General features: G+C 62.4%; 88 protein-coding genes and 1 pseudogene. 61 read left to right on the top strand and 28 right to left on the bottom strand.

Annotated elements, in window-relative coordinates; genetic code table 11:
• The first annotated feature begins 6 nt into the window (after nt 1–6).
• The 6 genes from AC1DPF_RS11240 to rlxS all read left to right on the top strand — a co-directional run bounded on the left by AC1DPF_RS11240 (nt 7) and on the right by rlxS (nt 5806).
• Nucleotides 7–1038 carry an IS110 family RNA-guided transposase gene (locus AC1DPF_RS11240; protein WP_477961333.1) on the top strand — a complete coding sequence of 344 codons (1032 nt, stop codon included), beginning with the start codon at nt 7–9 and terminating at the stop codon, nt 1036–1038.
• 533 nt (nt 1039–1571) lie between these two features.
• Complete coding sequence (locus AC1DPF_RS11245; protein WP_477961335.1) at nt 1572–1805, top strand: helix-turn-helix domain-containing protein; 234 nt, start codon at nt 1572–1574, stop codon at nt 1803–1805.
• Nucleotides 1798–2382 (top strand): S26 family signal peptidase, encoded by a 585-nt coding sequence (locus tag AC1DPF_RS11250; RefSeq protein WP_477961337.1) that lies wholly within the window; start codon nt 1798–1800, stop codon nt 2380–2382. Before AC1DPF_RS11245 ends, AC1DPF_RS11250 begins: the two co-directional genes overlap by 8 nt.
• On the top strand, nt 2370–2978 hold the full coding sequence (locus AC1DPF_RS11255) for a lytic transglycosylase domain-containing protein (RefSeq protein ID WP_477961339.1): 609 nt from the start codon (nt 2370–2372) through the stop codon (nt 2976–2978). Before AC1DPF_RS11250 ends, AC1DPF_RS11255 begins: the two co-directional genes overlap by 13 nt.
• Before the next feature lie 212 nt (nt 2979–3190).
• Nucleotides 3191–3553 carry a hypothetical protein gene (locus AC1DPF_RS11260; protein ID WP_477961341.1) on the top strand — a complete coding sequence of 121 codons (363 nt, stop codon included), beginning with the start codon at nt 3191–3193 and terminating at the stop codon, nt 3551–3553.
• 276 nt (nt 3554–3829) lie between these two features.
• Nucleotides 3830–5806 carry a relaxase/mobilization nuclease RlxS gene (rlxS, locus tag AC1DPF_RS11265; protein ID WP_477961343.1) on the top strand — a complete coding sequence of 659 codons (1977 nt, stop codon included), beginning with the start codon at nt 3830–3832 and terminating at the stop codon, nt 5804–5806.
• A gap of 3 nt (nt 5807–5809) precedes the next feature.
• Here the strand turns inward: rlxS and AC1DPF_RS11270 are convergent, their stop codons facing one another.
• Nucleotides 5810–6289 carry a very short patch repair endonuclease gene (locus AC1DPF_RS11270; protein WP_477961345.1) on the bottom strand — a complete coding sequence of 160 codons (480 nt, stop codon included), beginning with the start codon at nt 6287–6289 and terminating at the stop codon, nt 5810–5812.
• A gap of 79 nt (nt 6290–6368) precedes the next feature.
• Here AC1DPF_RS11270 and AC1DPF_RS11275 point away from each other — a divergent pair, with 79 nt between their 5' ends.
• From AC1DPF_RS11275 to AC1DPF_RS11415, 29 genes are all read left to right on the top strand, one after another.
• Nucleotides 6369–7979, top strand: coding sequence for a DNA cytosine methyltransferase (locus tag AC1DPF_RS11275; RefSeq protein WP_477961347.1), 1611 nt, complete (start codon nt 6369–6371; stop codon nt 7977–7979).
• Nucleotides 7969–9477, top strand: a complete 1509-nt coding sequence (locus AC1DPF_RS11280; RefSeq protein WP_477961349.1) for an ATP-binding protein — start codon at nt 7969–7971, stop codon at nt 9475–9477. The genes AC1DPF_RS11275 and AC1DPF_RS11280 overlap by 11 nt, the downstream gene beginning before the upstream one ends.
• A 22-nt stretch (nt 9478–9499) precedes the next feature.
• Complete coding sequence (locus AC1DPF_RS11285) at nt 9500–12232, top strand: Z1 domain-containing protein (RefSeq protein ID WP_477961351.1); 2733 nt, start codon at nt 9500–9502, stop codon at nt 12230–12232.
• On the top strand, nt 12229–13242 hold the full coding sequence (locus tag AC1DPF_RS11290; protein ID WP_477961353.1) for a PD-(D/E)XK motif protein: 1014 nt from the start codon (nt 12229–12231) through the stop codon (nt 13240–13242). Before AC1DPF_RS11285 ends, AC1DPF_RS11290 begins: the two co-directional genes overlap by 4 nt.
• Nucleotides 13235–15277, top strand: coding sequence for an AIPR family protein (locus tag AC1DPF_RS11295; RefSeq protein WP_477961355.1), 2043 nt, complete (start codon nt 13235–13237; stop codon nt 15275–15277). Before AC1DPF_RS11290 ends, AC1DPF_RS11295 begins: the two co-directional genes overlap by 8 nt.
• 28 nt (nt 15278–15305) lie before the next feature.
• Nucleotides 15306–17111 (top strand): hypothetical protein, encoded by a 1806-nt coding sequence (locus tag AC1DPF_RS11300; RefSeq protein WP_477961357.1) that lies wholly within the window; start codon nt 15306–15308, stop codon nt 17109–17111.
• Between the two features lie 73 nt (nt 17112–17184).
• On the top strand, nt 17185–19236 hold the full coding sequence (locus AC1DPF_RS11305) for a conjugal transfer protein TraG (protein WP_477961359.1): 2052 nt from the start codon (nt 17185–17187) through the stop codon (nt 19234–19236).
• A 2-nt stretch (nt 19237–19238) separates the two neighbouring features.
• Nucleotides 19239–19640, top strand: coding sequence for a CopG family transcriptional regulator (locus AC1DPF_RS11310; RefSeq protein WP_477961361.1), 402 nt, complete (start codon nt 19239–19241; stop codon nt 19638–19640).
• Nucleotides 19637–20626: a P-type conjugative transfer ATPase TrbB gene (trbB, locus tag AC1DPF_RS11315; protein WP_477961362.1), complete on the top strand. Its 990-nt coding sequence runs from the start codon at nt 19637–19639 to the stop codon at nt 20624–20626. The genes AC1DPF_RS11310 and trbB overlap by 4 nt, the downstream gene beginning before the upstream one ends.
• Nucleotides 20623–20964 (top strand): TrbC/VirB2 family type IV secretion system protein, encoded by a 342-nt coding sequence (locus AC1DPF_RS11320; RefSeq protein WP_477961364.1) that lies wholly within the window; start codon nt 20623–20625, stop codon nt 20962–20964. Before trbB ends, AC1DPF_RS11320 begins: the two co-directional genes overlap by 4 nt.
• Nucleotides 20961–21233: a VirB3 family type IV secretion system protein gene (locus tag AC1DPF_RS11325; protein WP_150289992.1), complete on the top strand. Its 273-nt coding sequence runs from the start codon at nt 20961–20963 to the stop codon at nt 21231–21233. Before AC1DPF_RS11320 ends, AC1DPF_RS11325 begins: the two co-directional genes overlap by 4 nt.
• On the top strand, nt 21227–23665 hold the full coding sequence (gene trbE, locus AC1DPF_RS11330) for a conjugal transfer protein TrbE (protein ID WP_477961367.1): 2439 nt from the start codon (nt 21227–21229) through the stop codon (nt 23663–23665). Before AC1DPF_RS11325 ends, trbE begins: the two co-directional genes overlap by 7 nt.
• A 5-nt stretch (nt 23666–23670) precedes the next feature.
• Nucleotides 23671–24417: a P-type conjugative transfer protein TrbJ gene (trbJ, locus tag AC1DPF_RS11335; protein WP_477961369.1), complete on the top strand. Its 747-nt coding sequence runs from the start codon at nt 23671–23673 to the stop codon at nt 24415–24417.
• Between the two features lie 114 nt (nt 24418–24531).
• Complete coding sequence (gene trbL / locus AC1DPF_RS11340; RefSeq protein ID WP_477961371.1) at nt 24532–25836, top strand: P-type conjugative transfer protein TrbL; 1305 nt, start codon at nt 24532–24534, stop codon at nt 25834–25836.
• Entirely contained in the window at nt 25833–26645 is an 813-nt protein-coding gene (gene trbF / locus AC1DPF_RS11345) for a conjugal transfer protein TrbF (protein ID WP_477961373.1), read from the top strand. The genes trbL and trbF overlap by 4 nt, the downstream gene beginning before the upstream one ends.
• Nucleotides 26646–26806: 161 nt before the next feature.
• A complete protein-coding gene (gene trbG / locus AC1DPF_RS11350) occupies nt 26807–27574 on the top strand; it encodes a P-type conjugative transfer protein TrbG (RefSeq protein ID WP_477961375.1) in 768 nt (255 codons plus the stop codon).
• On the top strand, nt 27571–28761 hold the full coding sequence (locus tag AC1DPF_RS11355) for a TraB/TrbI/VirB10 family type IV secretion system protein (protein ID WP_477961377.1): 1191 nt from the start codon (nt 27571–27573) through the stop codon (nt 28759–28761). The genes trbG and AC1DPF_RS11355 overlap by 4 nt, the downstream gene beginning before the upstream one ends.
• A 9-nt stretch (nt 28762–28770) precedes the next feature.
• Nucleotides 28771–28989, top strand: coding sequence for a DUF2274 domain-containing protein (locus tag AC1DPF_RS11360; RefSeq protein ID WP_477961379.1), 219 nt, complete (start codon nt 28771–28773; stop codon nt 28987–28989).
• Nucleotides 28986–29207, top strand: coding sequence for a helix-turn-helix transcriptional regulator (locus tag AC1DPF_RS11365; protein ID WP_477961381.1), 222 nt, complete (start codon nt 28986–28988; stop codon nt 29205–29207). Before AC1DPF_RS11360 ends, AC1DPF_RS11365 begins: the two co-directional genes overlap by 4 nt.
• Nucleotides 29208–29476: 269 nt before the next feature.
• A complete protein-coding gene (locus tag AC1DPF_RS11370) occupies nt 29477–30349 on the top strand; it encodes an ABC-three component system protein (RefSeq protein ID WP_477961383.1) in 873 nt (290 codons plus the stop codon).
• On the top strand, nt 30337–30846 hold the full coding sequence (locus tag AC1DPF_RS11375) for an ABC-three component system middle component 2 (RefSeq protein WP_477961385.1): 510 nt from the start codon (nt 30337–30339) through the stop codon (nt 30844–30846). The genes AC1DPF_RS11370 and AC1DPF_RS11375 overlap by 13 nt, the downstream gene beginning before the upstream one ends.
• Nucleotides 30843–32723, top strand: coding sequence for a hypothetical protein (locus AC1DPF_RS11380; protein WP_477961387.1), 1881 nt, complete (start codon nt 30843–30845; stop codon nt 32721–32723). The genes AC1DPF_RS11375 and AC1DPF_RS11380 overlap by 4 nt, the downstream gene beginning before the upstream one ends.
• Nucleotides 32724–33405: 682 nt before the next feature.
• On the top strand, nt 33406–34416 hold the full coding sequence (locus AC1DPF_RS11385; RefSeq protein WP_477961389.1) for a PAS domain S-box protein: 1011 nt from the start codon (nt 33406–33408) through the stop codon (nt 34414–34416).
• Between the two features lie 87 nt (nt 34417–34503).
• Complete coding sequence (locus AC1DPF_RS11390) at nt 34504–34656, top strand: hypothetical protein (RefSeq protein ID WP_477961391.1); 153 nt, start codon at nt 34504–34506, stop codon at nt 34654–34656.
• Nucleotides 34657–34798: 142 nt separating this feature from the next.
• Nucleotides 34799–35275 carry an Hsp20 family protein gene (locus AC1DPF_RS11395; protein WP_477961392.1) on the top strand — a complete coding sequence of 159 codons (477 nt, stop codon included), beginning with the start codon at nt 34799–34801 and terminating at the stop codon, nt 35273–35275.
• Between the two features lie 85 nt (nt 35276–35360).
• On the top strand, nt 35361–35882 hold the full coding sequence (locus AC1DPF_RS11400) for an Hsp20/alpha crystallin family protein (protein WP_477961394.1): 522 nt from the start codon (nt 35361–35363) through the stop codon (nt 35880–35882).
• Between the two features lie 94 nt (nt 35883–35976).
• Complete coding sequence (locus AC1DPF_RS11405; protein ID WP_477961396.1) at nt 35977–36354, top strand: NADH dehydrogenase ubiquinone Fe-S protein 4; 378 nt, start codon at nt 35977–35979, stop codon at nt 36352–36354.
• A gap of 40 nt (nt 36355–36394) precedes the next feature.
• Entirely contained in the window at nt 36395–36943 is a 549-nt protein-coding gene (locus AC1DPF_RS11410) for a hypothetical protein (RefSeq protein ID WP_477961398.1), read from the top strand.
• Between the two features lie 103 nt (nt 36944–37046).
• Entirely contained in the window at nt 37047–37679 is a 633-nt protein-coding gene (locus AC1DPF_RS11415; protein ID WP_477961400.1) for a MarC family protein, read from the top strand.
• An 8-nt stretch (nt 37680–37687) separates the two neighbouring features.
• Here AC1DPF_RS11415 and AC1DPF_RS11420 read toward each other — a convergent pair whose 3' ends face one another.
• The 3 genes from AC1DPF_RS11420 to AC1DPF_RS11430 all read right to left on the bottom strand — a co-directional run bounded on the left by AC1DPF_RS11420 (nt 37688) and on the right by AC1DPF_RS11430 (nt 38546).
• Nucleotides 37688–37969, bottom strand: a complete 282-nt coding sequence (locus AC1DPF_RS11420) for a hypothetical protein (RefSeq protein ID WP_477961402.1) — start codon at nt 37967–37969, stop codon at nt 37688–37690.
• Between the two features lie 74 nt (nt 37970–38043).
• Nucleotides 38044–38313: an usg protein gene (locus tag AC1DPF_RS11425; RefSeq protein WP_477961404.1), complete on the bottom strand. Its 270-nt coding sequence runs from the start codon at nt 38311–38313 to the stop codon at nt 38044–38046.
• Nucleotides 38310–38546 carry a hypothetical protein gene (locus AC1DPF_RS11430; RefSeq protein ID WP_477961406.1) on the bottom strand — a complete coding sequence of 79 codons (237 nt, stop codon included), beginning with the start codon at nt 38544–38546 and terminating at the stop codon, nt 38310–38312. The genes AC1DPF_RS11425 and AC1DPF_RS11430 overlap by 4 nt, the downstream gene beginning before the upstream one ends.
• A 272-nt stretch (nt 38547–38818) precedes the next feature.
• Here AC1DPF_RS11430 and groES point away from each other — a divergent pair, with 272 nt between their 5' ends.
• Both groES and groL read left to right on the top strand, forming a co-directional pair.
• Nucleotides 38819–39133, top strand: coding sequence for a co-chaperone GroES (groES, locus tag AC1DPF_RS11435; RefSeq protein ID WP_477961408.1), 315 nt, complete (start codon nt 38819–38821; stop codon nt 39131–39133).
• Nucleotides 39134–39187: 54 nt separating this feature from the next.
• Nucleotides 39188–40807, top strand: a complete 1620-nt coding sequence (gene groL / locus AC1DPF_RS11440; RefSeq protein WP_477961410.1) for a chaperonin GroEL — start codon at nt 39188–39190, stop codon at nt 40805–40807.
• Nucleotides 40808–40876: 69 nt separating this feature from the next.
• Here the strand turns inward: groL and AC1DPF_RS11445 are convergent, their stop codons facing one another.
• The 12 genes from AC1DPF_RS11445 to AC1DPF_RS11500 all read right to left on the bottom strand — a co-directional run bounded on the left by AC1DPF_RS11445 (nt 40877) and on the right by AC1DPF_RS11500 (nt 53066).
• On the bottom strand, nt 40877–41692 hold the full coding sequence (locus AC1DPF_RS11445) for an NAD-dependent epimerase/dehydratase family protein (RefSeq protein ID WP_477961412.1): 816 nt from the start codon (nt 41690–41692) through the stop codon (nt 40877–40879).
• Nucleotides 41689–42147, bottom strand: coding sequence for a MarR family winged helix-turn-helix transcriptional regulator (locus tag AC1DPF_RS11450; protein WP_477961414.1), 459 nt, complete (start codon nt 42145–42147; stop codon nt 41689–41691). Before AC1DPF_RS11450 ends, AC1DPF_RS11445 begins: the two co-directional genes overlap by 4 nt.
• A 587-nt stretch (nt 42148–42734) precedes the next feature.
• On the bottom strand, nt 42735–43547 hold the full coding sequence (locus AC1DPF_RS11455; protein ID WP_477873035.1) for an enoyl-CoA hydratase: 813 nt from the start codon (nt 43545–43547) through the stop codon (nt 42735–42737).
• A gap of 50 nt (nt 43548–43597) precedes the next feature.
• Nucleotides 43598–43765 carry a hypothetical protein gene (locus AC1DPF_RS11460; RefSeq protein ID WP_477873037.1) on the bottom strand — a complete coding sequence of 56 codons (168 nt, stop codon included), beginning with the start codon at nt 43763–43765 and terminating at the stop codon, nt 43598–43600.
• Nucleotides 43766–43874: 109 nt separating this feature from the next.
• Nucleotides 43875–44942 (bottom strand): 3-ketosteroid-9-alpha-monooxygenase, oxygenase component, encoded by a 1068-nt coding sequence (locus tag AC1DPF_RS11465; protein WP_477873039.1) that lies wholly within the window; start codon nt 44940–44942, stop codon nt 43875–43877.
• A gap of 80 nt (nt 44943–45022) precedes the next feature.
• Nucleotides 45023–45823, bottom strand: coding sequence for an SDR family NAD(P)-dependent oxidoreductase (locus tag AC1DPF_RS11470; protein ID WP_477873041.1), 801 nt, complete (start codon nt 45821–45823; stop codon nt 45023–45025).
• Entirely contained in the window at nt 45823–47088 is a 1266-nt protein-coding gene (locus AC1DPF_RS11475; RefSeq protein ID WP_477961416.1) for an MFS transporter, read from the bottom strand. The genes AC1DPF_RS11470 and AC1DPF_RS11475 overlap by 1 nt, the downstream gene beginning before the upstream one ends.
• A 23-nt stretch (nt 47089–47111) precedes the next feature.
• Entirely contained in the window at nt 47112–48356 is a 1245-nt protein-coding gene (locus AC1DPF_RS11480) for a multidrug effflux MFS transporter (protein WP_477961418.1), read from the bottom strand.
• Between the two features lie 44 nt (nt 48357–48400).
• Nucleotides 48401–49192, bottom strand: a complete 792-nt coding sequence (locus tag AC1DPF_RS11485) for an SDR family NAD(P)-dependent oxidoreductase (protein ID WP_477961420.1) — start codon at nt 49190–49192, stop codon at nt 48401–48403.
• A gap of 45 nt (nt 49193–49237) precedes the next feature.
• On the bottom strand, nt 49238–50854 hold the full coding sequence (locus AC1DPF_RS11490; protein WP_477873049.1) for a class I adenylate-forming enzyme family protein: 1617 nt from the start codon (nt 50852–50854) through the stop codon (nt 49238–49240).
• A gap of 41 nt (nt 50855–50895) precedes the next feature.
• Complete coding sequence (locus AC1DPF_RS11495; protein WP_477961422.1) at nt 50896–52056, bottom strand: acyl-CoA dehydrogenase family protein; 1161 nt, start codon at nt 52054–52056, stop codon at nt 50896–50898.
• Nucleotides 52053–53066, bottom strand: a complete 1014-nt coding sequence (locus AC1DPF_RS11500) for an acyl-CoA dehydrogenase family protein (RefSeq protein ID WP_477873053.1) — start codon at nt 53064–53066, stop codon at nt 52053–52055. The genes AC1DPF_RS11495 and AC1DPF_RS11500 overlap by 4 nt, the downstream gene beginning before the upstream one ends.
• Before the next feature lie 256 nt (nt 53067–53322).
• Between AC1DPF_RS11500 and AC1DPF_RS11505 the strand changes: the two genes are divergently transcribed.
• From AC1DPF_RS11505 to AC1DPF_RS11530, 6 genes are all read left to right on the top strand, one after another.
• Complete coding sequence (locus tag AC1DPF_RS11505) at nt 53323–55866, top strand: TonB-dependent receptor (RefSeq protein WP_477961424.1); 2544 nt, start codon at nt 53323–53325, stop codon at nt 55864–55866.
• 328 nt (nt 55867–56194) lie between these two features.
• Nucleotides 56195–57736 carry an SMP-30/gluconolactonase/LRE family protein gene (locus AC1DPF_RS11510; protein WP_477961426.1) on the top strand — a complete coding sequence of 514 codons (1542 nt, stop codon included), beginning with the start codon at nt 56195–56197 and terminating at the stop codon, nt 57734–57736.
• Complete coding sequence (locus AC1DPF_RS11515) at nt 57733–58638, top strand: SMP-30/gluconolactonase/LRE family protein (protein WP_477961429.1); 906 nt, start codon at nt 57733–57735, stop codon at nt 58636–58638. The genes AC1DPF_RS11510 and AC1DPF_RS11515 overlap by 4 nt, the downstream gene beginning before the upstream one ends.
• Nucleotides 58635–59435: an enoyl-CoA hydratase gene (locus AC1DPF_RS11520; protein ID WP_477961431.1), complete on the top strand. Its 801-nt coding sequence runs from the start codon at nt 58635–58637 to the stop codon at nt 59433–59435. The genes AC1DPF_RS11515 and AC1DPF_RS11520 overlap by 4 nt, the downstream gene beginning before the upstream one ends.
• Nucleotides 59436–59496: 61 nt before the next feature.
• Nucleotides 59497–60306, top strand: coding sequence for an IclR family transcriptional regulator (locus tag AC1DPF_RS11525; RefSeq protein ID WP_477873065.1), 810 nt, complete (start codon nt 59497–59499; stop codon nt 60304–60306).
• Nucleotides 60307–60385: 79 nt separating this feature from the next.
• The gene (locus AC1DPF_RS11530) at nt 60386–60616 is read left to right on the top strand and encodes a hypothetical protein (protein WP_477961433.1); all 231 of its coding nucleotides are present in this window, start codon (nt 60386–60388) and stop codon (nt 60614–60616) included.
• Nucleotides 60617–60997: 381 nt separating this feature from the next.
• Here the strand turns inward: AC1DPF_RS11530 and AC1DPF_RS11535 are convergent, their stop codons facing one another.
• Nucleotides 60998–61243 carry a nucleotidyl transferase AbiEii/AbiGii toxin family protein gene (locus AC1DPF_RS11535; RefSeq protein WP_477961434.1) on the bottom strand — a complete coding sequence of 82 codons (246 nt, stop codon included), beginning with the start codon at nt 61241–61243 and terminating at the stop codon, nt 60998–61000.
• A gap of 331 nt (nt 61244–61574) precedes the next feature.
• On the opposite strand from AC1DPF_RS11535, the gene AC1DPF_RS11540 reads away from it, so the two are divergent.
• Entirely contained in the window at nt 61575–62837 is a 1263-nt protein-coding gene (locus tag AC1DPF_RS11540) for a serine hydroxymethyltransferase (protein WP_477873029.1), read from the top strand.
• A 73-nt stretch (nt 62838–62910) separates the two neighbouring features.
• Here AC1DPF_RS11540 and AC1DPF_RS11545 read toward each other — a convergent pair whose 3' ends face one another.
• Together AC1DPF_RS11545 and AC1DPF_RS11550 are read right to left on the bottom strand one after the other, a co-directional pair.
• Nucleotides 62911–63210, bottom strand: coding sequence for a putative quinol monooxygenase (locus AC1DPF_RS11545; RefSeq protein ID WP_477961436.1), 300 nt, complete (start codon nt 63208–63210; stop codon nt 62911–62913).
• Nucleotides 63211–63240: 30 nt separating this feature from the next.
• A complete protein-coding gene (locus AC1DPF_RS11550) occupies nt 63241–64878 on the bottom strand; it encodes a GMC family oxidoreductase (RefSeq protein WP_477961439.1) in 1638 nt (545 codons plus the stop codon).
• A 177-nt stretch (nt 64879–65055) separates the two neighbouring features.
• Here AC1DPF_RS11550 and AC1DPF_RS11555 point away from each other — a divergent pair, with 177 nt between their 5' ends.
• Together AC1DPF_RS11555 and AC1DPF_RS11560 are read left to right on the top strand one after the other, a co-directional pair.
• Complete coding sequence (locus AC1DPF_RS11555) at nt 65056–66195, top strand: serine hydrolase domain-containing protein (protein WP_477873022.1); 1140 nt, start codon at nt 65056–65058, stop codon at nt 66193–66195.
• Nucleotides 66196–66246: 51 nt separating this feature from the next.
• A complete protein-coding gene (locus AC1DPF_RS11560; protein WP_477961441.1) occupies nt 66247–67080 on the top strand; it encodes an SDR family NAD(P)-dependent oxidoreductase in 834 nt (277 codons plus the stop codon).
• Between the two features lie 12 nt (nt 67081–67092).
• Here the strand turns inward: AC1DPF_RS11560 and AC1DPF_RS11565 are convergent, their stop codons facing one another.
• Complete coding sequence (locus AC1DPF_RS11565; RefSeq protein ID WP_477961443.1) at nt 67093–67503, bottom strand: nuclear transport factor 2 family protein; 411 nt, start codon at nt 67501–67503, stop codon at nt 67093–67095.
• A gap of 3 nt (nt 67504–67506) precedes the next feature.
• Entirely contained in the window at nt 67507–68484 is a 978-nt protein-coding gene (locus tag AC1DPF_RS11570; RefSeq protein WP_477961445.1) for a dihydrodipicolinate synthase family protein, read from the bottom strand.
• Between the two features lie 238 nt (nt 68485–68722).
• Between AC1DPF_RS11570 and AC1DPF_RS11575 the strand changes: the two genes are divergently transcribed.
• The 4 genes from AC1DPF_RS11575 (at nt 68723) to AC1DPF_RS11590 (ending at nt 74091) form a co-directional block, all read left to right on the top strand.
• Entirely contained in the window at nt 68723–69388 is a 666-nt protein-coding gene (locus AC1DPF_RS11575) for a nuclear transport factor 2 family protein (RefSeq protein ID WP_477961447.1), read from the top strand.
• 112 nt (nt 69389–69500) lie between these two features.
• On the top strand, nt 69501–71939 hold the full coding sequence (locus tag AC1DPF_RS11580) for a TonB-dependent receptor (RefSeq protein WP_477873012.1): 2439 nt from the start codon (nt 69501–69503) through the stop codon (nt 71937–71939).
• Complete coding sequence (locus AC1DPF_RS11585) at nt 71909–72475, top strand: nuclear transport factor 2 family protein (RefSeq protein ID WP_477961449.1); 567 nt, start codon at nt 71909–71911, stop codon at nt 72473–72475. Before AC1DPF_RS11580 ends, AC1DPF_RS11585 begins: the two co-directional genes overlap by 31 nt.
• A gap of 8 nt (nt 72476–72483) precedes the next feature.
• Complete coding sequence (locus tag AC1DPF_RS11590) at nt 72484–74091, top strand: GMC family oxidoreductase (RefSeq protein ID WP_477961451.1); 1608 nt, start codon at nt 72484–72486, stop codon at nt 74089–74091.
• On the opposite strand, the gene AC1DPF_RS11595 is transcribed toward AC1DPF_RS11590, so the two are convergent.
• A complete protein-coding gene (locus AC1DPF_RS11595; protein ID WP_477961487.1) occupies nt 74088–74387 on the bottom strand; it encodes a hypothetical protein in 300 nt (99 codons plus the stop codon). The two genes, AC1DPF_RS11590 and AC1DPF_RS11595, sit on opposite strands and share 4 nt — an antisense overlap.
• Between AC1DPF_RS11595 and AC1DPF_RS11600 the strand changes: the two genes are divergently transcribed.
• Nucleotides 74325–74978, top strand: a complete 654-nt coding sequence (locus tag AC1DPF_RS11600; protein WP_477873085.1) for an MBL fold metallo-hydrolase — start codon at nt 74325–74327, stop codon at nt 74976–74978. The two genes, AC1DPF_RS11595 and AC1DPF_RS11600, sit on opposite strands and share 63 nt — an antisense overlap.
• A gap of 73 nt (nt 74979–75051) precedes the next feature.
• On the opposite strand, the gene AC1DPF_RS11605 is transcribed toward AC1DPF_RS11600, so the two are convergent.
• Nucleotides 75052–76212 (bottom strand): serine hydrolase domain-containing protein, encoded by a 1161-nt coding sequence (locus AC1DPF_RS11605; RefSeq protein WP_477961453.1) that lies wholly within the window; start codon nt 76210–76212, stop codon nt 75052–75054.
• A gap of 225 nt (nt 76213–76437) precedes the next feature.
• On the opposite strand from AC1DPF_RS11605, the gene AC1DPF_RS11610 reads away from it, so the two are divergent.
• Nucleotides 76438–79188 carry a winged helix-turn-helix domain-containing protein gene (locus AC1DPF_RS11610; RefSeq protein WP_477961455.1) on the top strand — a complete coding sequence of 917 codons (2751 nt, stop codon included), beginning with the start codon at nt 76438–76440 and terminating at the stop codon, nt 79186–79188.
• A 63-nt stretch (nt 79189–79251) separates the two neighbouring features.
• Here the strand turns inward: AC1DPF_RS11610 and AC1DPF_RS11615 are convergent, their stop codons facing one another.
• Nucleotides 79252–80142: an SDR family oxidoreductase gene (locus AC1DPF_RS11615; protein WP_477961458.1), complete on the bottom strand. Its 891-nt coding sequence runs from the start codon at nt 80140–80142 to the stop codon at nt 79252–79254.
• Nucleotides 80143–80160: 18 nt separating this feature from the next.
• Nucleotides 80161–81090, bottom strand: a complete 930-nt coding sequence (locus AC1DPF_RS11620; RefSeq protein WP_477961460.1) for an SDR family NAD(P)-dependent oxidoreductase — start codon at nt 81088–81090, stop codon at nt 80161–80163.
• A 108-nt stretch (nt 81091–81198) separates the two neighbouring features.
• On the opposite strand from AC1DPF_RS11620, the gene AC1DPF_RS11625 reads away from it, so the two are divergent.
• The 3 genes from AC1DPF_RS11625 to AC1DPF_RS11635 all read left to right on the top strand — a co-directional run bounded on the left by AC1DPF_RS11625 (nt 81199) and on the right by AC1DPF_RS11635 (nt 84492).
• Nucleotides 81199–82017: an SDR family NAD(P)-dependent oxidoreductase gene (locus tag AC1DPF_RS11625; protein ID WP_477961462.1), complete on the top strand. Its 819-nt coding sequence runs from the start codon at nt 81199–81201 to the stop codon at nt 82015–82017.
• A gap of 80 nt (nt 82018–82097) precedes the next feature.
• Nucleotides 82098–83180, top strand: coding sequence for an alkene reductase (locus AC1DPF_RS11630; RefSeq protein WP_477961464.1), 1083 nt, complete (start codon nt 82098–82100; stop codon nt 83178–83180).
• A 61-nt stretch (nt 83181–83241) separates the two neighbouring features.
• Nucleotides 83242–84492 carry an MFS transporter gene (locus tag AC1DPF_RS11635; RefSeq protein ID WP_477961466.1) on the top strand — a complete coding sequence of 417 codons (1251 nt, stop codon included), beginning with the start codon at nt 83242–83244 and terminating at the stop codon, nt 84490–84492.
• A gap of 276 nt (nt 84493–84768) precedes the next feature.
• Here AC1DPF_RS11635 and AC1DPF_RS11640 read toward each other — a convergent pair.
• From AC1DPF_RS11640 to AC1DPF_RS11650, 3 genes and pseudogenes are all read right to left on the bottom strand, one after another.
• A protein-coding gene (locus AC1DPF_RS11640; RefSeq protein WP_477961468.1) for an IS630 family transposase occupies nt 84769–85726 on the bottom strand; the annotation gives its coding sequence in 2 pieces (ribosomal slippage) (nt 84769–85392 and nt 85394–85726; 957 coding nt in all).
• Between the two features lie 814 nt (nt 85727–86540).
• Nucleotides 86541–86771 carry an integrase core domain-containing protein gene (locus AC1DPF_RS11645; RefSeq protein WP_477961470.1) on the bottom strand — a complete coding sequence of 77 codons (231 nt, stop codon included), beginning with the start codon at nt 86769–86771 and terminating at the stop codon, nt 86541–86543.
• Nucleotides 86772–86784: 13 nt separating this feature from the next.
• Nucleotides 86785–87051 (bottom strand): annotated as a pseudogene (locus AC1DPF_RS11650) (DDE-type integrase/transposase/recombinase); the annotation flags it as partial.
• Between AC1DPF_RS11650 and AC1DPF_RS11655 the strand changes: the two are divergent.
• The 6 genes from AC1DPF_RS11655 to AC1DPF_RS11680 all read left to right on the top strand — a co-directional run.
• The gene (locus AC1DPF_RS11655) at nt 87050–87382 is read left to right on the top strand and encodes an ArdC-like ssDNA-binding domain-containing protein (protein WP_477873069.1); all 333 of its coding nucleotides are present in this window, start codon (nt 87050–87052) and stop codon (nt 87380–87382) included. The pseudogene AC1DPF_RS11650 and the gene AC1DPF_RS11655 overlap by 2 nt on opposite strands.
• A gap of 115 nt (nt 87383–87497) precedes the next feature.
• A complete protein-coding gene (locus AC1DPF_RS11660; RefSeq protein WP_477961475.1) occupies nt 87498–88508 on the top strand; it encodes a transketolase family protein in 1011 nt (336 codons plus the stop codon).
• A gap of 20 nt (nt 88509–88528) precedes the next feature.
• Entirely contained in the window at nt 88529–89887 is a 1359-nt protein-coding gene (locus AC1DPF_RS11665) for a M24 family metallopeptidase (protein WP_477873073.1), read from the top strand.
• A gap of 94 nt (nt 89888–89981) precedes the next feature.
• Nucleotides 89982–92453: a TonB-dependent receptor gene (locus AC1DPF_RS11670; RefSeq protein ID WP_477961477.1), complete on the top strand. Its 2472-nt coding sequence runs from the start codon at nt 89982–89984 to the stop codon at nt 92451–92453.
• Nucleotides 92454–92507: 54 nt separating this feature from the next.
• The gene (locus AC1DPF_RS11675; protein ID WP_477961479.1) at nt 92508–92903 is read left to right on the top strand and encodes a RidA family protein; all 396 of its coding nucleotides are present in this window, start codon (nt 92508–92510) and stop codon (nt 92901–92903) included.
• A 181-nt stretch (nt 92904–93084) separates the two neighbouring features.
• Nucleotides 93085–93442 (top strand): DoxX family protein (locus tag AC1DPF_RS11680; RefSeq protein ID WP_477961481.1); only part of this gene is annotated, 358 nt, incomplete at its 3' end.

Raw genomic sequence — 93442 nt, forward strand, 5'->3', positions numbered from 1 at the left:
CGGCCGATGTCTATTGCGATCCTTGGTGTTGACCTGGGGAAGACCTCTTGCAGCGTGGTCGGGGTTGATGCGGCCGGAGCGGTGGTGGTGCGCCGGCAGATGCGGCGCCAGACGTTGGTTGACTATGTGACGAAGCTGCCTGCCTGCGTAATCGCGATGGAAGCGTGCTGCGGCGCTCATCATCTGGGCCGCCTGTTTGCGTCACAGGGTCACGAGATCCGGTTGATGTCGCCGGAATACGTGCGCCCCTACGTTAAGGCGCAGAAGAACGACGACCGCGACGCTGAGGGGATCGCCGAGGCGGCCTCACGTCCGACTATGCGCTTTGTTGAGCTGAAAAGTCAGGAGCAACTGGATATCCAGACACTCCATCGGGTGCGTTCGCGCCTCGTGGCCGAGCGTACGAACCTGATCAACCAGTCGCGGGCGATCTTGCTCGAGCGCGGGGTTATTTTCCCGGCGGGGCGGCGCAAGTTCGAACTGGGTCTTGATGCCATGCTGACCGATCAGGACACGACATTCTCGCCGCGTTTGCGCCAACTGGTCGGCGAATTGCGTGCCGAATGGCGAGTGCTCGATGCGAAGATAGAAGCGTTGAACGGCGAGTTCGTTGAACTGGCGCGTAATGATCCTGCTGCTCGAAGGCTGACGTCGATCCCGGGTGTGGGTGTCCTAAACGCGACGGCTCTGATCGCGGCCGTTGGGAACGCCAGCGGCTTCGCGAAGGCTCGCGATCTCGGCGCCTGGCTCGGCCTGACTCCGCGACAATTTACCACCGGAGGCAAGCCCCGGCTGCTTGGGATTTCTAAGCGCGGCAACACCTATTTGCGAACCTTGCTCATCCACGGCGCCCGGGCAGCATTGCCCTCGCTGTCGCAGAGCGACACGCCGTTGGGACGATGGCTCAAGGGGATGATTGAGCGCGGCGTCCATCGCAATGCTGTGGTGGTGGCGCTGGCCAACAAACTGGCGCGGATCGCCTGGGCGGCCCTGCGCAAGGACACAATTTTTGAACGCTGCCACCCCGTAGCGGCGTAATAGGATCGGTCGCGCGCCGGTGAGCGTGTAGCCCACAGAGGTTTGCAGGAAGGATCGTAAAGATGGCCTGAGAGTCGATCGGCGTCTGGAAAGCCCGATATGGCAAATGGCACTTGATGCCGGCGGATTTATAGGGGCTTCAGACGCGCGGATGTCCATCTTGGCCATGGGGCTTCCCCATGAGACCGCATACGTTGACGCAGACTTATCAGAACATCGTACAATCCTATTGCAAACGGGGCGGGCCATACGTTGCCATAGCTCGCGAGAGACCTTGCAGGMGGGGGCGTCTGCTTGTGTCAGCTTACCGTCGCAAGGGACCGACAATCCCCTGCCACCCGGCACAACCCACACCGCTCTTCCCGGCGATGGCGAGCCCCGCGCGCTCCGGCGCGCGGGGTCTTCCCGTGAAATCGCCGGGGTGTGTCGAAATTGCGGGTCGCGATTGCGACACTCCGCAACCGGTGTCCCGCCCGCCATTCCCGGTGTCAGCGACGGCCGATCGCCGTCCCTTTCGGACATGGACAGGCACAATGGACACCGACGATGACATCTCCCGCGCAACCCGCGCGAAACGCGGTTCCCCCTACCTCAATACCGACCAGGCGGCGGCCTATCTCAAGTTCTCCAGTCGGCTGCTGAAACGGCTGCGGCGCGCGGGCAAGGGGCCTGTCTTCCGGCTGCATAGCCGCTTCGTCCAGTATCATATCGACGATCTCGATGCCTGGTCGGAAGCGCAGGCGGTCGGGGAGAAGCGCCATGACTAGGCGCCCCGATCGCAGCCGGAACCTGCCACTTCTCGAATGGGGCGATCAGCTTCGGCAGGCCAAGCGAGAGCGCCGGAACTTGGGCCGGCGCGTCGCTGTCATCGGCGCCGTCATCACCCTTGTCGGCCTGACCATTGCCTTTCCACCGGCTCCGCGCCTCGTGTGGAATGCCAGCGCAAGTGCGCCGATCGGCCTGTATGCCGTGACGCCCGGCGCGACCGTCGAACCCGGCGACATGGTCATCGCGCGAGTACCTGATCCGTCGCGGACGATGGCGGCGGAGCGGCGCTACATCCCCGCCAACGTGCCGCTGGTGAAGCGCGTCGCGGCGGCGGCGGGAGACGAGGTCTGCGCGCTCGGCCGGGAGATTTTCGTCAATGGAACATGGGTAGTCGAGCGCCGCGTTTCCGACGCCAAAGGGAGACCAATGCCGTGGTGGAGCGGGTGCGTCCGCCTTCGCGGGCGCCAGCTCTTCCTGCTGATGGCGGATAGCCCCGGTTCGTTCGATGGCCGCTATTTCGGCGTGACCGACGGTGGATTGGTCGTCGGAAAGGCGCGGTTGCTGTGGGCACGCTGACCCGATTGCTCCCGGCCGTCCTGCTGCTTGTCGCGACGCCCGCCAGGGCCGACGAGGTCGCGCGCTGGCGGCCGATGATCGAGGAGGCATCGACCCGGTTCGGTATCCCGACCAGCTGGATCGAGCGCGTGATGCGGGCCGAGAGCCGGGGTTACACGACGCTGAATGGTCGCCCGATCCGCAGCCGTGCCGGGGCGATGGGCCTGATGCAGCTCATGCCCGCGACCTGGGCGGACATGCGCGCGCGTCTCGCTCTCGGAATGAATCCCGACGATCCGCGTGACAATATCCTCGCTGGCACCTGCTTCCTGCGGCTGATGTACGACCGGTTCGGCTATCCGGGATTGTTCGGCGCCTATAATGCCGGACCGGGCGCTTACGCATCGTATCTGGCCGGCAAGCGACGACTGCCCGGAGAGACGGTCGCCTATCTCGGGTCGGTCAGCGGTTCGCCACCGGCCGCGCCGCAGTCGGCGGACATACCCTCCAAACCCCTGTTGTTCGTCGTCCGTCGGAATGTTGCGACCGATCGGCCTGGCCCGGAAGAAGCTGGCGCGCAGCCCATGCTGTTCGTTGTCCGGAAGGTCGGGCCATGATCGCGGGCGTTGGAGGGGCTCGTCTCGACAGGCCCAGCATGACGGGTGGCGGAGCGGCTCTCAAGGCCCGTGGGTGCCCCCCAATTTTCTGCGAAAATCGGTTCCCCCCACGTCCGCTCCGCGGCGCTCCGCTACGCTCCGCGGCCCTGACAGCCACTCCGCCACCCGTCTTCTTCACGATGTTCTCAATGAGGAGAACAGAAGCGAAGGAGATGATCATGGGCATGTTTCAACCCATTTCGGTGGCATCGGATCGCGTGATGGCAGCGCTGGTTTCGGGGCTGGAAATCGAGTTCGGACACGGTGTCGGGGAGGCTTTGGCGCATCGGTTTTTGGAGGCTGAGGAGACCGATTTCCTCTGGGATGCACGCGAACAGGAGCGCTGGATCGGCGCCTATGACAGCACGAACGATGAGGAAATCGACCTGGATCGGGTGCGGATTTTTGGGCGGCTGGACGGCAAGTGGTTCGTTGCGGTGATGATCGTCGATGGCGATGGAAACCCGCACGGACTGATGGGCAAGCGCGAATTCGGGCGGCGGCAACAGGCATTGGCGGCGTTCGCGGATGCCTGACTATCTTCTGCGCAGTTCGGGCCGGGGCGCGGTGCCAGTTTGGCATCGTGTCCCGGCTTTTTCTTTGAGCCGAGGATGGGGAGAGGGACAGGAAGAAGGAAGAAAGCGAAAGCAAGAGAAAGGCACTGTCTCGCGACAGGTGCCAAGTGATTGTCTGCACATCGTTTTTTATGGAGACAAGCCGCGCTTCGCGCGAGACATGCTCGCCGGGATTGGCGGAAATCCGCCGTTTTCGGCGCGAATTCGCGAGATTTGTGGCCCTGGTGGCAGGTCGCGATGAGCGAAGACGACGAGTTCACGCCACGGCTCGGTCGGCAGCGCCAACAGGGCGGAAAGCGCGCGCGTCGCTATCTCGGCCGCGTGGTTGGCGCGGCGATCCGTTCCGCCGAGAAGGGTTCGGTCAGGAGCCGACGCTTCGACGGCAGTCGGATCGGCCGCGGCGCCAGCATGGGCCGGCTGCTCTCCAGCCGTGATCGGTTCGGGGGTTTGCGGGCGCGCCGGGCGGTCGTGAAGACGCGCTTAGTGCGGATCGGCGCAAAGGGGATGCCCGCCGCGCGCGCGCACCTGCGCTACATCCAGCGGGACGGCGTCACTCGCGAGGGCACGCCGGGCGAATTGTATTCCGCCGACCGCGACACGGCAGATGGCAAGGCGTTCCTTCAGCGCTGCGATGGCGACCGCCATCAGTTCCGCTTCATCGTCTCGGCCGAGGATGGTTCCGAATATCCCGATCTCAAGCCCTATATCCGCCGGCTGATGACCCAGTTGGAGGCTGACCTCGGCACCCGGCTGGACTGGGTCGCGGTCGATCACTTCAACACGGCCCATCCCCACACTCACATCATGCTGCGCGGCGTCGATGACACCGGCCAGAATCTGATTATCGCCCGCGAGTATATCTCGCACGGCATTCGCGAGCGGGCGGCCGAGCTGGTGACGCTCGACCTCGGGCCGCGCACCGACCAGGAAATCGAGGCGCGGCTTCGCCACGATATCGGCGAGGAGCGGCTGACCGCGATCGACCGGCGTCTGATCCGCTCGATGGATTCCGATCGCCTGGTCGCATCGGCGGACCGCGATCCCTTCCAACAATCGCTTCGGGCCGGCCGTTTGCAGAAGCTTGCCAGCATGGGCCTCGCCGAGAATGCCGGCAGTGGTCGCTGGCGGCTCGCCGACGACTTGGAGGGCACGCTGCGCACGCTTGGCGAACGGGTCGATATCATCCGGACCATGCAACGCGACCTGACCGCCCGGAATCTCCAGCGGCCGTGGATCGGGAGAAGCCTGTTCGGGGCCGGGGAAACGGATCCGGAGCCAGTGGTCGGCCGCGTGATCGCGCGAGGCCTCGCCGACGAGCATCGTGACCGTCACTATCTGCTCGTCGATGGCGTCGACGGTCATGCCCACTATGTCGATATCGGACGCGGCGATGCCGTTGCGCCGATCCCGGAGGGAGCGATCGTGCGGGTGTCGGCGCGAAGCCTGGAGGTTCGGGACGCCGACCAGGTCGTCGCCGAGGTGGCGGCGGCGAATGGTGGGCGATACTCGACCGATCTGCATCTTCGACATGATCCCTCTGCCACGCAGGCGTTTGCAGAAACCCATGTTCGGCGGCTCGAGGCGATGCGGCGAGCGGGCACCGGAGTCGAGCGCGAGGCCGACGGGACATGGACGATCCCGGCAGGCCATGTCGATCGTGCCGCCGAGTATGAGGCGCGCCGTCATCGAGACCGGCCCGTCGATGTCGAGACCCTATCGGCCCGCCCACTCGAACAGCTTCGTGACGCCGACACGGCGACGTGGGTCGATCGGGAACTTGCCTCCCAATCGCCGTTGGCGGTGCGCGACGCCGGTTTCGGGCGTGAGGTCCGTGCCGCGATGGCCGGCCGTCAGCAATGGCTCGTTGAACAGCAGCTCGCGGATGTAGATGGTGATCGAATTCGACTCCGCGCCAACGCGATCATGATGCTGCAGCGGCGTGAACTCCTTCGCGCCGGCGACGAGCTGGCTGGCGAGCTTGGCAAGCCGTTCGTCGAGATGCGCGTCGGCGAAGTGATCGATGGCCGACTGCTGCGCCGCGTGGATCTCGCCAGCGGTCGGTTCGCACTCTTGGAAAGGAGCCGGGATTTCACTCTGGTGCCCTGGCGGCCGGTGCTCGACCGCCAGATCGGTCGCCCGGTCGCTGGCGTCATGCGCACCGAAGGGGTCAGCTGGAGCTTCGGTCGCGGAAGGAACGGCCCACAGATCTCCTGACACTCAGGGCTGGTCGGCTTTTGTGGTCGGCATTCGCGGGCGAATGATGCCGGTGTCGAGGTCTTCCAGGCCATTCCGCACCCAGTCGACGATCCCCGCGGCGGTCATTTCGAACCGGTCGCCTCGAAGGGCGCACTCCCAGACCGTCGCCGTCCGCCAGCCGAGCGCATGAAATGCGGCAAGCACTTCGGTGTCGCGCTTCACATTCCGGGCAAATTTCGCACTCCAGAATTCCCCGTTTGTCGAAGGTGAGGTGCACCAGTGACATCCCTCGTGTCTGTGCCAGAAACAGCCATGCACGAGGATGGCAGCTCTTCTCGCTGGGAAGGCGATGTCGGGGCGGCCGGGCAGATCGGAAGCATGCAAGCGATATCGAAGCCCGGCTCGATGCAGGAACCCGCGCAGTGCGACCTCCGGCTTCGTATCCTTTCCGCGGATGCCGGCCATCATCCTCGATCGGGTTGCGCGATCAACTACATCCATCGTGGACCCGAGCCTGTCATTTCGCTGCGGAGATGATATTCATCAGCCCTTTGCCTGTGAGTTCGAAAGCGTATGATTCTTGCCAACATATTCGGTCGTTGACATTTTTGCAGGTCCCGGGGGACTGGCCGAGGGATTTTCAAGCGTTCCTGGGGCAGACGGCGCTCGGGCGTTCCACATCGCTCTGTCAATCGAGAAGGAAGCAGCCGCCCATTCGACTCTGCAGCTGCGCAGCTTTCTGCGCCAGTTCGGCGATGCGCTTCCCGACGCCTATTACCGGTACATCAACGACGGAGGCGATGAGCCTGACTGGGCAGCGCTCTTTCCCAAGCAATGGTCGGCTGCAATCGACGAAGCCTGGAAACTGGAGCTGGGCGACGAGGATCCCGAGACCCGACTGAACCCGAGGCTGGACGAGATCCGCGCCGAAAGCGGCGGCAACGTCATCCTCATCGGGGGGCCACCGTGCCAAGCCTACTCGCTGGTCGGTCGCGCCCGCAATCAGGGAAAGGAGGGATATGTCGCCAGCGAGGACGGTCGGCATTTCCTCTATCAGGAATATATCCGAATCCTCGATCGGCTCAGGCCGGCCGCATTCGTCATGGAGAACGTCAAGGGTATGCTCTCGTCCTCGGTCGACGGGCATAACCGCATCTTCGATCAGGTGCTCCGCGATCTGCGGGGCGAGCGCGAGGATGGACAATCATACCGGCTGATCGCGCTCGATCCGAGATCGCGCCGACAGCTGGACCTGGGCAGGCTCGAGCCGACGGCGTCCGACTTCATCGTGCGCGCGGAGGATTTCGGCGTTCCGCAGGCACGGCATCGCGTCATCGTCGTCGGGCTCCGGTCCGATCTCGCCGACGGCGTTCCAGACTCCTCGCTTGCGGACCTGATGGTTCGACACAGTCTGACGACCAAGGTGGGCCATGTTCTCGACGGGATGCCAAAACTCCGCAGCGGACTGAGCCGCGGCATCGACAGCAAGGACGAGTGGAAACAGATCGTGAGTGTCGCAATGGCGTTCGTCGCCGACATGGACACCGGTCTGCCCGATCACGAGCAGATCGAGTTCACCCAGCGGGCATCCGCATACCTTGCCTCCTTCAAAGGCCTGAACGATGTTCCTGCCCGCGAAGCTCGCGGCGTGGGTATCTCGTCCGACTGCCCAGCCGATCTTCGAGATTGGCTCACCGACTCCCGGCTCGAGACTCTTCCCAACCACGCGACACGCGGCCACATGGCGAGCGACCTCGCGCGCTATTTCTTCGCGGCGGTGTTTGCCGAAGTCGCAGGACGGTCTCCGAAGGCTTCGGACTACCCGGAAGAACTCGCACCGGAACATGAGAACTGGAATTCCGGAAAGTTCGCGGATCGCTTCCGAGTTCAGCTTTCAGGCGGTCCCTCGACGACGGTGACGAGCCACATATCGAAGGATGGCCATTATTTCATCCATCCCGATCCGCTGCAGTGCCGGAGCCTGTCGGTTCGGGAAGCTGCCCGGCTGCAGACGTTCCCGGACAACTATCTCTTCAAGGGAAACCGGACCCAGCAATATGTGCAGGTCGGCAACGCTGTTCCGCCCCTTCTGGCACGCTGGATCGGCGAGGCTCTGTGGACGATCCTTAACGCAAGGAATGCCGCCGCGCATGCGACAGCCGATACCAGAAGGCTGAACCGTGTCGGCTGACTATGATATCGCCAGCCCTGGTGCGGCGGAGCTGTTCGAATCCCTTCGGGCCTTCGGCTATGACCTCCCCACCGCTCTCGCCGACATCATCGACAACAGCATATCCGCTGAAGCGAAAAACATCTGGATCGACTTGCAGTGGGATGGTCAGGACTCCCGCGTCCTGATCCGCGACGACGGCAAGGGAATGACGGAGGACGCGCTTCGCCAGGCGATGAAGCCGGGAAGCCTCAGCCCTCTTGCGGACCGGGCGGCCAACGACCTCGGCAGGTTCGGCCTCGGCATGAAGACGGCGTCGATATCGCAATGTCGCTGCCTCACCGTACTCAGCAAGACCAAAGCGTCGGCGCCCGCGCTGCGTCGCTGGGATCTCGACTACATCGCCAACACCGGAACTGGCGAGTGGCGCCTGCTCAAGAAGATGGATCTTCTCAGTGCGGAAGACCATGCGCTGCTCGCTCCACAAAAGAGCGGCACGATCCTGTTCTGGGATCGCCTAGATACGCTCGTCGGTAGTGCGGGAAGTGACGACGAGATTGCCCAGAAGCATTTTCGCGAGCGCGCGGATGCGGTGAAGCACCACCTGTCGATGGTGTTCCATCGATTCCTCAAAGGGCGGGGCTCGATCAAGATCCACATGAACGGCCGCGAAATCGAGCCGTGGGATCCGTTTCTGGAGGACGTCGACTTCACCGATCCCCAGACGGCCGAACTGCTCGTCGCCGACGGTGAAAAGGTCGAGGTCAAGCCGTTCATCCTGCCGCATCACAGCAGGATCACAGCCGATCAGCATCAGGCGGCTGCGGGACCGAAGGGCTGGAACGCGCATCAGGGGTTTTACATCTATCGCAATCGTCGCCTGCTGGTCGCGGGCGACTGGCTTGGCCTGGGAATGCAGAAGGAGGAGCATTTCAAGCTCGCGCGCATCCGCATCGACCTTGCGAATTCCGCTGACCTTCAGTGGCAGATCGACGTGAAGAAGTCGCGGGCGCGGCCGCCCGCGGCACTTCGGCGCGACCTGCAGCGCATTGCGCGGACCGCGCGCGCCCGAGCTTCAAGCATCTACCGACACCGCGGCAAGGTCATTCAGCGGCAGCTCGGCGATAAGGAGGCGTTCCTGTGGACGCATCTGACCAAGCATGGAAAGTCGTTCTACAAGATCAACCGGGATCATCCGCTCGTCCGCAAGGTGCTCGATGGTGCTGAGGAGCGCGCGCCGCTCCAGGCGCTGTTCAGTCTGATCGAGCAGACCATCCCGGCGCCATTGATTGTCATCAACAATGCCGAGATGCCGGACGCCTTCGGGCAACCCTTCGAAGGAGCCGCCTCGGAGCTGAGGAAGGCGATGGAAGCCGTCTTCGATGCAATGGTCGAAGGCGGACGCGACAAGGCGGAGGCTGCCAGGGCATTGCTTGCCATGGAGCCGTTCAACAATCATCCGGAAATTGTGACGGCCTTTCTGGATGAGGTTGCCCGCGCGGCAGCAGCAAAACGATAAGACATACCTCGGGGGGAAAGTGATGGCGGGCGGAATACCGGAACAGCTGCTGAACAGTGCATATGGCACTGCGAACTCGCTGCTCGAACTTGAAACCCGCATCACGCAGGAGGCCCTAGAGCGCACCGTCGATCTGGTGATCGCTATGCCGCCCTATCGCGATGTCGATCGCACTCGTCTTCTGCGGAAGCTCGAAGCGAAGAACAATACCCTGGTCGGCGGCTACTCGATCATCGACGACAAGGAGTTCAGTGCCTGGGTCAAGGTCGCGAGGGAAAAGCATCCGTTCGCGTTCTGGGAGCGGTATCGGCACTGGATGGATCGGGGCAAGGGCCTGGCCTCCGGCCCGCTGGTTCAGCTCGACCGGATGACGGACGACATTCTCGATCGGCTTCGCGACCCGGAGACGGCCGGAAGCTGGGACCGTCGCGGACTCGTGGTCGGCGACGTCCAGTCCGGCAAGACCGGGAACTATACCGGACTCATCTGCAAGGCTGTCGATGCCGGCTTCCCGCTCGTCATCGTGCTGGCGGGGGTTCACAACAGTCTACGAAGCCAGACCCAGCTTCGCCTTGACGAGGGTTTCCTCGGTTTCGACACCCGGTTGAGCCTTCTCGCGGAGGACCAGGAAAACCAGCGCATCGGTGCCGGCAAGATGCCGAGCGCGCCGTTCCTCGTTGCACATTCCCTCACCAGCAGCGCCGATGGAGGTGACTTCAAGGCTGCGACCGCAAACGGCACCCGGCTGATACCCGGCGGTCGCGATCCGATCATTCTCGTCGTGAAGAAGCGCGTCAGCATTCTCGAGAACCTGATCGCCTGGGTGCAGTCGGTTCGTGCCGTGGATGATCCGACGACACCCGGCGGCAAGATTGTCCGCGACGTGCCGATGCTCGTCATCGACGACGAGGCCGACAACGCGTCGGCCAATACCAACGAGTTCCGTAATGATGACGGAACGATCGACGAGGACGCCGATCCAACCAAGACCAATCTCCTGATCCGCCGGCTGCTCGTTTCGTTCGAGAAGAGCGCCTATGTCGGCTATACGGCGACACCGTTCGCCAACGTGTTCATCCACCATGAGGCGAAGCACAAGATCGGGGGTCCCGATCTCTTCCCGCGCAGTTTCATCATCAACCTGCCGGCGCCGTCCAACTACATTGGTCCCGAGAAGGTGTTCGGCATCAATCGTCCTGGAGCTGACGGGGAGGCAAAGGGCCTTCCCATCATCCGTCGCATCACTGACGCGACGGCGATCTTTCCGCCCGGTCACAAGATGGACCTTCCCGTTACCGACCTCCCGGATTCCCTCAAGGAAGCGATGCTCGCCTTCATCCTGGTGTGTGCCGCCCGCCGCGTGCGCGGCGACGTCAATGTGGACAATTCCATGCTGGTCCACGTCACCCGGCTCGTTGCCGTGCAGGACAAGGTCGCGGGCCTCGTCGACGACCATCTCGTCGATGTCGTGCGACAGCTTGAGTTTCCCGGCACCGGCGGGTCAGCGCTGGCCGATCTTCAGGCATTGTGGAGGAAGGAATTCGCCGCGAAGTCGGCAATTCTTCAGGCGGCCCTGTCGGATCACGATCTGCCGCCGGTGGAGTGGAAGGACATCAAGAAGCAGCTGTTCGACGCTGCAACCAGGATCCGAGTCCGCCGCGTCAACGGCTCGGCGAAGGACGCTCTCGACTATTCCGATCACCCCGGCGGTCTGTCGGTGATCGCGATCGGCGGCGACAAGCTCTCACGAGGCCTCACGCTAGAAGGCCTGTCGATCAGCTACTTCATCCGCACGTCCAAGATGTACGACACGCTGATGCAGATGGGTCGGTGGTTCGGCTATCGGCCCAGGTACGCCGACCTCTGCAGGCTCTACACCTCGCCGACTCTCGTCCGCTGGTACAGGCACATCGCGACAGCCACAGCGGAACTGCGCGAGGAGTTCGATCTGGCCTTCAACACCGGACAGACGCCGCTCCAGTTCGGTCACCGCGTCCGGACCCATCCGGACGGTCTTCTGATCACCGCGGCAAACAAGATGCGCGCCGGCTCCCGCGTTCGGGCAGGGTTCTCGGGAACGATCTCCGAAACCGTGTCCTTCGAGCAGGCGCAGGCGCAGCCCAACTTCAACGCCTTTTCCGACTTTCTGGACCGGTTGCCGAAGCAGGAGGGCCAAGGTCGCCAGCAGTGGGACGATGTCGATGGAAGCGATGTCGTCACGCTTCTTCGTCAGATCGAGACCTCTCGGGACTCTTGGAAGGCGAATGCCCGCGCCCTCGCCGAATATGTGTCGAACCGGGTAGCAGCGGGTAGGCTGGGAAAATGGACGGTGGTGCTTGCAGGCAACGGGCGATCGAAGGTTTCCCGGAAGGTCGGTCCGTACACCGTGACCCTGACCGATCGCGAACCCGACAAGCAGGACGGCAAGGTCACGATCGGCCGTCTCGTCAGTCCGGCCGACGAATCCGTCGATCTCGATCGGGCTGCACAGACGAGAGCCATGGAGCAGACCGTAGCCGCATGGGAAAAGAAGCCGGATCCGAAGCGGGATCGACCTCAGACCGCCAGCGGTCCTTTCATTCGCCGGCAGCGAAGTCCGAACCGAGGTCTGCTTATCATCTATCCCATCGACGCGGGTCTGCCGGATGATCTTCCGTTGATGGGTTTCGCCGTGAGCTTTCCCTTCGACGAAGACGCCCCGCTCGTCGATTATGCCGAGAACAGCGTGAAGCAGTTGGAAAGTCTCTTCGAATGACGCCCGAGCGCATGATCGAGGCATGGCGGAGCCTCGGCGAGGAGCCGACTCAGCCCAGCGGAGTGCAGCGTGTGCGCCTCGACACCGAAGCTGCTGCCGATGTCTTTGCGTGTCTCTTCTGGCCCAGCGGGCGCCCGGGCCTGCTCATCGAAGGCGACGGCGCGTATCGTCCGGCGGGAGATCGCATCCCGGCCTGCCGGGGCGTTCGCACCGTCCACGAGGTAATCGCGACACCGAACGAGCGTACGGTTCTCCGCGTGATGCTCGAAGACGATCGGTTGCTCGACATCTTCGCCGTACTCTCGGCGGACCTCATCGACGCCGCCATCGGGGAGACAACCGTCGCGGCTGCCCTTCGAAGGTGCATCGATCGCCTGTGCCTCTGGCAGGGCCTGTTCGAGCGCGTACCCGCCGAAGGCCTCTCGGACGAACAGCAGCGAGGAATGCTCGGGGAACTTCTCATCCTCGAAACGCTGCTGCTGCCTCGACTGGATGCGCTGGCGGCCGTGACGGCGTGGGTGGGACCAGACCCGGCGCACCAGGATTTCATTCACGGCGGTGCCGCGGTCGAAGTGAAGACCAGCCTCGCCAAACGACACGCGCGCATCATCATCGCAAACGAGAAGCAGCTCGACGAGCGTCCCCACAACTCGCTCGTCCTGGCCCATCTCAGGCTGGACGAAAGCGCCAGTCTCGGAGAATCGCTGCCGGTCGTGGTCGCCCGCGTCAGGCAGCTGCTTGCGAGCGATCCAGCCGCCTCGCGGCTGTTCGACGATCGGCTGATGCTCGGCAGCTACCTCGATGTCCATGCGCCAATCTATCTTCCGAACCGGTGGCGCCTGTCCTCGTCACGCTTCTTCCGCGTTGAAGGCGAATTCCCTCGACTGACGGAGGCGAACCTCCCACCGGGTGTCGGCGACATCCATTATTCGATCATAGCTGACGATCTCGGCCCGTTCGAAATCACTGCCGCTGACGCCTCAGCTCTTCTGGAGGTCGTGGATGGCTGAGATCGACGATCTTCAGACCTACGCCGTCAACATCCTTCAGGACGTGATTGCGCGCGCCGATGCCGCCGAGGACGGCGCGATGCGCGCCGAAGCCTTCGCTGAACTCATGTTCGAGCACCTGGCCGACGCAGGCGAGATCGACGACGGCGTCCCCTGTCCGGTCGAGGGCCGCGGCATTCGCTGCTCGGGATATTTCCTTTCCGAGGACAATGATCGGCTCGATCTGTTTCTTGTCGTCCCACGGCTAGACGGCACCGCCAGCACCGTCCCGAAGGCGGACATCGATGCTGCGTTCCGACGTGTGGGCAGTTATCTCGAAAAGGCGCTCGGCGGACTGCACAAGGAACGTGAGGAGGCCCTCAAGGGCTACGACATGACGCGGGCTGTCTGGGAAGCCCGCAACGATCTCAGTCATGTGCGGCTCTTCGTCATCACCGACGGGCTCGCAAGCATCGACCAGATCGAGAGCTTCATGATCGGTCCGATCGAAGTCTCGAGTCACCTCTGGGATCTGCGCCGACTTCATCGCGCGGTATCGAGCGGTGCCAATCGCGAACCCATCCACGTCGACTTCCCGAAACTCGGCGGTGCCGTCCGCTGCCTCGTCGCGAGCCCGCCCGGAAGCGGATATCGCTGCCTGATGGCCGTGCTGCCTGGGAACCTGCTTGTGGAAATGTATCGCCAGCATGGGCCGAGACTGCTCGAACGGAACGTCCGGAGCTTTCTCCAGCTCAAAGGCAAGGTGAATCAGGGGATTCGCAATACGATCATCGACGAGCCGCAGATGTTCCTCGCCTTCAACAACGGCCTGTCCGTTACGGCGACTGGACTGAAAATCGTCGATCATGGCGACGGCACGGCTGATCTTCTGTCCGCTGACGACTTCCAGATCGTGAACGGCGGTCAGACGACCGGCTCGATCTTTCGAGCCTGGCGGAAGGACAAGATCGATGCGAGTCTCCTCCAGGTTCCCGTCAAGATCACCGAGATTCTGAGTGACGGCGACGTCGAGGAGATCGCTCCGCGCATTTCCCAATCGGCGAACAATCAGAACAAGGTCAACATGGCCGACTTCTCGTCGAACCATCCGTTTCATAGAAAGATGCAGGAGCTATCCCGTTCGATCTGGGCTCCGCCGCTCAGCGGGATGCAGCGCCAGACCCGCTGGTTCTACGAACGTGCAAGGGGTCAGTATCACGATGCCCTTGCCGAGAACCCGACCGAGGCCGAGCGGCGCAAGTGGGAACTCATCCACCCTCGCAACCAGCTCATCACGAAGACAGATCTCGCCAAGTATGAACAGACATGGTCGCAGCTGCCGCACATCGTCAGCAGGCATGGCCAGAAGAACTACCTCGACTTCATGTTCGCGCTCGACCAGCGCGGGACGTTCGAACCCGATGAGCGATATTTCGAGCGGTGCGTCGCTCGTGCGATCCTGTTCAAGCAGGCGGAGAAGATCGTCTCCCGCCAGAAGCTCGGCGGGCACCGGGCGCAGATCGTGACCTACCTGCTGGCCTGGCTGTCCCATCATACCGCCAAGCGGGTGGACCTGGACGCAATATGGTCTGCACAGTCCATCTCGCCGGCGCTTGCGGCGTTCATCGAGATACTGAGCGTCCATGCTCAGGAATATCTGACGGCGGCACCGGGCAACCAGGATGTCGGCGAGTGGAGCAAGAAAGAGGCATGCTGGGAGGGGTTTCGACAGATATCGATCGAGATTCCTGCTGACGTCGAGGCGGGCCTCCTTTCGAGAGATCGAGCACATTCGGCGGGATCGACAAGCGTGCTCGAGGAACAGACCAGCGAGGCTGAGAGCGAGCAGGTCGATCGCGTTGCGGAAGTGCCCTCCCAGACGTGGTTCGACCTGGCGGCGTGGGCAAAGGACACGCAGACACTTCAGCCGTGGCAGCGTTCGCTCTCGTTCAGCCTTGGGCGCCTGGCAGGAGCAGGGAAGAAGCCGACGCGAAAACAGGCCGTGCATGGCGAGAAGATAATCGAGGAGGCCCGGTCGCTCGGTTTCCGAGGATGAGCGTCAGGCAAGCGGTCAGGGGCCTGCCATGACAACGGTTCTCAACGATTTCTTCGAGGCGTTGAACGAGCAGGAACGAAAGTTCACTCCCGTTCTGGCGGCGGACAATCTCGGTATCATGCTCCGTGCGGCCGTGAACGAGCTCGACTGGTACCATTACAACCTCTCGCGCGAGGCTGAACCGACCAGCGAGCAGCATGAACAGTTCTACCTGTTGCACATCGGACTTTCGCGTCTGATCAAACTCGCCCTCGAAGCCCGGTCAGCGTTCGATGTACCGACGGTTTCCTACGTGCGTGATCCGAGCATATCCGTTCCCATTCTCGAGATCGCCGGTGGGCTGGGGATGATCGAACATGGTCGCCGGGTTGCCCAGACGGCGATGGCGGGGATCGGCTCGGTCGAGAAGTTGGGGGAGCGAAGCTTCGCGATCACACTACCAGCGTCATTGCCCGACGATGAAGCCCAGGAACGCTCGGTGTCCGAACACTACAGAGCAGTCGCCAACGACGAGCTCGCGCGAAAGATGGAATCCAGGCTCGGTAGGGAGATGGCCGACGAGTCTCGCTCACTGCTGTCCGAACTCGTCTACCCGTTCATGACACATTTCATCGGATACGACGCTCATCCGACGCTCGACAGCTACTTCTTCGGCATTGCAGCCCACCGTTTGAGGGCCGCAGACGGCTATGATGCGTTCCACCATTCGATCCGTTTCGGCGGCATCACGTTCCTGAAGTACAAGCTGGCGCTGACCTTCCTCATTTCCATGGCGATCCGGCATGAACAGTTCGCCGAAGCGCTGGCGGCGAAGGACGTCGGCGTCCGCCTGGAGAATGTTCTCACCGTCTCTGCCGAGACAGCGCCCTTCGTCTCCGACATGTGCGAGGCGATCAACTATTTTGGCAGCGTGCTTGAAGGTTTCGAGGAGACGACCCTCGACGAGGCACGCCTGATGTTTTCCGTCCTTTCGGTAGGTCGTTCCAGCACAGGTCGGCTCGATCGGCCAGGTTGTGCGCTTCCACTCCTGATCCAGTGTTCGGACCACGATGTCATCCGCTGCCAGACCGGGGCTCAAACGAGCCCGATGCAGTTCCTCCTCGATTCCCTGCGTCATCATTTTCCGCGCGAATATGATCAGCACCAGCGCACGCGCGAACGGGCGATGCAGACCGCTGCCAAGCGCATTCTCGATGATGTCTGTGCGGGCCTCGAGTACCGGGAGAACGTCAACATCAGGCTCGATGGCAAGCTCCTGACTGATGTCGACCTCGCCGTTATCGAGCCCGCGACAGGGTCGATCCTGCTCGTCCAGCTCAAGCATCAGGATATATACGGAATGGATGTCCATTCCGGACATCTTCGGGCCACACGGCTGAAGGCGCAGGTCCAGCGCTGGCTTGCGTCGGTCGCGAAGTGGGTTTCGAGCGTCGGTGAGCCCGGGGTCCGAGCAAGCCTTCAGCTCGGCAGGGCCTTTCCCACTATGACCACGTTTCGCGTGGTTATCACCCGCCACTACAGTTTCCCTTTGAAGGACGTCGAGGCCGAGGAGGACATGGCCTTCGGCAACTGGAACCAGTTCTTCAACGCGAGCTTGCTGGCCAAGCAGGAGAAGGCCCAGCCAAGTCTGGCGGACGTCGTCCGGATGCTGAAGCTCAGCCAGGAAGCCGGCGGCACACAGGAGCATCTCGAGGAACCGCGAAGCCTCTGGGTCATCGACGACATGAGGTTCACGATCGAACAGGAGCCGGCGGGGAGGGATGCAGCCAGCTTGATCAGGTCCGGTGATCCAGATTCGCCAGACACGTCCTCGGTGGCACCGGACAGCATCTGAGCAAGACGGACTCGATCGGCAATTTTAGGCCCGAGGCTCGCAGGGACTGATTCCCACGCGGGCGGAGGCCCGCATGACCCCGACCAAACTGCTCATCGGACAGATCATAGTGGTGTTCRCCATCGTTTTGGCGGGCGTCTGGTTTGCAACGCAATGGGCTGCGGCAGAACTGGCCTATCAGCCCGAGCTAGGCCGGCCGTGGTTCATCGCGTTCGGTTATCCGGTCTACCTGCCCTGGTCCCTGTTCAGCTGGTGGTTCTCGTTCGAGGCTTACGCCCCGACCCTGTTCGAGGAAGCAGGGGCGATCGCCGCCACGAGCGGTCTCGTCGGATGCGCAGCCGCTATCTTCGGGTCGCTGTGGCGTGCGCGCCAGCGAAACAACCTCACCACCTACGGTTCGGCGCGCTGGGCCGATGCGAGTGACATTCGCCGGGCCGGGCTGCTCACGGAATCCGGCGTTTTTCTAGGCCGCACGGGTCCCCGCTATCTCCGTCATGACGGTCCCGAGCACATCATGGCCTTCGCGCCGACCCGGAGCGGCAAGGGTGTCGGCCTCGTCGTTCCAACGCTACTTGGCTGGTCAGGCTCGGCGGTCATTCACGACATCAAGGGTGAGAACTGGCAGCTGACCGCCGGCTGGCGCCAGCGCTTCTCGCACTGCCTGCTCTTCAATCCCACCGACGCCCGCTCGGCCCGCTACAATCCATTGCTCGAAGTTCGCCGCGGGACCGATGAGGTGCGCGACGTCCAGAACATCGCCGACATCCTCGTCGATCCCGAAGGCGCGCTCGAACGCCGCAATCACTGGGAGAAGACCAGCCACTCGCTACTGGTCGGCGCCATCCTGCACATTCTCTACGCCGAGGAGGACAAGACGCTCGCCCGCGTAGCGTCCTTCCTGTCCGACCCGCAACGGCCGTTCACCGCCACGCTGCGGCGGATGATGACCACCAACCATCTCGGCACGACGGACGCGCCGGTCGTCCACCCGGTTGTCGCATCGGCGGCGCGCGAAGTGCTCAACAAGTCCGAGAACGAGCGCTCCGGCGTGCTGTCGACGGCCATGTCGTTCCTGGGTCTCTACCGCGACCCGACCGTCGCGACCGTCACGTCGCGGTGCGACTGGCGCATCGCCGATCTGGTCGAGGGCAAATCGCCGGTCTCGCTCTTTCTGGTCGTGCCGCCATCGGACATCAGCCGCACCAAGCCGCTGATCCGTCTCGTGCTCAACCAGATCGGCCGCCGGCTGACCGAGCATCTGCAGTCCGAGAACGGCGCCAATGCCGCCGCCCGCCACAAGCTGCTCATGATGCTCGACGAGTTCCCCGCGCTCGGCCGTCTGGACTTCTTCGAGACCAGCCTCGCCTTTCTCGCCGGCTATGGTGTGCGTGCCTTTCTGATCGCGCAGAGCCTCAACCAGATCGAGAAGGCCTATGGCGAGCACAACGCCATCCTCGACAACTGCCATGTCCGCGTCGCCTTCGCGACCAATGACGAGCGGACCGCAAAGCGCATCTCCGATGCCCTCGGCACCGCCACCGAACAGCGCGCCATGCGCAACTATGCCGGCCACAGACTCGCACCGTGGCTCGCGCACGTCATGGTCAGCCGGCAGGAAACCGCCCGCGCCTTATTGACACCGGGCGAAGTGATGCAGCTCCCGGCGACGGACGAGCTGGTGCTCGTGGCCGGAACGCCTCCGATCCGTGCCAGCAAGCTGCGCTACCATGAAGACAGCACGTTCAAGATGCGGGTGCTGCCGCCGCCCGTGCTCGCGGGCGGCGACTATGCCGACCGACCAGCTGCGCGGACGGACGACTGGGCCGGGATCATCCGCGGCATCGATGCACGCCTTGGCGCAACCACCGAAGGTGACAGCGACGATGTTGCCGGTGGTCTCGAGCAGGCCCGGCATCCAGGTCACGAAATCGACCGACCGGTGTCGCCCGATACGATCAGCGCCGACCCGCTCGGCCTTGGTGAAGACGATGGCGATCTCGCCGCGGACCAGCGCGAAATGGACCAGGCCCGAGCGCTCGGCACGGCGCGCACCGTCTATGCGATCGACGCGGGCGCCGATGGTTCCGACGGGCACCGGCCCGGCGACCTGCAGCTGGACCTCTGATCATGGTCGAGAAGATCCGCCACCAGCTTTTTCTGCCCAAGCCGGTCAGTGACCGTCTCGAGGCGCTCGCGGCGAAGCCCGGTGCATCCAAATCGGCGATCCTGACCGATGCCGTCACGGCCTGGCTCAACCGGCGCGGTGCCTCCGAGCTGGAGGATCGCTTCGGCATCAGGCTCGATCGCCTTACCGCCGCGCTCGGCCGGCTCGAGCGCGACGGTCATGTTCAGATCGAAACGTTGGCCCTGTTCGTCCGATACGAGCTGGCAATTCACGCGCCGCTTGCGGAGAACGATCATGCCGGCCGCGCCATCGCCGCCAAGCGGTTCGAGGCCTTCATCGCACAAGTCGGCCGACAGATAGCTGCCGGCCGCCGAACGATCAGCGCCACGGAGCCCGGCCAATGACCGGCGGCATTTCCGCGGACCGTCGGCGCGCGATGCTGCGCACGGCGATGGGGCCGGCAATTGCCGAAGCGCTAGCCGATCCCCGCGTCATCGAGATCATGGTCAATCCCGACGGGGCGCTGCGCCTGGACAGGCTCGGCGAGGGTCGAACCGACACCGAGGTTCGTATGGAGGCCGCGCAGGTCGAACGGATCATCCGGCTCGTCGCCTCGCACGCGCGCGCCGAAGTGCATGGCGATGCCCCGATCGTTTCGGCCGAACTGCCACCTCATGTCGAGGGTCGCGCTGGCGAGCGGTTCGAGGGTGTGCTTCCGCCCGTATCGACTGCGCCCTGCTTTTCGATCCGCAAGCCTGCCGAGCGACTCTACAGCCTCGACGACTATGTGAGCGACGGCATCATGACGCAGGCGGCTGCCGATCGGCTGAAGGCCTGCGTCACCCAGCGCTACAACATCCTGGTCGCCGGCGGCACGAGCTCGGGCAAGACCACGCTCGCCAACGCCTTGCTCGCCGAAATGGCCTGGGTCGATGAGCGCGTGATCCTGATCGAGGATACGCGGGAGCTGCAAAGCCCGGCGCCTGACACGGTCGCGCTGCGCACGCGGCCGGGCATCGTCACGATGGCCGACCTCGTCCGTTCGACGCTGCGTCTCCGCCCCGATCGCATCATCGTCGGAGAGGTGCGCGGTCCCGAAGCGCTCGACATGCTGAAGGCTTGGAACACTGGCCATCCCGGCGGCATCGCCACCGTCCATGCCAATAGCGCGATTTCCGCGCTCTACCGGATCGAGGGCCTTGTTCAGGAGGCTGTAGTCACCGTTCCGCGGCGCCTGATCGCTGAGGCGATCGACATCATCGTCTTCATCTCCGGACGCGGCCTCCAGCGCCGCATCTCGCAGATCGCGCGTGTCGCCGGGCTCGATCCCGACACCGGCGCCTACGCGCTCGCCGACCTCCTCAACTTAGCCAACCCCCAAGGAGAATGACCATGCAGCTTGCCAAGATTCCGTCTCGCGGATCGACCTTCCTCATTGGTGCCGCCATCGGCCTTACACTCGCCATCGCTCCTGCCGCGCAGGCGGCGGGCTCGGGCATGCCATGGGAACAGCCGCTCCAGCAGGTTCTGGAATCGGTCCAGGGACCGGTCGCGAAGATCGTAGCGGTCATTGTCATCATCGTCACCGGCCTGACGCTGGCGTTCGGCGAGAGCAGCGGCGGCTTCCGCCGCCTCATCCAGATCGTGTTCGGCCTATCGATCGCGTTCGCCGCGTCGAGCTTCTTCCTCAGCTTCTTCAGCTTCGGCGGTGGGGCGCTGATCGCGTGATCGGCGCCGGCCAACACCTCGAAGGCTTCGAGGCTCCCATCCACGGGAGCCTCGGTTCGCCGATCCTGCTCGGCGGCGCACCGCGCGGCCTGGCGATCGTGAACGGGACGTTAGCGGCGGCCGTCGGCCTCGGGCTCCAGCAATGGATCGCCGGTCTCGTGCTCTGGGCGGTCGGCCACAGCATCGCTGTCTTTGCCGCGCGCCGCGACCCGGATTTCGCCCCCGTGCTGATCCGTCATCTCCGCCAGAAAGGCTATCTCGCGTGCTGAACCTCGCCGAATATCGTCACCGGCCCGACCGGCTGGCGGACCATCTTCCATGGGCAGCGCTGGTCGCGCCTGGCGTCATCCTCAACAAGGATGGCAGCTTCCAGCGGACACTGCGCTTCCGAGGGCCCGACCTGGAATCCGCCACCGAGGGCGAACTGATCTCGGCCTGCGCCCGAGCCAACAATGTCCTCAAGCGGTTCGGGACGGGCTGGGCGCTGTTCTTCGAAGCCGAGCGCCGCGAGGCATCTGCCTACCCCGACAGCGGATTTCCGGATGCCGCATCCTGGCTGGTCGACCAGGAACGCCGCGCAGCCTTCCTCGGCGAAGGCGAACACTATGAGAGCCGCTACCATTTGACGCTGACCTGGCTGCCGACGGCGGACAGCGCCGAGGCGGCAGGCCGTTCGCTGGTCGAGCGGCCCGATGCCGACAAGGGCCGCGACTGGCACGGAGCGCTGACCGGCTTCATCGCCGAAAGCGATCGCGCGCTAGATCTGTTCGCAAGCTTCATGCCCGAGGTCCGCGCCCTCGATGACTCCGAGACGCTGACCTTCCTGCATGGCACTATCTCCAATCGCCCGCATCGTGTCGCGGTCCCGGAGACACCGGTCTATCTCGACGCGCTGCTCGTCGACACACCGCTGACTGGCGGGCTGGAGCCGCGGCTCGGCGGCGCCCATCTTCGCACACTGACGGTGCTCGGCTTCCCAAGCATGAGCCGGCCGGGAATCCTCGATGTGCTCAACCATCAGGACTTCGGCTATCGCTGGGTCACGCGCTTTCTCGCGCTCGACAAGAGCGACGCCACCAAAGCGCTGACCAAGCTGCGGCGGCAGTGGTTCAACAAGCGCAAGTCGATCACCGCGCTCCTGCGCGAGATCATGTACAATCAGCCATCGCAGCTGCTCGACACCGACGCCGACAACAAGGTCGTCGATGCCGACCTCGCGCTTCAGGTCCTGGGCGGCGACCACGTCGCGTTCGGCCACCTGACCACGACCATCACCGTCAGCGATAGTGACCGCGCCGGCGTCGAAGACAAGGTCCGGCGGGTCGAGCGGATCGTCAATGGGCTCGGCTTCACGACGATACGAGAAGGCGTCAATGCGGTCGAGGCGTGGCTGTCGTCGCTGCCCGGTCAGGTATACGCAAACGTCCGGCAGCCGCTGGTCCACACGCTGAACCTCGCACATCTGATGCCGCTGTCGTCGGTCTGGGCCGGACCAGTCCGCAACGCCCATCTCGACGGTCCTCCGTTGCTCCATGGAAGCACGGCCGGTTCTACTCCGTTCCGCCTGTCGACGCATGTCGGCGACGTCGGGCACATGCTGGTGGTCGGGCCGACCGGCGCCGGCAAATCGGTTCTGCTCGCGCTGATTGCTCTTCAGTTCCGGCGCTATGCGGGCTCTCAGGTCTATATCTTCGACAAAGGGTTTTCCGCGCGGGCGGCCGTGCTGGCGATGGGCGGCGCTCACCACGCGCTCGGACTCGGTGCCGATGCCGGTGAGACGCTGGCGTTCCAGCCTTTGCGCAGGATCGACGATGCCACCGAGCGAAGCTGGGCGGCGGAATGGATCGCGGCGCTGCTCGCGCACGAGAAGGTCCTCGTCACGCCGGAGGTGAAGGATGCCGTCTGGTCGGCGCTCGGCAGCCTCGCATCTGCGCCGCCGGAGGAACGCACCCTTACCGGGCTGACCCTGCTCCTCCAATCGAATGCGCTTCGCACCGCGCTTGGCGCCTACACGCTCGACGGACCCTATGGGCGGCTGCTCGACGCGGCCGAGCAGCATCTCGCATTCGCCGATGTCCAGTGCTTCGAGACCGAGGCGCTGATGGGCCAAGCCGGCGTCGTGGCGCCCGTGCTGACCTATCTCTTCCACCGGCTGGAAGAGCGGTTCGATGGCCGGCCCACCCTGCTGGTGCTCGACGAGGCCTGGATATTCCTCGACCATCCGCTGTTTGCGGCGCGCATCCGCGAGTGGCTGAAGGTGCTGCGCAAGAAGAACGTCGCGGTATTGTTCGCGACGCAGAGCCTCGCCGACATCGCGTCGAGCAGTATTGCGCCGGCCATCATCGAGAGCTGCCCACAGCGGATCCTGCTGCCCAATGATCGCGCGATCGAGCCGCAGAGTCGCGAGGCCTATGAGCGGTTCGGACTGAACGATCGCCAGATCGAGCTGGTCAGCCGCGCCACGCCAAAGCGGCAATATTATCTGCAGTCTGCGCGCGGCAATCGACTGTTCGAACTGGGCCTTGGTCCGGTCGCGCTGGCCCTGTGCGGCGCGTCCGACCCTGCCACGCAATCGCGGATCGACGCGATGATCGCGGAAGACGGCCTCTCGGATTTCGCGGCCCGCTTCCTTGGCGATGCCGGCCTCGACTGGGCCGCCGACCTGCTCGCCGATTTTCCCGTCCCCCAAGCAAAGGAGTAAATGTGATGCGTTTCCTCACCCGAAAATATCTGATCGCGAGCGCGCTATGTCTCGGGACCGCAGGCTCGCTCGCCATGGGCCTGGCCATGACAACTACGCCTGCCCACGCGCAGCTGACGGTGTTCGACCCGAGTAACTACAGCCAGAACATCCTGACGGCTGCCCGGACGCTCACCCAGATCAACAACCAGATCCAGTCGCTGCAGAATCAGGCGCGAAGCCTGCTCAATCAGGCGAAGAACCTGACCACGATCGATTTCCCCGAGCTGCAGGCGCTGACTCAGACGCTGCAGCAGGTCGATCGCCTGATGGGACAAGCCCAGGGCGTCCGGCTCCAGGTCTCCGGCCTCGACCAGCAATTCCACCAGCTCTTCCCGCAGAGCTTCGGCCAGGCATTGCGGATGAACGATCAGGTTGTGGCTGCGCGCTCTCGCCTCGACACCGCCATGACCGCCTACCAGCACACGATGACCGTGCAGGCGCAGGTCGCCGAGAACGTCGCGGCCGATGCCCAGACCTTGTCTTCGCTGGTCGCGAAGAGCCAAGGCGCCGAGGGGTCCTTGCAGGCGCAGCAGGCCACCAACCAGCTGCTCGCGCTCAGCGCCAAGCAGCAGTTCCAGATCCAGAACATGATGGCCGCCCAGTATCGCGCCGAGACGATCGAACGCGCGCGGCAGGCGCAGGCGCAGATCGATGCGCAGGCAGCGACCAAGAAGTTCCTCGGTTCCGGCACCGCCTACACCCCCCGATAGGCGCGCCGGAGGGCGGCGACGGTCCGCCTCCCGTCGTCGTCCGCCGCGGGGCGGGGCTTCGCTCCCCCGGCCTCGCCCCGCGGCCTCTTTCACTTCGCTGAGGAACTAACCGCCGTGAATGATCTCAATGTCATCGACCGCTTCATGCAGGCGTTCATCACCTACATCGACGCCGGCTTCGGATTGCTCGGCGGCGACGTCCACTTCCTGACCGTGACGTTGATCGGCATCGACATCACGCTGGCCGGACTCTTCTGGGCGATGGGCGGCGACGACAATGTGATCGGCCGTTTCCTCAAGAAGATCCTCTACATCGGCGCGTTCGCCTTCATCCTGAACAGCTTCTCGACCCTCGCCGACATCATCTTCCGCTCGTTCGCACAGGCCGGCCTGACCGCGGGCGGCGGCACATTATCGGCAGCGGACCTCCTCAAGCCCGGCCGCCTCGCAGGCACGGGGTTCTCCGCCGCGTGGCCGCTGCTTCAGCAGGTGTCCGAGCTGACGGGCTTCGTCAGCTTCTTTGATAATTTCCTGACAATCGCCGTGCTGCTTTTCGCCTGGGCGATCGTGATCATCACCTTCTTCATCCTCGCAGTGCAGATGTTCGTCACGATCATCGAGTTCAAACTGACTTCGCTGGCCGGCTTCATCCTCGTGCCCTTCGCGCTCTGGAATCGGACCAGCTTCCTAGCCGAACGCGTCCTCGGCAACGTCGTGTCGTCCGGCATCAAGGTGATGGTGCTCGCGGTCATCGTCGGCATCGGATCGAATTTCTTCACCGAGTTCACGTCCGCGCTGCAGGGCCAGGAGCCCGATATCAACCAGGCACTGAGCCTGATGCTCGCCAGCCTCACCATGTTCGGTCTCGGCATTTTCGGGCCCAGCATTGCTTCGGGACTCGTCGCGGGCGCTCCCCAACTCGGGGCCGGTGCCGCGCTCGGAACGACCGTCGGCGCGGCGGGGATCACGATGCTTGCAGGCGGCGCAGCGGTTGGCGGGGCGCGCGCACTTGGCGGCGCGGCACTCGGCGCGGTGCGGGCCGGAACCTCGATGGGGTCGGCAGCCTCGACCGCCTACACGCTGGGCAAGGAAACCGCGTCGTCACCGACGATGGCGGCTGGCCTTGGCGGCGTGGCGCGTGCCGCTGGCAATGCCGCCCGCGAGCGCGCCTCGAGCGCGCTCGGCCTGGGCGAAGCCGCTTCGCAGGGTCGCGCGGCGGCATGGAATGCCCTCAACCGCAGCGGCCGGGCCGAAGCAGCGTCATCGGTCGACCCCGACGGCACGCCGGCCTGGGCACGCGCCATGCGCGGCCAGCAGACCGCCCGACATCACCGCCAGATCGCGCTGCACACCTTGCAGCAGGGTGATCGCGGCGGCGCCTCTGCCACCCCCGATATCAAGGAAAGGGACGATCGATGATCTTCAAACGCGCCGTCCAGCGTTACGGACGAACCCCGGAGCCGGCGACGCCGTACCAGCGTGCCGGGCAGGTCTGGGATGAGCGGATCGGTTCCGCTCGCGTGCAAGCGCGCAATTGGCGCCTGATGGCATTCGGGTGCCTTGCCCTCTCAGGTGGTCTCTCGTCAGGTCTCGTCTGGCAGTCGGTGCAGAGCCGCATCACCCCCTATGTCGTGGAGGTCGACCGGCTCGGCGAGGCGCGCGCCGTCTCGGAAGCAGAAGCGGGCTACCATCCAACCGATCCGCAGATCGCGTGGCACCTGTCGCGATTTATCGCGAACGTCCGCGGCCGATCGCTCGATCCGGTACTGGTTCGCCAGGACTGGCTCGAAGCGTATGATTTCACCACCAAGCGCGGCGCGCAGTTTCTCGGCGACTATGCCCGAACCGCCGATCCATTTGCCAATATCGGCGAGCGGACGGTGTCGGTTCAGGTGACAAGCGTGGTGCGCGCGTCCGACCGGTCCTTCCAGGTCAAATGGACCGAGACCGCCTACGAGCGCGGCGCGCAGTCGGGCACGCAGCGCTGGACGGCGATTCTGACCGTCGTGATGCGGGCGCCTACCGATGCGGACACGCTCCGGAAGAACCCGCTTGGTGTCTATGTCGATGCGGTCGACTGGAGCCGGGAACTCGATCCTCCCGCGCAGTCGCGCCCGACACCGTCGCCTGCTGCCGTGCCGCCTGTCCCGGCAGGCCTGCCGCTCGGCTCTCCCCTCGATCCCAATCTCGCTGCTCCCACGCAGCCCGCCCAGGAGTCACGCCCATGAAATTCGTTCTCGCAGCGTCCGCCCTCGCGATCATCGCGGCGTCAGCGCAGGCCCAGACCACGACAGCTCAACCAGCACCGGGGCCCGTTGCGGTTGCCAAGGCGCCGCCAGCGCCGAAGCAGCAAACTCGGCGAGCGATCGCCCGGAAGCGGGTTAGCCCGATGGTGGCGCGTGTCGCTGCGGCCAATCGCGCAGCCACGCTGGAGCCTCAGGCGCAAGGGTTCGTGAATGCGGTCCAGGTCTTCCCGTTTAGCGAGGGCACGATCTACCAAGTCTACACCGCGCCCGGGGCCGTCACTGACATAGCCTTGCAGCCCGGCGAAAATCTTGTGGCGGTGGCAGCCGGCGATACAGTCCGGTGGGTCATCGGCGACACCACGAGCGGCATCGGCGCAGAAAAGCGAACGCACATCCTGGTGAAGCCATTCGCCTCCGGTCTCGCGACCAACCTTGTCGTGACGACCGAGCGGCGGAGCTACCACCTCCAACTCACCGCAACGTCGCGCACCGCGATGGCCGCCTTGTCATGGACCTATCCAGCTGAACAGTTGATCGCCCTGCGCCGCGCCGCCGACCAGGCTGCGGCTGCGGCCCCGATCTCCGAGGGGCTGGCGGTCGATAGCCTCCATTTCAACTATGCGATTAGTGGCGACGCGCCCGCATGGCGGCCCCTTCGTGCGTTCGACGACGGCCAGCAGACCTTTGTCGAGTTCCCCGCCAGCATCGCCGTCGGCGACGCGCCACCACTGTTCGTTGTCGGGCCGACTGGCGAGGCCGAGCTCGTCAATTATCGTGTCCGCGGCCGGTTCTATGTCGTCGACCGTATCTTCGACGTGGCCGAGCTCAGGCTCGGCACCAAAAAGCAGCAGGTTGTCCGGATCGCGCGCGTCGGTGACGGCACCCCCTCGAGAAAGGGGAAGCGCTCATGAGCGAGCCATCCATCTCTCCCGCCACGAAGCTCGATCCCGAGACGTTGGCGATCCGGACGAAGCCGGCGCGCGCGATACGCTTCCGTCGCGGCGTGATCATCGCCGTTGCAGCGCTCGGATCCGTCAGCCTGGTTGTCGTTGCATGGATCGCGCTGAAACCGCGTGTGTTCAGCGCGGTCGCGGATCGTCAGGAACTGTCGGAGCCGAGCAATCGTCCGTCGACTGACGCATTGAACGGCTTGCCCGCAACCTATGGCGATACCCCGAAGCTCGGCCCACCGCTGCCCGGTGACCTGGGCAGGCCAATCCTCGAAAGCCAGCGTCGCATGGCAACGGAAACCGGGGTTGGCAATGATCCGTCGGGTCAGTCGGAGGCGCAAGAAAGGGAGCGGCGGCTGTCGGAATTGAGGGCCGCTCGCCAGTCCGGGGTGTTGGTGCAAGGTCGCACCGCCACATCGCCGCTCGCGGCCGACGCCGCGGCAACGCCGGCGGTCCCAGCGCCCGAGGCTTCGGGGCCGACGCTTGATCCGGATCGGGACCCCAACGCTCAGGGGCGCAAGGCCCAGTTTGTCGGCACGCTCGATCGCTCAGGCGACATCAATCCGCACACGCTAGCGGCAGCACCGTCGCCCTACCTGCTTTCGGCGGGCAGCGTCATCTCGGCGAGCCTGATCACCGGCCTACGCTCCGATTTGCCGGGGCTCGTGACGGCGCAAGTAACGAGCCAGGTGTTCGACAGCCCCACCGGGCGCATCTTGCTCATACCGCAAGGGTCTCGGCTCATCGGCAGCTACGACAGCGTCGTGGCATTTGGCCAGAAACGCGCGCTGATCGTTTGGCAGCGCATCATGCTTCCGGACGGCAGCTCGCTCCGGATCGACAATGTCCCGGCCACTGACGCGTCGGGCTATGCCGGGTTGCAGGACAAGGTCGATTTCCACACCAGGGCGCTCCTCAAGGGCGTCGCACTTTCGACATTGCTCGGCGTCGGCTCGCAGCTGACGGTCACGGGCGAGAGCGATCTCGTTCAGGCAATCCGGGAATCGACGCAGCAGAACGTGTCGCGCGCGGGCGATCAGCTCACATCCCGCAACCTCAATATCCAGCCGACGATCACGATCCGGCCCGGCGCGACCGTGAGGATGGTCGTCCACAAAGACCTTATTCTAGCGCCTTGGCGCGGATAGGAGCAATCGATGCCTGAGCTAAAATTGGGGAGGCTGCCCGACCGTACACCGGTCAAGTTGGCCATCGCCGTCACCCCAGACCTACACCAGAGGCTTCAGGAGTATGCCGCCTTGTACGCCGAGGTTTATGGTCGTGAGGAAACCATCACCGAGCTGGTGCCGGCGATGTTGGCAGCATTCCTTGAGAGCGATCGTAGCTTCGTTCGCGGCCGATCGGCCGGGAAATGAGCACCGAGCCAGAACTCCCCGATCGTTTCGTCAAGCTCGACGAGGTCAAGCGCCGGGTCGGCCTTGGCAAGTCGATGATCTACCGTCTGATCCAGGAAGGGAAATTTCCGGCGCCATACAAACTTTCACCGCTGGCATCCCGTTGGAGCGACCGAGAGATCGTGGCTTGGATCAACGACGTGAAGGATGGTTTCGAAGGCAAGAGGCGCAAGGTCTGACAGGGTCTTCCGCTCGCGGTAGTCGGCGGCGCAATCGCTTCGGCTTCGATAACGGCACGATTGTCCGCTTCACACAGAAAGATTGGCAGTCCCTTCCGCAGGAGCTACCCTTTCACGGGGAGGGATGTGATTTGGGGGTTGGCGCCACAGACTACGCAGCGCGAATATACGCACTGAATGATAGCGATCTGGAACGGCTCACGGATGATTGGGTCGCGTCAATGAGATCGCGCTATCCTGACAGCGATCGGTTTTCCGGTGCGGGAGACATGGGGCGCGACGTTGTGGGCTATCACACATCCGCTCGATTTGATGGACCTTGGGATAATTACCAGTGCAAGCAACTCAGGAAAGCACTCGGCGAACCTGAGTTTATCCGCGAACTAGGTAAGATATTTTTCCATAGCGCAGCGGGGCACTTCGGTGTCCCAACACATTTCTGTTTCGTCGCACCGAAGGGAGCTGTGCGGGCTGTCCGGAACCTCATAGGTCACCCCAGCAAGATCGGACCGCGCCTGATTGAGCAATGGGACATTTGGTGTGCCGACGATCTGGTAGATGGCGAGCATCATTCCCTATCGGATGAGGTGCGAGCGCTCATCGATGCATTCGATTTCCAGAAAGTGACGCTTTTCGAAGCAGGCAAACTGGTGAGAACCGATGCAATGAAGCCAGTGCTGGTGAAGTGGTTTGACGCTGATCCCGGCGATGCTCCGATCGGAAGCGTCCCAGAAGCAATGCAGCCGGAGGAGGCTGCCTATGTGGCGCAGCTCCTGACTGCCTATCACGAGCAGGGCGCCCCACCCTACGCCACTGGCGACGAAGCGCTTGTCGACACCGAATTCGGTCCACACTTCCGTGTCCAACGGGAGCGCTTCTTCGATGCTGCTGCCTTCAAGCGCTATTATCGGGACAGCACAGAGCCGGTCGTTCTCGCGACGTTCGAGAAGGACATCTTTCACGGCGTATTCGACACACACGGACTGGTTCACACCGACACCATGACGAAAATCGCAGCCGTGATGAGTGAGGCCAAGAGTGTTTCGGTTTCAGGCGTACTCGGAAAATACGCGAGGGTGCCGGTAAAGCAGGGTGTCTGTCATCACTTCGCTAATGACGGTGTCCTCCCGTGGGTGAAGTGATTTCGGCGGCACCGAGCGAGGTGCCTCTTTTCAACAGCCCGCTTGAGACGGGCTTGCGTACCCTTGTAGTGCTCGATGCCTTCCATCCCCGCTCATGCACCATCAGCGAACTGACTTGGTTCGATCACCTCGTGGTTCATACCGCCGATGTAGAAGGCCCCGACAGTTTGCACCCAGATCTGCCATCGCGAACGGGCGAGCTTCTCGTGCGCCGTCAATTGGTAGATGAGGGTGTGCGCTTGCTGCTGAATGCAGACCTGATCTCCCTCGTGGATGGAGAAGATGGAGTACGTTACGTCGCCGGGGAAGAGGCCCCGTCGTTCATCGATCTTATGGAGGCCTCTTATTGCGAGCGCCTGAAATCGTGCGCGGCTTGGCTAGCCAAGCGATTCAGCGCTCTCCCTGAAGAAGAGCTGAGAAGCATTGTTCATCAACGCCTCGGACGTTGGACGCTCGAGTTCCAGGGCGAAGGCACACTCCACGAGCCTTCAGCATGATTAAACGGATAATATTTCGCCATTTGTCATTCTCCGGCACGGCGAAACCTGTGAGCACGCTCTCATTCGCTGATGGAACTAACGTCGTTTATGGCGCCTCCAACACCGGCAAGTCCTTCACGCTTGCCGCGCTGCAATTCATGTTAGGAAAGTCGACGCCGCTTCCGGTGATCGAACAGTTAGACGGGTACGAGGCGGTACTGCTTGGCGTTGACATCCCCTCGATGGGGCCAGTCACGCTCTATCGCGGCATTCAGGGCGCTGGATTCAGGCTTTACGAGGGTCTCCACCACGAACCGCCGCAAGATGTGCCATTCCAAGTGCTGGATGCTGAATATGACGCACGGGCCGAGAACATCACCAGCGTCATCCTCGGCGCTTTAGGACTGGGCGGAAAGTTTGTAGTCAAGAACGAGAACGGCGAGAAAAACAGTGTCACGCTGCGCTCGCTCRATCCCTTCACATTCGTCGACGAGGGCTCGATCATAGACGCCCGGAGTCCTATACTCTCCGGGCAATACACCAGTGCGACCGCGGAAAAGAACCTCTTCCGTCTGCTTCTGACTGGGCGAGACGATGCCGCGATTGTAGCGGTTGTGCCGGCTAAAATCCGAAAGGCTCGGCAAGAAGGCCAGAGGGAACTGCTGGAAGACTGGATCGCATCGCTGGATGCTCAGATCGACGCGATCGGCATTTCTCGCGAGCAACTCGCTGATCAAGACAAGAGAATCGAGGCCTCCCTCACCACCATCCAGGGCGATCTTGCCAAGCGCCAACGCAGAATCGACGAGGTCACGCGAGAACGTCGCCGCATGATCGACGAATCAGATCGATCAGCTGCCCAGGCGCGCGAGATTGATCTAACGCTGGCGCGCTTCGCGCGGCTCATGGAGGTCTATGAGTCCGACGTCGAGCGCCTCGAAGCCCTTGAGCAAGGCGGCCATTTGCTACTCGCGCGGCTTGATCGCCCTTGTCCGCTTTGTGGTGCCGATTCTGAGCATCAACATCATCACGGCCAGAGGGATGTCGAGCGTTCACGGGTGGCTGCCCGCGTCGAAATTTCACGCATCGATCGAGAACGCCGCGACCTCGTCGCAACGATGAACGCGCTTAGTTCGGACTTTACTTCCAACCTCGAAAACGCGGAGCGCGTCCGAAGGCGGATGGCAGCCGCGGAGCGGATTCTTGGCTCTCTTCGCCCCGAAGAATCTGGCCTTCGAGAGGAATACGAGCGGAGGATCGAGGCCCGGGATACCATTCGGGATCGCCTGAAGCTGTTCGAGGAACGCGACCGCCTAGCGGTTCAACTTTCCCAGGTCACTACAACCCAAACTGCAGCCAAGCCGAAGCTGGTAGTCGGTATCGACGGTCCGACCGGCCACGATTTTGCCAGCAAGGTTTCGGAGGTGCTCACAGCCTGGAAATTCCCAGGCAACCCCGTCGTGTCGTTCGACGGGCAAACCCAAGATATCCGGCTCGACGGCAAGGAACGGGGTGCAAACGGCAAGGGCGTTCGCGCTATTCTTCATTCTGCCTTTAAGGTCGCTGTTCTGCTCTACTGTCAGGACAACGACCTGCCGCATCCTGGAGTGTTGGCACTGGACACACCTCTCCTCACCTATAGGGAGCCGATCCGAGTGCCCCGCCACGGCGCGCTTGCACCCGACGAAAAGAAACTAGCGGCCACGACGCTCTACGAGCACTTCTACCTTCACTTGGCGAGTCTCAGCGGGCGGGCGCAGTTCATTATTCTCGAGAATAGCGATCCACCCAGCGATCTCGTGGATCGACTTTCAGTGCAAACCTTCACTGGGGATCTGGCGGATGGGCGCAGCGGGTTGCTTCCGCCTGCTGATGCTTCACCCGCCTCATCTTAAACCGAAATTCTTGCCCTCGTGAGCGTGATCGCGCCTCGCGTACACTGACGAGGACGCAGTTCGCAGGTGTGGATGACGAGAGGGACGCCTACGTTGAACCGGTAGTGTAACCCGCCGATGCCTCCAAAAACTTGCTTTGCATCGTGGGTTCGAATACCATGGCCGCCATCACATTCAGCGTTTAAGTCATAGACACAGCGCGATATCTTTGGGCTTGTTTGGCGAGATACCACGAGTAGCGCCACGATACCGCCGTGACGGCACATCAGTCCGCTGAGTGCAGGCAGGCCGACCTGTCCTAACGAGGTTTGCCGCGCGTGCGATCGTCTGGTGACGAGTTCGCCGCGCTGCGGCGCACTGGCTGATCTCGGCTTTGCTGCCAGAAAACACCCATGCAACAGGATAGCTGATCGAGCGGTTGTTCAACGACCACGCTTTTGTTACATTTTGCAGCGTCGACTCTTGGTGGCACTTTAGACTCTGTGGCTTCGGGGCGGGTCGAAAATTCCAAATCGGAGGGATCTGGCCAGCCATCGCTTCCTAGGGGGCATCGCCGGCACAGCGTTCGAAGGCGGCAGCGCCCTCGCTGATCTCGGCCGCAACGGCTTGGAAACGAGCATTTTGCTGGTGAGTGGAAATTAGAATGAGTGACCTTGGTGGAAGCCACGCGCAATCTGGCGTAATGCCCGACCTGCCTTATGAGCGGCCCGGAGCAAAGGACGAGATCGCGCAGCGCCTCGCTGCAATCGTCGAGTCCTCCGACGACGCCATTTTGACAAAAGGTCTGGATGGAACCGTCACGAGCTGGAACAGGGGAGCGGAACGGCTGTTCGGCTATCGCGCCGCAGAAATCGTCGGAAAGCCCATCATGCAGCTCTTGCCGGACGATCGGCAGGACGACGAGGCGCCGATACTGGCACGGCTGCGCCGAGGCGAACGAGTGCGCCACTATGAAACGGTGAGGCGCCGCAAGGACGGGAGCCTGATAGACATCTCGCTCAGCGTATCACCCCTGCGTGATGCGAGCGGCAGGGTCATCGGCGCGTCCACGATCGCGCGCGACATTACAGAGCGCAAGCAAGCCGAGGAGCGGCAACGCCTGTTGATGCGTGAAATGGATCACCGGATGAAGAACCTGTTCGCGCTAGCGGGCAGCCTCGTCGGCATGAGCGTGCGCGATGCTGCAAGCCCAGAGGAACTGGCCACCATCGTGCAGGACCGTTTAGGCGCGCTGGCGCGTGCGCACTCTCTAACAATGCCGAAGGGCTCCGCTGCCGGCAGCAACGATTCTGTTCGGCTCCACATACTGCTTCGGACGATTTTGGCACCTTACGAAGGTGCTGGCGGGGGCCGGGAGCGGCTGCGGATCAACGGCGACGATGTGACGTTGCCTGGAAGCGCGACGAACACGGTCGCACTCATTCTCCACGAGCTTGCCACCAATGCCGCGAAATACGGCGCATTGTCGTCGCCGTCGGGCACCGTCACAGTCGAATGCATCGCGAAAAAGGATACGCTCGCCATGATCTGGGATGAGCGCGGCGGCCCGCGGTGCGATAAGCCGGCGGAAGAAGGGTTCGGCAGTTTGCTTGGACGCTTGGCCAGCAGACAGCTTGGCGGCACGATCGAGCGTGAGTGGCGGCCGGAGGGGCTGCGAGTAAACGTGACGGTCATGCGCGATCGCCTGGCGTGAGTCCTTAGCGCCGCTGGACCTGCCAGCCTGGGTCCCGCCCGCTGCCGGTAAGCGCACGCCGGAGATCTGCTCGACGACCTTGGCGCGATGCGCGATGGCACGGCCAAGCCGATGCCGACATCGCCGCCGTTCGGGCCGATGATGGCGCTGTTCACGCCGACAACTTCGCCGCGCATGTTGATCAACGGCCGCCCTTCTAGGAGTGGATCGGCGCATCCGCGTTGCAAAAAAATTGCCTAAAAAAACCTCTTGAAAGCCTTCCGACCCGTCCTAGATTTTTTGTCACCGGACGCCGTTCGGGTCCGGTTGGACATAGAGAGCGTCGGCTCTTACGTTACCGGCGCCTCTCATGCCCAGATCGCTTCACAAGGAGGATTTGGAAATGAGAACAACTGCTTTTGATTTTGCGCCCTACCGGCGCTCCACCGTAGGCTTCGATCGGCTCTTCAACCTGCTCGAAGCAGGCGCGCGTGAAGACGACGGCTACCCGCCCTTCGACATCCTGAGAGAAGGTGACGACAGCTATCGCATCACGCTGGCGGTCGCCGGCTTCCGCCCCGAAGATATCGAGGTGGTGGCCCAGCAGAACCAGCTCACCGTGACCGGCAAGCGTGCCGAGGACAACGACAAGGGCGAGTATCTGCACCGCGGCATTGCGGCGCGCGCATTCGAGCGGCGCTTCCAGCTTGCCGACTTCGTGGAAGCTGGCGATGCCCGCTTCGAGAACGGCCTGCTGAGCATCGCGCTCAAGCGCGTCGTGCCCGAGGCAATGAAGCCGCGCCGGATCGAGATCAGCGGCGGCAAGGCTGCCCAGGATCAGATCGAAGCGCCCAGGGATGAGGCCCGCGAAGCGGCCTGATACCCTGATTAACAGGTTTGCCGGCGCCGCCCCCAGCGGGCCGGCAGGCCTTGCCCCCTTCCAGCCAGAAAAGGAGATGACCATCATGGCTTTTCGTGATCTCATTCCCTGGAGCCGGCAGGAAAACCGGCTCCCCGTCCCGGTCAGCGCCGAGCGCGGCCGCGACAGTGATACCCACCCGCTGCTCTCGCTCCACCGCGAGGTCAACCGACTGTTCGACGATGTCTTCCGCGGCTTCGGCGTGCCTGCATTGGCCGGGTTCGACCGCGCTGCGGGCTGGCCCCATGTCGAGCTCGGCGAGACTGACAAGGAAATCCGCGTCACGGCCGAACTGCCGGGTCTCGACGAGAAGGACGTGGAGATCACCGTCGAAGACGGTGCACTCACGCTTCGGGGCGAGAAGCGGTCCGAGGTGGAAGACAAGGATCGCGGTTATACCGAGCGCAGCTACGGCCGCTTCGAGCGGCGTATCGGGCTGCCGCAGGGCGTCGACCGCGACCACGCCGCAGCAACCTTCAGGAACGGCGTGCTGACGGTCACCCTGCCGAAGACGGAGGCGGCGAACGAAAATGTCCGTCGCATCCCGGTCAATGGCAAGGCGGCTTGACGGCCTGGCCCGGGACTTCGGTTCCGGGCCAATCGCCAACGATAACCACCCCGGACCATGCGCGTCGAATGCGCTACCTCCAGATGCGCAGGCCGTGATCGAGCCTGTGCCGCGCGCGACCAACCAGGGCGGACGGGGCGGGCGCGGACGATGGCGGGTGCGCTTCGCGCCGCGCTGGCGTCCGGTGGCCGATCCCCTGACCGGATGGACGGGCGGCGGTGATCCGATCGAGACGATCGAGCTGCGCTTTTTCGACCTGGAGAGCGCCGCGAACTACTGTCGACGCCAGGGATTGGACTTCTCGATCCATGGCGTGTCGGGTCGCCAGTATCCGCTCCCCAGTCGCCTGCCAGCGGGACAGACGCCGGTGCTGCGCTGCTGGCCCACTGGTCCGCTCGCGCGATGTGGCAGCCGGCATCCGGCCGCGCTTGAAAGCGACCTGTGCTCGGGAACCGCAGCGGGCGTCGGGTGAAAGGCATTTTCACATTCACGGTGATCAGAGGAGACGATTGATGCGAAAAATTCGTACAGCCGTCCTGGCTGGCGTGACGGCGGTCGCCGCCATCGGTACCGCGCTGGCGGCGAGCCATGGCAGCCATGTGATGAACGTCGGCCTGCCGGACGGTACGGTCGCCCGAATCGAATATGAGGGAGATGTCGCGCCCAAGGTCATGGTCGCGCCTGCCTCAAGCGTTACACCGATTGCCTGGCTCGATCCATTCGAGCCGGCCCCATTCGCGCTGTTCGATCGGATCGCGGCCGACATGGACCGGCAGAGCGACCTGATGATGCGGCAGGTTCGCGCCTTGCCGCTCCAGGCGATGGCCGATGACGGGAAGATCGACCTGGCGGCATTGCGCAGCCTGCCTCCGGGGACCGTAAGTTACAGCTTCGTCTCGACGGCCAATGGGGGAAGCACCTGCAGCCGAAGCGTTCAGGTCACCTCGCTGGGCTCAGGGCAGCAACCGAAGGTCGTATCGAAGAGCTCCGGTGACTGCCGCGAAGCGCCGTCGGAGACTGTCGCCCACCCGAACCAAACGAACGGGATGCGCCGCACATGACGAGCCTGCTGCCGGCCATCCCGGCAGCCTATTTAAAGCCAACTGAGTCATAAGGGAGCGGCGTAAGCGCCGCTCCCTTTGCAAGTTTTCAGTTACGTTACCCATGCACATATCAGCCAGCATCCTCTCCACCTTCATCACGCTGCTCGTCACGATCGGTCCGATCGAGACGGCGGTGGTCTTCGCCGGCCTGACGGCCGGGATTCACCGCAGCGAGCGGATGAGCCTCGCCACGCGCTCGGTCACGATCGCCGCCGGCGTGCTGCTGCTGTTCGCGGTGGCGGGCGGCGTCGTTCTTTCGCTCCTGCATATTTCGCTGCCCGCGTTCCGGGTGGCGGGCGGCGTGCTCCTGTTCCTCCAGGCCTTGACGCTCACCTTCTCCAGTCCTGGACTCTCGTCGATCAGCGAGGGAGAACGCCGAGAGGCTGAAGGGCCCGGCGACATCGCGGTCTTCCCGCTGGCGTTTCCCTTGATTGCGGGCCCCGGCAGCCTTTCGGCCGCCGTGCTCGTCATGGGCCGCACCGAAAGCTGGATCGACGGCGGCGCCGTGCTCGGGATGATCATGTTCTGTATGCTTTTGACCTGGCTCGCGATGCTCGCAGCCGACCGCCTTGTCCTGTTGCTAGGGGGCACCGGTGCCGACGTCGTGGGCCGCGTCTCCGGTGTGCTTCTCGCCGGCCTCGCCGTCCAATTCGTCTTTGACGGTCTTGCGGCCGCACCGTTCATGGCCGGCTGAATTAGCCGCTATGCGGCCTCGTCCAGCACCCGAAGAACCCGGTCGAGCATGGCGGCGTTGGAAGCGGCCTTGGGCAGTTCGCGGCGGCCGAAGCGCTGAAGTGGTGCGAGGTCCCGCCGCGGCAGCCGCAGCGTGATCAGGCTTTGCCCCAGCGCATCGCGCGGGATGCGCTGGGCTGTCTTGCCGGATCGCAGGAAGTGATCCAGGAGCCGCCTGCGGTCGGCGAAGCTCCAGCCGAGCTCTTCCAGCTGCTCGGGGGGCACCGATAGCAGCGCCAGGGCGAATTCCATGATGTCGTCGAACGGCAAGGCGATACGGACGCCGCGGCCGCCACGTTCGCGCCACTTCCTCAACGGCCCGCTCGTCATTGTATTCTAATGATGCCATCGACAGCGCGCCACTTGGCCGGACGAACGAGCTGATCGTGCGCGATCTGCACCGAGTGGAGCGCCGCCTCAATTTCCCGGCGCCAATGGTCGAGAAAGTCGAACAGGACCGGGAAATCGGGCGCCAGGTCATATTCCTGCCAGATGAACAGCTGCAGCAGGGACGGAGCGTCGGGACGGTAGTAGTGAACTTCCGCCGTGGTCAGCCCATAACCCTGCAGCTGGGCGATAAAACCGCGATCGCTCATTGGAGTGAAGTGGTCCGATCGGTGCCCCCGTCGAGCGAGCGCATGGCGGCTAGGACGTCATCGATCGAGACCGCGCGCTTGGCACCGGGCGGTTTTCTTAGGGCTGGCTGATCCCGCACGGCGGAGCGGTCGGACGCCCAGGACGCGAGGATGGCGCGCTTGACCTCGGGCTCGAGCCTTGGATGGCGCGCGACGTCAAAGGGATGAAGAAAACGCGAAAATGGCTGCGACATGGCCGGGTCTCCTTTCCTTGTGTCGCTCCTTCATGACGGCGGCGGCGAACGCGCCGCGCTGACAGATTTTGGTGCGATGACCCGGTGCGTCAAGGGCATTCCAGCCGCCGTTCGCCAGCTTCCGACCAAATATTGGCACTCGGCGCCCAGGAGTGCCAAAAAATCGGGTTCCGCCTCTTGAACGAAAAAATCGCTTTCCCTAACTTTGCGGAACCTGTCGTTCAGATGAACGGCAGGCTGTCACATCATGTTTTGCATCTGGAGGTTTTGCCATGCATTTCCGCCCCTTGCACGACCGTGTGGTCGTCCGCCGCATCGAAGCCGAGGAGAAGACCTCGGGCGGCATCATCATCCCCGACACCGCCAAGGAAAAGCCGCAGGAAGGCGAGGTCGTCGCCGTGGGCCCCGGCGCCCGCGATGACAATGGCACGCTCGTTGAGCCATCGGTCAAGGCCGGCGACCGCATCCTGTTCGGCAAATGGTCGGGCACCGAGGTCAAGATCGACGGCGAGGATCTGCTGATCATGAAGGAAAGCGATATCCTCGGCGTGATCGACAATGTGGTGCCGCTCAAGCAGGCGGCCTGATTGACCGCCTATCCCTCGAACATTCAGGAAGGACATAGAAAGGAGTAGGCAGCGATGGCTGCAAAGGAAGTTAAATTTGCGTCAGACGCGCGTGATCGCATGCTGCGCGGCGTGGATACGCTCGTGAACGCAGTGAAGGTCACACTCGGCCCCAAGGGCCGCAACGTCGTGATCGAGAAGAGCTTCGGCGCGCCGCGTATCACAAAGGACGGCGTGACCGTCGCGAAGGAAATCGAGCTCGCCGACAAGTTCGAGAATATGGGCGCGCAGATGTTGCGCGAAGTCGCGTCCAAGCAGAACGACAAGGCCGGCGATGGCACCACCACCGCCACCGTGCTCGCCCAGGCGATCGTGCGCGAGGGCTCGAAGGCGGTCGCCGCCGGCATGAACCCGATGGACATCAAGCGCGGCATCGACGTCGCCGTGGGCGCCGTGGTCAAAGATCTCGAGAGTCACGCCCGTAAGGTCAGCGCAAACAGCGAGATCGCGCAGGTTGCCACCATCTCGGCCAATGGCGATGAGGAAGTTGGCCGCATCCTCGCCGAGGCGATGGAAAAGGTTGGCAATGAAGGCGTGATCACCGTCGAGGAAGCCAAGAGCCTCGCGACTGAACTCGAAACGGTCGACGGCATGCAGTTCGACCGCGGCTATCTCAGTCCGTACTTCATCACCAATGCCGAGAAGCTCAAGGTGGAACTGGATGATCCCTATATCCTGATCCACGAGAAGAAGCTCTCGAACCTTCAGGCGCTGGTGCCGCTGCTCGAGAAGGTCGTCCAGTCGGGCCGGCCGCTGCTGATCATCGCGGAGGATGTCGAGGGCGAGGCGTTGGCGACGCTGGTGGTCAACAAGCTGCGTGGCGGCCTCAAGGTCGCCGCCGTCAAGGCGCCGGGCTTCGGCGATCGCCGCAAGGCGATGCTCGAGGACATCGCCATACTTACCGGCGGCGAAGTGGTGAGCGAGGAACTCGGCACCAAACTGGAGAATATCACGATCGACATGCTCGGCCGCGCCAAGAAGGTGACAATCGACAAGGACAATACGACGATCGTGGACGGCGTCGGCGCAAGGTCCGACATTGAAGGACGCGTCGCGCAGATCCGCCAGCAGATCGAAACCACCACCAGCGACTATGACCGCGAGAAGCTGCAGGAGCGGCTTGCCAAGCTCGCCGGCGGTGTCGCGGTGATCCGCGTCGGCGGCGCGACCGAGGTCGAGGTCAAGGAGAAGAAGGACCGCGTCGATGACGCGCTCCATGCGACCCGGGCCGCGGTCGAGGAAGGCATCCTACCCGGTGGCGGCGTCCCGCTGCTCCGGGCATTGAAGGCGCTCGATGGCCTCAAGGCCGCGAATGACGACCAGCAGTCGGGCATCGACATCGTTCGCCGCGCGCTGCGCGCACCCGCGCGCCAGATCGCCGAGAATGCCGGCGAGGACGGTGCCTGGATCGTCGGCAAGCTCCTCGAGAGTGACGACTATAACTGGGGCTTCAACGCTGCGACCGGCGAATACCAGGATCTCGTCCAGGCGGGTGTGATCGATCCAGCCAAGGTCGTGCGCACCGCGCTGCAGGACGCCGCCTCGGTCGCCTCGCTCCTGATCACCACGGAAGCGCTCGTCGCTGAGGTGCCGAAAGAGGAGAAAGCCGCGCCGATGCCGGCGATGGACTATTGATGTGAGACGGGGAGCCCGATTCTCGGGCTCCCCGGAGCTTAAAAGCTGAAGGGCGACATACGCTTTGTACTAAAGTATGCCTTCCTGTTCGGCTTGATACACCGTCCTTACGGTGGACTGGTAACCAAGACTGCGGGCAAGTGAGGCGTCGATATGAAGATGCCACGGATTTTCCATGGGTTGGGATGAAGGCTCCATATTGCCACCTACCAGGCCTACCAACTCGTAAATCGTGGTTGGCGCCTCATCAGAAATGTTGACGATTTTCTCGTCGAAGGTTCCGACAAGTGCCAACTTTATTGCAGTTGCAATGTCCCGATGGTGAATTGTGCTCATTCGGTTGGCGGGATGAAATCCGAAACTGGACAGATGCCCTGGCAGCATCTCCAGATGCCCGTCTCCATCGCCATACACGAACGGAAAACGTAAAATCGACCAGTTCAAACCACTTTCCCGGAGGAGCTTCTCCGCGGCGACCTTGCTGGCTGGATATGCCAGTTCCGGTTCGACGACATCTGTTTCACGCCCGGGCTTCGAGCCATTCTTGTCGTAAACGTTGGACGTGCTCGCCATGATGAAGCGCGCTTTGGGCGCATGAACCTGCACGGCCTCGATGAGGCCGCGTGTGCCCTCCAGATTGCTCTTCCAGATCAAATCGGTATCCTGCGTACGAAACACTGCTGCCAGATGCACGATCGCCGAGACGCCCTCCACTGCGGCCCTCAGCGACGCCGGATCAAAAAGGTCGCCTTCCACGGTCTTCACACCAGCCGGGGCATCCTTGCCATTGCGAACCAGCGCGCGACAGACTTCTCCGACCTCAACAAGCCGACTCAGCAAGCGTTCGCCCACCAGTCCGGTCCCGCCTGTAACGAGAATCGTCATGCCTTCTTTCCTTTCAATTGCCCATTGAGGCGCTCGGTCGCCGCTTTCAGCACCCGCGCGGTCGTTTCAATGTCGGTGTCGGAGAAATCGCTGAAGGCCGTGTCGCGGATGAAATTAAGATCGGGCATCTCACGCCATAGCGCTGCGCCTGTCGGAGTGAGACGCAGCAACTTCTGGCGCTGATCACCACCATCCTGCACCTGTTCGACCAGACCCTTTCGGACCAGCGTTGAGATGACGATGCTCGTCGTCGCGCGTTCGATCTGGAGCAGTTGCACCAGTTCACGCTGCATCGTGGGCCCGACCTGGGCGAGCTGATGCAAGACATACCATTGCGTAGCGCCGATGCCGTACGGCTTCAGCTTCTCCTCCATCATGGCGCGCCCGGCGAAATAGCATCGCTTCGCCCAGGCCCCCACGGACGCATGCTCCGGTCGGCCGATCTTGTTAGCCATCAAACATAGATGTTAGTGAGCTAACATAATTTCAAGAGGAGCGCCGTCAGGTACGTTTGAGAGCGGGGATCGCTTCGTTGGAGGCTTACATGTTTGGATTTAACCGGCGCCTTGGCTTCGGCTCCGCCGCTTCGGCCGAAGCTTACGGACCGATGGGCTGCCTAAATGTTGGTCACGTCCCAAGAACCGTCGCTCGCCATCGCCGAAAACTTGCTTTGTATCGTGGGTTCGAATACCGTGTTGGGAGTCGAACTAAGCCTGCAAAGCGTTGGTTTGAGGCGGAAAAATTAGTTGCCACCATCGTGGCACATTTCGTGGCACGCGGTTGGAAATCTCGAATTAGACTTGTGACAAATCAGTCACTTGTTGGATGAGTTCGAATCCCTCCCGCTCCGCCAACGGACCTTTTCAGATGGTCTCAAAAACCCCAGAAAACCTTGATTTTCTGCTAGTTTTAGGCTAGTGTTTGTCTCAGTCGGTTGCTCCCGATGCCCCCAAATCTCACTGCGGCCGGGGGCATTTTGGGGGCGCGAATTGAGAGATGGGGGCATTCGCACCCCGCGCCCTCGGCGGCGCAAAGTGGGAAACTACTCCGCTTCCTCATCGTCCGGCAGATGGTGCTTCTGCTGCCGTCCGCGTGCGGTGAGTGCCTGCCAGCGGTCTGCGATTTCTTTTGGGGTGACATTGCCATTTACCCGGTCGGCCATTCTGATTTCCAGCGCGCGGGCATCACCATAAGGTAGCTCGTATCCGCCATCGATCAGGGACTTGTAGCTCTGAACCGCCGACCGATCCGCCGTCGCGATATCGTGCGCCAAGCTTTTGGCGACTTCCATTAGTTTATCGCCGGGCACGACCCGATTGACCAGTCCCCAGGCATAGGCATGGTTGGCATCGATCGCGTTGCCGGACAGGGACATCTCTTTGGCGCGTCCGGTCCCGATCAGCCGGGAGAGCTTCTGCGACAGACCCCAGCCGGGGAGGAGCCCGACCCGGACGTGGGTATCGGCAAAGCTCGCCTGTTCAGCGGCGATGAGAATGTCACAGCCAAGGGCGAGCTCGAGCCCACCCGCAATAGCTGGGCCATTGATAGCGCCGATCACCGGCTTTTCGCATTGTTCGACCAACGCGACGATATCATCGTCGAAAATCTCCGCGCCCAGCACTGCAGAGGCATCGCCCCGCGCAGCGAGTTCCTTGAGATCAAGTCCCACGCAGAAGGCCCGCGTGCCGGCGCCACTCATGATGATGACACGAACGCTATCGTCCGATCGCGCGGCCTGGATCGCATCACACAGGTCCCACCTCAGTTGCAGCGACAGCGCATTCATCGCCTCGGGACGGTTCAGCAGGATCGTGCGGACCGGACCATCGTCTTCGATGGAAAGTGTCACTGTCATCTCCGACTAGGAATGTGCGTCGAGCGCCGGCGACCAAAGCCACGGCTTGATCAGCCCCGCCAGTCCGGCGGGTTGGCTTTGCCTGCTGCCTCGACTTTCTTGATCCCGTCGGCCAATCCTCCGATATTCACATGGGGAAATTCGTGGGTGAGATGACCAAGCTGGTAGAGATCGAAATCGGCCGACAGGGCGCTCCTGATTCCCTGAACCTCCGTCAATCCGGATTATTCCTTCGGGCGCGTCGCTGAAAAAGCCAATCGTCTCTTCCACGCTCAGCGCCTTCCAAGATCTTCGGACCGGCGGATGTCCACGCGCCCGGACATCGCTCTAGACGCGCTCGTTCGAGAAATCGGGCACCCCCGGCACGGTATAGATCCCCGCGCTTCGGCCCAGGAACAGCGCCGCCGCCGAACGCGGATTGTAGAATTGCTTGTACCAGGTCCGCACCTTGAGAAAATTGCCGTCCCCCGGCAACTGCATCGGGCGCAGACATGGCTGCTTGTTCGACCATATTTCGAAATCCTGCGCGAAGGCGTCCCTGCTCAAACGCTGATAGTCGCGGGCGGCCTGGACGTCCTCTTCGGTCGGAATGCGATCCGCGATCTTGGTGAGGGTCGCATGCCATACGAACACCCGGCCATCGTCGACCGGCGTGTGCGTGATGAACATCATCGAGTTATTATCGCCCAGAAAGCGCGAAATCAGAATGCCCGGTCCGGTATAATAGGTGTCGAACTTCATCATTCCGGCCTCGGCACCTAGGATTTCATGTACGCCGCTAAGCCTCTGCCAGGCCATGTGCCCGCGTAGTTCGGTTTCGAACGAGCTGACATGGGTGGCGTGAATGGGCAGCAGATGCTGCAAGTCGCAGATATTATCGACCACTTCGACGGGATGAAGGTCCATTTCTCCGAGGATATCGAACCGCCAGCGGACCCACATCGGATCTTCCCATTCTGAGATTTCGGGAAGCTCGTAATCGGGAGGGCCGCCTTCGGGATCATGCCAATAGAAGATGGCATTATAGCGTTCGACGACCTCATAGGCGGCGAGGCGCGCCTGCTGGGGAATGATGTTCGAATAGGGAATATGATCGCACTGCCCATCAGGGCCGAAGCGCCATGCATGGTAGGGGCATCGGATCGATTCACCCTCGATCTGCCGGCCCTGCCTGACGATGAAGGAGGTCGTGTTCTTTCCGATATGCGTGCGCATATGCGGGCAATAGGCACTTACCATATAGGCCTTGCCGCTCTCTCCCCGATAAATGACGAGGTCCTGGCCGAAAAAGCGGACGCTGAGCGGCGCCGTGTTGATCTGTTCGGCATCCGCCACCATGAACCAACCACGGGGGTAGACATGTTCGCCCAGCGCGTAATCGACGGTCTTTGCCATTGATGGTCTCCTACGGTAAACTATGTCGGCGCAATGCTGTCAGGCCGGCAGATCTGCCGACGATCGATGGGTAGGCTTTCTCATCCGGTGTTTCGGGCCATTGCGTCGCCCCATCCGGCCATGATCAGCCCGCCGTCGACGACCAGGGTCTGGCCCGTCACGAAGGCCGCCTCCGGCCCGGCCAGGAACAGCGCCGCGTGGGCGATATCCTGGGGCCGGCCGCAGCGCGGAAGCGGTTGGCACTTGGCGAACGCCGCCTCCGCTTCCTCGCGACGGGCGGCGCCGGATACCTTGAACGACAGGGGCGTCAGGATCATCCCCGGCGCGATGGCGTTGACGCGGATATTGTCGCCGGCATGGCGGGCAGCGGCTGTCATCGTCATCTTCACCACTGCGGCCTTGGTGGCGCCATAGGCGAAGGTTCCCCCCGCGCCGCTCAGCGCCCCGATCGACGCAATCGAGACGATCGATCCTCCGCCGGCCTGCTGCATCACGGGTATGGCGTGCTTCATCCCGAAAAACACGCTGCGCATGTTGATCGCGATGATGTCGTTCCAAAGCTGTTCTTCGAGCGTCAGCAGCCGATCCAGATCGGGAAGCGCGATCGCCGCATTGTTGACCAAGATATCGAGCCGGTCCCACCTACCGACGACGGCGGCGATCGCCTCTGCGATCGCCTGCTCGGATCGGACGTCGGTTTTCAGGAACATCGCATCGCCGCCCGCGTCGGCAATCGCGCCGACGACGGTCCGGCCCGCCTCCTCATTGATGTCGGCGACCAGCACGCGCGCACCCTCGGCCGCGAAATGCTTCGCGATCCCTTCGCCAATCCCCATGCCCGCTCCCGTCACCAGTGCGGTTTGCCCCTTCAAGCGTTCCATTAAGAATCTCCGTTTCCGCCGGATCCTTCACGATCCGATTGCCGCCAATAGAACGTGCCGATCAGGGCGAGGACGAGCAGGCCCGCCAAGCCCATCCAGGTCATCCGATAGTCGCCGGTCCGGTCGAAGATCAGGCCGGCGGCCAAGGGGCAGCCGAGCGTGATCGGCGCCATGACCGCCCGTGACCAGCCGAGCACGCGGCCATAAGTCGACAGCGGATATTCGGCTGCTAGCGCGGCGCCCCAGACTGGCATCATCGCCCCCACGCCCAGGCCGAACGCGAGCACGCTCGACACCAGAGCCTCATAGTTCGATGCCGTCGACAATATGGCTAGCCCGGCGATCTGAAGCATCGCAGCCGCGCGGAGCGCCCAGACTTTGCTGACGACATCGCCTAGAAATCCGAACCCGACCTTGCCCAGGATGGCCGCGAGCCCGGCTATCGACAGCAGGGTCGATCCGGCCATCGTCCCGAAGCCGAGCGTCGTGGCAAAGCCGACCATTGAGATGGCGATCGCACTGTTCGCGCCGAGCATGGCGCTCACGACGATGCTGACGACCCAGAAGCCGGGCCGCCGGGCGATCTCGCGCAGCGGCAACGGCGCTTCACCGGGCTGGCCATGTGACGCGATGTTCATGGGAGCGGGCGGGGATTCCGGGAGCCGGGCCAACCACCAGACCGGAACGGCCAGCGCCGCGAATGCGCCTGCATAGATCAGGAACGTCGGACGCAGGCCGGCGCTTTCGATCAGCAGCGCGGTGAGCGGCGGAAAGATGATCGCGGCAACCGAAGCGCCCAGCACCGACAGGCCGATAGCAAAGCTGCGGCGGCGCTGAAACCAGTGCGACAACAGGTAGTTTGTGACCACATTGCCCATGCAATTATCGGCCATCGCGATCAGTGTGCTGAATATGGCGATGGTCACGCCGATCGAGCCCGCGAACGCCATCGCGACGAAACCCAACGCGGTTCCGATCGCCCCTGCGGCGGCGATGCGGTGGATCGGAAGTCGATCGATCACCATGCCAATCGGGATTGAGCCGAAGCTTCCCACCAGCATGGCTGCGGTGTAGCCCAGATAGATCGTGGCCCGGGGAGCGTGATATTCGCCGGCGAGCGCCACCGCATAGTTGCCATAGGCATAATAGACCGGTCCGGCTCCAAGCATCAGCATCGCGAAGCACAGCAACAACACCGCATTACCGCGGGGGGATTGCGTGCGACCGGACAGCGCGGCCTCCGCCTTGGCGGCGTCCGTGGCCATGGCATGGACATACCGGCTGGACATCAGGCGACGTCGACGGAGCGAGCGAAGAGCCGGCCCCGCTCCGTGACGGCGACGATGGCGATCGCGACGATCGCGACGGCGAGAAAGCCCAGCGCCACCGGCACCGTCGTGCCGTTGAAGTTCTGTCCAATGATGCTTCCGACGCCGACGCCGACCACCGTGGAGATGGCAGACTGCGTCGAGGATGCGGTTCCGGCGATGGCACCCATCGGCTCCATCGCCATGGCGTTGAAGTTAGACCAGGACAGGCCGAAGCAGAACATCTGCAGCGATTGAAACAGGATCAGCGTCCATACCGTTTCGGCGCCCGCCAAGGCCACGCAGCTGTGCAGCGCTGCGATCGTCGCCAGACATAACAGCGCGCCATGCGACAGCATCCGGGTGCCATAGCGACCGACGAGGCGCGCATTGGACAGCGCGCCCGCCGCCATCACCCCGCCGATAACGGCATAGGAAGGCGCCAGCAGATCGGCACTGCCAAAGCCGATCTCGAAAATCTGCTGCGCCGAAAAGATGAAACCGAGCAGGCTGCCGTAGATGATCGAGCCACAGAGCGCGTAACCGAGCGACTGTCGAGTGGTCACGATCTGCATCAATGCGCGGCCGATCCGGCCGAACTCCAGCGATTGCCTTTGCTCGGGAGGAAGGGTTTCCGGCAGTCGGAGCGCAAGCCAGATTGATACCGCTCCGCTGAACAGGGCCAGCGCCCAGAATAGACTTCGCCATGGCAGGAGCAGCATGATGAGCTGTCCCAATGCCGGCGCCAGGATCGGCACGAGCAGGACGATCGTCATCGACAGTGACAGGACGCGCGCCATGTCACGCCCACTATAGCGATCGCGGACGATGGCCGTCGCCAGGGTGCGCATCGCCGCGGCGGCGCATCCCTGGAGGAATCGCGCAGCGACGAGCAGTTCGAAGCTGCCGGCGGCGGCGGCGACCCCACTCATCGCCACGAACGAGATGAGCCCGGTCAAGATGATCCGACGCCGTCCGAAACGATCTGCGAGCGGGCCGTAGAGGATCATCGCCGCGCCGAGGCCGAGCAAATAGGCGCCGATCACGAGCTGGCGCTGATTTTCACCGCCAAGCCGCAAGGACGACGATATTGCGGGCAGTGCCGGCAGCATCAGGTCGACCCCGAGCGCGGAGGTCGTCTGCAGCATCGCGATGAGCGCCACGAACTCGCGAAATCCCATCGATGAACGCGCGGCCTGACTGCCGCTGATATCTGGTCCGGTCATGCTGGTCCCTGGCATGCTGATGATCGCCGGTCGGTGTGGCTGGGTCAGTCGATCGTCGCGCCGCCGTCGATCGGCAGGACGATTCCGGTCGTCCACCTGGATTCGTCGGTGAGCAGGAACAACACCCCGCGCGCGACGTCATCGGGATGTGCGATGTAGTTCATGGGAAAGCGCGCAGCCATTCTGGCGAGCCCTTCCTCATCAGGCGCGAGCCGATCCATGATCTCGGAATAGGTCGGCCCCGGGGCCACCGCGTTGACCCGGATATTCCTGGTCGCGTAATCCAGCGCCGCCGACTTGGTCAGGCCGGCCAGGCCCCATTTGCTCGAACAGTAGATCGTGTTGCCCGGCGCGCCGACGAGGCCCCCGACCGACGACATGTTGACGATCGAGCCGCCGCCGGAGGCGAGCATCGCCCGGGCCTCATGCTTCACGCAGGCGAAAACGCCGCGCAGGTTGGTATCGATGATCTTGTCGAAATCGGCCAGGTTGAGCTCATGGATGGCGCCATGGATCCCGCCCAGTCCGGCATTGTTGAGCGCGCCGTCCAGCCGGCCATAAGCGCTGACGCAGGCATCGACCGCATCGGAAATCGACTGTTCGGACGTGACGTCGCACAGGACGGCCGTGGCTTCCAGCCCCTCCGCACGGAGATCCGCCGCGATATGGGTGATGCGATCCTCGCGACGGGCGGCCAGCACCACCTTGGCGCCTTCGCGCGCGAAGAGTTCGGCGGCTGCGGCGCCGATGCCGCTGGAAGCACCCGTCACGAGCACGACCTTGTCCTTCAATCTGCTGGCATGCCAATCGAGCGGCGGCGGACTGTTATAGGTCATCGGTACATCCTCTCATCTTGTCTTCAGGGCCTCTTCGGAAGTCGATCAGCTTCCGCGCGGCTCCGCGATCGCCGCGAGCCGAAGCTTGCTGCGGTCCACCTTGCCCATGGTGTTGCGCGGGAGTTGCTCGGCGATGAGCCACACCGCCGGAATCTTGTATTTCGCCAGCCGATCGGCCGCTGCGTCGTAAAGCCGGCTTCGCAGTTCTTCGGTGTCCACCCCGGCTTCGAACTCGACCGCCGCCGCAACGATCTCGCCCAGGCGATCGTGGGGCACTCCGAATGCGATCGCCGATCGCACCCCGGCGACGCCTTCCAGCACCCGCTCGATCTCGCGCGGATAGATGTTCGCGCCGCCGCGCAATATCATATCTGTGCCGCGAGAAGTCAGATGAAAGATACCGAACTTGTCGACATGCCCGATGTCGCCGGTATGCAGCCAGCCGCCGCGCAAGGCTTGTTCCGTCGCCTCACGATTCTTCCAATAGCCCAGCATCGGCGTGTAGATGCCCGCATGGGAGCCGTCTCGGGCGGCGCGGACGCAGATCTCGCCATCGGTGCCGTCGGCGACCCGGTTTCCAGCCATGTCCAGAATCGCCACCTCCAGATGCGGCAAGGGGCGACCGATGGCGCCCTCGACCGGCTGGTCGTCCGGATTGAAGCGCGTCACCACGCCCGGCGCCTCGGTCAAGCCATAGCCATCGCGCATCTCTCTCCCGAAGCGTTCGCGATACATGGTCCGCAACCGATCCGAAGCGCCTGCGCCGGCTGTGGCGAGATAGACAAGGCCGGACATGTCCTCCCGGGCAAGATCGGCGCTCATCAGCATGTCGTAAATGACGGGCGGGGGCGCGCGGAAGCCGTCAATATGTTCGGCCCGCACCCATTGGAAAATGCCGCCCGCGTCGGCCCGATCGACGCACAGCAGCGTGTGGCCATGCCGCAGCGTTCCAAGCCCGTGGTTGATCATCACGTTCATGACGGTGAGCTGCATGACGCAGCCCTGTCGCGTCACGCCCGCCCGTTCCTCCTCCGAATCGGCGGTGGCGACGAGCATGTTGTGCTGGCTGTGAACGACGCCTTTGGGAAAGCCTGTCGTCCCGCTGGTATAGCCGATGATGGCGGGCAGGAAGGGGTCGACCGCGACATGCGGGGGCGGGCACCCTTCATGCTGACGCAGCAACTCCCGCCATCCACTGTCGGGGCGCGAGGGCTCCATGTCGATCACTTCGCGTAGATCCGGCAAGTCACCACGCTGAGGAAGGATCTCGGCACGGGATGCCTCGTCGGCCAAATAGACCGAGACGCCGCAATCCTTCAGCTGAAAGACCTTCTCGGAAGCGGACAGGTGACGGGAAATGCCGACCCAGACCGCACCGATGTTCTGGGTCGCATGAAAGGCGATCACCATGTCGGGATCGTTGCGCGACGTAGCGGCGACCCGGTCCTGCGGCTTGATACCCCGCGCGAGCAAGGCGTTTGCCGCCGCATCGACCGCCCGGAGGAAGCCGGCAAAGTCATAGCGGGCATAACGGCCGACCAGCGCTTCCCTGCCAGGCTGGAGTCGTGCAACCTCGAGCATGGCTTGGCCGATGGTCGGGTGAGCAGGCTGCTCGCGGTGCCGAGGCACGATCAGCCCCAGCGCGTCGTAGTCTGGATCCACGGCCCTGTTGCCTTGCACTGAAGATGTCATGGACGCTTTTTTCATCCCTTGGGCAGCCCGAGCAGCCGCTCACCGATAATATTGCGGCGGATCTCGGCCGTGCCGCCTGCCAGCGTGCGAAGGCGTGAGGCCAGGTAGCGCTTGGGCCAGTTACAGACCGGGTGCATTTCCAGCGACCGGCTGCCCATGATCTCGAACGCCAGCTCATGGACGCGCTGGACCAGCTCGGTGCCGAACACGGCAGGTATGATCCCCTCGGCCCCCACCGGCCCTTGCTCGAAGCGGGAAATGGTCATGTAGCTCATGGCCCTCAAGGCCGCCGTTTCCGCCCGCGCCATGGCCAGCCGGGCGGCGATGTCGCCCGTTTCGATCACCGGTCTGCCACTCGCATCCCGGGTCTCCCGGGCCAGCCGCAGCAGGGTCTCGACCACCCGGCCGATCTCTATCCTCTCGCCAAGGCTGGCGGTCGCCCGCTCGAATTCCAGCGTGGTCATCGCCACGTTCCAGCCGTCGTGCAGGCCGCCTACGACATGCGCCAGCGGGATTTCCACATCGGTGTAGAAGACCTCGCAGAAATGGAGGTCTCCGTCCATTGCCCGGATCGGGCGCACTTCCACGCCGGGATGGTGCATGTCGCAGACCACCCAGCTGAGCCCGCGATGGCGCACCGAACCCGGTTCGGTGCGGATCAGCATTTCCTGATAATCCGCCTGATGGCCGTTGGTCGTCCAGATCTTGGACCCGTTGACGATCAGCCTGTCGCCTTCGATCCGCCCGAACGTGCGCAGCGAGGCAAGGTCCGATCCGGCATTGGGCTCGGAAAAGCCCTGGCACCAGGGGGTTTCGCCCCGTAGGATCGGGGGCAGGAATTTCGCCTTCTGCTCCTCGGTTCCGCGGGCGATGATCGTCGGCCCGGCATGATTGAGGGCGATAAAGAAAATTCCCTCGCCGGGCGCCCCGGAGCGAGCCACTTCCTCGAACCAGATGAGCTGCTTCATCAGCGTCAGTTCGCGCCCGCCATAGGCCTTCGGCCAGGAGAGCCCGGCCCAGCCATGGTCGTGGAGCGTGCGCTGCCAGCGCTTGTCGAAACCCATGCGCTCGTCGGTTCCGACCGGCGGGGCGCGGCCTGGGCTGTTTTCCGCCAGCCAGTCACGGGCCTGCTCGCGAAACTCCTGCTCGTCGGGGGAGAAATCGAGATTCACGCCGCCTGCTCCAGCACATCGGAGCAGGACAGCAGAGCGTCCCGATGCGTCACGGCCGTGCCGAAGCACATGTCCATCACACGGGCGCGCTTCAGAAAGCGATGGGCAACCAGTTCGTCCGTCACGCCGATGGCGCCATGGAGCTGAATGTTGGCTTGGGCATTGACGATCGCATGGGCGGATGCAACCAGCCGCGCAGCGAGCGCTTGATAGCGAGCGCGGCCATTGTCCTGACCGAAGCACAGCGCCGCAAAGACTACCTGCGCCCAGGCCGCGTCCGACCGGATCGCCATATCGGCGCAGCGATGCTTCACCGCCTGGAAGCCGCCGATCGGGCGGCCGAACTGTTCACGCGTCGATGCATAGCGAACCGCCATCCCGGTAATCGCCTCGCACATCCCCGTGGCGTAGGCGGCCGACAGAATGAGCGTGAGGTCGTGTAGGCCGGGATCCTGTACCCGACAGAGGACCGGTGCGGCGGCAAGATCTGCCAGAGCCAGCGCCATGGCTTCGTCAAACGCCTCTCGTTGATCGAGCTCGGGCAGCTCCCCGAGCCCGTGGAGAGCCGCGCCTTCCGGCGTAACGAGAAGAGCCAGCGTCGCATCGCGGCAGTCGAGAAGATAGGCGGGGGTGCCATCTCCGGCTCCGGGTGCGTCTGTCGGCACGGCGGTCGCCACCCGACTGATGCCCGCGATGATCGATTCGGCGAGGGGCGCATTGCCTGCCGCCTGCGCGACGCGCGCACCCAGCAAGCTCGTGAGCATCGAGAGCGGCGCAAGGACGCGGCCGAATTCCCGGGCCACTAGTACATGGTCCCCTACCGGCAGATCGGATCCGCCTGCGACCCCGGCGGTGGCAATGCCCAGCCAGCCGAGAGACGCCATTTGGTGCCACGTCCGCGAATCGAGGGCCGGATCGAGGCCCGCTCCGGTCAGCCGTTCGACCGGCAGTTCGGCCTTCAGAAATTTCGCGACGCTGTGCGCCAGTTCCTGCTGAGCATCTGTTGCCACAAGGCTTGCCACCCGCTCCACCTATTCCACATGTTGATATGATGAAATTGCTGCGATCGAGACTTCTGTCAACCGTCAATTGCGAATTGGCGGAGGAATTTGCTGAGTTCTGCCGTAATATCTGGTTCTACCGTGAAGAGCGGAAGGCGATTGACATGAGTTTGTATTCCACTAAATGGAACATCGTGAGACGGACCAAGGGCGTCCACGGCAGGGCGACAAAGATGGCGGTCGCCACTTAGGGGAGAGAGAAATCATGGCCATGAAGCCGAATTCATCATCCACGCGAATCATCATCGCCGGGCTGCTGGCCTGTGGTGCATCCTGGGTCAGCACGGCTGCGGCCCATGCCCAGGCCGGAGCCCGGGCGCCGGACAGCGAGCCCGCCGGCTTGGAAGATATTGTCGTGACGGCCCGCCGCGTCTCGGAAAGTCAGCAGCGCGTTCCGATTGCGATCACCACCATTTCCAATGAGGCCCTGCAGAAGCGCAACGTCAGGACGGTGTCCGACATCCAGTTCAGCGTGCCCAACCTGCAGATCGCGCCAAGCATCAACTATGTCAGCGTGCCCGAATTCACGATGCGCGGCCAGCGCCAGCAGCTCTTCACCGATGAAAACGTTGTGACCTATCTCAACGACGTTCCGGTCAGTACAAGAGCGCTGCTGCTTTACGATATGGAGAATGTTCAGGCCATCAAGGGCCCGCAGGGCACGTTGTTCGGCAAGAATTCGCTGGGCGGTGCTATGGTATTCACCACCAAGCGGCCAACGTTCGACCTTGAAGGCTCGGCCGAAGTCGAACTGGGCAATTACGACCGCAGACAGTTCACCGGCGTCCTGAACCTGCCCTTGGCGGCCGACATGGCTGCGGTGCGCGTTGCCGGCCGCATCGAGCGTCGCGATGGCGTGTTCAAGAACAGCTTCGTCGATTCCAAAGACATGGATAATCGCAGAAATGAAAGTGTCCGCGCGACTCTGCTGCTGACCCCCGGCGACAGATTCGAAAATCTGACGACCGTGGATTTTATCCACCGCAACGAAGTCGGCGGTCCGCGCGTGATCGAAGCGGCGCTGGCAACCACGCCGGGCCTCCCGGCGCTTGCGCGACAGGGTGTGACCCTGCAGAGTCAGGAGGGCGGCGCCCAGCCGATTCTTGACGGCGGCCTTCTGGTCCGCGCCGGCACGCCCTTCAGGGTGAGCATGCCTACTGGCATCGGCCGTACCAGCGCGCTCGGTGGAGGGAGCGTGCTCAATACCAACGGCAGCTATGTCAAGACTTACGGCATTGCCAACAAGACTTCGTTCAAACTCAACGATGCCCTGACGATCCGGAATATTTTCGGCTACCGCTACGAAAAGGCGATCGACGAGCAGACACCGTCCGGCTTCAGCGGTTACATTCTCGATCTCACGCCGGTGCTCGGGCCGAACGGCGGAACGGGCCAGACCGCGCTCAATACGACGAACTACCTCAACACGTTCAAGACCCTCACCGATGAATTGCAACTCGTTGGAGAGCTTGCCGATCTGAAGTTCATCGTCGGCGGTTTTTACAGCCACCAGAAGAATGGCTATGATGTCGACAGTTATCTGGCCGTCGGACCGGTCTCGTTCCGCCCGCGGCCGACGCGGCATGCTGATATGCGGCAGACCTTCACTTCGAAGGCGATATTCGCGCAGGGAACATATGATTTCGGATCAGTGGGGCTCGAAGGGCTGAGGCTGACGCTGGGAGGGCGCTACACCTGGGACAAGAAGAGCGCGACCAACGAGAATTTCTATTCGAACATCAATGATCTGAAGCAGGATTGGCCGGTTGCGAACGCCGTCTGCAACACCATAGCCGGAACATCGAGCGGCGTAACCGCCGTCAACAGCGCGACAGCATGCAATCTGACCGGCGGGAGATCGTGGAAGGCGGCGACCTACACGGCGTCGCTCGAATATCAGGCTTCCCGCGATACCTTGCTCTATGCGGCCACGCGCCGCGGCTATAAGGCGGGCGGCACAAATCCGACCACGGTCACCAACAGATTCGTCTTCTACAATCCCGAGCATCTCACCGATTACGAGATCGGCCTGAAGCACCAGGGCTCGATCGGTGACGTAGCCTATCGACTGAACGTCGCCGGCTTCATCGGCAAGTATAAGGACATCCAGACCCAGTCGATTCTCAGCTTCTGCTCCGACGCCACGCAGCCCTCGGCCACCTGCCCGGTGCGCTATACGGACCTGATCATCGTCAACCTGGGCAAGGCGACCATCAAGGGCGTGGAGGTGGACGCCACGGTCAAGCCGATCCCCGAACTTCAGCTCGACGTCGCCTATGCGTATCAGACCGGCCGATATGGTTCGGGCTCGTTCATCCCGGCGCCGGCGAAGCCAGGGCCGATATCCAATGACAATGTGGTCGATCTGAACGGCGGCTTCCCCCTGAAGGGCCAGGGGTTCACCGGTATTCCGCGTCATACGCTCTCGGTTGCCGGTTCGCTGGACCTGTCCTTCATCCCCGAATCCTTGGCCCGGACCAGCGTGAGCATGAATTACGCATATCGCGGCAGCAGCAAGGGGCTTGCGCAGCTCGGTGTTCTGAAAGCGGCCGGTTTCGGCCTGCTCAACGGCCGGATCAGCTTCAACGATCTTGCCGGAACCCCATTTTCGCTGGCATTCTGGATGCAGAACATCGCCGGCAAGCACTATCGCCTTGCCTGCATCGATTCGCTTGCGAGCCTGGGCTTCGCCAACTGCCGCTGGGGCGAACCCCGCCTCTACGGCATGGCTGCCTCCGTCAAATTCTGATGACCGGGCTGTCGGGTAGGAGCGCGATCGTCACCGCCGGGGCGATGAAGATGGGCGAGGCGATTGCCCCTGCCCTCGCTCGCCGCGGCGTCGACGTTCTGGTGACCGACGGGGACTAGGAGCGGTAGAGCGGGCGATCGCCGCGATCCGGGCGGCAGAACGGGTCGGCCGCCTTTGCGAAGGGCGGGGTCCGGTCGGCCGGGGTTTCAAGCTGGCGCTTAAGAAGGGAATTGCCATGCGACGGGTGGTAGCCCTCTTGGTTGTTGGTGCGGGCAGCGCTTTATTTGCGGCGATCGGTGCGGCCGATTCCGCACCGCGGCCGCACCGGATGATTGACGACGGGCATGTGCAAGCTGTCGCGGAGCGGCCGTGGCATATCCGCCTGCTCGTGCCGGGTTCGGAGTTTCACACCGTGAACGGCGTGGCGCTCGACGATCGCGGCGATCTCTATGCTGGCAGCGTCGCCGGCCAATCCGTTTTCAGGACGCGTGACTTCCAGGCGATCGAAACCGTTGTCGGGCCGCCGCTTGGCGAGGCCGACGATCTTCTAGTGACGCATGACGGTTCGATAATCTGGACCGCCATGGGACAGGGCGCCGTGCGCCGCCGCGATCCGGACGGAACGATCCGGGACATCGCCACCGGCATTCCGGGGGTCAACCCGATCGCCATGACGCGCGACGGCAAGCGCCTCTTCGTCGGGCAGATGCTGCATGGCGACAGCCTCTGGGAAGTCGATCCCGAAGGACGCCGGCCCGCGCGCAGGCTGGTCGAAGGGGTAGGATGGCTGAACGGATTCTCGGTCGGCGACGATGGCAGCCTCTACGCCCCATTATATCTGAAGGGTGAGATCGCGCGCATCGATCCGGACAGGGGCAGGGTGGATATTCTCGCGGCGGGATTTGAGCATCCCACCTCCGTCAGGATCGCGCGGGACGGTTCGCTGCTCGTCCTGGAATCTCCCACCGGCACGATTTGGAGCCTGAGCAGTGGAAAGCGCCATATCGTGGCGAAGCTGCCGGCAGGCGCGGACAACTTCCTGGTCAGGTCGGACGGCAGCATCCTGGTCAGCAACATGCGCGACGGCAGCATCACCGCGGTCGATCCTGCAAACGGCGCCAACAAAACCTTGATTTCGGCGCGGCTCGCCTTTCCCTCGGATATCGCGGTCGACGGATCCCGGCTGATCGTGAGCGACACGTTCGCCCTGCGCACCGTCGATCGGCGCAGCGGCGCGATCGGCGGCGTTCTTCACCCCGTCGACCCCGGCATCTATCCCGCAACCGCGCTTTCCGTGGCGAACGGGAAGGCTGCGCTGACTAGCGAAATGCTGGGCACCGTCCAGGTCGTCGATCTTGAAAGCGGCCGCATCGAAAGAACCGTTGGCGGGGCGGAGGGGGCCGTGGACGCCGTCCGGACGAACGATGGCAAGCTCTTCGCGCTATTGCCCGCCAAGGGCGAACTGGTCGAACTGATGGGTGATCGACAGCGCATCGTGACCAGCGGCCTGTATGCTCCGGTCGGCCTAGAGGACATGGGCGACGGATCGGTGATCGTCGCGGAAAGTGGCAGCGGGTCCCTGCTCTCGATCAACCTTGCCGATGGAAAGGCGCACACCATCGCGGGCGGCCTAGGTACGCCGCGATCCGTGGCGATCGGCAGGACGGGATTTGCGGTGCTCGACGTCGGCGGGCGCAAGGCGTGGTGGGTGGACAGGGCGACGGGCAAGGCCCGGATAATCGCGCACGACCTTCCCGTTGGCCATCTACGCAAGCCTTATCCCCGCTCCGGCGGAATCGCAATGGATGCTGCCGGCACCGTCTATATCGCCGCAGACGAAACCAACGCCATTTACGCGATCAGCCGATGAGCCTGTCCTGTTCCTTTTTCGGTACGGCACGGAACAGGCTGGGGGAAAGTCCGCTGTGGGACGAGGCCCGCCAATGCCTGTGGTGGATCGACGCGCAAGCGGTCGCGCCCTGCGAAGGCTGGATTCACGCCGCGCATGAGGATGGGACGCCCCATGCCAGCTGGCGGTTCGCGCGGGCCGTGGGCAGCATCGGACTGACCGAAAACGGTCTGGTGGCGGCGATGGCGGACGGCTTCTACCTTGTGGATGAGCGGGGAGAGGCGCGCCAGTGGGTCGCCTGCTCAACCCATGGCGGGGCGATCCGCTTTAATGACGGGAAGGCGGATCGCACCGGCAATTTCCTGGCGGGCCAGATGGAATTGCGCGAAGGCACAACACCAAAGGCTGCCCTCTGGTGCCTGACCCGCAACGGGCTGACACATACGTTGGAAAGCGGGCTGCGATTGGCCAATGCGATCTGCTTTTCGCCCGACAATGCGATAATCTATTTCGCGGACAGTCCGGAAGGTTGTATTCGGGCCCACGCCTATGATGCGGATCGCGGCCTGCTGGGCTCCCGTATCGGGACGATCGACTGCCTTCGCTTCGGCTCCATCCCTGACGGGGCGACCGTGGACAGCGACGGCAATTTGTGGGTGGCACTGGTTCAGTCGCAGGCGGTCGTCTGCCTATCGCCCACCGGCCGGTTGCTGCACCGCGTCGACATGCCGGTGCCCTTCCCGTCCTGCCCTGCGTTCGGTGGGAAGGATCTGGACACGCTGTTCGTAACGACGATCGCGGATTCAGGCCGCTACCTCAGGACGGATCATCCCGATGCTGGTCGCATCGTCACCGTCCGTGGGCTGGGGGTGAGGGGAATTGCGGAGCGCCGCTGGGAAATGAAAACGGAGCCAAGTGAATGAACGAACCGGAAATCCTGCTGGAACGCAACAGCCATGTCCTGCGCATCTGGCTCGCCCGCGAAGACGCGCGCAACGCACAGAGCAGGCAGCTTCTGGACCAGCTTGACGAGGCCTTTGCCGAGGCGACGGATGACGAGGACATCCATGTCGTGATCCTGGCAGGCAAGGGCAAACATTTCTCGTCAGGACATGACCTCAAGCAGGCACAGGCAGAGCGGGCCGGCTTTACGGTCGAAGATCGCTGGAAATATGAAAGCAGGCGGTATCTGGACTATTGCCTGCGTATTCGCGACTTTCCGAAGCCCACCATCGCCCAGGTCCAGGGCGGATCCATCGCCGCCGGGTTCATGCTGGCCAATATGTGCGATCTGGTCGTCGCAGCCGACGATGCGTTTTTCAGCGATCCCGTCACCTACATGATGGGCGCGGCCGCGACCGAAGTGCTGATTCACCCGTGGGTGATGGGCTCGCGCATCGCCAAGGAATTCCTGTTCACCGGGAATCGCATGTCGGCGCAGCGCGGTTATGAGCTCGGCATGGTCAACCGCGTCGTGAGCGCCGCGCAGCTGGAAGATGCCGCAATGGAGCTCGCCCTCCACATCGCGAAGGCGCCGCCGTTCGCCCTGCGCCTGGTCAAGAAATCGCTTAATCGCTCCGAGGACAGCCAGGGCTTTCGCGAAGCTCTGTCCGCGCATTTCGATATTCACCAACTCAGCCACGTCACCGCGGAATACGGCAGTCTGGCGCGCGGGGGGCTTGCTGCCTCGATCAAGAAAATCTCCGCCAAGGAGGATTGAGAGGGCCGTGAAAGGAGGATCCCGATGCAATTGAGCTTGTCGCCTTTGTCTATTCCATTCATTGCCCGTTCCGAAGCCCCCGGGAAAAGGACGTGGAACGCTGGAGAAGATCGCCGGAACCCAGAGCATCGCGAGAGCCTTTGCGATCCTGCGTACATTGTCGAGGTTCGGGGCACGCGGCATGCCTTTGCGGGAGATTGCGCGCGCCAATGAACTCACCCCCGCAACTGCGCATCGCATGTTGCAGCAGCTGGTCCAGCAGGGTGCGATCGTGCAGCGGAAGAATTCCGACTATGCGCTGGGGCCGCTGATGGCGGAACTTAGCATCGCGACCTATTCGCGCGACGTCGTCATCGCAGCCTGCAACCCGGCTATGCACATGCTGTCGGAACAGACCGAGGAAACCGTCTTCCTGATCATGCAGTCGGGCAGTGATGGCCTCTGCCTCGACAGGGTGGAAGGCAAGGGGATCGTCCGGGTCATTACGCTCGACGTGGGCGAACGGCGCCCGCTCACCGATTCCGCGGGGGGCATTGCCATGCTCGCCCAGCACGACGATGCCGAGATAGAGGCGCTTCTGGCTATCACCGGATCGAGCCATTCACGCTATGCCTTCGACGCGGCGGCGATGTGGAGCAGGATCGGCGACGCCAGAGGGCAAGGTTTCGCCTTCGTGAAACGGGAGGAACAGGGGATCAGTGCCATTGGCATGGCGCTCGCCTCGCCCCATGTCCGTCTCGCTATCAGCCTGTCTAGCACCTCGGCGCGGCTGGAGGAACCGCGCCGTAGCCGGATCATCGACGCGCTGGGGACGGCCGTCCAGTCGGCGCAGGGGCGTCTGCTGTCTCTTCCCTTCGGCGAGAAAAACTAATGGAGGAGCTGGAGATCGAGGATCGCGGCCACGTCCGCAGGATCAAATCGCCGAGCGCCGCGGCAAGGCGCAGGACGAGGTGCTCGAAGAGATGGCCTCGCTCGATCGGCTGAGGAGAATGGTGGCGAATTTGCGCGGTGAGGAAATGTCGGGGGGCACCGGCCGCGTCACCGAATTCCTGGGACTGGCCGAGCGCCGGCTGGCATCACGCGAAGCAGCGCTTTCCGCTGACGAGCAGCGTTTCGAGAAAAACAAGTTATTCGGCGACGATGATGATCAAGCCTTTCGGCCACCGTACGGCTACTACTAAGCGGTCGTCGGACGGTGTAATTTTGTCCATGTCCGGGGGCGTCCACCCTTTTCCAGACGATGTGTTGGTGCTATTGATGGTGCCGGTGATTTTCCACTGCCGATTTGCAGGGAAAATCAGCCTCTTGGGTGCCCGATGGGAGTGTTCTCCTGGCACCAGTGATCTTCCGGAAAGGTCCATCAAGCGGCTGGTCTTTCAGATTTTCAATGCAATATAGCCCGTGGGCGGCCTATGTCCAATAACGGCGTCGAGGTCCGTGCTCGGACGTCCGCAATCAGCCGTTGACGCACCTCGATCAGTGTCTCGAGCGGCACATGCTCGATCGTCATGCCGTCGAAATCCTAGGCAAAGGCCCGGTCAATCGCAAGAAGATGGGATCGATCAGTTCGCGGAGTGGGAGACCCGAACAAGGGCATAGACCAGGAAGGTCCGGAACAGATCGTCGGTCATGCCGCAATGGCTGTAGAGCAGGTGGACGTCATACAGTTCGCGCGGATGCTGGCGGTCGAGCGCGGCGCAGAGCTTGCCGGCATACGGATCTTCAAAGGCGAGCACGGGCATCTTGGCGAAGCCGAAAACCTCCTCGACTGCGCGGGTGACCCGCATGATGCGCGGCCCGCGCAACACCGGCGGTTCCAAAACACGCTATCTTAGTGTCCGCGGAACCGGCAGCAGCTCAATTCGCGAATGACTGGCCGCAGCGCCACAAAGCGGATCGCCCTTCATCGGTTGCGACCGCGGCTGCCGGGGCAAGGCCACCTATCAGGAAGATAGGTCCCATCACGAATGGCAGACGATAGGCTTCCCCATCCGCAGTTCGTGCAAGCAAGGGGTCAGGCGAGATGTCCGAAATTATCCACGGGGTAGGGATTCGAAAGCGCGCCGCTACACCATCTGAAAGACGTGGTTTGATCGTCGGTACAGGCGTCTCTTTCGCCATCACGGGGGCGATCTGATCATGCAGCGCGAAGCCATCCTGGGTGAAAGTGACCCTGAAATCGCCGCGGCCATGGCGGGCGAGGCGCGTCGCCAGGTCGAAGAGATCGAGCTGATCCCCTCGGAAAATTATACCTATCCGGAGGTGCTTGCGGCACTAGGATCGGTCCTCACAAACAAATATGCCGAGGGCTATCCCGGCCGCCGCTATTATGGCGGACAAGAATATATCGACCAGATCGAAACACTCGCCCGTCAGCGTGCCTGTATGCTCTTCCGGGCGGAGCACGCCAACGTGCAGCCGCTTTCCGGCTCGCCGATGAATCAGGCGGTCTATTTCGGCGTGCTCAATCCTGGCGACGCGGTGCTCGCGATGGATCTGTCTCATGGCGGCCACCTGACGCACGGCGCGCCCGTCTCCCACATGAGCAAGGTATTTAATTTCTTCCGCTACAAGACCAATTCCGACGGGTCGGGGGCGATCGATGCCGATGCGCTACTGCGGCTGGCGAAGGAAGTGCGGCCGAAACTGCTCCTCTGTGGCCACTCATCATATCCGCGCAACTATGACTATCACATGTTCAAAAGCATCGCCGATGAGGTCGGAGCACTCACCATGGCCGATGTGTCCCATATCGGCGGCCTGATTGCAGGCGGCGTGCTGGACAATCCGTTGGACGCGGGTTTTGATATCGTCACCACGACGACCCACAAGACGCTGCGTGGACCGCGTGGCGGCCTCATCCTGTGCCGCAAGAGATATGCTCGAGAAATCGATTCCGCAGTCTTCCCTGGGCTCCAGGGCGGACCGCACATGAACAATATCGCGGGAGCGGCGATTACCTTTCGCAGGGCTGCCGAACCGGCCTTCAAAGATTATTCAAACCGGATTTTGGCCAATGCCCGGCGGCTGGCGGAGAGCCTGTCCGGCGCCGGCATAGCGTTGGTGACAGGGGGCACGGAGAATCATCTGCTCGTCATCGATGTGATGACGAGCTTCGGCATCGATGGCCGCACCGCGCAAGAAGCGCTCGAACATGTCGGAATCACCAGCAACAAGCAGGTGATTCCCGATGATCCGCTTCCGCCGACGCGACCGAGCGGCCTGCGTGTCGGCACCCCGGCGATAACGACGCGTGGCATGGACGAAGACGACATGATCGAGCTCGCAGATCTGATTGTAGTGGTGCTGCGCAGTGGACGAGGCGCACCCATGAGCGATATCCGCACCCGGGTTTCCAATCTGAGCAAGCGCTGCCCGATCCCAGGCTATGCGGTGGGATAGGATCCTGCCCGAAGGGATGGGATCCCCGAGCCACCGAGATTTGACATCAAATTCGGTGGCTCGGTACGGAATGTCAGACTGCGTCGATCGGCGTCAGGATATTGACCTCGATGGGCCCGTCGAGAAGCTCCATGATGGTGGCGCGATATTCCTTGTAATAAGAGCCCGCGCGATGAGCCTCCAGGGCGGCATCGTCCCGATATTGCTCGGCCAGGCAAAAGATATGTTTGCCCTCCGCCGACATTTCATAAAGATTGTAGAGCATACAGCCGGGCTCTTGCCGGCTATTATCGACCATATTCTGCAAGATGCCTTTGATCTTGTCCTCCGATCCGGGCTTGGCGAAAAATCGGACGAAAACGAAATTCTGCATGAAGTTCTCCTTTGTTGATGAGATGCAGGGCTATGCTGAGGGAGGCGGGCGCCTGTTCAGGATGAGGTCGCTGGCCTTTTCGGCAATCATGATGACAGGGGCCGCCGTGTTGCCGCCGACAATCCTTGGCATCACGGAGGCGTCGACCACCCGTAGCGCTTCCACCCCGCGAACGCGAAGCGCGGGATCGGTCACGCAATGGTCTTCGGCGCCCATGTGGCATGTGCCTGTGGGGTGATGCACGGTAACGCAGTTGTGCCGGATGAAATCCTCCAAGGCGGGTTCGTCGGTGACATGGGCTCCGGGCAGGCACTCCGATGAACCCAGTCCCGTAAAGGCCGCATTCGTCAGCACGTGGCGCGCTATTCCCAAGCCTTCGGTCAGCAGCGCAAGATCGTTGGGATGCGACAGAAAGGCAGGATCGATGAGCGGCGCCTCACCGGGGTCGGCCGATGCGATATGCACCTCGCCGCTGCTCTGGGGGCGCAGCAACGCCACGAGAATGCCATAGCCGCGCTCGATCGGAACGAGGCGCGGCCCGCGATGCATCGGCATGAAAATCAATTGGAGATCGGGTCGCTGCTCCGCGCGCGACGTATGAACGAACGCGGTCGCTTCGAATATGTTGGACGCTAGCGGGCCGCGGCGAAGCAGAACATATTCGGCCGCGTTGCCGATCAGCCGCGGAATGACGCGCCAGTCGACGACATAGGGCAGGTTGCTGCGTGTCCGCATCTGCACCGGCGCCACCAGATGATCCTGCAACCTGGCTCCCACAGCCGGCAGATGATGACGCGCGGGAATGCCGAGTGCGGCAAGGCGGTTCGCATCGCCTACGCCGGAACGCTGCAGAATCGCCGGCGAACCATAGCTGCCCGCCGACAGAATGACCTCTCGCGTGGCGGTGAAGGCGATTTCCTCACCATTCTTGCGGATCTGCAGGCCCGTGGCCCTGCGGCCCTCGAAGAGGATCCGGTCGACCAGCGCGCCGGTAAGGACCGATAGATTCGGCCTGCCTTGGGCTGGCCCCAGGAAAGCCGTGGCCGACGATTCACGACGTCCCTTTCTGATCGTGGCCTGCCGCACGCCGAAGCCCGTGGGATCGGGGCCATTGAAGTCCTCCACCACCCGATGGCCCATGCTGGCGCCCGCCTGAAGGAAGCGATCCACCAATGGATTGGGCCGGTGATAGCTGCTCACCTGCATCGGCCCGTCGGTGCCGTGCCACGGCCCGTTGAAGACGATATTGGCTTCGGAGCGCGTGAAATAGGGCAGCAGCTCTGCATAGCTCCAGCCGGCGCAGCCAAGCGCCGCCCATTCGTCATAGTCGCGCGGATGTCCCCGAAAATAGACCATGCCATTGGTGGAGGTGCATCCGCCCAGCACGCGGCCGCGTGGCAACGGGATGCGCCGGCCCGCCGCGCCCGGCTGAGGAACGGTGGCATAGCGCCAGTCCAGTTCCGGGTGGCCGATCAACCCCGCGACTCCAGCCGGAATATGCACCAGCGGATGCTTGTCCGGCCCGCCGGCCTCCACAAGGGCCACGCGGAACCGTCCGTCTTCCGAAAGGCGATTGGCGAGGACGCAGCCAGCCGCGCCAGCGCCGACAATCACATAATCGAAAAGCTGGGCAAGATCACCCGTTCCGGGTCCTTCCTTCGCGCCCACCTTTCTGCCCTCCCGCTTGCTCACACGGCGACAATGGCTCCCGTCCTCGGCCGGGCCACCTATCTCGCACGATAGGTCTCGCCAGGGAGCTGGAACCCTATTGCCTTGGCCGAGAGGCGCCTGCGCCTATGCAAACCAGGAGGAAGAAAAATGGCCGGCAGGGCGGAAGAGTTTGGCATGAGCGGCGAACGCCTGGCGCGAATCCGCCCGGCGATGGAGGCCTTGATCGAGAAGCGAAAGTTTTTTGGCGGGGAAATACTTGTCGCCCGGCATGGCGAGGTGGTGCTCCACGAGGCGGTTGGCTACCGGGATTGGGACAACAAGGTGCTTCTTGAGAAGAACGCGGTCTATTCTATCTTCTCCATGACCAAGTCACTCACGGGCGTGCTTACACTCCACGCGATCGAGGCGGGACAGTTCGCGTTGACCACAAAGGTGAGCGAGATCATTCCCGAATTCTCCGGCGGCGTACGCGAGGACATAAACTTCTATCATCTGCTGACCCACACTTCGGGCCTGCCGATGACCTTCACCCCGATTCCGGGCATGTTCATCGATAATCTCGACGAGATGATCGCGGCGATCTGCGCCAAGGTCCACTCGACCGCCGCACCGGGCAGCGAGGCAAGCTATGCCCCGCTGGTCGGCCATGCGCTGATGGGCGAAGCGGTCCGCCGCACCGATCCAAAAGGCCGCAGTTTCCGCCAGATCATGCAGGAGACGATCCTCGATCCGCTGGGAATGAAGGACAGCGCGATCGGCCTGCGCCCCGACCTCAAACCACGCCACGTCAAACCCCAATGGCTGTTTGACAAGGGCGCGCTGCAGCACCTTTCGCGCAATCTCGAAGGTTCGGATGCGGCCTTTGAGGATCCTGACGCAGAAATGCCCTGGGTGGGGCTTTGCTCGACCGTCACCGACATCTTCCACTTTACCGAGATGCTGCGCCGGGGAGGCGAATATCGCGGCGCGCGCATCCTCTCGCCCGTCACGGTGGAACGTACCCGGGTCAACGAGACGGGGAGCATGATCAACCAGCTTTATGGTCGCAACGCCATCGCGCGCGGCTGGGAGCCGGCCCCGGCCTATCTTTCCGTTGGCTTCTCGCTGAGCGGCGACCGGATCTGCCATCAGCAGATGGGTAGTTTGACGAGCCCGCAGACCTTCGGCCAGCACGGCCAGGGCAGCATGCTTTACTGGGTGGATCCCCGATGGGACGTGACATTCGTGTGTCTGTCGCACGGCGTGATGATCGAGGGCGAGAATTACGAGCGCTTCCAGAAGCTTTCCGATCTTGCCATTACATCCGTAATCTGAACCACGCTTCCGGCCCGGCTATCCGGCTCGTTTTTTTCGAAAGGTGTCGACATGAAGAGCGCGACCGACCTTTTTTCGGTTCAGAATTATGGCGTGGTCGTCACTGGCGGAGCGAGCGGCATCGGCCTTGGCTATGCCGAGGCGCTGGCCGCGAACGGCGCGCGCGTGACTTTGCTTGATCTTGATCCTGGGCGAATCGCCATCGAAACTGAACGGCTGCGCAATCTCGGTTTCTATGTGCGCGGGGCAGTGGTCGATGTCACGGACCACGCCGCGCTCGACGCGGCCATCGACGAGGCCGCCGCCGAATATGGGGGGCTGGATGTCGTTTTTGCGAATGCCGGCATCGATTCCGGCCCGGGTTATCTGGGGGCATGGATTGGCGGCCAGCGTCCGCGCCTCGATGAAGGGGCGCTGGAAAATTATTCCAACGAACGCTGGAACCGCATCGTAGACGTCAATCTGACCGGAGCGTTCGCAACGCTGCGTGCTGCTGCCCGCCACATGAAACCGCGCCGTTCGGGGCGGATGATCGTCACCACGTCGGCAGCGGCGCTCCGGTGCGAGCCGGCGATCGGCGTCGCCTATATGGCGGCAAAGGCGGGCGCCGCGCATCTGGTACGCAATGTCGCGCTCGAAATGGCCGCTTATGGGATCACGGTCAACGCGATCGCGCCGGGGATGTTCGTCACCAATATCGGGGGGGGGCACTTCAAGGACGAGAAGCTCCAGGCCGAGTTCGGAAAGGCCATTCCTGCCCATCGCGTGGGCTTTCCATCCGACATGTACGGCCTTGCCCTGTTTCTCGCGTCGCCAGCATCGGCTTATGTCACCGGGCAGCAGATCGTCATCGACGGCGGACTTTGCCTTGGCCAGGCGGACTGAGCGCCGGTGCGTTCAGTCCGCTTTCAGCAGTTCATGGACATAATAACTGTCCATATATTCGCGTAACGCCGTCACGCGGCCGCCATCCACTTCCACGGCCGTGACATAGTGATTGTCGTAGGAGCGGCCATCGCGCAGCCGGCCGCCGCCATGAGATTCCATGATCACCAGATTGCCGGACGAAACCAGGGTGCGCAGGGTGATCTGCGGAGAACCCGGTTCGAAAAGAGCCCTAATGGGGCGGATGAACTCGAATATCGCATCCGCCCCCCGATGGGATCCTTCTCCGGGTACGCCCCGCGCCATGACTGACCAGAGGACATTCTGGTCCATCAGCGCGCGCGTGGCTTCCCAGTCTTCCGCTCCCAGCGCCGCGAAGAATGCTGCCACGGTGCGCTCGGCGTCGTTCTTCGGTGTGAACATGGTTCAGCCCTCCAGAACCATGGCCCCGCGCGGCAGGCGTTCGCCGCGTGCATAGGCGGCGCGGCCGACGAAGAATTCCTCCAGCGGCCCGTCATAAGGCTTCACGCCGGATGCAGCGAGCGCGGATCGGAGCGATTCCATCTCCCACTCGCTCAGGCGGTGGATGGGCTGGCGTAACATGCCGCCATTGCCGCCGACCAGCCATTGCTGGAACTTGAAGCTGAGGAACGGATAAAGGCCGGAACCGGAAAGACGGCCGTGCAGGTTCCAGCTGGCGGACCGGACCGGGTCTATCGCCCAGTAGATTTCCATCGCCTCGTCGATCTGGCCGGCACGGAAATGGTTGAACATCCGCACCACGCGCTGATCGTCCTGCGACTGCCACATGTCGTAGCCCATTGCGCCCGCCCATTGCGCGCCCCTGTCGCCCACGACGAATGCCCAGGCGTTGTCGAGCGGATCGTTGATGAGCAGCTGATCGCCGACCGCCGAGAACACATGGGCTGAATAGTTGGGCGGGTTGAGGTTGCCAATCTTGAGGCCCACCATGTTGTCAATGTCGGCAAGACGGCGGATGATGTCGATGGATAATGTTCCGTGGCCGAACCGGCTGAGATCGAAGCGGGCGGCCGGATAGATATCCATGCACAGATCCACCGCATCGCATACAGCCTTCATCGTTTCGAAGACCTCCTGCTCGCTATCGGGGTGAAACTGGACGGGGGTGCCAAGCAGCACATGGTGACCACCCACCGACTGGAAATATTTGAGGAACTCCACGTCATTGCGGAAGGTATCGAGCAGAACCGGCGCTGAAACGAGAATGCGCCCCCGCGCCTCATCGCACACGATGCGGACGAATTCGCAGCGCTCCGCCATCGTCATGGATGTCGATTCCACGGCGGCGAGGACAGAAAACATGCCGTGCCTGATGTAATAGTCCACATCATGCCGGATGCCATCCTCATCGAGACGGCTCAAATCCGGCGTAAAGGACGGCATCAGCGTTCCTTCGAGACCATTATAATTATGTTTGGCCCAAGATTTCGCTTCCTTGCGTGTGAATTCCATCCGTCTCTCCAAAGTATCTGCCGCAGGCGGCGCTTTGCGATCGCTCCACACGTTAGCGGGAACGACGGGCCGGCCACCTATCGCCCCGGATAGGTGCCTGGCGGGCGGTGCATTTCCTATCGCTTCGGAAACATTTGGAGAGGCGGACATGGAGGAACGGACGCGGGATAGGCTGGCGGCTATTGCCGACACCCACGAGATCGCCAATCTACAGGGCCGCTACATGTATTATCTGGAAGCGCATCGCTATCGGGAGGTGCTGGCGCTGTTCGCGCGCAACGATCCGGACGTGTCGGTGGAGATCGGAGAGGGCGGCGTCTATGTCGGCCGGGCGAAGGTTGAGGCGATGTTTCTCCACGTCCTCAAGCCGTTTTTCACCCTGCCCGGGATGATGCCGCTGCATATGCTCACCACTCCGGTGATCGAGGTCGAGCCCGGCGCCTTGCGCGCGCAGGGCATGTGGCAGACGCTCGGGTGCAACAGCTTTCCAACCGAATCGGGTCTGAAGGCTGTGTGGCAGCAGGGCGCCTATGACAATCTCTATGTGAAGGAGGAAGGGCGGTGGCGGATTCTACGCATGCGCTGGCTCGCCAACTTCCGGACATCCTTCGATAAGGGATGGGTCGAGGAGCCGCTGCACCATCTTGCGCCGCTCGACTTGGACAGGTTTCCGCCGGAACATCGGCCCGATCTACCGGCCAGCGGCGCTTTCGAAAGCTATGATCCCATGGCTGTTCGGCAGCGCGCTCCTCTGCCGCCGGAGCCAGCCCCAGATCAGGAATCTCGCCACTTACCTCCCTATCTCGCGGGATAGGTAAACTTCTCGGACGAGCGGGTAGTATTTGATTCGAAGGAACAGCAATAATCAGCAGGAGGGGTCTTAGATGACTTTGCAAAAGATACATTTCCTCTGTGCGGCAAGTGCAATGGCTTTGGCCCTGCCGCCTGCCGGTGCGCAGGCGCAGACGGAACCGGCGAGTGCCGAGGCTGCGGGAGGACAGATCGCTGACATTGTGGTGACCGCGCGCTTCCGTGAGGAAAAACTTCAGGACACGCCGCTCGCCATTACTGCCGAGAGCGGTGAGACGCTTGCCGCCAAGAACATCAATAATGTTCAGGATATGGGCCGCATCGTTCCCAATGCTTTCATCACGCCGGGCGCTGCCGCCGTGGGTGCGACGCCTGCGGTCTCCTTGCGCGGCGTCTTCCAATCGGACTTTAATTTCGCATTCGAACCGGGCGTCGGCATCTATATCGACGACGTCTACCACAGCACGCTGATGGGTTCGGCGCTCGACCTCATGGATATCGAGCGGGTGGAAGTGCTCCGCGGGCCGCAGGGTACCCTGTTCGGCAAGAATACGCTCGGCGGCGCGATCCGTCTGCAATCCAAGGCGCCCTCGGGTGACAATGGTGGCACGGTCGAAGTTGCCTATGGCAGCTTCAATCGACTGGACCTCAAGGCCAGCGTTGACCTGGCGGTTATACCCGACCGCGTGTTCATGCGCGTCGCGGGCGTTTCACGCAGCGTCAAGGGCTATCAGAAGATCCTCGACTATACTTGCGACATGTTCCAGCGCGGTACGCCAGCATTGGCGGGTTACGGCGATGGCTTCGGGCCCGGCGGCGTGGTTGTTGCGCCCGGCAGCGCGCAGGATCTGGCGGCGGCCATTCCTTCCGTTCTCATCAATTCGGGCTCAATCAGCGACATGACGGCGCAGGCGAACGGTCAAAGCTGTGGCCTGGGCCGTACGGGCGGGGAAAAGCTGAATGCTGCCCGAGCAATGCTGCGCATCTTGCCCAGCGATCGCCTCGAGATCAATCTGGCGGCGGACTACACGGCTGATGATCGGGATGTGAATCCGGATACGCTGATCAAAGTCACCAATCCGATCCTTTCCAGTCGGACGGCACCGCCGGATTTCTTCTTCAGCGTGGTGCGCGATCAGCTTCTGCAGGATCATGGCCTCGTTTATGACGACCGCTTCGTACCGAGCGATCCCTACACCACTTACGCGACCAACCGGGACCTCATCAGCGGCCGGTCCCAGCCCAACACGGCCAGTGTCCACGCCTGGGGTCTGCAGGGCAAGCTCGATTACGAGATCAGCGACGATGTGAAGGCCAAGCTGATCCTGGCACATCGCGAATACCAGAGCTGGTTCTCTCATGATTCCGATATTTCGCCGCTCGGATTCGGACTTAACGGCAATGACATCACCCACCGGCAGTTCACCGGCGAATTCCAGTTGCTCGGCCGGGCATTCAACGGGCTCCTCGACTGGACCTTGGGCGGCTTCTACCTTGACGGCAAGAGCCATATGGGCGGCGCGATCGACTATGTTGTTCTGCACTTCCTGCAGAATGACAGCTTCAAGGACACTGCCAAGTCCGCCTTCGTCCACGGCGTCTTTCACTTGAGCGACCGGTTCAGCCTGACCGGYGGCCTCCGCTACTCGAGCAACAAGAAGGAATTTACCTTCGACCATATCGGGAGCGGCTTCCCGGTTCTGACGCAGAGCGCAATCACGAAGCGGCTCGACTGGACCGTGAGTGCGGATTACAAGGTTACCGACAAGATGCTGGTTTACGGTGTGGTGTCTACCGGATTTCGGCCGCGTTCGATCAACCCGCGCCCGCTGACCCCCAGCCAGTTCGCTCCTATCCCCGGCGAAAAGCTGACTAGCTATGAGATTGGCACGAAGGGCGATTATTTCGATCGCAAGCTGCGCGTGAATCTTGCCGCTTTTTACAGCGACTATAAAAGCCATCTGCGCCAGCTCAACGGCTTCGAATGCGTAGGCGCCAGCCCGGCTGTTGGAGTGGTGTTCGATCCGGTCAATTGCCCCGCCGGATCCTCGCCTTTCACCTGGTTCTACTATGTGGGCGAAAAGGCGAAGATCTACGGTGCCGAAGCGGAGATCACGATCGAGCCGACCGACGGCCTGATCATCAACGGCGCGCTGGGCTACAACAAGTTCAAGTCCAATGGCACGGGCCCGGCCTTCTTCGATCCGAGCAACCGTATCCAGCCGCAGTTGAATGCCAGCGCCGGCATCCAGTACAGCTTCCCGGCTCCGGGCGGTACGCTGACGCCGCGACTGGATTGGCGCTACCAGAGCCTGATGACCTACAACCCGGCGCCGACCATGGCGACCGCCCCGCTGTTCAATGTGCCTGCACATTCGGTCTTTGATGCCAAGCTCACCTATGAACTCGGGGAGAAGTGGCAGGCCGCCCTCTCCGTAACCAACCTGTTTGACAAGTTCTACTTCAACAACAAGTTCGGGCTCACCGGCTTCAACGTGTCGGGCTCGCCGGCTCGGCCGCGCGAATGGCTGCTCTCGGTCAAGCGCACTTTCTGATCTGCGAACTCAATGGGGAGCGAGCGTGCGGAATGCCGTGGCCGCTCCCCTTTTTAGATTGGATGCAAATGAACAAGATAATGAGCCTGAGGCATGCCGCTGCCGCTGCCATTTTTGTCGCCACGCTGCTTCCCCAGGGCGCACAGGCTGGCGTGAAGCCCAGAAACGCAGCCGAGCGGACCGTCGTCGGCTTGCTCGACATGGCCTTCAACCAGAAAAAGCCTGCCGAAGCCTGGCAGCGCTATGGCGGATCCTATTACAAGCAGCACAACCCGACGGCGCCGGATGGCAAGGAGGCCATCATCGGCCTGCTTAGCGCGTGGCTGCCGACTGTTCCCAACCTTCGCTACGATATCAAGCGGATCATCTCGGATGGCGAGATGGTGTGGGTTCATTCCCACGTCACCACCGGATCGGAAGATCGCGGCAACGCCGTGGTGGACATCTTCCGCCTGGAAAAGGGCAAGGTCGTCGAACATTGGGACGTCGGGACGGCCGTCCCGGAAAAATCGCTTAACGGCAATACGATGTTCTGACCGCCACGATGACCACCTTTGACGAACATTTCGACTATGTAATCGCGGGCGGCGGAACGGCGGGTTGCGTACTGGCGGCGCGGCTGAGCGAGGATCCGGCCATCCGGGTGCTGTTGATCGAGGCCGGCCCTCCACCCGACAGTCTCTGGATCCGTATGCCGGCGGGCATGGGAAGGCTGTTTGTCAATCCGCGGTACAACTGGTGTTTTGAAAGCGAGCCTGAGCCGCACCTCGACAATCGGGTCCTTTACTGGCCACAGGGCAAGGCTCTGGGCGGATCCAGTGCGATCAACGGAATGGCCTTCGTCCGCGGCCATGCAGAGGATTTCGACAACTGGGCAGCTCTTGGAGCGACGGGTTGGTCGTGGAATGATGTCCTCCCTTATTTCCGTAAACTGGAAAGTCGCGATGGATCCCCCATGCGCGGCGGGGCCGGTCCTCTTCCGGTTTCCGATCCGCGCTATGTCCATCCCAGCGCATATGCCTTCATCGAGGCCGCCAAAGCATGCGGCGTGCCGGCAAATCCTGACTATAATGGCGAACGGCAGGAAGGCGTCGGCCTGCTTCAGTTCACCATCCGCAACGGCCGGCGGGCGAGCTCCGCCGCTGCTTACCTGAAGGATGCGGCCAAACGGCCGAACCTGACCATTCGAACGGGTGCCCATGTCCGGCGGGTTCTCTTCTCCGGATTGCGCGCCACCGGGATCGCCTACACTCGAGATGGCCGGGAACGTGCCGCCGGAGCCTCTCTCGAGGTGATAGTTGCGGCAGGCGCGATCGGGAGCCCCCGCCTGCTGTTGGCTTCCGGAGTTGGGGACGCAGAGGAGCTGCGATCGCTCGGCATCTATCCCGTCACCGACCTTCCCGATGTCGGACGGCACCTTGTCGACCATCCCTATCTTCACCTGACCTTTGGCGTTGCCAGTAACGCTTCGCTCAACCCCATGCTGCGGGGATGGCGTGTCTATGCCCAGGGCGCGCGCTGGCTGCTTACCCGGAAGGGCCCCCTGACCATCGGCGCCTCGCAGGCCGTGGCCTTCATCCGCAGCAGTGACGCAGTGGACCGGCCAGATCTTCAGATCAATTTCCGTCCCATCAGCCACAGCTTCGACAAGGCGGGGCGGCTCGGCCCTGATCCGGCGTCGCGCATCACGGCCGCCATCTGCGTATTGCGGCCGGAATCGAAAGGGCGGGTCTGGCTGAAGTCGCCGAAGGGCGTCCCGGCGATGATCGGGGGCTATGCCCGCGCCACAGCGGATCAGGATGCGCTCGCCGCCGGCGTGGAATGGACGCGGCGTATATTCGCAGCGGGGCCGTTGGGGCAGATCGTGCTTTCGGAAGACAAGCCCGGGCTGTCCAGAACCGGATTCGATGGCCTTCGCCGTTTCATCCGTGAGACCGTCCAGCCCATGGGCCATCCGGTCGGAACCTGCCGGATGGGGGACGGCCCTGGAACGGTCGTCGACTCCCGCCTGCGCGTCCATGGCATCCGCGGGCTGCGCGTGGCCGATTCTTCGGTGATGCCGGACATGGTCTCCGGCAATACGGCCGCGGCAACCTACATGATCGCCGAAAAGGCGGCGGACATGATCCGCGCCGATCGGCGTGGGGCTTAGGAGGCTAGGTCGTGGCGCAGGAGCATATCAGGCGATGGGTTATCGGGGACGTGGAAGTGTTCCGCATCGTCGAAATATTCCGTGAGCAGATCGACCCCCAGTTCATGTTTCCAGATTGCACGCCCGAAATCGTGCAGAGGCATGAATGGCTGAAGCCGCTGCATGCCACAGCCGATGGCGAGATCATTCTTGCGTTTCAGGCGTTCGCCGTCCGGGCCGGCGATCGCCGGATCATGATCGACACCTGCATCGGAAACGATAAATACCGCTTCGCCCCGATCTTCCACATGCGTCACGGCGATTTCCTGTCCGATCTGGCGTCGGCGGGATTTGCACCCGAAGAGGTCGACACCGTGCTGTGCACGCATCTTCACCTCGACCATGTCGGATGGAACACCCGCCTGGTCGATGGCCGCTGGACGCCAACCTTTCCCAATGCCCGCTATCTCCTGAGCAAGGTCGAGCTCGAGTTCATCCGCAATCTCGTCGGCACGCCCCACGCGGAGATCGACCATCTGTCGGACTCGCTGCAGCCCATTTTCGATGCGGGCCTCGCCGACTTTGTCGAGAGCGACCACAGGGTCTGCGACTCCCTCTGGCTGGAACCGACGCCCGGTCACACGCCGGGGCATGTCAGCGTTCGTATGTCCTCTCAGGGGCAGAATGCCGTGATCACAGGCGATGTCATGCACCATCCACTACAATGTGCCGAACCGTGGCTGCGCAATCGCTTTTGCAACGATCACGACCACAGCAGGGCAACGCGCCTGGCTTTCCTGGAGCGGTATCAGGATAGCGACGTGATGGTGATCGGCAGCCATTTCGCTGAGCCGACCGCCGGATGGATCAGGCGGGACGGCGATCGTTGGCGCCTCTGCCACGACTGACCAGTCCGACGTTCTTCGCAGAAACACGCCCCGGCCGCGACCGGGGTGTTTGGGTCTAACCTCTGCCTGGCCGCTACTCGGCGGCGGAGATGGCGATGTCCGACAGACGCTGAAAACGTTCGATATTGTCTGCTTCCGGTAAAAGCTTTGTGGTCAAGCATACGAAGCTCATGTCGAGCTCCGGGTCCACCCAGAACAATGTGCTGCCCGCGCCGTGATTGCCGAAGGATCCGCGTGTGGCGAGTGTACCGAATTGGTGGTGGCAGATCTGTTCGCCCCGCAACGAGAAGCCTAGACCGATATAGGCCGGATAGGGCAGCCAACCACGGCCGAGCGCCATGGTCTTGTAAATCTCGTTGGGAAGGTCTGCCGTCATATTGCGGGTGGCAAGGTTCACCGTGCGCGGCGATATGATTCGTGCCCCGTCCAGCTCGCCTCCCCGTCGCAGCATCTCGGCGAACCGCCAGATGTCGTGCGCGGTGGAGACAACGCCCACCCACGGCATTTCCGCCTCCGGATCCTCGAACGCGGCATGCGGGCCTTCGACATTGCTGCTGGGGTGGGTAGCGGGGAAACTCGCAGGAAGTTCGGGCACGATATGCCGGTTCTTGAGGTCCGGCCGGACGCCAACAGCGGTGCTGTGCATGGCAAGGGGCTGCAGCAGATCCTCAGCGACAATGTCGCGGAACCGGCGGCCCTTCGGATCGATCCGCCGCAGCATCTCGCCCATCAGGGCATGCGCGGCCATGGGGGAGTAGGCGACTTTCCCTCCCGGTTCGTCCTCGCCGTGAACATGCTCGCAGATGGCCTGAACGATCACGTCCAGCCTGTCGACGGGCATTCCGGGTCGCGGCGTGAAAAAGGAGGGCAGGCCGGTGCGGTGCGTCAGCAAATGTTCCAGACGGATGTTTTCGCGCGGCTTGCCGGAAAATTCCGGAATGACGTCTGAAATCTTGGTAGTGAGCGCAAGCCGTCCTAGCTCAACGGCCCGCAGGATCAGGATGTTGGTCAGGCCCTTGGTCAGCGAAAAGAGGCTGAAAACGGAATCCTTTTCCACCGACCTTGTATCATCGCTGCGCCGGGTGCCGAGGGCTTCATGAAGGCCGATCTCGCCATGCCGCGCAACGATGATGGTCGCGCCCAGATAGCGACCCTGGGCGATGTCGCCCTCTATCGTTTCCTTCAGATGTCGCAGTCTGTCGCTGCTCAGCCCTCTCATTGCATCTGTATTCATCTTTTGCCCTTTACGGTGGGATCATTTCCTTTGAGGCTTCGGCACCCGAAGCTCCTGCTTCTGACGTAAAGGGGTTGCGGGGTAGAGCGACCTATCCCTGAGATAGGGGTAGGTAGGGAGCGGATGGCTACATTGACGGTTGCACGCTTTTCGTTTTGCCGGGGAACGAAAAGGCGTAGCGGGAGAGTCGCGCACAAGACGCGGCAAGGGAGTCGGAGCTGAACGATGGCCGCCAAGTCGGATACTGGGCGAGTTTCGCATTATAGCCGCGCGAGGATGCGGTTGCCCACGCAGGCGTTGATCGATCGGCCGCGGCTGCTGTCGCTTCTGGAAAGGCAGGGTTCGGCCCGATTGTTTTTCGTTCAGGCGCCTGCGGGTTACGGCAAGACCAGCCTGCTCCAGCAATGGGCCCGGCGGTGCGCGGAACAAGGCGCCATCATCGGCTGGCTCAGTCTCGATGCGCGGGATCGTGATTCGATGTCTTTCGCGCAACATCTGGCTCTCGCCTTTGATGAACACCATCGGCCGGAGCCGGACGCCGCGAACCCTGACAATGTTCAAAAATATTATGGCTGGCAGGCTATTATCCAGCAGCTGTGCGACCGCTTCATCGACGGGGGCAGGTCCTGCTACATCTTCCTGGATGATGTGCAGCGGCTGAAAGATGCCGATGCCATGGCATGCCTGGAAATGCTCATCAGCGACGCGCCGCCGGAAGTAAAGCTCGTGCTTTCCACGCGCGAGGATGCAGGAATCGCGCTGGGTCGTTTGCGGGCGCAGCATGACCTGGTGGAATTGAGGGCGGAGGATCTTCGCTTCCTTGAAGCGGAAACGCAGTCCTTCCTTGCCAGCAAGGGCCTTGCCCATCTCGACCCTGGTCAGGTGCGTCTGCTGCAGGACCGCTCGGAAGGCTGGATCGTCGGCATCAAGCTGCTCGGCATCGCACTCAGCCTCGAGCCGGAGAACCAGAAAATCCTGGAAAGCTTCAGCGGAGAACGCCGCCAAATCGCGGATTTCTTCGTCGAGGACGTCTTTTCGCGCCAGCCCGAAGATCTGCGCGATTTTCTCATGCGAACCTCGGTGCTTGATCGTTTCTGTCCCGCCATGTCGGACGCCGTGCTGGCGATTGAAGGCAGTCGGGAAATGATCGACCGGTGCGAAGCCGCCGGCTTGTTCCTGCAGGCGCTGGACCAGACGCGCGGCTGGTACAGATTTCACCACCTTTTTGCCGGCTTCCTCCGCCGCCAGTTGCAGGACCAGATGCCGGGGGCCACCGCCGGGCTATATCGCCGTGCCGCGGAATGGCTGACGGGTGCTGGTCTGCATGTCGAGGCGTTTGACTATGCGCTGAAGGGGCAAGACCCGATCTACGCGGCGGAAATTCTCGACGCGCATTGCGAATCCATGTTCGCCGCCGGCTTTCAGTCCACCGTGCAGGCCATGGCGGAGCATCTGCCCCCGCACATATTGGGGCTCTACCCTCGTCTGATGCTGATCGTCGCCTGGAGGCTGATCGCGCAATGGCGGATCGCCGAGGCGCGAAGCCTGGTGGCCGTTTCGCAAACCCGCCTGCAGGAAATGGAGCAGGCGACGTCCCCCCTGACTCTCCTCGATTGGTTGAAGATGCTCGTGGTTCACCGGGAAAGCCAGATCGCCCATGCGGCTTATGAGCTTGAAACGCTCGAAAGGTTGTGCATGCAGGCCACCGCCAGGGATCATGATCTCGACTCAAACCCCTATTTGATGGGGAGTTTCTACAACTCGCTGCAGTATGCGCAGAGGGAACAATATAAGCTGTCCAAGATAGACTGGTTCGATACGGCGGCGCGTCAACAGGTCAAGCGAACCGGCAGCCAGCATGGCGAACTCTTCATCGCCGCCATATCCGGCCCTTCCTACATCATGATGGGTCGGACGGATCATGCGGAAGCCTTGCTCCAGTCCGCGCTTGAAGTGGCGCAGCGCATTGCCGGCCGCAACGATCCCCTTGGCGCGGTCGTCGCTCCTGCCCTTGCTTATCTCCATTACGAACGCAACGATGTCAGCAAGGCGGAAGCCCTGATCGACCACTATATGCCCATGGCCACCTCGGCCGGCTTCGTCGACCAGCTGCTGCTTGGCTGGACCACCAAGTCGCGGTTGGAGACGTTGAGGGGGGAGATCGATGCGGCGCTGGGTACCTTGCAGGAAGCGGCCGAATTCGGCGCCCGGCATGATCTGGACCGTCTTCGGATAGGTGCCAATGTGCAGCAGCTCCGCCTTTTGCTGCGCCTTGGCCGGCCCGACGATGCTCATCGCTTTGCGCGAAGCCGCGGACTCCGCAATCACCGCGCCGCCAACCTCTCGCGAGGCCAGTTCAGATACACCACCCTGGATGCAAGTGTTGCGCTCGCCACCTGCCGGTTGCTTGCGGCGGATGACCAGTTCGGCGACGCGCTGGCGCTGGCGCGGCAATGGCGGTCCTTCGTGTCTGCTGCCCAGGCGACCCACGCGGCGGTGGAATGGGACGTGCTTGTCGCCGAATTGCTGCTGATGTCGGGCGAGCGCCTCGCGGCACAGCGCGCGCTAACACAGGCGATCGCAAATGCCGCGCCCGGCCGCTTCGTTCGGCGTTTCCTGGACGAGGGGGAACCAATTGCCGGTCTGCTGCGACAGATGAGTCAGACCGAACGGCAAAAAGAAGAATGTTCCGAGCGTTTCCTTCAGTTGTTGGCAGCCGATCTGGGGCTGATGGAGGAAGCGGAACAGGACGATGAGGACGAGGATGGCGTCGCGATTTGCGGGAAAATGAGCGGTCGTGAGATCGAAATCTTGACCCTTGCAAGCAACGGAATGCTTAACCGGCAGATCGGGGAAAAGCTCGGCCTCACCGAAGGCACGGTGAAATGGTATCTTCAGCAGGTTTTCGACAAGGTCGGTATCCGCAACCGCAAGCAGGCAGTGGCGCGTGCGCGTCGTCTGGGCCTCATACGCTGACTGCCGGCGAGGGTGGGAAAGGGTCGGGCGGCGGAAAAAGACTCTCCCGCCGCATCCTTCGCTTCACCAGGAACCCATCTGGCCCTTGAGCCGCCGCACCGTATCGCGCCGCCCGGCCTCCATTTCCAGGCGTCCGGGATCGACGGGCAGGTCGTGGCGGATGCACGCCATCAGCTCCCGATGCAGTTCCTCCATCTCTTCGACGAACTCGGGGTGGCCGATGATGTAGGGTCGGTTTTCGCGTACCGCGTCCAGCACTGCGCGCCCCAGATCCATCGGATCCATGCCATATTGCTGTGCGACCGCGAAGCTCGCGCTGACTTCGTCGATCTCGTCGCCGCCTTCGGCCACCTTCTGCTTCGCCCCGTCGAGGATTCTGCTCTTGGTAAGACCTGGGAACAGGCAGGAAACCCCAATCCTGTCCGGCACCAGCGAGAGCCGCAGCGAATCCGAAAGGCCGCGGACCGCGAACTTGCTCGTGGTGTAGATCCCGCCGGCATCCGGCAGCGGCAGGATGCCGGCCATGGATGAGGTGTTGACGATATGGCCTCCTTCGCCATGCCGGCGAATGCGGGGCACCATGGTCACGATGCCGTTGATCACGCCGCCCAGGTTGATGTCCATCATCAGGTCCCAGTCGTCATATCCCGCGCGGCTCATCAACTCGGCCATGCCGATGCCGGCATTGTTGCAGAGCAGGTGAATCTTGCCAAAGCGCGCCTCGGCCTCGTCGGCGGCCGCCGCAAAGGCGGCGCGATCCCGCACATCGAGCTGGATCATCCTATATTCCCGGTTGTCGCCGGAAAGTTGATCCGCCGCGTCATCCAGATTGGCACGAGAATAGTCGGCGACGACGACCTTCATACCCGCGCCCAGGAACGTCCGGGCCATGGCGAATCCGATGCCACTCGCCCCGCCCGTGATGAAAGCGACCTTGCCTTCCAGCTGCTTCATGTTCCTGTCTCTCCTCTCTTATTGTTTCCGCGCTTTATGGGCGGCGACCATGTCTGCGAACAATGGGTTGTGGGTCGGAACGCCATAGGACTCCGCCGTCTCCAAATCCTCCGCTCCCAAAGGAAACCCGGTCATGATGGCGGCCAGTCGCTGTTCGACACCTGCGCGAAACTCGCCGTGGGTGAACAGATACAGCTGGTTGGCGCGAATCGCTTGCACAACCAACCTCCCGCTTTCGAGCGGAGCAAGCCCGCCCGCGAAAAGAGGGGCCTGAGCCAGTCGGTCCTCGATCTCCTTCAGTCCGGTGTCGGAATATTGAGCCGGCCGCAGCTTGGCCACCTCATGGATATTCGTGGCCGTGGGGCCGGGCATCAGGACGGTCACGCCGATCCCGTCTTCGTAGAGTTCTGAATAGAGAGCTTCGGATAAGCCGACGATAGCCGCTTTCGAGGTGATATAGGCAGCACCTCCGCCCATCGGTACCATCGCGCCGATGGACGAGGTATTCACGATATGGCCCTCCTCCCGCGCCAGCATCCGCGGCAGGAAGGTCTGGATGCCGTTCACCACGCCGCCGATATTCACGGAGAGCGTCCAGTCCCAGTCCGCAAAGCGGCTGGTTTTCGCCCCGCCCAGAACGCCGACGCCAGCATTGTTGCACAGGATCGAAACTGGTCCCAGCCTTGCCTCCGCCTCGTCAGCCGCCGCAGCAAAGCCCTGCCGGTCGGTAACGTCGAGGCGGATGAAATGAAACTCGCCATCACCGGAAAGCTGCCGGATCGCGCTTGCAATGTGATCTTCCCACACATCGGCAATCGCCACCTTCGCTCCCGCCTCTGCCAAGGCCCGGGCCATGCCGAGCCCGATGCCGCTGGCGCCGCCCGTGACGAAAGCGGTCTTCCCAGAAAGGTCCTTCATGGTCGCTCCTCCCAGCCACCATGATTTCATTCATGCGGGTAAAACTTACCTACCTATCTTCGCGCACCGGCCGGATAGGTAGGTGGTTTGCTTGCCTCCATGGTTATCATCGCGGGAATGGGTGAGGAGCGACGCCGTATGAAGCTGAGTGACATGTTCGATGTGACGGGGCAGGTGGTCATAGTCACGGGGGGAGCGAGCGGCATCGGCCTCGCCATCGTCGAAGTCTTTGCCAAGCACGGCGCGCGCGTAAGCATTTTCGACCAGAACGGCTCCTTGGCCGAAGAAGAAGCGGCGCGGCTGGGGGCATTGGGGCAGGAAGTTCGCGCCGTGCAGGTGGACGTGACCGATCGGGCGGCGGTGAATGCGGCTGTGGACCAGTGCGCCGAGCTATATGGACAGATCGACGTCCTGTTCGCGAACGCTGGAATCGATCCGGGCAGTTCGGTGCTTAGCCCCGACGGCGAAAGAAGTGTGGAAGGGGCGCTGGAGAATTATGATGATGCCCACTGGGACCGGGTGATCGACATCAGCCTGAACGGCATGTTCACGACGGTCCGTGCGGTGGTCCGCCACATGAAGCCGCGCCGGCAGGGACGGATCATCATCACGACGTCGGTGTCCTCGGTCCGGGCCTTTCCCATCGGTATCGCCTATTCCGCGGCAAAGGCGGGTGCCGCTCATTTCATGCGCAATGCGGCTCTGGAACTCGCGCGCTACAACATCCTTGTAAACGCCATCGCGCCGGGGCCCTTCGTAACCAACATCGGAGGAGGTTTCGTTCGCGACCCGGGGGTGCAGAAGAAGATGGCATCCATGATTCCGCTGGGACGGCTGGGAAATGTGGAGGAAATGAAGGGACTGGCGCTTTTCCTCGGCTCGCCGGCCTCCAGCTTCATGACGGGCGCGGAAATCTTCAACGATGGTGGCCTCGCCCTCGGGTCGCCTATCGATTGAGGCTCCTCCTATCTCTCGGGATAGGTCCTCCGGCGAGAAATATGCGGAACATTGCGGCCACTTACCAATGGAGAAAGCGCTTGCAGCAGCTATTGTCGCCTTATCAGCTCGGAAATCTGGAACTGCCAAACCGCATAGTGATGGCTCCGATGACCCGGGCGCGGGCTGTCGGCGACGGCTTGCCGCATGATGCTGCCGGAACCTATTACACCCAACGCGCTTCTGCCGGACTCATTATCACTGAAGGAAGTCAGATAAGCTATCAGGCGCGGGGTTCAATCCGCACACCGGGCATTCATACGGACGCGCAGGTGAAGCGGTGGATCGCGGTGACCGAAGCGGTTCATGCCGCCGGGGGGCGTATCGTTCTGCAGCTATGGCATGTGGGCCGAGCATCCCACCCTGATTTCCAGGATGGCGGTCTGCCTATCGCGCCTTCCGCCCTTCCAGTCGAAGGTGATGCTTTCACCGCGGAAGGACTCAAGCCGATCCCCGTGCCCCGCGCGCTGGAAACCACCGAGATGCAGGGCATTGTCGATCAGTACGCGCAAGCCGCCGGCCGGGCGCGGGAAGCGGGCTTCGACGGCGTGGAAATCCACGGGGCCAATGGCTATTTGCTCGACCAGTTCCTGCGCGATGGCTCGAACCAGCGGGCCGATCGGTACGGCGGCAGTGTCGAAAATCGGGCGCGTCTGCCGCTGGAGGTCGCGGAAGCGGTGGTCGCTGAGTGGGGGGTGGAGAAGGTCGGCTATCGCGTATCGCCGGCCTTCTCCATGTATTCCATGTCGGACTCCGATCGGGCGGCCACCTTCGGCTACCTGGCCGGCGCACTATCAGGGAAAATCGGCTATCTCCATGTCATTGAGCCCATAGCGGGGCCCGCCGAAGTTCCGCACGCGGAGCGTATCACCCCGCTACTTCGAAAAAAATTCGAAGGCACGTTGATCGCCAACGGAGGCTATGACCAGGCATCGGCGGAGCGCGCCATCAGCGGCGGAGGAGCCGATCTTGTAGCCTTCGGCGTCCCGTTCATCGCCAACCCCGATCTGCCCCGGCGCTTTGCTGAAGGAGCGCCCCTGGCTCAGCCCGATCCGGAAAGCATCTATGAGGGGGAAGAAAACGGCTATGTCGATTACCCTCTCCTCCAGGAAGCCGTCGGCTGAACAATTCGATCTATTCAAAATCGGAGCCGAATAGGGTCCGACAAAAAGATGAGGAAAGACGATGGCGGGAGCGGGCGAGGCGCTGGCGGGCGCGATAGAAACAGGTAAAGGCCGGCCAGCCCTCTGGAGCTACGAAAACCGCATGGTCCTCGTGACCAGCCTGATCATTTCATTTCTTGCCTTCGACCGTTTGTCTACTGGCTATGTCGGGCCTTATCTCATCAAGGCTTTCGGCCTCAGCAACACTGAACTGGGAGCACTTTATTCCATACAAGCGCTAACGGTTGCGCTGTCCGGCTACTGTTTCGGCAGGCTGTCCGACGCGACTGGCAGGCGCAAGCGCCTCCTGGTTCCGATGTTGATCGTATCCGCCGTCTGCTCCCTCGGGTCGCTCCTGGTGCAGAGCTATTTGATGCTCATGATCTTGCGGCTGGTCATGGGGGGGGCGTTGGGCGGCATGTCGCCCGTCGCCCAATCAATCGTTTCATCACAGTCCTCGCCACACCGCATCGGTCTCAATATCGGCATTCAAACGCTGCTGATGTTTTTGGTCAGCCAGATGTTGGGGCCGATCATCTTCACACGGCTGGCCGGCCAATGGGGCTGGCATGCCGCCTATCTTGCATCGGCCCTGCCGTTCCTGATTCTGGCTCTTGCCGTGGGATGCACGCTTGCGGAAAGTAACGCACCTCCTGCCGCGGCGCTTGCAACCGGAGAAACCGATTCAAACAAACAGCACCGCGCGGCGGCACCGCGCAATGTCTGGCTCAGCATCGGCATGTCCGCATGTTTCATGCTGTGGCTTGTGATCCACACCACCTTTCTGCCGCTTTATCTGGTGCAGATGCGTGGCTATACCCCGACCGAAGCGGGATATATGCTGAGCGTTCTTGGCGTTGCGGGCTGCGTGGGCGGCCTTGGCCTTCCCATGCTGTCGGACCGGGTGGGGCGGAGGGCTGCGCTGGTGCTGGGAATGTCCTTGGCGCTCCTCGTTCCGCTAGCCGCTCTGTTCTGGACGGGCTCTCCGCTGGTTCTCGCCGTCCTGTTGTTCATTGGATGGACGAGCGTAGGATGCCTGCCCATCTACGCGGTGGTCGTGCCGGGGGAATCGATATCGCCTGACAAGGTGGCCGCCACCATTGCGCTGACGATCGGTGCGGGCGAAGTGGTTGGCGGCGTCATCGGACCGGTGCTCGCAGGCCAGCTGGCCGATAGCTTCGGCCTTTCAGCGCCCTTCTGGTTCACATCCGCCGCTGTGCTGGTCTGCCTGCTGCTCGCGCTGTGCGTCCAGCGCCCCCAGCCAAATGGCTGAACGATTCCGAGGCCCCAAGTTCGGCGGCGAAATCTCTCCCACGCGCCTCGGCTTGGCTCGGGGCGAACGGATTTACCTAAAGCCATCAAGATGTGGTTCTGCGGCTGGAGATAGGACCGACCCATAATGGCCGAGCCCGCGGATCATGCCATCCGGCGCGCCAAGATGAACGCCCCGTGGGACGGCCGATCCCGAGGTGCCCGAGGATGAAGTTGTCGCGGAACTCTTCCTCCCGCTGAAGTGATCCGAGTCAAATACCACTAGAGCGTCGAGCCATTAATCTGCAACATATCCGGCGTGCTTGAGGTAGTTCCGGCATTCATCGGGCGAGTAGAGATCGCAGATTGAGCCGACGGCCTGCCACAGGGCATCAATGGTTCTGGCTTTGGCCGTTCGCAGAAGCGCTTTGAGCTTGGCGAAGGCCATCTCGATGGGATTGAGATCGGGACTGTAGGGCGGCAGGTAGAGGAACCAGGCGCCGCGCTCCTTGAGGACCGCGGCAGCCTTCTGGCTCTTGTGGCTGGAGAGGTTGTCGAGAATTACCATGTCACCGGGCTTGAGCGTCGGAGCGAGTTGGGTCTCGACATAAGCCTCGAAGATGTGACGGTTCATCGGTCGGTCGATCACCCAAGGCGCGGTCAGTCCGTCATGGCGCAAGGCAGCAATGAAGGTCTGGGTACCCCAGTGGCCGAAGGGCGCCTTCATCTTGAGCCGCTGGCCCCGACGAGCGCGGCCCCTGAGCCGGGTCATCTTGGTGGTTGTGCCGGTTTCGTCGATGAACACCAGCCGTTCCGGGCGTTTTTTCATCCACGGCTGGCGGTGCACTGTCCATATTCGCCGCCTTCGGACGATGTCAGCGCGATCGGTTTCGCTCGCCAGCAGCGTTTTTTTTGACGGTAAAACCGTGCCGGATCAGCAGCCGTGACAGCGAGGCCGGGTGCGCCTTCACCCCGCGCTCGGCCAAAAGCCGCGCTGCCAGTTCCGGCATGGTGATGTCGCCATCGGCTTCCACCCAGCCCACAAGCACCTCGACATGGGCCGCAAGCAGGCCGTTCCCCGCCGGGCGACCCTGCCGGGCTGGAGCCAGTGACCCCGTATGCGCCTTGCGCTGCGCCAGCCGAACCGCAGTCGCCGCACTTACTCCGAACCGCCGTGCCGCAGCACGGCACGATTGGCCGCGCTCAATCTCGCCGATAATCCGAACCCGAAGATCAACCGAACTGCTCTTGCCCATGATCCACCTCCAAATAGGGTGAATCACAAATCTCTCGCCAAGGGAATCCCCGGCGATTCAGATTTCAGGTCCGACGCTCTAGCATAATGTCGCTTGATCAGCGCTTTGAGAAAAACCGGCTGTTTGGTGACGATGAGCCATGCCTTCCCGCATCCGCACGGGCACTTCTGAACCGACGTCCACGGAGATCCGGCCTTTTCCAGACGACGTGTTGGTGCTATTGATGGTTCAGGTGATTTCCTGCTGCCGATTTGCAGGCAAAATCAGCCTCTTGGGTGCCCGATGGGAGTGTTCTTCTGCTTTCCATAGGTGGAATTCGGGCGCTCGCTACCGAAGTCTCCGCCCCCAACCTGTGTCACCCAATCTCACTTTTTTGGGGACACCCATGGGGGCACCGAAGGGCGATAAAGTAGAGGATTTGGTTAAATTTGGCCAGTAATGGACCATCTTTCGAATCCCTCCCGCTCCGCCATTTTGCCATTGTACATACTGGAAACATGGCTGACAGGTTGTACCTAAGACATGGGTRACAACCTCGTGCCGAACGGGTTGTCGATKGTTTGCARKGWYTTCTGTTCSAAGTCGATATATCCGAGATCATARYSSRGGAAKSWGACGAGCCARATGCCRTCGTCGACTTCCTTGATGCCGAGCTTYTGGCCGGCGAGGACGGTCGAGATGTTGACGCGTTTTCGATGCATGCAGATTCGCCCGCAGGCGGTGACGAGCACGTCGCGGTCGTGGAAGGGGTACTCGACCTGCAGCAGGCCCTGATAGGGTCTGGAGGACGGCGTATAGAGTTCGGCGGGATATTTCATGTCGAGCGCCTCGTGGGGCGCTCTTGGTTGAACTCTTTGACGAAACTGTCGAATCGGTCCTGCTGCTGCAGGAAGTTCATGCGCGCTGGGCGGGTCGCCTCGGCCTTGAGCGTGCGATGCATGCATTCGTGCCGGCGGTTTTGTTGCGGGTGACCCGGTTTGATGCGTTCGATGCTGATGCCCAGGCAGCCACCAGACGGACAGTCTGGATAGATTGTAGAGGTCATTGGGGCTCGCGAAGGGAACGCCATTGTCGGAACGGATCGCAACCGGAAGGCATCGCTCCTTGAACAGCCTCTCGAAGCTTTCGATGACCGGCATTTCGCGTGTGGACTCCAGCGCCTCGCATGTGAGCAGGAAGCGCGAGGCATGGTCGGTGACGGTGAGCGGGTAGCAATATTTGCCGCTGCCGAGCTTGAACTCGCCTTTGAAGTCCGCGCACCACAGCTCATTGGGCGCAAGACCAGGTGACAGGGATGGATGGGCAGGCTCCCGCCAGCGTAGCATGCCAGAGCGTGGTGATTTCTATTCCGAGGTCACCGCCAAGATCATCGCCGAACTGCAGGCCGGGCGTTTCCCGTGGGTCGAGCCTTGGGGCCACGCCGGGAACTGCACTGCCCTCGGCTTACCGCGCAGTGCGCTCACCCGGCAAACCTGTTCAGGGATCAACATTCTGATCCCGTGGGGCGCGGTCATCGAGCATGGTCAGCCGCGCGATTTCCGGGCCGCGAGCGCCGCCAGCCGGGCCGCTGACTACCGGCCAGTACCGGAAACCATCAAGCAGAGGGAGGCAGTTCAAGCGATCAAGCCGTCAATCCTAACAGCAGCGACCGTTTAACCCTTACTCCTTTTCGAAGTTAGCCCAATGTGGGTCGTCGGCACCGCGACGGAAATGCGGATAAGCGTAAGGGGGTTTGGGCATGACATTTCATGGGTCATCGCACGCACAGCCAATGAGCAACACCCATTTGCCACCCTACCAGATCGAAACCAAGCCCTATGGCAGGGCGCTTGTCGCGCTTGCCGAACAACGCCGCGAAATCATCTGTCTTGGAGCTGATCTGACCAGGCAGACCGAGACCGACCTTTTTCGTGACCAACTGGCTGATCGATTCATCAATGTCGGCATGGCCGAGGCAAATATGGTGAGTATCGCGGGTGGGCTGGCGCGAGCGGGGCACACGGTTTTCGTCAACACATTCGGCGTGTTCGCCACTCGACGCTGCTTCGATCAACTCGCCATGGCAGTCGCCTATCCCAACCTCAATGTTGTCATAGCGGGCTTCATGCCGGGTCTTTCCAGCCCCGGCGGCCCCAGCCATCAGGCGATTGAAGATATGGCGCTGATGCGCGCGTTGCCCAACATGGCGGTGCTCGACTTGGCCGACGCGAGCGAGATCCGCCAGGCGGTCACGATCGCGGCGGATCGCAAAGGGCCGGTCTACCTGCGCCTCAAACGGGGGGAGATTCCGCGAATTTTCGGTGACGATCATCGGCTGGAATTCGGCCGGGCGCATATTCTGAGCGAGGGGTCGGACGTTACCATCGTGGCGTCGGGTATGATGGTCCCGGCTGCGCTCGTTGCCGCATCGACGCTCGAGCAGCACGGTCTTTCGGTCGGTATCGTCAATTCGCCGTCGATCAAGCCGTTGGATAGCGACACCATTCTGAAGGCGGCGCGCGGATCCCGGCTGATTTTGACGGCGGAAAATCATTCGATCATCGGCGGCCTGGGTTCGGCGGTTGCGGAAGCGCTGGCGGAGGCGGGGCTGGCGGTTCCGTTGCGTCGGATCGGGATTGCGGACAGGTTCGCCGAATCGGGGAGCCGCGAACATCTCTTCGCCAAATATGATCTCGACATCGCCGCCATCCTGCGTGCGGCCTGGACCGGCCTCGCCCTTGAAGGGGACCCGCCCCGCGCCCTTCTCGATACGGCTTCCGCCGACGAATACGCGCCCGTTTAACTGGACCATTGGAGAGCGACATGTGCAACCACCCCCAACATCTACACTGCACGCCGGAGATGCTGCCGGAGCAATTCAAGCGGGGCGCTTCGCAAAACGCGATCATGGCCGTCGATTGGGAAAATCGCGTCGATTTCGACCGGCTTCGCAAATACCGGTTCCGGCGCGTTCAGGATCAGCTCAAGACGTCGAACATGGGCGCCGTGCTGTTGTTCGACATGAACAATATCCGCTATACGACCGCGGCCCATATCGGCAATTGGGCGCGCGACAAATATTTTCGCTGTGCGCTCATCATGCGTGATCGCGAGCCGATCATGTGGGATATCGGCTCGGCGGCCAAGCAGCATCAGAAGCATAATCCCTGGATCACCCCGGACAATTGGCGCCCAGTGGTATCAAGCTGGCGCGGCTCGATCATGGAAGAGGTTGGCGTCGAGAAGGCGAACGCCAAGCGGATCGCGGATGTGCTGCGCGACGCTGGCCTCATCAACGAGCCGCTGGGCATAGATGTCGTCGAAATTCCGGTGCTCCGGGCGCTGGAGGCCGAAGGCGTCACTATCGTCAATGCCGAAGGGTTGATGCAACGCGCCCGCGTCATCAAGTCGATCGACGAAGTCTCGTTGCTGGAGACCGCTGCGTGCCTGGTCGATTCCGCCTATGACGAGTTGTTCCGCGTCCTGCGTCCAGGCGTCAAGGAAAGCGAGGCCGTCGCCGTCGTCAATCATGTGCTCTACAATATGGGTTCGGAAAATGTGGAGGCGGTGAACGCGATTTCGGGCGAACGCTGCGCCCCGCATCCCCATGTGTTCTCGGACCGTTACATGCGGCCGGGTGACATGGCCTATTTCGACATCATTCACTCCTACATGGGTTATCGCACCTGCTATTACCGCACGATCAATATCGGCGGCGCGACCCGGAAGCAGCGGGACGTATACAAGAAGACGCGCGAGATTCTCGACGAAGCGATTGCGGAGATCAAGGTCGGCGCATCTTCGGCCGATATCGCCAAGAAGTTCCCCGCCGCCCAAGAATTCGGCATGGCGAACGAGGAGGAGGCGTTCGGGCTGCAATATGCGCACGGCATCGGCGTTGGCTTGTGGGAGCAGCCGCTGATCAGCCGCTATCACTCGATCGAACACCCGATCACGATCGAAGAAGGGATGGTCTTTGCGATCGAGACCTACTGGCCGTCGGAAGACGGATCGACCGCGGCCCGGATCGAGGAGGAGATTCACGTCACGAAGGACGGTCCGCGTCTGCTGACGAAGTTTCCGGCGCAGGATCTTCTGGTCGCCGGACAGCAATATTGGAACGGCCATAGCTTCGCCAAGGGTGTCAACGAAATCCAGTTGCCCGACGGCGAGGTGATCTGATGGGTTTAGGGCAAGTAATTTTTCTTGATCACAAAATAAAAAATCAGAATCTTGCAGGAAAGTCGCGCACTATTATCATTTTAGGGGAATGACAATGATGAAAGATCTTGGAATCCGGTCGACCTTACTTTGCGCCGTTGCGGTTGGCGCGCTTGCCAGTCCCGCACTGGCGCAGGACGCGCCAGCCGCTGCTCCCACGCAGGGTCAAGCGGCCCAAGATCAGGCCGACGGGGGCGGCTCGGCATTGTCGGGCGACATCATTGTTACCGCGCAGCGCCGCGAGCAAAATATCCAGAAGGTGGGCATCGCGATCACGGCCTTTTCCGGTGAGCAGTTGCGTGCGCTCAACGTGACTGATTCTCCCCAGATCGCAGCGATTACGCCTGGCGTGCACATCGGCGGCGCGCTCGCTGGCCAGAACAGCCAGTACACGATCCGCGGCGTCACACAGAACGACTTCAGCGATATCACCGAGGCGCCGAACGCGGTTTATCTGGACGACGGTTACATCGCGATCGGCCAGGGTCAGACTTTCGCCCTGTTCGACATCGACCGCGTCGAGGTGCTCAAGGGTCCGCAAGGCACGCTGTTCGGGCGCAATGCGACCGGTGGCCTGGTCCGCTATATCACGCGCAAGCCCAAGCTGGGCGCCGTCGAGGGCTTCGTCAACCTGAACTACGGGATCTACGACTCCCCGGGATCGCCGGGTGCGTTCCACGGTGAAGCCGCGATCAACCTGCCCATCACCAGCACGTTGGCGACGCGCTTCGCCGTCATGTGGAACAAGGCACAGCCATATGTGCGCAACCGTTACCCACTCGCCGCCGTCGGCGGCGCGCCGGGCCCCGGTGCCGGTGCCAATCTGGGCGACGACAATACGCTGGCCGGGCGTATGACCACCTTGTTTGAACCCAATGACGGGGTACGGGTGCTCCTCTCGATCAATGGGGCAAGGACCATCCAGGCGACGTCCCCCTATCAGTCGAAGCCTGCGATTGCAGTTTTCAACGCTGGTGGAGAGCAGATCAACACGATCGACGCCTCGCCCACCGAGACCCGCGCCTCGATCGGCGGGAACGGTCAGGATTTCGGGTCGGACCTCAACAACGACGGCGTCTTTGGCGACAGCTTCGGCCGGGCGGTCCCCGGCGGGGATTTCTTCGGCTACAAGGATCCGGACGGCTCAGGGCCACTCACCTCGCAAGACTTTTCATTCCGTAAGGGGAACCACATCCGGACGTGGGGCGTCAACCTCAACGGCGAGTTCGACTTGAGCGACAGCGTAAAGTTGGCGTCGGTGACCGACTACAAGCATTTCTTCAAGTTCAGCTTGCTGGATATTGAAGGCAGCCCGACTAACCTGGTTGGCGGTTATAATGGCGTTAGCGCTTATACGTTCAGCCAGGAAGTCCGCCTGTCAGGGAAGACCGATCTTGTCGATTGGACAGGCGGTCTCTACTATCTTCACATCACGACCCGTTCGAACTCGGCGCTGAGGTTCCCGCCCGGTGGTGTTGCGACGGGGCCGGCGCCGTTCGATGTGGGCGTCGACGCGAACCTGATAACCAATTCCTACTCGGCCTTCGGCCAGTTGGATTGGCACATCACCCCGCGGCTGACCTTGATCACGGGCGCGCGGCTCATCCGCGAGCAGAAGAAATACAGCTTCTTCCACGGTATCTGGCCGGCCCAGACCGCGCTGCAGGCCCAGAGCGATACGCCGACCATCATCGGCCCAGTATTTGGCCCGAATGGACCGATGCCTTACGCCGACAAGGCCGGCAAGACGCTCTGGGCCGGCAAGGTCCAGCTYGACTTCCAGGTCAACCCGGAYCTGCTCATCTATGCAGGCGTMAAYCGSGGTGTRAAGGCSGGCAGCTAYAACGCCACCAATCCGGGCGGCGCCTATCCGGTGCCACTAAGTTTCATTCCCTACAAGGCGGAAATTCTCACCAATTACGAGGGCGGCATCAAATACACGTTCCCCGATCGGGTAACGCGTTTCAATGCATCCGTGTACTACTATGATTACAAAGACTATCAGGCATTCCTCTTCGCCGGTGTTGGCGGCGTGGTCATCAATGCCGACGACATCACCTACGGTGGCGAGGCCAGCCTCGCTACATCGCCGGTAAAGGGGCTCGATATCGGTCTTTCCGTATCCTACTTCGATGCGAAGGTGAAGGATGTGCCGCTTCGGGCAGGAGGTCCGATCGTGCGCAATGTCAAGCCGGTCTATGCGCCGCCATTGCAGGGCAATGCCTTCGTCAGATATGAATGGGAGGCCTTTGGCGGCAAGCTCTCGGTGCAGAGCGACGCGAGCTATACCGATCCGTTCTACTACAACCTGCGCAATTTTGATGGAGACAGGTTCGGCAGGGCGGTGATGGTCAATGCCGGGATCGGATGGTCGAACGACAACTGGGAGCTGAACTTCCGTGTCAAGAACGTGACCAACGTGAACCCGGGGATCGTGGGCTTCGACCTGGCGACCTTGTGCGGTTGCAACGCGGTCTCCTACAAGCCGCCTCGCTTCTTCCAGCTCGGTGCGCGCTACAACTTCTGATCGCGCCCCACGTGAGAAGGCTCGCGCCCGGCATCAATATTTAAAAGGAAGAACATGATGTTTATAGTGAGAAATCCCCAGTCAATCGCCAATCCGGTGGGAGCGTACAGTCACTCGGTCGAAATCCCGGCCGGCGCCCGAATCCTGTCGATCGCGGGACAGGCGGGCATACGTCCCGACGGAACGCTGGCCGAGGGCTTTGAAGCGCAGCACGAGGAAATCTGGAAGAACGTGCTGGCCATTCTTGCCGAAGCGAACATGGGGCCGGAGAATCTCGTTCACCTCAACGTCTACTCTACCGACGCGACCGGTATCCGCTTTGTGGGGCCGCACCGGAAGAAATACCTGCCTGAAGGTTACCTGCCAACCTCGACCTGGGTTGTGGTGTCGGCGCTCGCCAATCCCAACTGGGTGGTCGAGATGGAAGCCATCGCTGCGAAGGTCGATTGATCGCTCCGCATTGCCCTCGGCCGCAAATATGCCGGTCGAGGGCAATGCGGGCATTTGAAGCAGGCAAGGCCTCAATGTTGCGAACCTGGGGCTGCGCGCCGGAGAGCTTCCCACGGTTCAGAGTATCGGTTTTATTCAGTTACGGTGATCCCGCTTTTGATGACATTCCTGGGAGGGCATTGTGAACACCATCGTTTTTCCGGATCTCACTGACGCCATAGTCCAGCTTCGCATTCTCTGCGGACTCCTCTTCATTCCGCACATTATCGGGCAGTTTACCGTCAGGGATGCCGTCTTCGCATTTTTCGAGGCCGCCGGGCTCAAGCCAGCATGGCTTTTCGTGCGGACTGCGCTGATCGTCCAGACGCTCGCGGTGCTCGGGCTGGTGCTGGGGATCTACGTCTTCTACGCCGCGTGGTTGGGTGGCATCTTCATGATCTGTGCCGGACTGGCGGCGTTCAAAGTCTCCAAGGGGCGCTGGTTCTGGAACCTCGGAGGCTGCGAGTTTCACATCTTCTGGGGCTTATGCTGCATTATCG

This window comes from Rhizorhabdus sp. P4_G6, assembly GCF_056401045.1.

Coding starts and splice junctions, on each gene's coding strand:
- AC1DPF_RS11240 (WP_477961333.1), top strand. CDS start 7: ATGTCTATTGCGATCCTTGGTGTTGACCTGGGGAAGACCTCTTGCAGC.
- AC1DPF_RS11245 (WP_477961335.1), top strand. CDS start 1,572: ATGGACACCGACGATGACATCTCCCGCGCAACCCGCGCGAAACGCGGT.
- AC1DPF_RS11250 (WP_477961337.1), top strand. CDS start 1,798: ATGACTAGGCGCCCCGATCGCAGCCGGAACCTGCCACTTCTCGAATGG.
- AC1DPF_RS11260 (WP_477961341.1), top strand. CDS start 3,191: ATGATCATGGGCATGTTTCAACCCATTTCGGTGGCATCGGATCGCGTG.
- rlxS (WP_477961343.1), top strand. CDS start 3,830: ATGAGCGAAGACGACGAGTTCACGCCACGGCTCGGTCGGCAGCGCCAA.
- AC1DPF_RS11270 (WP_477961345.1), bottom strand. CDS start 6,289: ATGGATGTAGTTGATCGCGCAACCCGATCGAGGATGATGGCCGGCATC.
- AC1DPF_RS11285 (WP_477961351.1), top strand. CDS start 9,500: ATGGCGGGCGGAATACCGGAACAGCTGCTGAACAGTGCATATGGCACT.
- AC1DPF_RS11290 (WP_477961353.1), top strand. CDS start 12,229: ATGACGCCCGAGCGCATGATCGAGGCATGGCGGAGCCTCGGCGAGGAG.
- AC1DPF_RS11295 (WP_477961355.1), top strand. CDS start 13,235: ATGGCTGAGATCGACGATCTTCAGACCTACGCCGTCAACATCCTTCAG.
- AC1DPF_RS11300 (WP_477961357.1), top strand. CDS start 15,306: ATGACAACGGTTCTCAACGATTTCTTCGAGGCGTTGAACGAGCAGGAA.
- AC1DPF_RS11310 (WP_477961361.1), top strand. CDS start 19,239: ATGGTCGAGAAGATCCGCCACCAGCTTTTTCTGCCCAAGCCGGTCAGT.
- trbB (WP_477961362.1), top strand. CDS start 19,637: ATGACCGGCGGCATTTCCGCGGACCGTCGGCGCGCGATGCTGCGCACG.
- AC1DPF_RS11320 (WP_477961364.1), top strand. CDS start 20,623: ATGACCATGCAGCTTGCCAAGATTCCGTCTCGCGGATCGACCTTCCTC.
- trbJ (WP_477961369.1), top strand. CDS start 23,671: ATGCGTTTCCTCACCCGAAAATATCTGATCGCGAGCGCGCTATGTCTC.
- trbF (WP_477961373.1), top strand. CDS start 25,833: ATGATCTTCAAACGCGCCGTCCAGCGTTACGGACGAACCCCGGAGCCG.
- trbG (WP_477961375.1), top strand. CDS start 26,807: ATGGTGGCGCGTGTCGCTGCGGCCAATCGCGCAGCCACGCTGGAGCCT.
- AC1DPF_RS11355 (WP_477961377.1), top strand. CDS start 27,571: ATGAGCGAGCCATCCATCTCTCCCGCCACGAAGCTCGATCCCGAGACG.
- AC1DPF_RS11360 (WP_477961379.1), top strand. CDS start 28,771: ATGCCTGAGCTAAAATTGGGGAGGCTGCCCGACCGTACACCGGTCAAG.
- AC1DPF_RS11365 (WP_477961381.1), top strand. CDS start 28,986: ATGAGCACCGAGCCAGAACTCCCCGATCGTTTCGTCAAGCTCGACGAG.
- AC1DPF_RS11370 (WP_477961383.1), top strand. CDS start 29,477: ATGGGGCGCGACGTTGTGGGCTATCACACATCCGCTCGATTTGATGGA.
- AC1DPF_RS11385 (WP_477961389.1), top strand. CDS start 33,406: ATGCCCGACCTGCCTTATGAGCGGCCCGGAGCAAAGGACGAGATCGCG.
- AC1DPF_RS11390 (WP_477961391.1), top strand. CDS start 34,504: ATGCGCGATGGCACGGCCAAGCCGATGCCGACATCGCCGCCGTTCGGG.
- AC1DPF_RS11395 (WP_477961392.1), top strand. CDS start 34,799: ATGAGAACAACTGCTTTTGATTTTGCGCCCTACCGGCGCTCCACCGTA.
- AC1DPF_RS11400 (WP_477961394.1), top strand. CDS start 35,361: ATGGCTTTTCGTGATCTCATTCCCTGGAGCCGGCAGGAAAACCGGCTC.
- AC1DPF_RS11410 (WP_477961398.1), top strand. CDS start 36,395: ATGCGAAAAATTCGTACAGCCGTCCTGGCTGGCGTGACGGCGGTCGCC.
- AC1DPF_RS11415 (WP_477961400.1), top strand. CDS start 37,047: ATGCACATATCAGCCAGCATCCTCTCCACCTTCATCACGCTGCTCGTC.
- AC1DPF_RS11420 (WP_477961402.1), bottom strand. CDS start 37,969: ATGGAATTCGCCCTGGCGCTGCTATCGGTGCCCCCCGAGCAGCTGGAA.
- AC1DPF_RS11425 (WP_477961404.1), bottom strand. CDS start 38,313: ATGAGCGATCGCGGTTTTATCGCCCAGCTGCAGGGTTATGGGCTGACC.
- AC1DPF_RS11430 (WP_477961406.1), bottom strand. CDS start 38,546: ATGTCGCAGCCATTTTCGCGTTTTCTTCATCCCTTTGACGTCGCGCGC.
- groES (WP_477961408.1), top strand. CDS start 38,819: ATGCATTTCCGCCCCTTGCACGACCGTGTGGTCGTCCGCCGCATCGAA.
- groL (WP_477961410.1), top strand. CDS start 39,188: ATGGCTGCAAAGGAAGTTAAATTTGCGTCAGACGCGCGTGATCGCATG.
- AC1DPF_RS11445 (WP_477961412.1), bottom strand. CDS start 41,692: ATGACGATTCTCGTTACAGGCGGGACCGGACTGGTGGGCGAACGCTTG.
- AC1DPF_RS11450 (WP_477961414.1), bottom strand. CDS start 42,147: ATGGCTAACAAGATCGGCCGACCGGAGCATGCGTCCGTGGGGGCCTGG.
- AC1DPF_RS11455 (WP_477873035.1), bottom strand. CDS start 43,547: ATGACAGTGACACTTTCCATCGAAGACGATGGTCCGGTCCGCACGATC.
- AC1DPF_RS11465 (WP_477873039.1), bottom strand. CDS start 44,942: ATGGCAAAGACCGTCGATTACGCGCTGGGCGAACATGTCTACCCCCGT.
- AC1DPF_RS11470 (WP_477873041.1), bottom strand. CDS start 45,823: ATGGAACGCTTGAAGGGGCAAACCGCACTGGTGACGGGAGCGGGCATG.
- AC1DPF_RS11475 (WP_477961416.1), bottom strand. CDS start 47,088: ATGGCCACGGACGCCGCCAAGGCGGAGGCCGCGCTGTCCGGTCGCACG.
- AC1DPF_RS11480 (WP_477961418.1), bottom strand. CDS start 48,356: ATGACCGGACCAGATATCAGCGGCAGTCAGGCCGCGCGTTCATCGATG.
- AC1DPF_RS11485 (WP_477961420.1), bottom strand. CDS start 49,192: ATGACCTATAACAGTCCGCCGCCGCTCGATTGGCATGCCAGCAGATTG.
- AC1DPF_RS11505 (WP_477961424.1), top strand. CDS start 53,323: ATGGCCATGAAGCCGAATTCATCATCCACGCGAATCATCATCGCCGGG.
- AC1DPF_RS11510 (WP_477961426.1), top strand. CDS start 56,195: ATGATTGACGACGGGCATGTGCAAGCTGTCGCGGAGCGGCCGTGGCAT.
- AC1DPF_RS11515 (WP_477961429.1), top strand. CDS start 57,733: ATGAGCCTGTCCTGTTCCTTTTTCGGTACGGCACGGAACAGGCTGGGG.
- AC1DPF_RS11520 (WP_477961431.1), top strand. CDS start 58,635: ATGAACGAACCGGAAATCCTGCTGGAACGCAACAGCCATGTCCTGCGC.
- AC1DPF_RS11540 (WP_477873029.1), top strand. CDS start 61,575: ATGCAGCGCGAAGCCATCCTGGGTGAAAGTGACCCTGAAATCGCCGCG.
- AC1DPF_RS11545 (WP_477961436.1), bottom strand. CDS start 63,210: ATGCAGAATTTCGTTTTCGTCCGATTTTTCGCCAAGCCCGGATCGGAG.
- AC1DPF_RS11555 (WP_477873022.1), top strand. CDS start 65,056: ATGAGCGGCGAACGCCTGGCGCGAATCCGCCCGGCGATGGAGGCCTTG.
- AC1DPF_RS11560 (WP_477961441.1), top strand. CDS start 66,247: ATGAAGAGCGCGACCGACCTTTTTTCGGTTCAGAATTATGGCGTGGTC.
- AC1DPF_RS11565 (WP_477961443.1), bottom strand. CDS start 67,503: ATGTTCACACCGAAGAACGACGCCGAGCGCACCGTGGCAGCATTCTTC.
- AC1DPF_RS11575 (WP_477961447.1), top strand. CDS start 68,723: ATGGAGGAACGGACGCGGGATAGGCTGGCGGCTATTGCCGACACCCAC.
- AC1DPF_RS11585 (WP_477961449.1), top strand. CDS start 71,909: ATGGCTGCTCTCGGTCAAGCGCACTTTCTGATCTGCGAACTCAATGGG.
- AC1DPF_RS11590 (WP_477961451.1), top strand. CDS start 72,484: ATGACCACCTTTGACGAACATTTCGACTATGTAATCGCGGGCGGCGGA.
- AC1DPF_RS11600 (WP_477873085.1), top strand. CDS start 74,325: ATGATCGACACCTGCATCGGAAACGATAAATACCGCTTCGCCCCGATC.
- AC1DPF_RS11605 (WP_477961453.1), bottom strand. CDS start 76,212: ATGAATACAGATGCAATGAGAGGGCTGAGCAGCGACAGACTGCGACAT.
- AC1DPF_RS11610 (WP_477961455.1), top strand. CDS start 76,438: ATGGCCGCCAAGTCGGATACTGGGCGAGTTTCGCATTATAGCCGCGCG.
- AC1DPF_RS11615 (WP_477961458.1), bottom strand. CDS start 80,142: ATGAAGCAGCTGGAAGGCAAGGTCGCTTTCATCACGGGCGGGGCGAGT.
- AC1DPF_RS11620 (WP_477961460.1), bottom strand. CDS start 81,090: ATGAAATCATGGTGGCTGGGAGGAGCGACCATGAAGGACCTTTCTGGG.
- AC1DPF_RS11625 (WP_477961462.1), top strand. CDS start 81,199: ATGAAGCTGAGTGACATGTTCGATGTGACGGGGCAGGTGGTCATAGTC.
- AC1DPF_RS11635 (WP_477961466.1), top strand. CDS start 83,242: ATGGCGGGAGCGGGCGAGGCGCTGGCGGGCGCGATAGAAACAGGTAAA.
- AC1DPF_RS11645 (WP_477961470.1), bottom strand. CDS start 86,771: ATGACCTCTACAATCTATCCAGACTGTCCGTCTGGTGGCTGCCTGGGC.
- AC1DPF_RS11655 (WP_477873069.1), top strand. CDS start 87,050: ATGCCAGAGCGTGGTGATTTCTATTCCGAGGTCACCGCCAAGATCATC.
- AC1DPF_RS11660 (WP_477961475.1), top strand. CDS start 87,498: ATGAGCAACACCCATTTGCCACCCTACCAGATCGAAACCAAGCCCTAT.
- AC1DPF_RS11665 (WP_477873073.1), top strand. CDS start 88,529: ATGTGCAACCACCCCCAACATCTACACTGCACGCCGGAGATGCTGCCG.
- AC1DPF_RS11675 (WP_477961479.1), top strand. CDS start 92,508: ATGATGTTTATAGTGAGAAATCCCCAGTCAATCGCCAATCCGGTGGGA.